The following is a 115343-nucleotide window of genomic DNA, read 5'->3' on the forward strand; positions in this document are numbered from 1 at the left end:
ACGCGCTGGTCGAGACCTGGGATGCGCTGGGCATCCCCTATGCCAGCTCAGGCCGTCCCGCCGTCGCCAAGACCGACCGGATCATTCCGCTGCTCGTGCCGAAGTCAGGCGGCTGAAGCCCGTTTTAAACTCTACTCCGGCGGCCATCCGCTGCAACTTTCTGCGCTTCTACAGCGCCGCGCGTCCATTTCGGACGCGCAAAGGACGCTGTAGAAATTTCAATTTGGCGCATGATCCTTTCCGAAGATCGAATCCGATCTTCGGGGTCATGCGCGTGCTCAYGGACCTGAATGTCCGCTGCGCTCCGGTTCTCGAAAGTCACACCGGCTGACTCACCGGAGCGAGTTTCAATCCGGGCTTCGTCGACGCTCGGCTCACACCGTCTTCATCCATTTCGCCAGGCGATGCGCCRCTTCGTCGAGCTGATCGAGGCGGCGGTGGAAGCATAGCCTGAGGAAAGCCTCGCCGCCGGGCMCGAAGGCCGTGCCGGGCGCCAGGCCGACATTGGCGTTGTCGACGATGTCGAAGGCGGCTTTTCGAGCATCGGTGAGGCCGTCGACCCTGAAGAACAGGTAGAAGRCGCCCTGCGGCACGGTGAACCGCGCCTTGCCGGTTTCGCCGAGAATGCCGCAGACGAGATCGCGGGCGGCATGCGCGCGCTCCACCTGTTCGGCGATGAAGCCATCACCCTCGTCGAGGGCGGCGACCGCGCCGCGCTGCATGAACTGGGCGACGCCCGAGGTCGAGTACTGGATCAGGTTTTCGAACACCTGCTGCAAGGCAGGATGGGTCTTGATCCAGCCGACGCGCCAGCCGGTCATCGCCCAGTTCTTGGAAAAGCTGTTGACGAACAGGATGCGGTCCTCGGGCGTGGCGACGTCGAGGAAGGACGGCGCGCGGCCATGGCCGTAGTGGAACAGCGAATAGATCTCGTCGGCGATGATCCACAAGCCCTTCCGGCGGGCGAGATCGAGGATCGCCTGGAGCGTCTCCCTGTCGGCGGTCCAGCCGGTCGGGTTGGACGGCGTGTTGATGAACAGCAGCTTCGTGCGCGGCGTGATCGCGGAGGCGATCTTGTCGACGTCGCAGGACCATCCATTGCCGGACTGGTCGAGGGTGACCGGCACCGGCACGGCGCCCGCCACGCCGGCGGCCGCGGCGAAGTTCGGCCAGGCGGGCGAGAGGTAGATCACCTCGTCGCCGCCGCCGGCGATCGCGTCGATGGCCAGTTGGATGGCATGCATGCCGGATCCGGTGACGATGAACTCCTCCTCGGCGAAGGTCTTGCCGAAATGCCTGGCGTAGTAGCGGGCGAGCGCCTGTCTGAGCGCGGGGATGCCCTTCTGCCAGGTGTAGAACGTCTCGCCGTCGGCCAGTCCTTTCGCGGCAGCATCGCTGATGAAGGAAGGCGTCGGCAGGTCGCCCTCGCCGGCCCAGAGCGGGATCAGGCCTTCGCGCAGGCGGCCATGATTGATGACGGCGACGATGCCGCTTTCGGGCGCGGCGCGGGCTTCCGCGCGCAAGGTCTCGATAAGGGTCATTGGCAAAATCCGGATTCGTCTGGTCAGCGCTCTTACCAGATAGGCAAACGGAAAACCCCGGCCGCAAGCGGCCGGGGTTTTGGTCCAGGGCGCCGGCTCTGTGTTATTTCTTGGCGAGCAGGTCGCGGATTTCGGTCAGAAGCTGCACGTCGGCCGGCGGCGGGGCCGCGGCAGCGGCAGGCTTCTCGCGCTCCAGCCGCTTGCGCAGGTTGTTCACCGCCTTGACCATCAGAAAGATGATGAAGGCAAGGATCAGGAAATTCAGCACGACCGTGATGAATGAACCATAGGCGAAGACCGCGCCCTCTTTCTTGGCATCGGCCAGCGTGGCCGAATGGACATTCGAGGACAGCCCGAAGAAGTAATTGTTGAAGTCCAATCCGCCGAAAATCGCGCCGACGATCGGCATGATGATGTCGTTGACCAAGGAATCGACGATCTTGCCGAACGCCGCGCCGATGATGACGCCGACGGCCAAGTCCATCACATTGCCCTTGGAAATGAATTCCTGGAATTCTTTCAGCATTCGACCCTCCGTGACGGACCGCGCTGCCGCCTCACCAGTGTCCTTCGGCGCCGGCCCGGGCCCACCATAACAAAAACCCCCGGTTGCAAAACCGGAAAAAAGGCAAAAGCACCGGTTTGTGTTTCCACAGCGTCATCAAGCACATATGCGGCGAAAGCCGCGATGGACTCACGGTGGGAGCTGTGATTGCGTGGTAGAAACCGGATGAGGAACCGGGGTTAAGTCAAGAAACAGAGCATGGTGTCGCCCGAAAACCGCTTCACACTTTTCGGCATCATGCTGTAGGAGGAAGTGCGGACCGTGCAAGGCTGGTTCGTCGTCATCATCGCGATCGCCTATGTGACGCTGCTTTTCGCCATCGCCAGCGTCGGCGACCGGCGCTCGGTGGCAGCCGGGCTCGGACGGGCCCGGCCCTTCATCTATGCGCTCAGCCTCGCCATCTACTGCACCTCCTGGACCTTCTTCGGTTCGGTCGGCCTGTCCTCCGAGCGCGGCCTCGAATTCCTCGGCATCTATACCGGTCCGGTGCTGGTGTTCGTGTTCGGCTTCCCGCTGCTCAACCGCATGATCCGGCTGGCAAAGAGCGAGAAGATCACCTCGATCGCCGACTTCCTCGRCGCCCGCTACGGCAAGAGCTTCACCGTAGCGGCGATTGCGACGCTGATCGCCACCATCGGCGCGGTGCCMTATATCGCGCTGCAGCTCAAGGCGATCTCGGGTTCCGTCAGCCTGATGGTCGAGCACTATACCGGCTCGCCGCCCTCTTTCGATCCGTTCGTCAGCGATATCTCGCTGGTGGTGGCGATGCTTTTGGCGCTTTTCGCGGTGCTGTTCGGCACACGCCATGCCGACGCCACGGAACACCAGGACGGGCTGGTTCTGGCGGTGGCGGTCGAGACGGTGGTCAAGCTCGCCGCCTTCCTCGCCATCGGCCTGATGGTGACTTTTCTCATCTTCGGCGGCCCGGGCGACATGATGACGACGCTCTCGGGCAACGGTCAGGTGCGCAAGGCAATGGGCTACAACACCTCTCTGGCCACCTGGCTGGTGCTGACGACCTTGAGCGGCTTCGCCATCCTGATGCTGCCGCGGCAGTTCTACGTCACCATCGTCGAGAACCGCAGCGAGGTGGAGCTGCGCACGGCGACCTGGGTGTTTCCGCTCTACCTCGTGGCGATCAACCTCTTCGTGCTGCCGATCGCCTTTGCCGGCCTGTCGCTGGTCGGCACCAAGACCAGCAGCGATCTCTATGTTTTGTCGCTGCCGCTGCTCAGCGGGCATGATCTTTTAGCGATGGCCGCCTTCGTCGGCGGCCTGTCGGCGGCGAYCGCCATGGTGATCGTCGAGAGCGTCGCGCTGTCGATCATGATCTCCAACGATCTCGTCATCCCGCTGTTCGTGCGGCGCGTGCTCAAGACGAGTTCCTCGGAGAACGAGGACTGGTCGACGCTGATCCTCAATGTGCGCCGCGCCTCGATCTTCATCCTGCTGTTCATCGCCTTCCTCTACTACCGCGAGAGCACCAACAGCGCGCGGCTGTCCTCGATCGGCCTGATGTCATTTGCCGCGATTGCGCAATTCGCGCCGGCGTTGGTCGGCGGGCTGATCTGGCGCCGCGCCAATGGCCGGGGCGCAGCCCTCGGCATGGTCGCAGGCATCGCCGTCTGGGGCTACACGCTGCTCTTGCCTTCACTCGTCGGTCCCTCTACCGACATCGTCGTCCATGGCCTGTTCGGCTTCGAGGCACTGAGGCCGCAGGCGCTGTTCGGCACCGTCGGCGAACCGCTGAACCACGGCGTGCTGTGGAGCCTCTCGGTCAACGCGCTGTTCTTCGTCCTTGGGTCCCTCTCCCGCGCATCGGTGCCGCTGGAGCGCATCCAGGCGGCGATCTTCGTGCCGCGCGAGGCCGGCCCGATGCCCAGCCTGCGCCGCTTCCGCACCGCCGTCACCGTCAACGACCTGAAGGATACGATTTCGCGCTATCTCGGGGTCGAGCGCACGGAGCGGTCGTTCCAATCCTTCGAGCGGGACGCGAAAGTCTCCCTGCTCGGCACCGAACAGGCCAGCATGGATGTCATCCGCTTCTCGGAGCAGCTGTTGGCGAGCGCCGTCGGCTCGTCCTCGGCGCGGCTGATCCTGTCGCTGCTCTTCCGCCGCAACGACCGCGATTCCAAGGATGCCTTCAAGCTGCTCGACGACGCCACCGAGGCGCTGCAGCACAATCGCGACCTGCTGCAGATTGCGCTCGACCAGATGGAGCAAGGCATCACCGTCTTCGATCGCGATTTCCGGCTRATCTGCTGGAACCGGCAATACCGGCTGCTGTTCGACCTGCCGGACGAGATGGGCCAGGTCGGCGTCTCGCTCGACCGGATCCTTCATCACCTCGCCGAGCGCGGCGATATTCCCGCCGACCAGCGCGTGACGATGCTCAACCGGCTGACCAGCTTCGCCGGCCCATGGCAGATGGAGCTGAAGACCAGCGGCCGTATCCTGGAGCTGCGCTCCAACCCGATGCCCGACGGCGGCATCGTCGCCACCTATGCAGACATTTCCGGCCGCGTCGAACAGGATCTGGCGCTGAAACGGGCCAATGAATCGCTGGAGCAGCGGGTCAAGACCCGCACCATCGAACTCACCCGCGTCAACGAGGAGCTGGCGCAGGCGCAGATGCTGGCCGAGGAAGCCAATCTCGGCAAGACGCGCTTCCTCGCCGCCGCCGGCCACGACATCCTGCAGCCGCTGAACGCCGCCCGGCTCTATTGCTCGTCGCTGATCGAGAAGGCCGGCAAGGGACCGGCCGGCAAGGCCGCGATCAACATCGAATCCTCGCTGGAATCGGTCGAGACCATCCTCGGCGCGGTGCTCGACATCTCGCGGCTCGACGCCGGCGCCATGAAACCCGAAAACACCGCTTTCGACCTCGGCGGACTGCTCGGCCAGATCGGCAATGATTTTCGCCCGCTCGCGGCCGAAAAGAAGCTCGATCTGAAGATCGTGCCGTCGTCGCTCGGCGTCATGACCGACCGTAATCTTTTGCGCCGGCTGATCCAGAACCTGGTGTCGAACGCCATCAAATATACGCGCGAGGGCCGTATCCTTGTCGGCGTGCGGCGCCGCGGCGAGCTGGCGGAGATCCAGGTGATCGACACCGGCATCGGCATCGCCGGCGACAAGCTCAACACCGTCTTCCATGAGTTCACGCGCCTCGACGAGGGCGCGCGCGAGGCCGAGGGGCTCGGCCTCGGTCTTTCGATCGTCGACCGCATCGCCCGCGTTCTGAGGCTCGAGATCCGCATCTACTCCAATCCCGGCAAGGGCACGCGCTTTTCCGTCATCCTGCCGGTCGCGTCGGTCGCCGCGCCGCCACGCGAGGCCGGCAAGGCGCCGGCCCGCTCGGCCTCGACGCTTGCGGGCTTGAATGTGCTTTGCATCGACAATGACGCGCGCATCCTCGACGGCATGCGGCTGCTGCTCGAAGGCTGGGGCTGCCGCGTCGAGACGGCTTCGGGATCAGGCGATCTCCTGAAATCCGGCGCGCCGAAGCCGGACCTCGTGCTGGCAGACTATCATCTCGACGGCGGCACCGGACTCGACGCGATCGCCACGCTGCGCGCCGCCTACGGCCAGGACCTGCCTTGCGTGCTCGTCACCGCCGACCGCTCCAGCGAGGTGCGCACGRCCRCCGGCCGGCTCGACATTCYGGTGATCAACAAGCCGCTGAAGCCGGCCGTGCTGCGCTCGATGATGGCGCGCGTCAGGCCGCTGGCGCCGGYGGCGGAGTAGCGCCCAGTCTCAGCTGCGATGGCCGAGGCTTCGGAGATAGGCGCAGAACATGTCGGCGAGCGCATCGGAATAGGCTTCGATCTCGCCGGCCGTTCGTTCCTTTTCAGAGAAATCCGCTCCCACGGCGCTCAGCGTCTTCATGATCAACTCGCCGGTCATGGCGCGAGCAGCCGCTGAAACATCGGGCAGCACTTCCCACAGGAAGGTCTCGACCGTGCGGTTGGCCGTGGCTTTCGCCTCCTGCGCCTCCGGCGCGTCGCGATAAAGCGGCGCGGCGTCGTTCAGCGCGCCGCGCACCGCCGCTTCCTCGCATTCCGAGCGGATGAAAGCATGGACCAGCGTTCTTATCCGCTCGAGCGGCGATAGCTCGATGTCTTCGAGGATGCCGCACAAAAGCTCGGTCGTCTGGCGCCATTCGTCGCTCTGGAGCCGGAACAGCAGCGCCGCCTTGTTCGGGAAATACTGGTAGAGCGAGCCGACGCTGACGCCGGCTTTTTCCGCCACGCGCGTGGTGGTGAAACGCTGGGCGCCTTCAGCAGCCAAAACCTGAGCAGCCGCCTGCAGAATGGCCGCGACGAGCTCCGTGGCGCGCGCCTGTTTGGGCTGTTTTCGGGTGGAAATTGAAGGGCTTGGGCGAATGATCACGGACGCGCTCGGGAATGCGAATTGGAAACCTGAAGGATTATTCGTATTTTTCGATGCAACACAAGAACCGCCCGGAGACAGTGATGACGACCCTGACCGAAACCCCTTTGGCCCCGCTGCTCGCCCGCCTGCTCAAGGGAGCCGATGCGGCGACCAGCCCGGCGATCGCCCGGTACTCGCGCGAGGAACGGACGCGCCTCATTCACAGCAAGACCGAGTATCGCCAGTTCTACGGCAGCCTGAAGGACCTGTGGCTCGCGGTCTCACCGGAGACCGGCACGCTGCTCTACATGCTGGCGCGCAGCACCGGCGCGCGCATCATCGTCGAATTCGGCACCTCGTTCGGCATCTCGACGCTCTATCTCGCCGCGGCGCTGCGCGACAATGGCGGCGGCCGCCTGATCACGACGGAATTCGAGCCGTCGAAGGTGGTGCGGGCCAAGTCCAACCTGACCGAAGGCGGCCTCATCGACCTGGTGGAGATCCGCGAGGGCGACGCGCTGGAAACGCTGAGCAAGGACCTGCCCGACCGGATAGACCTGTTGCTGCTCGACGGCGCCAAGGCGCTCTATCCGGAGATATTGAGCCTGGTCGAGAGCCGGCTCAGGCCCGGAGCGCTGGTCATCGCCGACAATGCCGACTTCTCGCCCGACTATCTTGAACGGGTGCGCGCGCCGGCCGGAGGCTACATGTCGACGCCGTTCGGCGACGACGTCGAGTTGTCGATGCGGCTCAACTGAACACGCTCCAACACAGACCATGCTGCTCTTCGGATGGTCGTAGGCGTTCACGTCAACCAACGCGCAAGCCGGCGGCTTCAGATAGGGCTGTCGGCCATTTGCGAGTTGCGGAAGCGGGGACGCGCGCCGCTGGCGGTCGGACGATGCTCGCGAAACGCCATGGCGAGGGTGCGCAACGCATCGCGCGACTGGGCGTCGGAGAGCGTGGACAACAGCACGATCTCCGATGCCGGCAGCGGCGGCAGGCCGAATTTGCGGCTGATCTCGATCGTGCCGGGCGGAACCAGGCGAGACGAGAAGGCGCCGGCGGCAAGGCCCGCCGACACGGCCTCCGCAACCGCGAAGGAGCCACAGCCCAGGAAGACTTGTGTCCACGGTATGCCGACCGCATCGAGCGCGCCGGTGACAACATCGCGGATGCTGCACGACGGCGAGGAGGCGGCCAGCCGCAGCGGCTCGCCTGCGCGGTAGACGAAGTCCGGCGYCGCGTACCAGCCGAAATGCTCGGGCGCCAATACCTCGCCGTCGCGACGGTCGTCCCCACGCCGCACGATCGCCGCATCGAGATCGCCGCGATCGAAGGCGGCTAGCAGCTCGCGTGTGTCGTCAAGCCTGACCTCGATGGTTAGCGCCGGATCATGGGCGCTGAGCCGCGCCAGCAAGGTCGGCACCTCGGCGCCGCCGACATGGGTGGCGATGCCGAGCCGGAAATGGCGGCGGACAGCGGTGAGGCTGGCGACGGCGCGGTCATGCGCGGCGAGCAGCTCGCGCGCCGGCTCCAGGAACACCGCGCCGCGCGCCGAAAGCCGCACCAGCCGCGGCGTCCGCTCGATCAGTCTTTCGCCGATCCGATCCTCCAGCCGCTTCAGCTTGACGCTGATCGCGCCCTGGGTGCTGCCGAGAGCCTCGGCGGCGCGCGTGAAGCTGCGCAGGTCGGCGAYGGTGACGAAGGCTCTTACCGCATCTACGTCCAGCGTCATGTCAGYCATCCTGTTTTGTTGTTACTGAAATAGCCAACCATGCAATTCTAAAATGATCAAGCCTCCCCTAACTTGAGTTAGCGCGCAGCGGCAAAGAGCCATCCGATTTCGCCCTGCCTCAAGCAATCCGAGACCAAGAAATTCGAGAGGTTTGATCATGGCACCTRTCCTCACCCGCCGGGGCATCGTCGTTCTGTTCGCCGCCTGTCTTGCCTGCCTGATGTTCGGGCTGGAGATATCGAGCGTCCCGACCGTGCTGCCGACACTGGAACAAGTGCTCGATGCGGACTTCAGGCAACTGCAATGGGTGATGAATGCCTATACGATCGCCGTCACGAGCGTGCTGATGGCGGTCGGCACCATTGCGGATCGTTATGGACGCAAGCGCGTCTTCCTGGTCTCGATCGCCGCCTTCGGCCTCACCTCGCTGATCTGCGGCCTGGCGGGCAACGTCTCGACACTGATCGTGGCGCGGTTTCTGCAAGGGTTGAGCGGCGGCGCGATGCTGATCTGCCAGCTCGCCGTGCTGTCGCATGAATTCCAGGAAGGGCGTGAGCGCGCGGTCGCCTGGGGCTGGTGGGGCGTCATCTTCGGCATCGGCCTCGGCTTCGGTCCGATCGTCGGCGGCGGCATCGTCGCCGTCTCAAGCTGGCAGTGGGTGTTCCTCATCCATGTGGCGGTTGCGGTCGTCGCTTTCCTGCTTGCGCTCACCGGCGTCCATGAATCGAGGGACCCGCAAGCAGGCAGGCTGGACCTCGCCGGTATCCTGACCTTGTCGCCTGCCGTCTTCTGCCTCGTCTTCACCATCACGCAGGGACCGGAGCTAGGCTTCACCCGCCCGGCCGCGCTGGCGATCCTTTGCCTTTCGATCGCGAGCTTCGTGGCGTTCCTCATTGCCGAAAGGGTCAGCGAAAGGCCGATGTTCGACTTTTCGGTCTTTCGCATCCGCCCGTTTTCCGGCGCAATCGTCGGCTCGGCGGCGATGAATATCAGCTACTGGCCGTTCATGATCTATCTGCCGATCTGGTTCCATGCCGGCCTTGGCCTGGACAGCTTCGCCACCGGCCTCGCGTTGCTCGCCTACACGCTGCCGACGCTGGTCATGCCGCCTTTGGCCGAGCGGTTGTCGCTGCGCTACCGACCCGGCGTCATCATCCCGGCGGGGCTGGCGATCATCGGCATCGGCTTCTTCCTGATGAAGTGGGGAAGCGCCGCGACCCATGCCAGCTGGCTGACCATGCTGCCGGGCAGTCTGATCGCTGGCGCCGGCCTCGGCATCACCAACACGCCGGTCACCAACACGAGCACCGGCTCGGTTTCGCGCAACCGCGCCGGGATGGCGTCCGGCATCGACATGAGCGCGCGCATGATCTCGCTTGCCGTGAACATCGCGGTGATGGGCTTCATCCTGGCGAGCGGTGTGCTCGCGCATCTCATCGCGGCGCTGYCCGATCTCGATGGTGCAAGGCTCAACCAGCTCGCCGAGGCGATYGCGGCCGGCAATCCGGCGCCGGGGCTGCCGGACAAGGTCGCGCATGACGCGCTGGCGAACGGCTTTGGCTGGGTGATGCTTTACGGCGGCATCGGCGTATGGATCATGGCGGCGATCGGCTTTGCCGTCTTCAAGGCGCGACCGGCGCGGCAGGAGGCGGCTCAGCGCCTGGACTGAACCGGAGCGATCAGCCCACCGGCTGCAGCGGGTCATTGCCGATCTTGGAGAGCTGGATGACCGCTTGGGTGCGGCTGTCGACGCCGAGCTTCTGCAGGATCGCCGAGACATGCGCCTTGATGGTGGCCTCGGACACGCCGAGCTCATAGGCGATCTGTTTGTTGAGCRGGCCCTCCGCCAGCATGCCGAGCACCCGCGTCTGCTGCGGCGTCAGGGCCTGCAGGCGCTTGATGAGATCGGAGATTTCCGGGTCGCGCTCGATGCCGAGCTCGATGCCGGCGGGCGCCGCGATATCGCCGGCAAGCACCGCCTGCACGGCGGCGCGGATCTCTTCCATGCTGGCCGATTTGGAGATGAAGCCGGAAGCGCCGAGATCGAGCGCGCGGCGGATGGTGACGGGATCGTCATGTGCCGAGACCACCACAAGCGGCACCGCCGGATGGATGCCGCGCAGCGAGATCAGGCCGGAGAGCCCGCTGGCGCCCGGCATCGACAGGTCGAGCAGAACCATGTCGATATCCTCGTTGGCGAGCACCAGCGCCTTGGCGCTTTCGAAATCGCCGGCTTCGTGGATGGCGGCAACGTCGCCGATGCCGGCCAGCGCCTCCTTCAGCGCGCCGCGAAAAAGCGGATGGTCGTCGGYAATGACGAAGGTGTGGCCCGACGGCAAATAGTCCTCCCCCGATCCCATCATCATTTTCGTGCTTCTTGCGGGGACCGGAATGATTATGCGGCGGCGCGGCGCGTTTTCAAGCGGCAAAGGCCGCGCACGGAGTTTTCCCCAACGGTTCGGCTCCCGTTTTGCGCAATTCCGGACGGAAAACCGCCGTGCACTTTTCCTGGAATCGCGCCCCGGTTCAGGTTTTCTGGTTCAGCTTGCCGCCGTCACCGTCTTCCTTGTCCATGTCCTTGACGATGTCCTTGAAGGTCCGGAAGAACTGCTCCATGTAACCCATCGTCTTGTTGAAATCCTCCTGGCTCGGCAGTTGCGATTCCAGCCGGGCTGAGAGCGAATTCTCGAGCTTGGCGACGCGCGCGTCGAGCGCCTTGACCGAATTGTCCAGCCGGTCGATCTCGTCCTGATAAGCGGCGCGCTCGTCGGCGGCCATCTTGCAGACAAGCTGACCGGTGCGCTCCTCGCAGATCGACATGGCGCCGGTCCTTGTGTCCATGCGGACATAACCGTTGGCCGACTTCTCCAAACGGTAGTGATCGGTCTCCTCGGAATAGGCGGAAGCGGCAACCAGCGAGCAAAGCGCCGCGGGGATCAGGATGTGCTGCAGACGCATATTATCCTCCATGAGCCAGTGAAGGCCGGCTATCACAGGTTTGCGCCGGAAATGGGGAAGAGTCGAGCCTCAAGCCTTCCCCGCACCTTCGGTTCGGATTATAGCGCGACAATGTCTCAGATTATCTACAAGATCGCGCCCGAGGCGCTGTGGYGCGAAGCCGAGAAGAACGGGCGCTTCACCGGCGCGCCGATCGACATCGCCGACGGCTTCATCCATTTCTCCACGGCCGGCCAAGTTCGCGAGACGGCAGCCAGGCATTTCGCCGGGCAGACGGGCCTGCTGCTGATCGCGATCGACGCGGCCAAGCTGGGCGGTGCGCTGAAATACGAGGTGTCGCGAGGCGGCGCCCTGTTCCCGCATCTCTACGCCGAGCTCGGCCTCGATGCCGTCCTCTGGATGAAGCCGCTGCCGCTCGGCGCCAATGGCCACGAATTCCCGGCGCTGGAGGGCGAATGAGCGTGCTCGACCGGATCGGCCAGAAGCTGCTTTTCTCCTTCGATCCGGAAACCGCGCATGGCCTGTCGATCGCGGCGTTGCGGTGCGGGCTTCCAGTCGGTGCGACGGCGCCGCGCGACGCGCGGCTCGAGATCAATCTCTGCGGCCTCGACTTCCCGAACCCGCTCGGCATGGCCGCCGGCTACGACAAGAACGCCGAAGTGCCGGACGCCCTGCTTGGGCTTGGCTTCGGCTTTGCCGAGGTGGGCACCATCACGCCGCTGCCGCAGCCCGRCAATCCGAAGCCGCGCATCTTCCGGCTGACGGCGGACGAAGCGGTGATCAACCGGCTGGGCTTCAACAATGAGGGCCACGCGGCCGCCGAAAAGCGGCTTGCCGCGCGCAAGGGGCGGCCGGGCATCGTCGGCGTCAACATCGGCGCCAACAAGGACAGCGCCGACCRCATCGGCGACTATGAGCGCGGCGTCGCCCGCTTCGCGGCGCATGCCAGCTATCTCACCGTCAACATCTCCTCGCCCAACACGCCGGGCCTGCGCAACATGCAGGCGCGCGAGCAGCTTGGCGAATTGCTGTCACGGGTGATGGCCGCGCGTGCCGCAGCCTCTGCCCAGCCGCCTGTCTTCCTCAAGATCGCGCCGGACCTCGTCGAAGCGGAGCTGGAAGACATCGCCGCGGAGGTCGCCGAGAAGAAGATCGATGGCGTCATCGTCTCCAACACGACGCTGGCGCGGACCGGGTTACGGAGTTCAGGGCTGGCCAATGAAACCGGCGGCCTTTCGGGCAAGCCGCTGTTCGAGCGTTCCACCGCGGTGCTCGCCCGCATGCGGAAGCTGCTCGGCCCGCGGATAGCGATCATCGGCGTCGGCGGCGTCGACTCCACCGAGGCCGCATTGGWAAAGATCCGCGCCGGCGCCGACCTCGTCCAGCTTTACACCGGCATGATCTATGCCGGACCGGCGCTGCCCGGGCRCATCGTCGCCGGCATGGCGCGCTTCGTGGAGACGGAGCGGGTTGGGTCGATCCGCGATCTGCGCGATTCCGCTTGTGAGCGCTGGGCTRCAAAGCCGATCAGCTGAACGCCGTGCGTACCCTGAGCCTCAGCACCGCAAGCAAACTCACCCCCCGCACCAGCAGGAAGACATGCAGCGACGCCCACAGGCCGTTGTTGCCGAAGGCCGGCGCCAGGGTGAGCAGCGCGGCGCTGAAGGCGAGGAAGGACAACAGCATCATGTTGCGCATGTCGCGCGACCAGGTGGCGCCGATGAAGACGCCGTCCATCTGGAAGGCGAGCACGCCGCTCAGCGCCGTGAAGGCGGCCCAGGGCAGATAAATGTCGGCGACCGCGCGGACCTCCGGCGACGTCGTCACCAGCGCCACCAGACCGGCGCCGGCGGTCAGCAGGATGAGCGTGGCGATACCGGCAAGGCCAAAACCCCAGATCAGCGTCAGCCGCACCGCCTGCCGGAACGGGGCAGGCGCATGCGCGCCGATGGCGCGGCCGGCCAGCTGCTCGGCGGCGGTGGCGAAGCCGTCGAGGAAATAGCCGGCGATCAGGAAGAAATTCATCAGCACGGCGTTGGCGGCAAGCGTCACCGTGCCGAACTGCGCACCCTGCCTGGTGAACAGCGCGAAAGCGGCAAGCAGCGAGAAGGAGCGGATCATGATGTCGCGGTTGAGCGACAGCATGCGCCGGTAGGCCGGCAGATCCAGGATGCGCCGGCGCGAGGGCCGCTCCAGCTTGCGGAAACGGTTGAGCACGATTGCCAAGCCAAGCAGCATGGCCAGGAACTCGCCGGTGACGGTCGCCCAGGCGACGCCGGCGACGCCCCAGCCGAGCTCGAGGCCRAGCAGGAAACAGAGCACAATGTTGATGCCGTTGAGCACGGCCTGCAGCATCAGGCCGAGCCCGCCTTCGCCGCGCCCCAGCACATAGCCCAGTATGGCGTAGTTGATCAGCGAGAAGGGCGCTGCCAGCAGCCTGATGCGGATATAGACCGACATCGCCGCGCTGACGCGCGGCTCGGCGCCCATGAACCATTGGCCGGCAACGGCAAAGAACGGCGAAAGGGCGGCAAGGATGACGCCCGCGACGACCGCGATCAGCACGGCGCGCCAGAGCACCGCCTGTTCTTCCAGCGCATCGCCGCGTCCGAAGGCCTGGGCGACAAGACCGGTGGTGCCCGAACGCAGGAAGTTGAAGGTGGTGAAGACGACGTCGAAGACCAGCGATCCCGCCGCCAGGCCGCCAAGCAGCGCCGCGTCGCCGAACTGGCCGACGACCGCGGTGTCGACGATGCCGAGCAGCGGCGTCGTCAGATAGGCGAGCGTCATCGGCACGGCGATCGCCAGCACCGAGCGATTGGTGACGGCGAAGGACCTGGGGTTGGCTTCAGTCGCATCCAAGGGATTGCTGCCTGTTCGATTGCGGCTTGATCGAGGACCCGATGTGCCCCAGTTTGCCGGCCTCGCGCAACCACATCCGCCAGACTGCCAACCGAATTTCAGACTTGGCTCAGGCCTCCCGATCCATGCCGCTGCAGATCGTCCATCACCCCGACTATGACGCCGGCTTCGCCGTCAACCATCGCTTTCCGATGAGCAAATATCCGCTGTTGATGGAGGCTTTGCGCATGCGCGGGCTGGCCGTGCCGGAAGCGCTCTCGATGCCGGAACCGGCGCCGGCTGCACGGCTGAAGCTTGCGCATGCGGCCGACTATGTCGATCAGGTAATCGCCTGCCAGGTGCCGGAGAAGATAGAGCGCGAGATCGGCTTTCCGATCGGCCCGCGCGTGTCGCTCAGGGCGCAGCTCGCCACCGCCGGCACAGTGCTTGCCGCCAGGCTGGCGCTTGAACACGGCATCGCCTGCAACGCCGCCGGCGGCAGCCATCATGCCAGGCGCGCGCAAGGCGCCGGCTTCTGCACCTTCAACGATGTCGCCGTCGCCTCGCTGGCGCTGCTTGCCGAAGGCGCAATCGAAAACGTGTTGGTCGTCGACCTGGACGTGCATCAGGGCGACGGCACGGCGGACATTCTCAAGGACGAACCGCGCGCGTTCACCTTTTCCATGCATGGCGAGCGCAACTACCCGGTGCGCAAGATCGCTTCGGACCTCGACATCGCCTTGCCGGACGGTACCGGCGACGACGCCTATCTCGRGYGGCTCGCCGGCGTCCTRCCGGAACTATCCGGGCAAAGGCATTGGGATATCGTCTTCTACAATGCCGGCGTGGATGTGCATGCCGAAGACAGGCTCGGCCGGCTGGCGCTGAGCGATGATGGCCTCAGCGCCCGCGAAGACATGGTCATCGGCCATTTCCGCAAGCAGGGCGTGCCGCTGTGCGGCGTCATCGGCGGCGGCTATTCCACCGACGTGCCGGCGCTGGCCGCGCGCCACGCCATATTGTTCGAGGTGGCGTCGCTATATGCGTGATCCTGGTCCCAGCTACTTCCTGTAGCTGGCGATCCGAAGCAGGATGAACACCGGCACGACGATCGCCGCGCCGAGCAGGATATAGCCCAGGAAGCGGTCGATGGCGTGGAAGCCGAGATTCCACAAATCGACGAAGAACTGGCGGATGCCATAGAGGACGTCCATCGGCGACCAGCCGAAGGCATGCATGACGAGGCCGACGAGGAAGGAGACCACGAGCAGCTTCAGGAACACCCTGAGCGGCGTGTCGCCAAGAAAGCGCGTCAGTGCGGACAAGGCCATTCTCCGGTTCGAGCCGCCCGATTCGGCGGCGCGATATCAGAGATACGCATTCCGCCGAAAGGCATCAAGCAATGGAGCCGCCTGCTCCGCTTTGCCGATTGCCTGAGGCGGCGCCATCATGGTAACGAGGCTGCTGCGCGGGTATGATGTAATGGTAGCCTGTCAGCTTCCCAAGCTGAACGCGCGGGTTCGATTCCCGCTACCCGCTCCAGCTTGCCAGACAGGATTTGYGCCTCTTATTTGGGCGCTTCCGTGCTCCAGCCTGCCTCCGGCTTGACCACGGCGGTCTCGTGCTTTTCCTGCCAGCCGTCTATACCGGCGGGGAACCAGCCGACATTGGTATAGCCTTTCATCACCAGCCGCTTGCCGACGTTCCAACTGCCCCAGCATTGCGGGCGGCAGAAGGTCACGATCGGCCTGCGCTTGTCCTTCTGCGTCAGTGCCTCGATGCGGCGATAGAACATCTTCTCTTGCGCATCCTCCAGAGAGGCCGCTCCGGCGCCCGGCATCCACACCGCCCCGGGCATTGAACGATGGGTTGGAAGCCACAGCCCGTCCTTGGGGAAATCGTCCGGCTTCCTGTCGGCCGGCCCCACATCGAGCAGGAGCGGCTTACTGGCCATGAGCACCTCGAGGCCGGCGAGGTCGAGCACCCTTGCGCCTGAGAGCGTTTCCGGCGTCTCGCCGTRCATCGGCCCACTCCACAAGCCGCTAGGCTCGGGCACAGGGTCGGCAACGGCCATGTTCGAGAAGAGCGCGACCACGGCAACGACGGCCGCCATCCTGGCAATTTCAACAATGGAACGCATAGCCGGGCCCGATCAGTTCATCGCAGCCGGAATGTCGAAGCCCTGCTCCCAATGGCCATCCTTGGTGTCGGAAGCAACGACCTTCAGCGGCTCTTTCCCGTTCGGGACGAAGGAGAAAGTGATGACCGGATTGGTGGAGAGCGAGATATCGGCTTCGAGGTCGAACACCTTGGCATTGCCCGAGGACACGGACATCTTGTTGATGTAGCGCGGCGGCGTGAAGTATTGCGTTATCGGGTTCTTCTGCATTCCGTTGAAATTGGGATGACGGATCATCAGCGTCGCCTCTACCGGCTTGCCAGCCGTGGCGTCCTCACCGAACTTCATCCGCATCTCGCCCATGCCGGCCATGGCCTTCTCGTCGCTCGCCGCAACCGGCGCCGAGCAGCCGCCGGAGGCCTTCACGAAGGCGGCCGTCTCGAACAGCTTGCCGTCCTTGGTCTCCGCCACGGCATGAACATTCGTGTAGGTATCGACCCGCACGCGCAACTGCACCGATCCGGCGTCGGCCGCAGGACCGAAGGTGAATTTGGCCGCGAAAGGCGCCGGGTTGTCGTCGATGACCAGATAGACCGACTTGATCTCATTCTTTTCGGGCATCGTCAGCGTGATCGGCACGAGCGCGGCATCCTGCGCGCGCTTGGGCGCGTCGAGCTTGATCAGCGTTTCGGTGGGCTCGACCTTGCGGTCGCCAAACAGATACTGAGCGATCTGGTTCCAGCGTTCCTGCCGCTCAGGCTCCATGTTGGCCGGCTCCGAGGCCGACGCTCCTGTGAGCGGCACCGCGGCAAGGACGGCAAGGCATATGGCAAGCGGCAGAATCTTCATGGTCTCCTCCTCGTCGGCCTACTCCCACTCAAGCTCCTTGTAAGCCTGGATGACATTGCGCTCATTGTAATCGTCGAAGAGCACCCAGCGGTTCCGCTCCGATTGAGCGACCGAGCGGGCGGCATCCTCGATCGAAACGCCCGAGGCTATCGCCTTGCGCGTGCCGTCGCTCAAGGCGTGCAAGTAACGCTCCAAGTCGGACATGGCGGGAGCCACATCCACGATCGGCGGGCCGTGGCCGGGCAYGGCCCGAGACGCGCCGAGCGCCTTGAGCTTGTCGAGTTCGGAGAGCCAGCCCGGCAAGCTGCCGTCAAGCGAAGGAACCCGGTTTACGAAGAGCAGGTCGGCCGGGAAGAGCACCCCGGTCTCGACATCCAGCATCGACAGATCGCAATCCGTGTGGGCCGTCGCGTGCGCGCTCAGCCGGACGATACGGCCTCCCAGGTCGATTTCCGCGCCATCCTTCACCTCCTGGGTGGGATAGACGACATTGCCTGCGCCCTCGGCGCCGAGGATCTCCGTAAGCCGCTTCCGGTAGAACTCGCCGCGCGCCTCCAACGCCGACCGCAGCGCGTGGTGTCCGACAAAGGCCGGCCGGTCCTCCGCGAAGGCGGCTGCGCCGAAGGAATGATCGGGGTGAACGTGGGTGATCAGCACATGACGGATTGGCCTATCCGTCCGCTTCCTGATCTCGRCTCTCAGCCACTCGCCATCCGTGAGGYTGCCGCCAGAATCGGTGACCAGCACGCTATCGCGYCCGACGATGAAGCCGATATTGGCGATGCCTCCATGGTTGGCGGCGGCGGCTTCCTCGTGCGGGGCTGCGCGAATGAAAATGCCGGGGCACACCTCCGTCATGGTCGCGGCGGCGATGCTGCTCGGCAAACAGCACAGGCAGAATCCGCCAATCAGCGCCGCGCGCCGTGAGATCGGAAGAGCCGATGCGGCCCCGATACGGGGCTGGTCCGGCACATCGTGCGCCAAGGACGAAATATGCATATGTGCGTATAGCATGCCGGCTCGCAGCCGGCATATTGGCCAAAATGCCAACGGACGCTTGCAGCGAAATTTCGAACCGCTTGGAGCAGCTTGCGGTTGTTGCGCGGAAGTATAAAAGCGAAGTATGCCACGCAATCTGTCGAAATATACTATCCGCGAATGGTTCAGACTACGACCCTTGGTCGACCGCAAGAATCATGCTCGCTATCAGGTCCGGGAACAGATCGCGCTGGCAAAGCATGCCAGCCCGATGCGCTTTCCTCATCTCCGTACCCAGAACGTCCTGATTACGATCAGCTTCAACGATCCCCAGGTGATCGAATGGCAGATCAAGATGATCGCAAGAAATGTGTCGGGGGCCATCCAGGTTGTTGCGGACAACTCCACCGACCTGGCGGCAAGGGACGCCATTCGCGACATCTGCTCGGCGGCCGGTGTTGCTTTCGCAGCGGTGCCGGCCAATCCCTGGACAAGGCGAGAGCAGGATGGGGGTAAATCGCACGGCTATGCCTTGAATTGGGCCTGAAGGAACGTCGTTCTCGCGAACCGGCCTTCCATGGCCGGTTTTCTGGATCACGATATTTTCCCCACGGCAACGACAAACCCTTTCCGAATGCTGGATCGAGCCGCCGTCGCGGGGTTGGTTCGAAAAGCGCCGGATGAGCGCTGGTACTTGTGGCCGGGCTTCGCCTTTTTCAACTTGGGCCGATTGCCGACAGATCGGCTCAACTTCGGCAGGGATTGGCTCGACGGGTTCGATACTGGAGGTTTGAATTGGCATTGTCTGTACCGAGCACTCGGCAACGAGGATCTGTGCGCGGCCGACTATGAACGGACCGCGGTCGCCGCCGACGTGGCGATGGACGAGGCGCTTTTCGAGCGAATTGACGGTTGGCTTCATGAAAGCCGCTTCACGACCGACATCGACATGGCGCCGGCGCGCCGCCAGCAGTTGCTTGAGCTCAAGCGGCGCAGCATCCTGCATACCTTGATGGCACTGCCCGCATAATTCGGCTGCTCCAGGCGGTCAGGGTAACTGTACTGATCGATCAGTTCACGTTATCGACCAATCAACGGGGGCAGATTTTCGATGCACGAGACATCATTCGTAAAAGCCAAAATATTTTTGCAAACCTATGGAGACGAGTTCGCCCAAACTGGCGTGCGCGTTCTGGAAATCGGCTCAAAATCCTACGATGCCCAAAATACTTATCAGCCGTTATTTCCTCACCCCAGATTTGCTTACACCGGCCTCGATATCGAGCCGGGCAACAACGTGGACATCGTTCCGATGAACACCTTCGTCTGGCCCGAAATCGCGGATTGCTCTTTCGATCTTTGTCTGTCCGCATCCACCTTTGAGCACAATCCGTTCTTTTGGGTCACATTCGCAGAAATCGCGCGCGTAACTAAGCCGGGCGGTCTGGCGCTCATCATCGCGCCGGGGGCAGGCCATGTGCACCGCTATCCGTATGACTGCTGGCGGTTCTATMCGGATTCGTGGGGCGCTCTTTGCTCCCTGACCGGCATGGAACTGGTGGAAAGCTACTTTGAGACMGACAAGATCGCAGCCGCAAACCCTGAAAACTTTTGGCGGGACAGTGCCGTGGTGGCTCGCAAACCAAAGCTTTCAGGGGTGGATCTGGACGCRTTTCATTCCCGCCTCCAGAAAATCGTGTCACTTTTCGTCGACGAGAGGCCACCGTCGCAGATTGCGCCCGAGCGGCACGGCAAATGGGTCGAGGCCTATGAGCACTTCATGCAGCGGAAATACCCCATGACGCTCAGTCGAATGATCAGCAAGGCCATCAGACGACCGAGCAAGATTTACAGGCGCGTCTGATTTGTACCCCTGCTGATCTGGCAAGGCCGAGACCTAGCGCCAAGTGGAGCCGGCAGTGTCTGAGGCCTGCTAACTCTTAGCGCGGGGGTCTTGCGCCGCGGCGCAAGACCCGTTCGGAGCAGCATGGGATTGACGCCGCTACAGCCAGATATTGATCCAGTAGCGCTCGCGCCAGCAACGACGGCGCCAGCGGCCATGACGCCAGACGCGGCGGCAGACATGCCTCCAGCCACGCCGACGGCGACGCCGGCGGTGGCGCCAGCGCCAATGTCCGTAGCCTCCGTGATGGTGACGATGGTGGGAGATCAGTTCCACCTCGGCCTGATCGTCGTCCCCCTCGAACGCAGCCATATCCGGCTTGTCGAGCTCGTCCAGAATTCCGTTGCCGGCCGGAATACCGGCAACAGCCCTGCTGGGTCCGRCCAGGCTTGCCAGTGCCGCCGCCCCCGCAACGCCAAGCATTCCAGTCAGAAACAATCGACGTTCCATCAAAACCTCCCGAGCTGTTGAGCATCGGCGGCTCTTCCCTCACCCGCAACGGGCTCCAGCGAGCGACCGATCGGTTTGAACGTACAAGTAGCATTCTCGTTCCATTACCCCACTTCGCGCAAGATGAAGTCGTGCAACATTTTCGCGGCGGGAGAGAGAACGCGATTCTTGACCGTGATCAGGCTGTAGGGCCGGACCTCGATATCGAACTCGGTCTGGACGACGTCGATGGCGCCGGCCAGCCCGTCGGGGCCCTGGATGAACTTGGCGACCTGGATCGAGACCGGCGCGATCGCATCGGACTGCGCCACCATCACCAGGGTAAGCAGCAGCGAGGAGGTGTTGAGGATCCGGTCGGGCAGCGGAATGTCGCGGTTCAAGAAGTTGCTTTCCATCGCCTGGCGCAGCGGCGAGCCGCCGGACTGGAACACCCAGTCATAGCCCGCCGTCTCCTCCAGCCGCACCGTCCTGCCGCTCGCCAGCGGGTGGCCGCGGCGCACGATGAGACAGGCCTTCTCGACGCCGATGACGCGCGATTCGAAGAGCCGCGGATTGAGGTCGTCGGGGATGCGGGCGATGATGAAGTCGTGGCGCGAAGCGATCAATTCGCGGGCGAGCACGTTCGAGGTCTCGACCTGCATGGTGATCTCGATGCGCGGGTAGATGCGGCGGATCTCGCGGATCGCCGGCACGGCCAGTTCGATTGCCGGCGCCGTCACCGCGCCGAGGAACACCGAGCCGCCCTTGCCRGCCTTGAGCTCGGAAATCTCGCGATCGGCCTCCCGCATCTCGAGCAGAATCGAGCGGGCGCGGCGGGCGAGCGCGTGGCCGTAAGGGGTCAGCGTCACGCCGCGCGGCAGCCGCTCGCACAACTTAACGTCGAGCACCGCCTCCATCTCGGCGATCATGCGCGAGGCGGCCGGCTGGGAGATGTTCATGACCTGGGCGGCGGCGCTCACCCGTCCGTGATCGTCCAGCACGGTGATCATGCGCATGTGGCGGAGGCTGAGGCCGCTGCGCTGCAGCGTCTCGCCGTCTCCCGGCAGTTTCTCGTAACTCACTGAAATCRCACTAGGATCGCGCAATGCCGCCATGGAGTGAAGCCTCTCAGCCGGGTTTCCATCTGCCGTCTAAGCTATACCAGTTTTGATATAGCAACCAGCAAAGATCGCATTTGACAGTTATGTCAAAGGGACCCACCCTTCGTGCGTTCCGAGGCGCAGGGGTCGGCCACGAGCAAATTCGTATCGATTGAAACTGCGTCGCGGAGCCGATTGGGAGGATACCGGAGATCGATAAAGCCGACAGTGGCGCGCCAGCGCACCTGCTCGACTGCGCGGCCCGCGAAGCCCCGAGGTGTCGCGTCCATCAACCAGGGAGAGTAATCGTGAAGATCATCAAGACGCTGGCCGCCGTGGCGGCCCTTGGCATTGCCGCCATGAGCTATTCGGCGCACGCCGCCGACAAGGGTCTCATCGGCGTGCTGATGCCGACCAAGACCTCGCAGCGCTGGATCAACGACGGCGACGCCGTCAAGTCCCAGCTCGAGAAGCTCGGCTACACCGTCGATCTGCAATACGCGCAGGACGACATCCCGAACCAGCTCAGCCAGTTGGAAAACGAAATCACCAAGGGCCCGAAGGCGCTGATCATCGCCTCGATCGACGGCACCACCATGGCCGACGCGCTGCAGAAGGCCAACGACGCGGGCGTCGTCGTCGTCGCCTATGACCGCCTGATCAAAAAGACCCCGAATGTCGACTACTACACCACCTTCGACAATTTCGGCGTCGGCGTGATCCAGGCGAATTCGCTGGTCAAGGGCCTCAAGGAGCGCTTCCCGAACACCAAGCCGTGGAACGTCGAGCTGTTCGGCGGCTCGCCGGACGACAACAACGCCTTCTTCTTCTACAACGGCGCCATGTCGGTCCTGCAGCCGCTGATCGATGACGGCTCGATCAAGATCAAGTCCGGCCAGATGGGCATGGACAAGGTCGGCACGCTGCGCTGGCTCGCCGCCACCGCGCAGGCGCGCATGGACAATCTGCTTTCGGCCAACTACTCGGACGGCAGCCGCGTCGACGGTGTTCTGTCGCCTTATGACGGCCTATCGCGCGGCATCACCGCCTCGCTGCGCGCCGTCGGCTACGGCACGGATGCCCAGCCCTGGCCGATCGTGACCGGCCAGGACGCCGAGACCGCCTCGGTCAAGCTGATCATCTCGGGCGAGCAGTATTCGACGGTGTTCAAGGACACCCGCGAGCTGGCCAAGTCGACCGTGGAACTGGTCGACAAGGTGCTCTCCGGCGGCAAGCCTGAGGGCCTCGACACCAAGACCTACAACAACGACGTCAAGGTCGTTCCCTCGATCCTCCTGACGCCGGTTGAGGTCGACAAGTCGAACTATCAGAAGCTGGTCGTCGACTCCGGCTACATCAAGGCCGAAGAGCTGAAGTAATTCAGTCTTACAGGAAGGGGTCCTGCGCGGCCRCAGGACCCCTTTTCGTTCAGAACCGACCCCGGTATTGTTTTTGCCGATTTCTGCAGCATCACGCGCCGATCCGGAACGCGAAGCCGCCTGCAGTATGTTGATTTTGCGCATGGGCCTTTTCCACAATCGATGCCGATTTGGGAGCCGTGCGCCAGGGAGCAGATCCTGATGGCCTCGACGATTTTGGAGATGCGCGACATCACCAAGACGTTCCCCGGCGTGAAGGCGTTGTCCAACGTCAATCTCAGCGTCGAGGAAGGTGAGATCCACGCCATCGTCGGCGAAAACGGCGCCGGCAAGTCGACCCTGATGAAGGTGCTGTCGGGYGTCTATCCGTCCGGCACGTATGAGGGCCAGATCATCTTCCGCGGCCAGGAATGCAACTTCAAAGGCATCCACGACAGCGAGCATATCGGCATCGTCATCATCCACCAGGAGCTTGCCCTGGTGCCGATGCTGTCGATCACGGAAAACATCTTCCTCGGCAATGAGCATGCCAGCTACGGCGTCATCGACTGGGACGCCAACGAGGCGCGCACGGCCGCCCTACTCAAGAAAGTCGGGCTCAACGAGGACCCCAAGACGCTGATCACAAATATCGGCGTCGGCAAGCAGCAGCTGGTCGAGATCGCCAAGGCGCTCAGCAAGGAAGTGAAGCTCCTGATCCTTGACGAGCCGACGGCATCGCTCAGCGAAAAGGACAGCCAGGCGCTGCTCGACCTGCTGCTCGAGTTCAAGCGCCAGGGCATGACCTCGATCCTGATCTCGCACAAGCTCAACGAGGTGAACCGTGTCGCCGACAAGGTGACGGTGATCCGCGACGGGCRCACCATCGAGACCTTGCCGAGGAAGGACATCTCGGAAGACCGCATCATCACCTCGATGGTCGGCCGTTCCCTCGACGATCGCTACCCTCCGCGCGAGCCGCAGATCGGCGAGGTCATCTTCGAGGTGAAGGACTGGTCGGTCTACCACCCCATCCACGCCGAGCGGCAGGTGATCAAGAACGTCAACCTCAATGTCCGCAAGGGCGAGGTGGTGGGCATTGCCGGGCTGATGGGCGCCGGCCGCACCGAATTCGCGATGAGCCTGTTCGGCCGCTCCTATGGCCGGCATATCACCGGTGAGGTGTCGCTGCACGGCAAGCCGCTCGACCTCTCGTCGGTAAGCAAGGCGGTGGAGAACCGCATCGCCTATGTCACTGAGGACCGCAAGACCTACGGCCTCAACCTCATCGACCACATCAAGCACAATGTGACATTGGCCAACCTTTCCGGCGTCTCCAGCCGCGGCGTCATCGACGACATGCGCGAGATGAGCGTCGCCAACGACTATCGCAAGAAGACCAACATCCGCGCCTCCRGCGTCTATCAGCTGACCGGCAACCTGTCGGGCGGCAACCAGCAGAAGGTCGTGCTGTCGAAATGGCTGTTCGCCGATCCGGAAGTTTTGATCCTCGACGAGCCGACCCGCGGCATTGACGTGGGCGCCAAGTACGAAATCTATACGATCATCGCGCGCCTCGCCGCCGAGGGCAAAGCGATCATCGTCATCTCGTCGGAAATGCCTGAACTGCTCGGCATCACCGATCGCATCTATGTGATGAACGAAGGACGCATCGTCGGCGAAATGGCGGCAAGCGACGCCAGCCAGGAAAAAATCATGCGCGCCATCGTTCGGGGAGAAGGAAAAAAAGCATCATGAGCACAGAAAGCGCTCCCGCACCGCAAAGCGGCACGGCCGAAGACGTCAAGCAGGGTCCGCGCATCGCCGTCTCGGCGCTGACGACGAACCTGCGCGAATACGGCCTGATCATCGCGCTCATCGTCATCATGCTGTTCTTCCAGTACACGACGTCGGGCACGCTGTTCAAACCGGTCAACCTCTCGAATCTGGTGCAGCAGAACTCGTTCATCATCGTGATGGCGCTCGGCATGCTGCTGGTCATCGTCGCCGGCTATATCGACCTCAGCGTGGGATCGGTCGCAGGCTTCATCGGCGCGCTTGCGGCGATGATGATGGTGATCTGGCCGCTCGGCATATTCTCGAATCCGCTGGTGGTGTCGATCGTCTGCCTGATCGTCGGCGCGCTGATCGGCGCGGCGCAAGGATACTGGATCGCCTATCACAAGATACCGAGCTTCATCGTGACGCTGGCCGGCATGCTGATCTTCCGCGGCATCTGCCAGGCGTTGCTTGGCGGCGGCTCCTCGGTCGGCCCGCTGCCGGACAGCTTCAAGGCGCTGAGTTCGGGCTTCATCCCGGACGTCATCGGCCCGCTGACGTTGATCCCGCCGACGGTCAATGCCGCCGGCAAAACCATCGTCGGCAGCGGACTGACGCTGCATATGACGACGATCGTGCTCGGGCTGATCGCGGTGCTTGCCTATGCCTATTTCGGCTTCCGGACGCGGCGCAAGCGCGAGCGTCACGGCTATGAGGCGGAGCCCTTCCCGCTGTTCGTCATCAAGACGCTGGTCGGCAGCGCGCTGGCCCTGTTCCTGGTCTTCCAGTTCGCCAGCTACAGGGGCCTGCCGGTCGTATTGCTGGTGATGGGTGTGCTGATCTCGCTGTTCGTCTTCGTCACCAAGCGCATGACCATCGGCCGCCGCATCTACGCCATGGGCGGYAACGCCAAGGCCGCGCAGCTCTCGGGCATCAACACCGAGAGGCTGACGCTGCTCGTCTTCATCAACATGGGCGTGCTCTCGGCGCTGGGCGGCCTGATCATTGCGGCCCGCCTCGGCCAGGCCGTGCCGGCCGCCGGTCTCGGCAGCGAGCTCGACGTCATCGCTGCCGTCTTCATCGGCGGCGCCTCGGCAATGGGCGGCGTCGGCCAGGTGATCGGCGCCGTGGTCGGCGGCTTCATCATGGGCGTGATGAACAACGGCATGTCGATCATGGGCGTCAATGTCGACTGGCAGCAGGTGGTCAAGGGCCTGGTGCTGCTCGGCGCGGTCATCTTCGACGTCTACAACAAGAACAAGGCTTAAGGGCCGGAAGCGAATTTAAGGAGGCATACGGGTTTCAGATCGCGAAGCTGCCGGCAACCCGTCGGCGTCAAGAAGTCCCGACAAGGACCAGGCTCGCGAGCGCAATCCGGACGAAGAATTTCAACCGTGGCGGGGGTCGCTCCACGCCGCGCCGGGTAAGGCTTGCCGGCAGGCGGCCGACAAAATGAGAGAGGATTCGAAACATGCTGATCTCCCAGATCCTCGACGACGCCGAGACGATCCGCGTCGTCGCCCGCAACGGCGGCGGCAAGACCAGGATCATCAACGGCGCGCGCAGCGTCTATTCGCTGGCGATGGAGGCCGCGCGCACCGGCACAGGGCTCGAAGCGCTGATCGAGCGCAAGGGCTATGGCGAGACGGTCGATCTTGATGCCRCCTATAAGAGAAGCAGGCTGGTCTCGCCGATCAACCATCCGGACCCGGCGCATCTGCACCTCACCGGCACAGGGCTGACGCATCTCGGGTCCGCGGCGACGCGCGATTCCATGCACAAGAAGCTAAGCGCGGGCGGCGAGGAGGAGCTCACCGATTCCATGAAGATGTTCCGCATGGGTCTCGAAGGCGGCAAGCCGGCCAAGGGCCAGGTCGGCGTGCAGCCGGAATGGTTCTACAAGGGCAACGGCACGATGGCGGTGGCGCCCGGCGCGCCGCTGATGTCGCCCGCCTTCRCGCAGGACGGCGGCGAGGAGCCGGAGATCGCCGGCATCTATGTCATCGGCGACGACGGCGCTCCGTTCCGCGTCGGCTTCACGCTGTCGAACGAGTTCTCCGACCACGTCACCGAGCGGGTGAACTATCTGTTCCTTGCCCATTCGAAACTGCGCAATGCCTCGTTCGGCCCCGAGATCCTGATCGGCGACCTGCCGGCCGATATCCGCGGCGCATCGCGCATCTGGCGCGACGGCAAGCTTTTGTGGGAAAAACCGTTCCTGTCGGGCGAAGCGAACATGTCGCACACCATCGCCAATCTCGAGCACCACCACTTCAAATACTCGGCCTTCCGCCAGCCCGGCGACGTGCATGTGCACATGTTCGGCACCGCGACCCTCTCCTTCGCCGACGGCATCCGGACCGAGGCCGGCGATACGTTCGAGATCGAAGCGCCGGATTTCGGCCTGCCGCTGCGCAACCCGCTGGAGATCGAAAAGCCGGTCAAGGTGGCGGTCAAGGCGTTGTGAGACGAGCTACGAGAGCGTGATCTCCCCCCTCGAGGGGGAGATGGCCGGCAGGCCAGAAGGGGTCGTCTCACGTAAAGTGCCAACTCCTTGCGAAGGCGAGCAATAGGTTGGCGCCTCACGCGCGGCGACCCCCTCTGTCGCCTTCGGCGACATCTCCCCCTCGAGGGGGGAGATTGGCGGCCTCACCGCGCTGCTTTGAAATGCTTGGAGAGCTTCAGGCCCTGCGCCTGGTAGTTCGAGCCGAGATCGGTGCCGTAGAGCGCCTGTGGGCGCTTCAGCATATGCTCGTAGACGAGACGGCCGACGATCTGGCCGTGGTCGAGGATGAAAGGCACCTCGTGGCTGCGCACTTCGAGCACGGCGCGGCTGCCGCTGCCGCCGGCGGCGGAATGGCCGAAGCCCGGATCGAAGAAGCCGGCATAGTGGACGCGGAACTCGCCGACCAGCGGATCGAAGGGCGTCATCTCGGCGGCGTAGAGCGGCGGCACATGCACCGCCTCGCGGCTAACCAAGATGTAGAATTCGTCTGGATCGAGCACCAGCTCGCCGGCGCCGCTCTTGTAGATCGGCTCCCAGAAATCGACGACGTCCTGCGCTGCGCGCTTGTCGACGTCGACAAGGCCGGTGTGGTGCTTGCCGCGATAGCCGACGAGGCCATCCTTGTCGCCGTCGAGGTCGATGGAGAGCGCGATGCCGCCGCCGGAAATGTTGGGCGGCTCGGTAGCGACCAGCATCTCGGCGCGGTGGAGGTCGCGCAGCTCGTTCTCCGAGAGCACCGCGTTGCCGATGCGGAAGCGTATCYGCGACAGGCGCGAGCCGGCCCGCACGACGATCGGGAAGGTGCGCGGGCTGACTTCGAGATACAGCGGCCCGTGATAGCCGGCGGCGATTTTGTCGAACTCGTGGCCGYGATCGGTCATCACCCGGGTGAAGATGKCGAGACGCCCGGTCGAGCTCTTGGGATTGGCGGAAGCGGACACATTCGCCGGCAGCGCCAGGCTTTCGAGCAGCGGCACGAWGTAGACGCAGCCGGTCTCCAGCACCGCGCCCCCGGTGAGGTCGATCTCGTGGAGCTTCAGCCGCTCGAGCTTGTCGGCGACCAGATGATCGGGACCGGGCAGGAAGGAGGCGCGCACGCGAAACGCCTTGTCGCCGAGCCTCAGATCAAGGCTGGCCGGCTGGATCTGGTTGGCGTCCAGCGCGCGCGGCGACGTCAGCGCGTTCGCCTCGAAGAGCGCCGCGATGTCCTGATCCGGAAGAATGCCTGTCTGCCGCAAAGGCTGGCTCCGTTGAGGCCGGTCTCTTTGTGGCAGGTTCTTGYCGCAAAACCGCTGGACACTTTTGCGGAACCTGCCTGGTACAAACCTCTTAATGAAGCCGGCAATTGACGCAAGCGCGGCGCTCATTTAAAGGGTCGTTATCCCGTGGTGATTTGGCCGGTCGGCTTGCAGCCACGTTAAACAAGTCGCTAAAGGACCGTCGAGCCGCAAGGCTATATGGACCGGTTGCGACTTTCGCGGCCGGTTTTTTTGTGTCTGGAAGCAGGGCTATGAGCACCAAGAAGCGCAATTGGAAACCTCAGACGGCACTCGTGCATGGCGGAACGCTGCGATCGCAATATGGCGAGACCGCCGAGGCGATGTATCTCACCCAGGGCTATGTCTACGAGACGGCGCAAGCGGCCGAAGCCCGCTTCAAGGGCGAAGAGCCTGGCTTCATCTATTCGCGCTACGCCAACCCGACCGTCGACATGTTCGAAAAGCGCATGTGCGCGCTGGAAGGCGCCGAGGATGCCCGCGCCACCGCGTCCGGCATGGCGGCCGTTTCCGCCGCCCTGCTCTGCAGCGTCAAGGCGGGCGACCATATCGTCGCCGCACGCGCGCTGTTCGGCTCCTGTCGCTGGGTGGTCGAGACGCTGGCGCCGCGCTACGGCATCCAGGCGACGCTGATCGACGGCACCGACATAGCCAATTGGGAAAAGGCGGTAAGGCCGAACACCAAGCTGTTCTTCCTGGAAAGCCCGACCAACCCGACGCTGGAGGTGGTCGACATTGCCGCGGTCGCCAAGCTCGCCAATTCGATCGGCGCGCGAGTCATCGTCGACAATGTCTTCGCCACGCCGCTGCAGCAGAAGCCGTTGCAGCTCGGCGCGCATATCGTGGTCTATTCGGCGACCAAGCACATAGACGGCCAGGGCCGCTGTCTCGGCGGCGTCATCCTGTCCGACAAGAAGTGGATCGACGAGAACCTGCACGACTATTTCCGCCACACCGGCCCGAGCCTGTCGCCCTTCAACGCCTGGACCCTGCTGAAAGGCCTGGAGACGCTGCCGCTGCGCGTGCGCCAGCAGACCGAGAGCGCCGGCAAGATCGCCGATTTCCTCGCCGGCCGCCCGGAGATCGCCCGCCTCATCTATCCGGGCCGCGCCGATCATCCGCAGGCGGATGTCGTGAAGAAGCAGATGTCTGGCGGCTCGACGCTGATCTGCCTCGACGTCAAGGGCGGCAAGCAGGCGGCCTTCGCCTTCCAGAACGCGCTCGACATCGTGCTGATCTCCAACAATCTCGGCGACGCCAAGAGCCTGATCACCCATCCCGCAACCACGACGCACAAGAACCTGAGCGACGAGGCCCGCGCCGAACTCGGCATCGGGCCCGGCACGCTCAGGCTCTCCGTCGGTCTGGAGGACACCGACGATCTGCTGACCGACATCGAAGAGGCGCTGAAAGCGGCCAAATAGGAAGCCGCGACCCAAATTTCAGGCGAGCTCTTCCAGCTCGGTCATGGCCTTGGTGCGGATGGTCATGGCATTGCCGCGCCATTCGACGGCGCCGCCGAACCAGGCGCGCGCCCAGATGGCGGGCAGCAGGACGTCGCGCACGATCATCGCGGTGACGCTGCGCGGCGACAGGTACCAACTCTTGGCAGAGGCCAGCAGGCACTCCGGCAGATAAGCGATCGCCAGCACGCACAAGGCCGTTGTGGGCAGGCTGATGCCGGCCCCTGCGGCGGCAATCAGCGCCAGCAGCAGCGGCGTCGCCGCGCCGGTCAGGATCTCCGGCGCAAAGAAGAGCGGGAACGTCACCCGGCGTAGCCGCGCCCAGCGCGTCTGCCGCGACCAGATCTCGGYGAAGCTGCGCTGGCCGAGCGGCTGCTCGAAAGGCGAGGCGACGAGATTGACGCGCAAGCCCAGGCTGTTGACCAGCTTGGTGGCGRCCGCGTCCTCGGCGATCTCGGCGGCCAAAGCCTGGATGCCGCCATTGGTGTCCAGCATCGGCTTGTTCCACAACATGCTCTTGCCTTGGGCGAAGCCGAGGCCGAGCGCCTCGCCGGCATATTGCCAGCGCGCCTGCAGCGTGTTGAGGAAGGCGCACTCGACTTCGGCCCAAAAACCGTCCGGCCGCGAGCCGATCGGCGTCGAGCAGACAAGGCCGGTGTCCGGCCGCCAGGCCGCCATCAGGTGCTGCACATAGTCCTTCGGCATCAAGACGTTGGAATCGGCGAGGATCACCCAATCGTGCCGCGCCGCCCGCCAGCCCTTGACGCAGTTGTTGAGCTTGGGATTGGCGCTGACGCGGTCGTCGCCGATCAGGAGCCGCGCCGGAACCTTGGGGTGGCGCACGATCGCCGCATCGATGAGCCTCACCACCGGGTCCTCGGCATGCGCGACRCAGAAGATCAGCTCATAGCCCGGCCAGTCGAGCGAGAAGGCGCGCTCCAGGGTCTCCTGCGTGAACGGCTCGACGCCGCGCGACGGCACGATGATCGAGACCGGCTGCGGGCCGTCAGGCGCCRCAATGACATGGCGCCGTTTCAGCCGCGAGGAGGCGAGCAGAATGYTGGCGARATTKGACAGAAGAAGGGCTGACGAAGCCAGGCCGGCTGCGATAGTCAGTTCCATCGAGATCTGGTCACTCTATCTCTTTGCTTTCACGCAATTCCGGACGGAAAACCGCTCACACTTTCCTGGAATTGCTCTTGGCCGCAGCCAGCCATTCATCCGTTGCAGAGCGCCCGAGTCACCCCGCACGGTTTGTGCACACCAACATTGTCATGTGTCACTTAAATGACATTGTTTTTCGGCACGTGCGCTACAAGGCTGGCAGGATGGTCGGCGCTGCGTCCGTAACAGCGAAGCGCGACCAATGTTCCGCCGCGGCAACCGGAGTGGCCCATGTATCGCGCAGTGACGCGCAACATCGAAGTGCTGGTCAGGCCCTTCTATCTGGAGGACCGCTCCGATCCGTCCGAGAATCGCTATGTCTGGGGCTATCAGGTGACGATCGACAACCGCTCCGACGAATTCGTGCAGCTTTTGTCGCGCTACTGGCACATCACCGACGGCCAGGGCCGGGTCGAGGAGGTGCGCGGCGCCGGCGTCGTYGGCGATCAGCCGGAACTCAATCCCGGCGACAGCTATCAATACACGTCAGGCTGCCCGCTCTCGACGCCGTCGGGCATCATGGTCGGCCACTACACGATGCGCAACGGCCGCGGCGAGACGTTCGATATCGCCATTCCCGCCTTCTCGCTCGACATGCCGGGGACGAAGAGGACGGTGAATTAGAGAACTTGAGTTCCTCGCCCCCGCAAAGCGGGGAGAGGAACCGGAGCTTTCTCACTCCGCCGCGAACTCGGCCGGATCAAAGTCGTATTGCGTCGAGCAGAACTCGCAGGCGACATGAATGCCGCCGTCTTCGGTCGAGTCCTTGATCTCCTCGGCCGAAAAGCCTTCGAGAATGCCGTGGATCTTCTCGCGCGAGCAGGAGCACTGGTCGGCGACCGGCACACTGCTGAAAACCCGCACGCCGTGCTCGTGGAACAGCCGGTAGAGCAGCCGCTCGGCGCCGACCGTCGGATCGATCAGCTCGGTCGGCTCGATGGTGCCGAGCAGCGCCAGCAATTCCTGCCAGGAATTGTCGGCCGGATGGTCCGTCACCTCGCGGTCGTCGCCGTCGCCGCCCGAAATATCGGGAATGCGCATGCGCTCCGGCGCCTGCGGCAGGAACTGCGCCAGGATGCCGCCGGCGCGCCACTGCTCGCGCGCGCCGGCCGGGCCGGGCGTCACCAGCTTGGCGACCGACATCTTGATGTCGGTCGGGATCTGCTCCGACTGGCGGAAATAGGTGCGCGCGGCGTCCTCCAGCGAGGTGCCGTCGAGCTGGACGATGCCCTGGTAGCGCTGCGTATGCGCGCCCTGGTCGATGGTCAAAGCCAGGACACCGTTGCCAAGCAGCGTCTGCTGCGAGGCCTCGCCGGCGGCGACCAGCGCCTCCAGCCGGTCGGCATCGAAGCGCGCATAGGCGCGCAGCGCATGCGGCGTGGTGAAATCAGCCACCAGCATGTCGACCGGACCGTCGGTGCGGGTCTGCAGGATGAACTTGCCCTCGAACTTCAGCGAGGTGCCGAGCAGCACGGTGAGCACGCAGGCTTCCGCCAGCAGGCGGGCGACCGGCTCGGGATAATTGTGACGGCTCAAAATGGCGTCGAGCATCGGCCCGAGCTGCACGGTGCGGCCGCGCACATCGAGCGGCGCGACCTCGTAGGGCACGACGTGATCGTCGCCGGCGAAGCCGAATTCACCGAGTTGGGGTCTATGCTCAGCCAAGGTATGGGTTTCCAACATGACAAAACTCCGGGGCGCAGCCATGCAACCCGATGAGCCGCATGCGTCGAAGCGCGTTCAATTTACGTGATGGCCCGCAAATAGGCATCACATATCCCCAGATCAAGTTGACCCCGATCGGGCCGGAAGCGGTCAGGTCGGCCCTTCTCAAGCGCCCAGGCACCAGGCCAGCACCGCCTTCTGGGCGTGCAGCCGGTTCTCGGCCTCGTCGAAGACCACCGAATGCGGCCCGTCGATCACCTCGTCGGTGACCTCCTCGCCGCGATGCGCCGGCAGGCAGTGCATGAACAACGCATCGGCTTTGGYCTTCGCCATCAGCGCGGCATTCACCTGATAKGGCAAGAAGACGTTGTGGCCGCGGGCGCGGTGCTCCTGGCCCATCGAGACCCAGCTGTCGGTGACGACGCAGTCGGCCTGGTCGACGGCTTCCTCGGCGGACTTGGCAAACCGGACCTTGCCGCCATTGGCTTTCGACCAGTCGACATATTTCTCGAAAGGCTCGCTGCCCTCCGGCACCGCGACATTGAGGTTGAAGCGGAAGCGCGCYGAGGCTTCGAGCAGCGAATGCAGCACATTGTTGCCGTCACCGGTCCAGGCGAAAGTCTTGCCGGCCACCGGACCGCGATGCTCCTCATAGGTCATGATGTCGGCCATGAGCTGGCAAGGATGCGTGTCGTCGGTCAGCCCGTTGATGACCGGAACCGTGGCGTTCTCGGTGAGCTCCAGCAGCCGGTCATGCGAGGTGGTGCGGATCATGATGGCGTCGACGTAACGAGACAGCACTTTAGCCGTGTCGGCGATGGTTTCCGAGCGGCCGAGCTGCATCTCGGTGCCGGTCAGCATGATCGTCTCGCCGCCGAGCTGGCGCATGCCGACATCGAAGGATACGCGCGTGCGCGTCGACGGCTTGTCAAAGATCATGGCCAGCACCTTGCCGTCGAGCGGTTTTGAGCGCTCACCCGCCTTGAGCCTGGTCTTTCGCGCCACCGCGTCGTCCAGCATCGAGCGCAGATCGCCCGCGGAAACGGCGGATAGATCGGTGAAGTGRCGAACACTCATCAGCAGGTTCCAGAAATTATTTCGCGGCTTCGGCCGCAATAGCGTCGGTCAGGCCCTTGGCGCCGGCACGAATGCGCTCCAGCGCCTCGCCGATCTCCGCGTCGGTAACGGTGAGCGGCGGCAGGAGGCGGATGACATTGTCGCCCGCCGGCACGGCAAGCAGGTGCTGGTCGCGCAGCGCCATGTTCACCTTGGTGTTGGGCATGACGCATTTCAGGCCGAGCATCAGGCCGGTTCCCCTGATGCCCTCGATGACGTCGGGAAATTCGTCCGCGACCCCGGCCAGCCCCTGTTTCAGAAGCAGCGCCTTGCGCTGCAYGTCCTCGAGGAAACCGTCGGCCAGCACCACGTCGAGCACGGCGTTGCCGACCGCCATCGCCAGCGGATTGCCGCCGAAGGTGGTGCCGTGCACGCCGGCGGTCATGCCGGTTGCCGCCTCATCCGTGGCAAGGCAGGCGCCCATCGGGAAGCCGCCGCCGATGCCCTTGGCGATCGCCATCAGGTCGGGCGTGACGCCGGCCCATTCATGCGCGAACAATTTTCCGGTGCGGCCGATGCCGCACTGGACCTCGTCGAAGATCAAAAGCAGGCCGTGCTGGTCGCACAGCTGGCGCAGCCGCTTCAAGGACTGCGTCGGCACCGGGCGGATGCCGCCCTCGCCCTGCACCGGCTCGATCAGGATTGCCGCGGTCTCCGGCGCGATCGCCTTTTCGGCCGCGTCGATGTCGTCGAATGCGACCTGGTCGAAGCCCTCGACCTTCGGGCCGAAGCCTTCGAGATATTTGTACTGGCCGCCGGCGGCGATCGTCGCCAGCGTGCGGCCGTGGAAGGCGCCCTCGAAAGTGATGATGCGGAAACGCTCCGGGTGACCCTTGACGAACTGGTAGCGCCGCGCCGTCTTGATGGCGCATTCCAGCGCCTCGGCGCCCGAATTGGTGAAGAACACCTTGTCGGCGAAGGTGGCGTCGACCAGCCGCTCGCCCAGCCGGCGCTGTTCCGGGATCTCGTAGAGATTGGAGACGTGCCAGAGCTTGGCGGCCTGTTCGGTGAGCGCCGCGACCAGATGCGGATGGCTGTGGCCGAGCGAATTCACCGCGATGCCGCCCGCGAAGTCGAGATATCGCTCGCCCTTGTCGGTGACCAGCCAAGTCCCTTCCCCACGCTCAAAAGCCAGGGGTGCGCGAGCAAAGGTCTCGTAAAGCGCCGAACCGCTCATTATATGCGTCTCCGGAACCGGAAATCAAAAAAGCCGCCAATGCGGCGGCCTTTGCGGCTTATCATGTTTTTCGGCCATGAAGTCAACGAAAACGTCACGCAGAAGCGCGTGGCAACCCCTTGGCGCCACGCCGGCTCATCAGCGGTCAGGCAAGTTGGGGAAAACCGTAAAAACCGAATCGGTGTTGCCTTTGKGACTCTTGTCACCGAGTCAGCGCATAAGGTATTTGTAGTCGAGAAATAACTATATTTCGTGCGGCGGATCTAAATCACCCGGTACATGTGGTGTCGTTTGCCCGGCGAGAGCCGGCTCGGGAAAGGATTCTGGCTGCCGCACGCCTCAGCAGGAGCGCGGCCCCATGAATTGGACTGACGAGCGGGTAGAACTTCTCAGGAAATTGTGGTCGGAGGGCCTGAGCGCCAGCCAGATTGCCGCACAGCTTGGCGGAGTGAGYCRCAATGCCGTCATCGGCAAGGTGCATCGCCTGAAGCTGTCGGGTCGCGGTCGCGCGACGGCCGCCCCGGCGCGCCAGAAGAAGGCGACGCAGGGCGCCTCGATGCAGAAGTCGGTGACCCGCGCCGCAAGCGCCACGCGCCATGTGACGGCCACCATCGGCGCCACCGCGCTGCAGGTGCAGTTCGACGCCGAGCCGGTCGCCCGCCACTATATCCGCCCGGTCGAGAACGTCGTGGTGCCGATCTCGCGCAACCTGCAGCTTGTCGAACTGACCGAACGGACCTGCAAATGGCCGAACGGCGACCCGCTCTCGGAAGACTTCAGCTTCTGCGGCAACGACGCCGCCGAGACGGGACCGTACTGCAAGTATCATTCCCGGGTTGCGTTCCAGCCGGCGGCGGAGCGGCGCAGGGCGCGCTGAGCGAATAGCGAATAGCGAATAGCGAATAGCGAATAGCGAATAGAACGGCTTGGCTTCTGGGAGGAAGCAAGCCGTTTTTGCATTTCTCCCTATTCACTATTTCACTATTTCGCTATTCGCTATTCGCTATTCGCTATTCGCTTCCGATCACAGCCATCCATTCTTCTTGAACCACCAGTACAGGAACGCACAGATCAGCGCGATGGCCGCGAGCACGGTCGGATAGCCATATTCCATCTTCAGCTCCGGCATGTCGGAGAAGTTCATGCCATAGATGCCGGCGAAAGCCGTCGGCACCGCCAGGATGGCGGCCCATGAGGCGAGCTTCTTGGAGATAGCGGTTTCCTGGCTCTGTCCGACGAGAAGGCTGGCTTCGAAAGCGAAGGCCAGGACCTCGCGCAAGCTGTCGATCTTTTCCTGCACGGTGCGGATGTGGTCGGTCACGTCGCGAAACAGCGGATGCATGGCGGCATGGATCTGCGGCAGATCGGCGCTGGTCAGCCTGCGGCAGACCTCGACCAGCGGCAGGGCCGCATTGCGCAGCCGCAAGAGATCGCGGCGCAGCATGTACAGACGCTCGATATCGGCGCCGGTCATCGGCTTCAAAAGCACCTTGTCCTCGATCGCCTCGACCTCGTCCTCGATCTGCTCCAGCACCGGCATGTAATTGTCGACGATGAAATCGAGGATGGCGTAGAGGACGAAATCCTCGCCCTTGGCGAGCGAATGCGGGCAGCTCTCCCAATGCTGGCGCACGGCGGCGTATGAGGTCGAGGGGCCATGCCGGACGCTGACGATGTAGCCGGTGCCGACGAACAGATGCGTCTCGCCGAAGGTGACGCGGCCGTCGATTAATTGCGCGGTGCGGGCGACGATGAAGAGAGCATCGCCATATTGCTCGATCTTCGGGCGCTGATGCGGATGCTCGGCATCTTCGATCGCCAGATCATGCAGGTGGAATTGCGCCTGCACCCTGAGCAGAAGGTTGCGATCGGGCTCGAGCAGCCCGATCCAGACGACATGGCCGGGTTTTGCCGCCCATTCGCCGGCCTGTTCGATGGCGATGTCGGCAACCCGCTTGCCCCCCAGATAGACGCTGGATGCAATGATGCCTGATGTCGGCGAGGCCGGAGTCAGGTTCCGAACTTGTTCCATCGCAAACCTCCCGAGACTGCGACTGACAAATTGCTGCGCCTGGAGCAATTCCAGGAAAAGTGTGAGCGGTTTTCCGCCCGGAATTGCGTAAAAACAAATAGTTAGGGCGTTTCGCCGTTTCCATGAAACGGTGAGACGCTCCAGAGGAGCTTAGCCTAAATTAGAAAGCCGTTCGAGAGGCGCCCGTTCACTTAGCCGATACCACGCCGGGCAGCACAACCTTGTCGGTCTTGTCGCCCTTCGGACGGTCGGCGGGCATCTGGTCGCCGGTGACGATGTAGTAGATGGTCTCGGCGATGTTGGTCGCATGGTCGCCGATGCGCTCGATATTCTTGGCGCAGAACAGAAGATGCGTGCAGGGCGTGATGTTGCGCGGATCTTCCATCATGTAGGTCAAAAGCTCGCGGAACAGCGAGGTGTACATGGCGTCGATCTGGTCGTCCCGATCGCGCACGAAGCCGATCCTCTCGACCGAACGCGAGGCATAGACGTCGAGCACTTCCTTGAGCTGCGTCAACGCCAGGTCGGCAAGGGCCTCTAGACCGCGGAAAAGACTGTTCGGCTGGCGGCCGTCGACCGCGGCAACGCGCTTGGCGACGTTCTTGCCCAGATCGCCGACACRCTCGATATCGGCCGAGATGCGGATGGCGCCGACGATCTCGCGAAGGTCCGTCGCCATCGGCTGGCGCCTGGCGATGATGATGATGGCCTTGTCGTCGATCTCGCGCTGTCCCTCGTCGAGGACGAGATCGTCCTGGATGACCTTCTGGGCGAGGCCGTGATCGACGTTCACCAGGGCCGCCACGGCCTGTTCGACCATGCGCTCGGCATGCCCGCCCATCGCGGCGATGCGCTTCGACAGATACTTCAGTTCTTCGTCATAGGCACTGACGATATGGACGGACTGCATGGATATGCCTTCCCGGTTTATGCCGGCTGGTGCGTTCCCTCATTCCGTCGCTGATACGTGAACCGCATGACAGAATGAAGAAAATCCCGGTTAGCAACCAATATACGATCAGCGAGCCGGCAAATGAACAGTGAACGCCGCGCCCTTGCCGACCTCCGACTTGATGGACAGTCTTGCGTTATGACGGGTCAATATATGCTTGACGATCGAAAGGCCAAGCCCGGTGCCTTTCTGGGTGCGRCTGCTTTCGACATCGACACGGTAGAAGCGCTCGGTGATGCGCGGGATGTGTTCTTCGGCAATGCCCGGACCATAGTCCCTGATCGTGACGTCGAAGCCCGGCTGTTGGCCATCCTCGCTGCCGRCAATCGATACGGTGACGCGCCCGCCCGACTGGCCGTATTTGCAGGCGTTCTCGAGGAGATTCTCGAAAACCTGGAACAGTTCGTCGCGATCGCCGGGAACGACGAGCGGCCCACTTGCGAACTCCCGCTCGATGACGACGCCGTTCTCGCTGGCCAGCGGCCCGAGCGAATCGATGACGCTGTCGATCGTCTGGCGAAGATCGACCTCCGTGCCCGGCCTCAGATAGGGCTTCATCTCCAACCGCGACAGGGAGAGCAGATCGTCGATCAGGCGGGCCATGCGGCCGGTCTGGTTCTGCATGATCTGCAGGAACTGGTCGCGCGCCGCCGGATCGTTGCGGGCCGGCCCGCGCAGCGTCTCGATGAAGCCGGCGATCGAGGCGAGCGGCGTGCGCAGCTCGTGGCTGGCATTGGCGATGAAATCGGCCCGCATGCGATCGATGCGGCGCGTCTCGCTCTGATCCTTGAAGACCAGCACGTAGAGGCCGGTAGCATGACCGACCGTGGACGCGCTGACGCGGTATGTCCGCTCCACCGGGAGCTTTTCGGTGTAGTCGACCGCGTCGGCGGCGACCTGCCCTGACAGGATGCCATCGAGCAGCGCCTGCATTTCCGGCGCGCGGAACTTCAATGACAGCGACATGCCCGGCGCCAGCCCGCCGAAGGCGGCGAAGGCGGCAGCGTTGGCATGAACGATGGTGGCGGAATGGTCGAAGATGATCAGCGGATCGGCGACCGCGGCGGCCAGATACTCGCCGGAGAGCCTTTGCAGCCCGCTTGCCTCGATCGCCGCTCCTGCATCGGCCGGCTGGCGTCCGGCATCCTTGGACAGCATCGCCGCGGCCGCCAGCGCGACCAGGGCCAGCACCAGCACATAAAAGGAGACGCCGGCAAAAAAATAGACGGCAAGGACCGCGAGAACACCCGCGCCAAGCAGCCAGCGGTTGCGCGACAGCCGCGCCACCAGGGCCTGTCCCTTGCCGTCCTGCTCAGCGCCCGTCTCTGCCATAGGCCCGCGCCACCCCGCATGCCGTCGATCGGTCAGCAGTTCGCTGGACCGGCCTGGCGCATGGMCCTGAAAATCAGGATCGATTTTCGCGAAGGTTCATGCGCAAAATCAAAATGCTACAGCGTCTTTGCGCCCGAATGCGCGCTACGCTGCACAGGCTCCATAGCATGAGTCCGCAAACTGGAAAGGTTCGTCTGGATGAAAAAGGCCAAGGAAACGGCTGAAGCGGTGCCAGCCACGGCACCGATCAAGATCAAGATCGGCGGCAAGGAGCGCGAGTTCGACATCGACAATCCGGTGCTGCCCGACTGGATCGAGGACAACAAGCTCACCGCCGGCGGCTATCCTTACGACAAGAAGATGAAGGGCGAGGATTACGAAAGGGAGCTCGAAGGGCTGCAGATCGAGCTGGTCAAGGCGCAAGCCTGGCTGCAGACGACCGGCAAGCGGGTGATGGCGCTGTTCGAGGGCAGGGACGCCGCCGGCAAGGGCGGCACGATCTTCGTGGTGCGGCAATATATGAACCCGCGCACGGCACGCAACGTCGCGCTGACAAAGCCGACGCCGACCGAAGCCGGGCAATGGTATTACCAGCGCTATGTCGACCACTTTCCGACTTCGGGYGAGTTCGTCACCTTCGACCGCTCCTGGTACAACYGCGCCGGCGTCGAGCCGGTCATGGGGTTCTGCACGCCGGAGCAGCACGAGAAATTCCTCGACGAGACGCCGCATTTCGAGCGGATGATCAGCAACGAAGGCATCYATTTCTTCAAATTCTGGCTGAATATCGGCCGCGAAACGCAGCTCGAACGGTTCCATGACCGCCGCTGGTCGCCGCTGAAGAACTGGAAGTTCTCGCCGATCGATATCGCCGGYGTCAGCAAATGGGACGACTACACCAAGGCGCGCGACCAGATGATCGAGCGCACGCATAAGGAGTTCTCGCCCTGGATCGTCGTGCGGGCCAACGACAAGCGCCGCGCCCGGCTCGCGGTGATCCAGCGCATCCTGCTTTCCCTGCCCTATGACGGCCGCGACCTCGACGCCGTCGGCAAGCCCGACAAGAAGATCATCGGCGAGGGGCCGGAGTTTCTGAAAGACTAGAGTGCTTCACCGTTTCACGGAAACGGCGAACCGCTCGCAATTCCGGACGGATTACAGCGCCGCGCGCCTTTCAGCCGCGCGGCGCTGATGTTCATGCCGGCCGCTCAGGCGGCCAGGCGAGCGATCCGCTGCAGCCGCTTCAGCGTGGTGTCATCCTGAAGCGCCTGCTGGAACAGCGTGATCTCGTGGTCGATGCGGTCGCACAACACGTCCGTGTCGCCCTTGAGCAGGCTGCGCGTCTGCAGCAATGCCGTCACGGGTTTCTTGGCCAGCTGTTTCGCCCTCGCCAGCGTTGCTTCCTCGGCGCTGCCTTGCGTCACGATCTCGCCGACCAGGCCGAGCGCCTTGGCGTCCTCGGCGCCCAGCGTGTCGCCCAGGCAGAAGAAGCGGAAAGCGCCGGCATAGCCGAGCTTCTGGGGCGCCAGAATGCTGGTCGCCGCGTCCGGCACCAGGCCGAAATCGACGAACGGCACCCTGAAGGTGCTGCCCCTGGAAGCGATCACCATGTCGCAATGGAACAGGATGGTGCAGCCGACGCCGACAGCGTCGCCGTCGACACAGGCAAGCACCGGCTTGGGGAAGGTCGCCAACATACGGAACATGTCGGTGACGGCGGCGATCAGCTCTCGGTGCTTGGTGGCGTCCAGAAACTCCGAGAAGTCGCCGCCAAGGCAGAAGCATCCGGCAAGGCCGCGCAGCATGACGACGCGGACCTCGTCATTGACCGCCGCCTCGTGGAAGGTCCTGGCAAGGCTCGCATAGGCATGCCTGTCGAGCACCGGCCTTCCATCATGCGAGGACACCGTGACGACCAGCGTGTGGCCACGCAGTTCCGGTTCGGGATGGAAACTCATGACCACCTCCATCACGACGCCTGCTTCAGGCCGAGCTGACCGGGATAGCCCCGGTTCAGCACCGGCAGGAAGTGGTTGCGGCGGGCCCGCACGACCTCGAGCGTATGTTCGGTGAAGGTCAGCAGCGTCGCCACGACCTGCTGGTTGCCATAGGTGCGCTGATAGCCGAGCGGCTTTGCCAGGAAATGCAGTTGCAGCGCTCTCAGCACCCACATCGGCTCGAACTCGATGATGACCTGGTTGACGTTGCGCTTCAGGCCCCATTCGACGAAGCCGGCGATCAGCTCGGTGCCGACCGTCGAGACGCCGCGTTTGCCGTCGCGAAAACCCGGAGCCACAGCGTAGCGGGTGAGTTCCCAGACATTCGGCCCCGAGGGGGACGGACCCTCGCAGAGATCCGACAGCACGTCGGTCAGAAGATGCGGCCGGGTGGTCGGCAGCATGCGTTGGTAACCTGCCAGTTCGCCATTGCGGATGACGAGGTGATGTTCGGCCTCGTCATGATCGAACTGATCGATCTCGAGYTGGTCCKGACGATCGAGATCGRTCCACCCCATCTCCTCGACGAAGATCTTGTAGCGCAGGCGATGAACCGCCTCCCAAAGGTCGGGACGTTCCATCAATTCCTGAGTGGTAAGGGCGAAAAGCATTAGCCGTCTCCTAGGCTTAAGAGGAAGATACGGCCGTGATGTCCCTTAAAATATTGCGCGACTGCGCAGGCAAGAATTTCTAGGTCGGCACGGCCGACCTAGCTAATATAGCCACGCCTAATCGCCTCCGCGACTGCCTGCACGCGGTTGGCTGCGCCCAGTTTGCTCTTGGCGTTAAGAAGATGTTTCTCGGAAGTGTGTTCCGAGATGCCTAAAATTTGAGATATCTCCCATTCGGACTTGCCGACGGCGGCCCATTGCAGGCATTCCCGCTCGCGCGCCGTCAATTCTATGTGATCGATGACGCCGTCGGCCTTGGTGTGCAGCTGCATCGCRCGACCGATCGCGTAGGTCGATGCCAGCGAGACCATCCCAAATTCCTGATCCGACAGCTCGACGGATTCGCCGCCCAGCGAGACCATGACGATCTGGCCGTCGAGYGTGACCAGCGGAAGCGCCAGGCCGTCGCGCAACTTGAACTCGCGAGCGTCGCCCATGACTTCGTCGCTGCTTTTGTCGACCACGGTGCTTTTGGAAGCATCCCGCCATTGGAACGGCGCCTGAAGCTGCTTCATATGGCTGACGACCGGATCGTGGTCGACATAATTGCGCGCCACATAGCGCTCCAGCCAATTGCCTGGCCAATCGCAAAGCAACACGTGTTGTTTCTGCTGGCCACGCGGCGTGCCCGGCTGCGGCACCGTTCCCGCCATCAGCGCGGTCAGGCCGAAAYTCGAGGTGACGCCGAGCAGCCTCTCGCAAACCGCGGCCGCGGTGCCGGCATGCTGCAACTGGTCTATGTATTCCAGAGTTCTGTCGAACAGGCCCATCGCAACATCTACCCCATGTTGCTTCTGCTTTTCTCGTTACCGACGATAGATGGACGAACACCCCGTCGCCATCAACCCCCACTTTGCAATCTCCTCAGCTATGCCGGCAGCTTCCCCCTTCCGGCACGCAGGTCATTTGCAACGCGCTAAACCATACGCCTAATTTGACCGCTTGAAATCAAAAACCGTTGTGCCTGCCCCGTTTTCATACGAAAAGCCAAGGAACGGGGACAGGTGCGGAGCCAAATCGTGATCTTGCGGTGGATATTTCCGGCCCTGATGTTGCTCCTGACCGGCGCGGCGGYCTTTGCCGGTGCGACTCAAGGCGCGGAGCCGCAGGTGCCGGTATTGTGGGACGCGAAGGAGCGGCTGCCGAAGCCCGACCTCGCCGCGCTGCCGCGGCTTAGATTCCTCACCACCACCGATTTTCCGCCCTTCAACTTCCTCGATGGGTCGGGCCGGCTGTCGGGATTCCACATCGATCTGGCGCGGGCGATTTGCGCGGAGCTGGGCATCGTCGAGAAATGCCAGGTCCAGGCGTTGCCGTGGAGCGAACTGGAGGATGCCCTTCAGAAAGGCGAAGGCGAGGCGATCATCGCCGGCATCGCCGCGACGCCGGAAAGCCGCGARAAATACGCGTTCTCGCGCTCCTACATGCAATTCCCCGCGCGCTTCATCATGCCGAAGGCGAAGGCCTTCGCCGAGCCGATCCTCGACAAGCTGCGCAGCAAGCGGGTCGGCGTCATCGGCGGCTCGGCGCATGAGAAAATGCTGCGCGACTACTTCAACAGCGTGCAGGTGGTGACCTTCGACACACCGGAAGAGCTCTATGCCGATCTCAAGGCCGGCAAGATCGACGCCGCCTTCGGCGACGGCATGCGCTTCGCCTTCTGGCTGGGCGGCTCGGATGCCGGCGGCTGCTGCCGCTTCGCCGGCGGTCCGTATCTGGCGCCCGAATATCTGGGCTCGGGCATGGCGATCGCCACCCGCAAGAGCGACACCGCGCTTGCCGCCRCCTTCGATTACGCGCTGCAGGAAATCTCGATCAAGGGCACTTTCGCCGAGTTTTACCTGCGCTATTTCCCGGTCAGCTTCTTTTAGGCCTGTAAGCTCTTTCAGGTCAGCGTGCGCAGGCGTGCTTTGGCCGCACGCGCGATCGCGGCGACGGTCAGCGTGTCGAGATCGAGCTTGAGGCGGATGAGCTGCAGCACCCTGACCTCTTCCATGCGCATCTCGAGATCGATTGCGGCGACCTCGAAAGCGGCGGCATAAGCGGTGTCGCGCAGCCRCTCGGGCAGCGCGTCGGCGACGCGCGCCAGCACACCTTCCAKCCCGTCCTTCTCATGCAACGCCTTCTGGYAGGCCTGCGCCACCTGAACCAGCCTGTCCTGGTTGAAATCGACGAATACCGGCCAGGAGCGGACGACGTCGCCGATCCGCGCCAACTCGACATCGGTCATGTCGCGATCTGAAGCCGATGTGATGACCATCAGGTGGATCAGGGCTTCGTGCGGCGTCAATGAAGGCATTCAAAACTCCTGGAAGCGTTCATGTCTTTCCCCCAAACGGGATAATAGCRCTCCAACGTAGGAGCGCCATTATGGCGCCGCAAGGAAAACCACCGCAAATCGTTGACGCTCCGGCCTCGCGCGCCTAGAGACCGGTCGACAGATTTTATCCGCCGCGCAGACGGCCATGACTGGAACTTCGACATGACGGGATCAAACATCATCGATCTCAATCCCGAGATGCTTGCCGCGGCGGCAGAGAGCAAGGCCTGGCCGTTCGAGGAAGCCAAGAAGATCATCGCCCGCTACAAGGGCAAGGACTTTCCCGAGACCGTGCTGTTCGAGACCGGCTACGGCCCGTCCGGCCTGCCGCATATCGGCACCTTCGGCGAAGTGGYGCGCACGACCATGGTGCGGCATGCCTTCCGGGTGCTGACGCAAGACAAGGTCAAGACCAAGCTTCTGTGCTTCTCCGACGACATGGACGGCATGCGCAAGATACCGGACAACGTGCCGGACCGCGCCGCGCTCGAGCCCTATTTGCATATGCCGCTGACGGCGGTGCCCAACCCGTTCGGCGGCGACTATGCGAGCTTCGCCGACCACAACAACGCGATGCTGTGCCGCTTCCTCGACACGTTCGGCTTCGACTACGAGTTCGCAAGCGCGACGCAGTACTACAAGGCCGGCCGTTTCGACGAGGTGCTGCTGCGCGCCGCCGAACGCTATGACGAGATCATGGGCGTGATGCTGCCGACGCTCGGGCCGGAGCGCCAGGCGACCTACAGCCCGTTCCTGCCGATCTCGCCCCGGACTGGCCGCGTGCTCTACGTGCCGATGATCAATGTCGACCCCAAGGCCGGCACCATCACCTTCGACGACGAAGGCACCGAGACGACGCTGCCGGTCACCGGCGGCCATGTGAAGCTGCAGTGGAAGCCGGATTTCGGCATGCGCTGGGCGGCGCTCGGCGTCGATTTCGAGATGTTCGGCAAGGACCACCAGACCAACGCGGCGATCTACGACCGTATCTGCAACATCCTCGGCGGACGCGCGCCGGAGCATTTCGTCTACGAGCTGTTCCTCGACGAGGAAGGCCAGAAGATCTCGAAGTCGAAGGGCAATGGGCTCACCATCGACGAATGGCTGACCTACGCGCCGACCGAGAGCCTCGGCCTCTATATGTATCAGCGGCCGCGGCAGGCGAAGAAGCTCTATTTCGACGTCATTCCGAAGGCGGTGGACGAGTATTACGCTTTCCTCGGCGCCTATCCGCGCCAGGACTGGAAGGAGCGCCTCGGCAATCCGGTCTGGCACATGCATGACGGCAACCCGCCAGCGATCGACCTGCCGGTGCCGTTCGCGCTGTTGCTCAACCTGGTCAGCGCGTCCAACGCGCATGACAAGTCGGTGCTGTGGGGCTTCATTTCGCGGCATGCGCCGRGCGTGACGCCGAAGACGCATCCGGAACTCGATCGGCTGACCGGCTATGCGATCCGTTATTTCGACGACTTCGTGAAGCCGACCAAGGTTTTTCGCGCCGCCGACGATGTGGAGCGCGAGGCGCTGGGGAAGCTTTCCGAGGCGCTCGGCGCTCTGCCGCCAGGCGCGGACGGCGAGGCAATCCAGAACGCCGCGCTCAATGTGGCGCGCAAGATCGAGCGCTACCAGGACCATTCCAAGCAGAGCCCGGAAGGCGGGCCCGGCGTGTCGGTCGCCTTCTTCCAGATGATCTACCAGGTGCTGATCGGCCAGGAGCGCGGACCGCGCTTCGGCTCCTTCGCGGCGCTTTACGGCATCGCCGAGACGCGCGCGCTCATTGAGCGGGCTCTGGCTGGTCAGTTGGCGGCGTGACGGCGCCGCCATCGGCCGGCAGGATCGAATCCGGCGCCACCGGCGCCGTCCCTGACGCAGCCGGCAGCGCAGGCAAGCCGTCAAGCTTCGGCGCCGGGCCGAAAATGCCCTTCCTGGCGGTGCGGGCCTTGTTCTCGGCCTCGACATAGGGACCACCCTGCGCGGCGCGCGCCCAGCCGTTCTCGACCAGCCACTGGCCGATGTCCTGATTGCCGATATGGCATTCGGYGGAAATGGTGTCGCGACCGCCCTCGGGCGGCAYGGTGCAGGCGACCGCCCGGCCACGCAGGAAGGCGCGGAAGGCTGTCCTGGCGCGCGCCCCGCAGGCCCAGCTCTTACCCGCGTCGCTGCAGGTTTCGTCGGCCTTGACGACATCCACGCCGGACACCGCGACCGCGTAGCCCTTCGCCTCGATCAGCCCGGCGGCGGCGGCGACCGGCTGGAACAGCTTAGTGCCGTTCCAGTCGTCCGGCATTTTCAACTTGGGCGGCTTGGGCGGCCCAGCCAGCGCCAGATCGCTGAGCGGCGCGCGCGGCTCCACCCGTTCGAGTTCCTGATCCGACGGCTCCGGCGGCGCCACGACATCGGGATCGATGGCTCTCGAATGAACGGCGGGCATCGGCGGCTGCGGAGCGTCGGGCGCGGGAATAGCCGAGGTCGCCGGTTCTTGCGCTGCATCGGAGCCGGAAGCGGAAAGGGTATTGTTGCCTGTGGGAAGCGCATCGGCGATGGGATCGATCTGATCGACCGTGACGACGCTTTCGTGGCCCTTGACCGTGTGTCCGCCGGCAACGACAAGCGCCGCCATGACCGGAACCGCCAGGACTGCCAGAACTGTTTGAAGAAGCCGCACCGGTCCCGGCCTACTGGCTTGCCCAGACGATGCGCGCCATCCATTCGATATCGCGCGTCGGGATGTCACGGTCCGGGTGGGCGGGGTTGAGCGAGACCAGCACGATCGATTTCACCGTTTGCCGGTCGAGCACCTTGGCCATCACCTCGCCGGCGGTGGTTTTGACGACAACACGGTCGCCCTTGCGCGTCGGCGCGCCCGGTTCGACGATCAGCACATCGCCGTTGCGGTAGAGCGGCAACATGGAATCGCCCTGCACCTGCAGCGCGTAGGACGTCTCGGTCGCCCGCGCCGGAAGCTCGACAAGGTCCCAGCCCTGCCCCGCCRGATAGCCGGCATCGTCGAAGAACCCCCCCGCGCCCGCCTGGGCGAAGCCAAGCAACGGTACGGCGCGACGCTGGTGGGCGACGGAGACGCCGYCGCGTCCTTCGACCAGTCCTGTGAATTCCTCCAGCGAAGCGCCGGTGGCCTCGATGATCTTGGCCAGCGATTCGGTCGAGGGCCAGCGCGGCCGGCCGTCGGATGRCAGCCGCTTCGACTTGTTGAAGGCTGTCGAATCCAGGCCCGCGCGCCGGGCAAGTCCGGAAGCCGATAGCGAATAGCGCTCAGCGAGAGCATCGATTGCGGCCCATACGCGGTCGTGTGAGAGCACGCGCGCACTCCTTCAAACAGGAAAAAATGCCTCAAGCCTGTCTAGCGCGCAGTCAGGTCCTTGTCCACCGGCGCTGCCGGCGGATCGTTAAGAATGCTCCACGAGCCTCGTTCGGACGCGGCGCCTATCCGATCCCGGCCAAGGCCTTCGGCAGGCTCTTCCTGAGTTCCTCAGCATCCCAGGCGGGAGGCCGTCGCCTTCGACGATGAGTTGATGATCTTTTCGGATAAAGTGGCCGATTTCCGGCAAGTCGGTCTGAGCCGAGGCGCGATCAGGCCGCTTTGGCCTGTTCGCGCAAATTCCGGTGCGACACCATGAAGGCCCGCTCGGCTTCGGTCGGCGGGCGTGGACTGGTGGCGTGGCCGAGCGCCGCGACGACCTCGTCGATGTCGAGAAAGCGGCGGCCGCCACGGTCATAGACGCCGCCCGTGGTCAGGATCAGCGCCGCCGTCTCTCGGCTATCGAGGACGAAACGGTGCCTGCCGATGACTGACGTGCCTTCCCAAGTCTCGATCGACGACACCACCTCGAAGCGGCGCCACAGCCTGATCTCACGCACGTAGGCGACCTGCAGCCCGCCGATCATCGGTGCCCAGCCGTTCTTGCGCGCCAGCGCGATCAACCCGATACGCAGGAAGATGTCGATGCGGCCAAGGTCGGCCAGCATCATGTAGYGCGCATTGTTGAGATGCAGGTTGAAATCGATGTCGATCGGCAGGCAGCGAAAAGCGAGCCGGCTTTCCTCGCCGACCCGATAAGGGCCACGGCTCGACGCCGTGACCATGGTGCGGGCCATTCGCCCCCAGACATACATGCTGGTTCGTCAGGCCGCCTGCTTTACCTCGCCCTTCTGGTAAGGGTCGAAGCGCTGGTAGAAGGTCTCGCCTTTCTCGGCCATATCGAGCAGAAGCTTCGGCGCCTTGAATTCGACGCCATATTTCTTCTGCAGGCCCTTGGCGATCTTGACGAAGCGCTTGGCGCCGATGCCGTCGATGTAGGACAGGGCGCCGCCGGTGAAGGGCGCGAAGCCAAAGGCGAGGATCGAGCCGACATCGGCCTCGCGCGGATCGGTGACGATGCCCTCTTCCATCACGCGCGCCGCTTCCAGCGCGATGGTGACCAGCAGGCGCTGCTTCAGTTCCTCATAGTCGACCTTTTCGGGCTTCAACTGCGGATAGAGATCCTTCAGGCCCGGCCACAGCTTCTTCTTCGCGGGCTTGGCCGGATAGTCGTAGAAACCCTTGCCGTTCTTGCGGCCGAAGCGGCCATGCGTGTCGACCATGGTGTTGATCAGCGCCATCTGCTTCGGATCGACCGCCTTGTCGCCAAGATCTCTGATGGTCTGCTTCATGATCTTCTGGGCAAGGTCGACGGCCGTCTCGTCGGTCAGCGCGAGCGGACCGACCGGCATGCCGGCGGCCTTGGCGGCGTTCTCGATCATCGGCGCCGGAACGCCCTCTATCAGCATCTTGTAGGCTTCCGACATGTAGCGCAGCACGCAGCGGTTGACGTAGAAGCCGCGCGTGTCGTTGACGACGATCGGCGTCTTCTTGATGGCGCGCACGAAGTCGAAGGCGACGGCCAAGGCCTTGTCGCCGGTCTTCTTGCCGAGGATGATCTCGACCARCATCATCTTGTCGACCGGTGAGAAGAAGTGGATGCCGATGAAGTTCCTCGGCCGCGCCGAATTCTTCGCCAGCGCCGTGATGGGAATCGTCGAGGTGTTGGAAGCGAAGATCGCCGACGACTTCAGCACCGCGTCTGCCTTCWCGGTGGCGTCCTTCTTCACGCCCGAATCCTCGAAGACCGCCTCGACGACGAGGTCGCAGCCGGCAAGGTCGGCATAGTCCGCCGTCGGGGTGATCAGCGACAGGAGCTTGTCCTTGTCTTCCGGCTTGGCGCGGCCCTTCTTGACCTGATCGGCCATCAGGCTGTCGGAATGCGCCTTGCCCTTCTCGGCCGATGGCAGGTCGCGGTCGAGCAGCACCACCGGAATGCCAGCTTTTGCCGTGACATAGGCGATGCCGGCGCCCATGAAGCCGGYGCCGAGAATGCCGATCTTCTTGAACTTGGTCTCCGGCACGTCGGCCGGGCGGCGCGCGCCCTTGTTCAGCTCCTGCAGTGACAGAAACAGCGAGCGGATCATCGCCGCCGCTTCCTTCGATTGCATGATCTCGGTGAAATAGCGCTGCTCGATCCGGAGCGCGGTATCGAACGGCACCAGCAGGCCTTCATAGACGCACTTCAGGATCGCGGCGGCGGCCGGGTAATTGCCGTAGGTTTCGCGGCGCAGGATGGCGATGGCCGGTGGCCAGAGATTGGCGCCGGCGGCCGAATAGATCGGGCCGCCCGGCAGCTTGAAGCCCTTCTCGTCCCAAGGCGCCACCGGCTTCAGGCCGTTTTTGATCATCGCCTTGGCGGTCTCGACAAGCTTTTTCGGCTCCGCGATCTCATGGATCAGGCCCATCGCCTTCGCCTTTTGCGGCGTCAGGTTCTGGCCGGAGGTCAGCATCTGCAGCGCCTGCTGCTGATCGGTCAGCCGCGGCACGCGCTGGGTGCCGCCGGCGCCGGGGAAGATGCCGATCTTCACCTCGGGCAGCGCCATCTTCACCTTGTCGCTGTCGGCGGCGACACGGCCATGGCAGGCGAGCGACATCTCGAAGGCGCCGCCCATGYAGGTGCCGTTGATCGCCGACACCCAAGGCTTGCCGGAAGTTTCGATCTTGCGGAACAGGCCGRTCATGTAACCGGCATTCTCGAACAGCGCCCTGGTCGCCTTGTCGAGATCCTTCTCCTTGTCGGCGGCGAAGGTCGCCAGCATCTTCTGCAGCATGGTGATGTCGGCGCCGCCGGAGAAGGAGTCCTTGCCCGAGGTGATGACGACGCCCTTGACGTCGGCATCGGCGGTCACCTTCTCGACGATGGCGTTCAGCTCGCGCATCACCTCCTCGGTGAAGACGTTCATCGAACGGTCCGGCATGTCCCAGGTGACCAGCGCGATGCCGTCGGTGTCCACCTCGAGGGWGAAATTGGTGTAGCTCATGGTCTCTCTCCCTCAGACGCGTTCGATGATGGTGGCGGTACCCATGCCGGCGCCGATGCAGAGCGTGACCAGCGCGGTGTTGAGGTCGCGGCGCTCCAGCTCGTCCAGCACCGTGCCCAGGATCATCGCGCCGGTGGCGCCGAGCGGATGGCCCATGGCGATGGCGCCGCCATTGACGTTGATCTTGTCGTGCGGAATGTCGAAGGCCTGCATGTAGCGCAGCACGACGGAAGCGAAGGCCTCGTTGAGCTCGAACAGGTCGATGTCCGACAGCTTCATCTTGGCGCGCTTCAGAAGCTTCTCGGTGACGTCGACCGGGCCGGTCAGCATCAGCACCGGTTCCGAGCCGATGTTGGCGAAGGCGCGGATGCGCGCGCGGGGCTTCAGCCCCATCGCCTTGCCGGCCTTCTTGGAGCCCAGCAGCACAGCGGCGGCGCCGTCGACGATGCCGGACGAATTGCCGGCATGGTGGACGTGGTTGACCTCCTCGACTTCCGGATGCTTCTGCACGGCGACCGCGTCGAAGCCGCCCATCTCGCCCGGCATGACGAAGGATGGATTGAGCGAGGCGAGCGACTGCATGTCAGTCGAAGGCCGCATGTGCTCGTCATGGTCGAGAATGGTGAGACCGTTCTGGTCCTTGATCGGGATCACCGACTTCTTGAAGCGACCCTCGCCCCAAGCCTTGGCGGCGCGCTTCTGGCTTTCGACCGCATAGGCATCGACGTCGTCGCGGGAAAACCCGTATTTGGTGGCGATCAGGTCGGCCGAAATGCCCTGCGGCACGAACCAGCCGGGCAGGCCGACGGAGGGGTCCATGAACCAGGYGCCGCCCGACATGCCCATGCCGACGCGCGACATGGATTCGACGCCGCCGGCGATGACAATCTCGTCGGCGCCTTGCGCGATCTTGGCGGCACCGAAATTGATGGCGTCAAGACCCGAGGCGCAGAAGCGCGAGATCTRCATGCCGGGCGCTTTGGTGTCGTAGCCGGCCTCGAAGGCGGCGGCGCGCGGGATGACCGCGCCCGCCTCGCCGACCGGATCGACGCAACCGAAGATGATGTCGTCGACAGTGCCGGTGTCGAGCCCGTTGCGTTCGCGCAACGCCTCGAGCGTCTTCGCGGCGAGCCGCACCGCCGGCACCTCATGCAGCGCGCCATCCTTCTTGCCCCTGCCGCGCGGCGTGCGAACGGCGTCATAGACGTAAGCTTCGGCCATTTTCTGCTCCTGTGGGTTTGCCGGCCGCCGCGCTCAGAGAGAGCGCCCGATCAGCAATTTCATGATCTCGTTGGTGCCGCCGTAGATGCGCTGGACGCGGGCGTCGCGGTACATGCGGGCGATCGGATATTCGTTCATGTAGCCATAGCCGCCATGCAGTTGAAGGCATTCGTCGACGACTTTGCCCTGCAGGTCGGAGAGCCAGTATTTGGCCATCGAGGCGGTGACCGGATCGAGGCCGCCATCGATGTGGCGGGCGACGCAGTCATTGTAGAAGACGCGGCCGATCGTGGCCTCGGTCTTCAGCTCGGCCAGCTTGAACTGGGTGTTCTGGAAATCGATGACCGCCTTGCCGAAGGCCTTGCGCTCCTTGACGTAGTCGATGGTGAGCGCCAGCGCCCGCTCGATCATGGCGATCGCCCCGGTGCCGATCTGCAGGCGCTCCTGCGGCAATTGCTGYATCAGCTGGACGAAGCCCTTGCCTTCCTCGTGGCCGAGCAGGTTCGAGGTCGGCACGCGCACGTCGTTGAAGAACAGCTCCGACGTGTCGTTCGACTTCAGCCCGATCTTATCGAGGTTGCGGCCGCGCTGAAAACCTTCGACCTCGTCGGTCTCGACGACGACCAGCGAGGTGCCCTTGGCGCCCTTGTCCGGATCGGTCTTGGTGACGACGATGATCAGGTTGGCGAGCTGGCCGTTGGTGATGAAAGTCTTCGAGCCGCTGATCTTGTAGTGGTTGCCATCCTTCTCGGCACGGGTCTTGACGCCCTGCAGGTCGGAGCCGGCGCCGGGCTCCGTCATGGCGATGGCGCCGATCAGCTCACCGGTCGCGAGCTTGGGCAGCCATTTCCGCTTCTGCTCCTCGGAGCCGTAGTGGAGGATGTAGGGTGCTACGATCGAATTGTGCAGGCCGATGCCGAAACCATCGACGCCGACATGGCCGATCGCCTCGATGATGGCGCTCTCATGCGCGAAGGTGCCGCCCGAGCCGCCGTATTCCTCCGGCATCGAGGCGCAGAGCAGGCCCGCCGCTCCGGCCTTCAGCCAGCTCTCGCGGTCGAAGATCTCGTTCTTCTCGAACTCGTCGTAACGCGGCGCGATCTCTTCCGCCATGAAGCGGGACGCCATGTCGTAGAGCATGCCGACCTCGTCCGTCGCCCACTGGGGCTTCGGCAGGCCAAGAATTTCGGCTGGATTTGTCGCCACGATTTCCTCCGCGTTCCGACAATTGTGGGCCGGCTTCGCCGGCCCGCCAAACCTAGAACGCTTCCGCCGGCAGCGCCATTAGCGTGTCCGCGCCACTGGAAATGCGGGCAAGCCGCGTCGCCGTTTCGGGCATGATGCGCTCCATGAAGAAACGCGCCGTCACCAGCTTGGTGTCGTAGAACGACGCCGAACCATTGKCGCCTTCCGCGAGCTTCGCCTGGGCGGATTTCGCCATCTGCGCCCACATATAGCCCAGCGCCACAAGACCGAAGAGATGCATGTAGTCGGTCGAGGYGGCCCCGGCGTTGTCGGGCTTGGCCATGGCGTTCTGCACCAGCCACATGGTGGCCGCCTGCAGGTCGTTGAGGCCCTTCTTCAGCGCCTTGGTGAAGGTCRCCATCTTCTCGTCGGCGCGGTTTTCCTCGCAGAACTCGCCGACTTCCTTGAAGAAGGCCTRCACGGCGCGGCCGCCATTCTGCGCCAGCTTGCGGCCGACGAGGTCCAGCGCCTGGATGCCGTTGGCGCCTTCATAGATCATGGCGATGCGGGCATCGCGCACGAACTGGCTCATGCCGTGCTCTTCGATATAGCCGTGGCCGCCGAACACCTGCTGGGCCATCACCGCGTGGTCGAAGCCCTTGTCGGTGAGCACGCCCTTGACCACCGGCGTCATAAGGCCGGTGTAGTCGTCGGCCGCCTGGCGGTCCTTGTCGTCACCGGAGCGATGCGCGACATCGGACTTGATCGCCGTCCACAGCGCCAGCGCCCGCCCGCCCTCGTTGAACGCCTTCATAGTCATCAKCGAGCGGCGGATGTCGGGATGGACGATGATCGGGTCGGCCTTCTTGTCCGRCGCCTTGGCGCCCGACAGCGAACGGCCCTGTAGCCGGTCCTTGGCGTAGGAAACCGCGTTCTGATAGGCGATCTCGGAGACCGAAAGCCCCTGCAGGCCGACGCCGAGGCGGGCCTCGTTCATCATCGTGAACATGGCCTTCAGGCCGCCGTTCAATTCGCCGAGCAACGTGCCCTCGGCCTCGTCATAGTTCATGACGCAGGTCGAGTTGCCGTGGATGCCCATCTTCTCCTCGATCGAGCCGCAGGAGAGCGTGTTGCGCTCACCGGGATTGCCCGAGGCGTCGAGCTTGAACTTCGGCACGATGAACAGCGAGATGCCCTTCACGCCTTCCGGCGCGCCCTCGGYGCGGGCAAGCACCAGGTGAACGATGTTGTCCGACATGTCGTGCTCGCCGGCGGAGATGAAGATCTTCTGGCCGGAAATCCTGTAGGTGCCGTCGCCGTTGGGAACGGCCTTGGTGCGCAGCAGGCCGAGATCGGTGCCGCAGTGCGGCTCGGTGAGGTTCATGGTGCCGGTCCAGGCGCCCTCGATCAGCCTGGGCAGCCAGGTCGCCTTCTGCTCGTCCGTGCCGTGGGTGACGATCGCCGCGATCGCGCCTTGCGTCAGGCCCGGATACATCATCAGCGCCATGTTGGCGGAGACCATATATTCGGAGACCGCGGTGTGGACCGTGTAAGGCAGACCCTGGCCGCCGAACTCGGCGGGCGCCGCCAGCCCCATCCAGCCGCCCTCGCGGTACTGGTCGAAGGCGTCCTTGAAGCCCTTGGGCGTGGTCACCGAGCCGTCGTCATGGCGCACGCAGCCTTCCATGTCGCCGACGCGGTTCAGCGGATGCATGACGTTCTCGGCAAGCTTGGCGCCTTCGGCGAGGATCGCCTCGACCACATCGGGCGTGGCGTCCGAGAAGCCCGGAAGATTGGAATAGCGCTGATAACCCAGCACATCGTTGAGCACGAACAGCGTGTCCTGGATCGGCGCCCTGTAGATCGTCATGCCTTCCTCCGCCCTTACGGTCCCGGCCCGACCAGCAAGTCGCCTGTCCACGTCCTGGACAGGAGGCCGGGCCAACGTCGATGCTGCGATAGCAAATATTGACGTTTGCGTAAACGTCAACTTCGTCGCAGCCAAAAATTTTTGTGAGCGTCAGGCATTGTGGCGACAAAAAAGCCGCGCGGCTATAGCCACGCGGCTTTCTGCGTCCGGGGTATGAGTGCGGGCAATCAGCCGGCGGCGCTTGCCTGCGGCGCCGCGGTGCGCTCGACGAGCATCTTGCGCACGATGGACATCGAATTGCTCAATTCACCGATGGCGTCGTCGATCAGCGCGCGCTGCTTCTGCAGGCGGGCGAGCTGCTTCTCGGACTTGTCGAGCGCCAGACGCAGCTGCTTGGTGTTGGTGCCGGTCGGATCGTAGAGATCCATCATCTGCTTGACGTCGCGCAGCGAGAATCCGACTTTGCGACCGAGCAGGATCAGCTTCAGCCGGGCCTTGTCGCGGCGCGTGTAGAGCCGGGTCGAGCCGTCGCGATGCGGATTGAGAAGGCCCTTGTCTTCGTAGAAACGCAGCGTGCGCAGCGTCACGCCGTATTTCTTGGCCATCTCGCCGATGCGGACGAATTCCTCACCGGCCTCGGCCGGAATGTCATTGGTATTGGCCGCGGCTTCGCCGGGCGAAACAAGTTTCATGGTCACTGGCTTTCCCCTGATGGCGTCGCGGTCACGGACCAAGCGTCGCCGGAATGGAAGCGGGGGCGTGCTTCCAATCGTGGTTGCAACAAATCAATCGCAAGAGGCACGGCTTCGCACCTTTTACGTTTACGTCAATTCTATATCGACAGCCGCGGGGTGACGCAAGGGCGTTGTCGAGACGGAACTTTATGCCGCACCCGGATGTGAGCAGCCCTTTAGTTTCCAAGTCGTGCCGTTCATTGCTCAACCATTAACACTCTCTTGAAAGCCCTGTCGCTAACCTCACGGGGGCGGCGTTTTGCGGACACGGCGTCGGGTTGCCCTAATTGGGCGGGGTGAGGATTTGGGGATGCACTATGAGCAGCCTATTCGCGTATAGCTTGGCCCAGTTGATCTACGCGGCAAGATCCTTGGTAGAACCTTTGCCCTTCTTTGTGCTTTTAGCCGCACTGACCAAAGGTCGGGCGATCTTCCGCGATGTCCGCGCTACCCTTTCGGAAGCCCGTATCGCGATCCTCATCCTCGTTAGCGAAGCGCTCCTGTTCGCACCCATTCTTGTGGCTTCGGCGATTCTGATCGAGCGACTGTTCGCCTGGGTTCCATGGCGAGATTTCTGGACCGGCTGGCCGCTTTGGGYGGTTGCCCTTGTCGGGGTATTGGTTGGTGATTTCGCGGGGTATTGGAGGCATCGCCTCGAACACAGCGAACTACTTTGGCCATCCCATGCGATCCACCATAGCGACACGGCCATGACGTGGCTCGCCATCTTCCGGTTTCATCCCATCAATCGGCTCAGCACCGTTTTTCTCGACGGCGCCGCAATCGCCGTGCTTGGCCTGCCGCCCTATGCCATCATCGCCAACAGCGCTGTGCGCCACTTCTACGGTGCGTTCATACATGCCGACTTGYCATGGACATACGGACACCTTGGCCGAATATTCGTGTCGCCCGCCATGCACCGCTGGCATCACGCAAAGGACAAAGCGGCCTTCAATACCAACTACGCGACAGTTTTTTCGATGATTGATATCATATTCGGAACTTACCGCGTCCCGGGGCCCTGCGACGTTCCGCTGGGTGTGTCTGACGATATGGGAAGCGGTTTCATCGGGCAGTATGTCTACCCGTTTCGCCCGCGATCCTATGCACCGGTAAGACGCGCGCGCCGGCGGAAAATAACAGGTTAACCCTCAAGCCGATCGCAATTTGCGTTCGATGGCACAAGAGTGTGACCTACCTAAAAGCTAAGCACAACGCGACTTTCGCGTTGTTGTGGTCATCGCGGTCCGTATCGATTTCACCGTCTTTCCTGTTTTGCCTGGACTTGTTCCCGACCACAATGCACATCTGGCGTCCCTTCCGACATGGGCGCCGAGAATCCTGCCCCGCGCGTTCGTCCATCGTCAAAGTTCCAGCTTCTTAAGCTTGGTTAACGCCTTGTTTACCACGTTGGGCGAAATGTGCGCATGTCGGTCATCCGTGTTTATCCTGTAGCGAATTTTTCACGGTTTTCGAAGCGCGGGTGAAAACCCGGGAAGGTTTGTCTTCCTCTGCGGCAAAACCGCTCGGCTCGCTTCGTTCCCGGCAGGCTACTGGGGAAACCGGCCTCCGGCCGGCCATTCTGAACACGGGCGCATCGATGAACAGCAAGCGGTCCTATCTCGATACACTCAATGCCGGCAGGCAGCGCCGGCCGCACGCTTCGCTCGAAGAACTGAACCGCTCGCTCGAAACGCTGGAGCAGCGGCTGGACCGGACGCGCGCCGACATGCCCGATCGCCCCGACCTGCGGCGGCCGCCGGTCGAGCCGCGCTATCCAAGCACGCAGCCTTACGGCCAGCCGCGCTGGTACGAAGACACCTACTCCGCGCAAAGACCTCTGGACCGGCCGCCGCAAAACCCGGCAGCGCAGTATCCCGGCGCGCAGAACCAGCGGCCGCAGACGCGCGCGCCGCAAAATCCGGCGCCCGGCGCCGCGCCCGCCTTCGAGCAGAACTATCAGGCGATCGCGCGTGACATCGACCGGGTGCGCGGCCAGGAAGACAGCGTCGCCATGGTCGGCAAGATCGCCGTCGAGCTGCGCGGGCTGCGCGAGGAACTGCGCCATCAGATGACCGCCGGCCTGCAGCGCGAATTCGAGGCGTTCCGCCAGGACATCGACCGCGCCATGCAGGCCAACAGCCAGCGCGGCGCGAACGGCACGCCCGACAAGAGCAGCGCCGAGCTCGGCCTCGAATTCGAGCGGCTCTCGGGAGCTATCCGGTCGCTTGCCGAAAAGAGCGACGACCGCAGCGTCAACCTGCTGCGCCTGGAGCTGGAACAGGTGAAGGGCGCGCTGGACACGCTGGCGCGCGAGGAAAGCGTGCAGAAGGTCGACCGCCGCTGGGACGATTTCGACCGCCGCTGGAGCGCTTTCGAGGACCGCGTCGACGCCGACCAGCGCAAGCGCGCGGAAGGTCCCAGTCTTTCGGTGCTGACCGACCGGCTTGAACAGATCAGCAACGCCGTCAACAACCTGCCGGAATCGCTTTCGCTGCGTTCGCTGGAGGAAAAGGTGCGCACGCTTGCCGGCGCGGTCGAYCGTTTCGCCGGCCAGCAGACCGCGCGCGGCGGCGAAACGCTCGCCATGATCGACGAGCGGCTGGACGAGATTTCCCGAGCCATCGTCGCCTCGACGGTGGYCGCGCAGGCCAATGCCTTCGATCCCGAAACCTTCGGCCGGATCGAGAAGCGCATGGCCTCCCTGGCGGTGCAGATCGAAGAGGTCGCGCAGTCGCGGCCGGGAGCGGAAGTCCTCGACCACCTCAACCTCCTCACCAGCCGCGTGGACCAGCTGGCCGGTCGCGCAGACCTGCCGGAACAGGYCATGGAGCGGCTGGGCAAGCAGATCGCTTCGATCACGGAGAAGATGGACCRCGCGCCGGCGATGCCCGACGCCGACCAGATCTTCCAGGGCCTGGAGCAGCGCTTCGATGCGCTCTCCGTGCTGCTCGAGCGCCGCCAGGGCGATGCGATCGAACAGGGCAATATGCTGTTTCGCGATCTCGAGCGGYGGCTGGACGAAGTCGCGAATCGGCTCGACCAGCGCATGCGCCAGGACGAGAGCGCCGGCATCATGGAAGCGATCGACGCCCGCTTCACCGCTTTGGACAAGCGCATCGAGACGCGCACGCCCGATCCCGCCAACGAGATGGCGATCCGTGGGCTGGAAAGCCGGCTCGAGGACATTTCCAGCCGGCTGGAATCGTCCGCGCAGCAGGTCGCGGGCATCGATCCGGCGCTGATCCGGAGCCTCGAAGCGCAGGTCGCCGGCCTGTCCGCGCATCTTTCCAGGCCCGGCACGCCGCTGCCCGAATTCGAAGACATCAGCCCGCGCCTCAGCGAGATCGAGAGGTCACTGGCCGGTACGCGCGATTCCATACTGAGCGTGGCGCGCGAGGCTGCCGAGAGCGCCGTGAAATCGCTTGCCGAGTCGACGTCCAGCACGGCGCAGACCAATGCGACGGCGGTGGCCGGCCTCGCCCAGGACTTGAAGACGCTGGAAGCGCTCACCCGTCGCTCCGACGAGCGCAACTCGCGGACATTCGAGGCGATCCACGACACGCTGCTCAAGATCGTCGACCGGCTCGGCTCGCTCGAATCGGGCGAGACCAGCGAAGCGGTCAGCGAGCTGGTCGATCCGCAACCGACCAGCAAGCGCGGCCGCGGCGGCAAGATCGCGGTGCAGGACGCGCCCTCGATGGATATCGACCAGCCGCAGCCGCTTACGAGAGACATGGCCAGCCTTGAAGGCCGCGCCGCGGCCATCATGCGCGATGAGCCAAGCGCGCCACGCACGCCGGCGGAGGCCGCCGCAGCGGCGGCCATGGCGGCGCTCGGACCGGATGCGATCGGCGGCAAGAGCGAGGCGGCCGGCCGCAGGAAATCCATGTTCAGCGGCCTGGCGCGCGCCTTCAAGGGTAAGAAGGAGGCTGACACGCAGCCGCTTGCCGGCGCTGCGCCGGTCGCCGACGTGCCGAGCGTCGACATAGACGAACCGCTCGACCCCAGGGCCGCCAACCGGCCCTTGGAACCCGGTTCCGGCGCGCCGGACCTCAACGCCATCATGAAGCGCGTGCGCGACGAGCGCGGCGGCCAACCGGTCAGGCGCAACGAGAGCGATGCCGCGAAGTCCGATTTCATCGCCGCGGCCCGCCGGGCGGCCCAGGCGGCCGCAGCCGAGGCTGACACGCTGAAGCGGCAATCGACCATGACCGGCCCGGTCAAGGCGCTGAGGATCGGCGACCTGCTCAAGGCGCGGCGCAAGCCGATCCTCATGGCGGCCGCCGCGATCATGATGGCGCTGGCAGGCCTGCAGCTGGGYAAGGCCTTCCTGGCCGACCCCGTCGAGACGGCCAACAACCAGCCCGCGCCGGTCGTCTCCCCGCAGGCGGTCGATACGGCTTCGCTCAGCGCCGCGGCCGCGCCGCAAGCCGACACGCAGAAGTCCGACGCACCGAAGATTGATGCCGCGACGGCACAGGCCGAAAGCGCGCCTGCCCGTCCTGTCAGGCAGGCGGAGCCCGTCCAAGACACGGCACCAGCCGCCTCCGTGCCCGCAAGTCCCGAAAGTGCTGCTGCCATGCCGGCCGAACCGGCACCCGCGCCGGTGGCACTTGCAACGCCCGCCGCGCCGGCGCCGGTGGCTTCCGGGGCGCCATCCGAACCCGCCACCGGGACGGATACGGATGGCGACACGCAGCCGGTGGGCAAGGAGCCTGTGGCGGCCAGTCCGGCAGCCGAACGCGCCGCGGCCAGCGGGCCGGCCGCCACCTCCGCCGACACGACAGGCGCCGTGCCGCCCGCGGCAAGCCAGACGGCGGCGGCCAAATTCGACATTCCTTCGGAAATCGGTCCGGTGGCGCTGCGCGACGCGGCCGCCGGCGGCGACGCCAAGGCGCTATTCGAGATCGGCTCGCGCTATGCGGAATCGCGCGGCGTCAAAGAAGACATGAAGGCGGCCGCGAAATGGTATGAGCAGTCTGCCGAGCTCGGCTTCGCGCCGGCCGAGTACCGCATCGGCAATTTCTACGAAAAGGGCATCGGCGTCGCGCGCGACATCAAGAAGGCCAAGACCTACTACCAGCTCGCCGCCGAGCAGGGAAACGCCAGCGCCATGCACAATCTGGCGGTGCTGTTCGCCATGGCGGCGGACGGCGTGACCGACAATGAATCGGCCACGCACTGGTTCCAGGAGGCCGCCGACCTCGGTGTCAAGGACAGCCAGTTCAACCTCGGCATCCTGGCCGCCAAGGGCGTCGGCATGAAGCAGAACCTGGAGGAATCCTACAAGTGGTTCGCGCTCGTCGCCAAGACCGGCGACAAGGACGCCGCCGCCAAGCGCGACGAGATCGCCAACGCATTGCGCCCCGAGCAGCTCGAGCGGGCGCGCGCCGCCACGGAATTGTGGAAGGCCAAGCCRCTCAACGCGGCCGCCAACTCGGCCGACGTTCCGGAATCCTGGCAGGACAGCGCACCGCAGACCACCGCCGGTATCGACATGAAGAAGGCGGTGAAGAACATCCAGCTGATCCTCAACAAGAACGGCTATGACGCCGGCGGCGCCGACGGCGTGATGGGCGGCAAGACCAAGAACGCCATCATGGCCTTCCAGACTGACAACAAGATGAAGCCGACCGGCGAGGTCGACGCACCGCTCGTCAAGGCGCTGCTGGCCAAGAAATAACGGCGGGCGCGTCGCATACGCGACGCCCTGCCACACATTTGCCTGTTAACTGATTGAGATGGTTTTTGTTTCGGCGCGGCGGGGTTTTGACCCGCCGCCGCGCCGGCGCAAGAAAAAATTGGCTTTTCGGTGCTTTAGTGTCCGGGGACGGCATTATGCGCCGACAGACAAACTGATCGAGACAGACGGGTGGGCATCTATCTCCCGATCGCGGAAATTTCCGTCAACGTCTTCGTGCTGCTGGCGATGGGCGCGGCGGTGGGCTTCCTGTCGGGCATGTTCGGGGTCGGCGGCGGCTTCCTGATCACGCCGCTCCTGATCTTCTACAACATCCCGCCGGCGATCGCGGTGGCCACCGGCGCCAACCAGGTCATCGCCTCCTCCTTCTCCGGCGCGCTGTCGCACTTCAAGCGCGGCACGCTCGACTTCAAGCTGGGCGGCGTGYTGCTGGCCGGCGGCATCGTCGGCTCGACGGCCGGCATCTACGTCTTCGCGCTGTTGCGCCGGCTCGGCCAGCTCGATCTCTTCATCTCGCTGCTCTATGTCGCCCTGCTTGGCACCGTCGGCGGGCTGATGCTGGTGGAAAGCGTCAACGCGTTGCGCGCCAGCCGCAGCGGCGCAGCGCCCGTGCTCAAGAAATCCGGACAGCACAACTGGATCCACCGGCTGCCGTTCAAGATGCGCTTCCGCGCCTCGAAACTGTTCGTCAGCGTCATCCCGGTGCTCGGGCTGGGTGCGGCGATTGGCTTCCTGTCATCGATCATGGGCGTCGGCGGCGGCTTTATCATGGTGCCGGCGCTGATCTATCTGCTCAAGGTGCCGACCAATGTCGTTATCGGCACCTCGCTGTTCCAGATCATCTTCACCTCGGCCTACACCACGCTGGTACATGCCACGACCAACCAGACGGTCGACGTGATCCTGGCCTTCCTGCTGATGGCGGGCGGCGTCGCCGGCGCGCAGTATGGCGCCAAGGCCGGCCAGCGGCTGCGCGGCGAGCAATTGCGCGCGCTCCTGGCGATGCTGGTGCTGGCCGTCGCCATCCGCCTCGCCGTCGATCTTTTCGTGACGCCGCCCAATCTCTATTCGCTGTCCGCCGCGGGCCTCAACTGATGGCGGGACCCAGAGCATTTGCAGCCGCCGTCCCGTTGTCGATGCTCCTTGCCCTTTCCCCGGCAACTGCGCAGACGCCGCCCGCCGAAAGCATCCAGATCGGCCTGTCGACCGACGCCATTTCGATCACGGCGGGCTTCTCCGGCGCCGATCTCACCATTTTCGGATCGCTGGAAAACCCAGATCCGCTGATCGCTCGCCAGGGGCGCTACGACGTCGTCGTCGTGCTCGAAGGGCCGCCGCGTCCGGTCGTGGTCCGGCGCAAGGACCGCGTGCTCGGCGTCTGGGTCAACCTGGACTCGGAGACGTTCGAAAACGTGCCGGTCTCCTATTCCGTCGCGACGACGCGGCCGCTGCAGGACATCGCCGAGCCCGCCAAATACAAGCAGCTCTCGCTCGGCGCGCAGAACCTCTACATGAAGCCCGCCGACGAGACCGACAGCCCGGCAACCATCGAGGAATTCACCGCGGCGCTGCGCGACCGCAAGGCGGCGACAGGCCTCTACAGCGAGAATGTCGGCGGCGTGCAATTCCTGTCGCAGAACCTGTTTCGCGCCACCGTGCGGCTCGCGCCCAACGTGCCGGTCGGCACCCATAAGGCGCGCGCGTTCCTGTTCAAGAGCGGCATGTTCGTCAAGGAAAGCTCGGCGCAGCTCGAAATCCGCAAGTYCGGCTTCGAGCAGTCGGTCTTCCGCGTCGCGCATGACTATTCCTTCCTCTACGGCGTGTTCGCCATATCGCTCGCCATGCTGACCGGCTGGCTGGGACGGCTCATCTTCCGCAAGGATTGATGTTTCGGGGAAATGGAAGAACCCATTTCCCGTGAAAAGAGGGTTTCCCTTTTCCCGGTTTTGCGATACATCGCCGCCTCCCAGCCCTAGGGATAAGCAACACATTCAATTTCGATAGAGCGGTCCGGCCTTCCGGTTGACGGCGCGCGATGCGTCGGCTTGCCGCTATGAAACAACGACAGGAGGCTGCGATGCGATCRGCATTCGGCGGCRTCGATTTCGGCACGTCCAAYTCCACCGTGGGCGTGATCCGCGACGGCCGGGCGCGGYTGGTGGCGCTGGAAGGCGAGCAACCCACCCTGCCGAGCGCCGTGTTCTTCAATTTCGAGGATGGCTATACCTATTTCGGCCGCCGCGCGATCAGCGACTATACAGACAGTATCGAAGGGCGGCTGATGCGCTCCCTGAAGAGCGTGCTCGGCAGCACGCTCGCCAACGAAAAGACCCGCATCAAGGCGCGCCAGATCGGCTTCATCGACATCGTCGGCATGTTCGTCGGCCATTTGAAGAAGCGGCTGGAGGAAGACACCGGCGGTCCGGTCGAGAACGTGGTGCTCGGCCGGCCCGTGCAGTTCGTCGACGACGATGCGGCCGCCGATGCGAAGGCGCAGGGCGAATTGGAAAAGGCGGCCCGCGCGCAAGGCTTCAAGCACATCGCCTTCCAGTTCGAGCCGATCGCGGCGGCGCTCGACTACGAGCAGAAGGTCACCCGCGAGGAGCTGGCGCTGATCATAGACATGGGCGGCGGCACATCCGACTTCTCGATCGTGCGGGTCTCGCCTGAGCGCGCGCGCTCAAGCGACCGCAAGGCCGACATCCTCGCCAATCGCGGCGTCCATATCGGCGGCACCGATTTCGACCGGCTGCTCAGCATCGCCCATGTCATGCCCGAGCTCGGCTATCTGACACGGACCAAGGACCACAAGCGCAACCTGCCCGCGGCCTATTTCATCGACTTGGCGACCTGGCAGCGCATCAATCTCGTCTACACCGCCAAGGCGATGAACGACCTGCGGCAGATCCGCTACGAGGCCGAACGCGCCGACCTCGTCGACCGCTTCATCCATGTCGTCGAGCACCGCTACGGCCATGCGATGGCCGGCCTGGTCGAAAGGGCCAAGATCGCGCTGACCGATCAGTCCTCGGCCGAGGTGAAGGTGTCGCTGCCCGGCGCGCGCTTCGCGGYCGAGATCACGCGCGCAGGCCTCGAGGAAACCATTGCGAGCGACATCGAACGCGTGACTGCCACGGTCAAGCAGACCATCGCCGACGCCGGCGTCGATGCCTCCGCCATCACTGCCGTGTTCCTCACCGGCGGCTCGACCGCGATCCCGCTGGCGAAGCGGCGTATCCTATCGCTGGTACCGCAAGCTTCCGTCATCGAAGGCGACATGTTCGGCTCGGTCGGCCTTGGGCTGGCGCTCGACGCGCAGCGCAAATACGCCTGACTATTCCACGCTTGCTGGCGCGTCCGCCTTTCCACCGAGATGCGCCTTCAGCGCCATCTGGGCGAGGCTCGCCTGGCGGTCGCGATGCGTGATCATGGCGAAGTCGCGTTTCGGCAAGTCGACCGGCACGGCCCTGAGGCTGYCCTCCGCCAGGGAGCGGGCAACGACGAGTTCCGAGATGATCGTCGCCCCCGCGCCGGCCTCGACCGCCTGGCGCACGGCCTCGTTGCTGGGCAGGACGAGGAATATCTGCAGCTCCGCCGGCGGGACCCCTTGGCTGAGCGCGAAATCCTCCAGCGCCTCGCGCGTGCCCGACCCGCCTTCCCTGATGATCCAGCGCAACGCCCTGATGTCGAGATTACCCRCCCGCGTCATTGGAATTTCGGGATGGGCGCGCGCCACCACCAGCATCGGGCGATCCTCGTCGACCGTGGCGCGGCGCAGGATGTCGGACTCGGTGCGGCCCTCGACCAGTCCGAAATCGGCGCGGCCGTCGAGCACATTGGTCTCCACCTGCCTGGTGTTGCCGATCGTCACGCTCAGCTTCACGGCGGGATAGGCTTCGTGGAAGGACGCCAGGCGACGCGGCAGCCAGTAGCTGGCGATGGTCTGGCTGGCCGCGATCGACAGGCTGCCGGCGACGGTCTGCGATACATCCTCCAGCACGCCGCGGGCAGCAGCGGCGCGATCCAGGACCGCCTTCGCCTCAGGCAGGAAGCGGTGACCGGTCTGAGCCAGTTCGATGTTGCGGCCGACCCGGTTGAACAGGCGCACGCCGTGCTGGCTTTCGAGCGCGCGGATCGCGGCCGACGCCGCCGACTGCGAGATGCCGAGCCGCTCCGCGGCCTTGGTCATATGGCCGTGCTCGGCGACGGCGACGAAGATGCGCAACTGATCGAGAGTCATGGCCAACTAAGAAGCAGAATCGATCGGAATTACAAGAGCTGCTTGTTAGACGCATCAATTGCTTTGTTCTAAGTTTTCACCTGAAGTTGGAAAAAATTGGTCGTCAGAGGCCAAGAGTGGGAAATGACAGGGCGCTTCAAATCCCTATTCGCGCATTGGAGCCGCCGGCTGAAGCGGCAGCTCGCCGGTGAGCGTTATCATCCCGAGCTTCACTATATGCGTGGCCCTGGTCCGAAGAAAAAAGCCAAACTGGCGGGCGGCAAGAGCGTTCGCGGATCATGAGCAATGCCGCGCCGCGCGGCGCCAATTCCGCACCTTCGCAGCGGCCGCTGGCCGACAGCCGGGCGCCGGACGAAGGCGACGGGGTCGAGACCTCGCCAAGCGTCTCCGACCGCACCGCCAAGACCACCTGCTACATGTGCGCCTGCCGCTGCGGCATCGACGTTCATATCAAGGACGGCAAGGTCCGCTACATCAACGGCAACAAGGATCATCCGGTGAACCGCGGCGTGATCTGCGGCAAGGGCAGCTCCGGCATCATGCAGCACTACAGCCCGGCGCGGCTGAGGAAGCCGCTGYTGAGGACAGGGCCGCGCGGCTCGGGCGAATTCCGCGAGATCGAGTGGGAAGAAGCGCTGACCATCGCCACCGAACGGCTGTCGGCGATCCGCCGCGCCGATCCGAAAAAGCTCGCCTTCTTCACCGGACGCGACCAGTCGCAATCGCTGACCGGCTGGTGGGCGTCGAAATTCGGCACGCCCAATTTCGCCGCGCATGGCGGCTTCTGCTCCGTCAACATGGCGGCCGGCGGGCTCTACACGATCGGCGGCTCGTTCTGGGAGTTCGGCGAACCCGACTGGGACAACACCCGATATTTCATGCTGTTCGGCGTCGCCGAGGACCACGATTCCAACCCGATCAAGATCGGCCTCGGCAAGCTCAAGGCGCGCGGCGCCAAGGTGGTTTCGATCAACCCCTGCCGCACGGGCTACAATGCCATCGCCGACGACTGGATCGGCATCAGGCCGGGCACCGACGGACTGTTTGTGCTGGCGCTGGTCCATGAATTGCTCAAGGCCGGCCGCATCGATCTGGATTACCTGCTGCGCTACACCAATGCGCCGGTGCTGGTCGTGCAAGAGCACGGGTCCGCCGATGACGGACTGTTCGTGCGCGATAGCGACGGCAATCCGCTTGCCTGGGACAGGGTGGCGAAGCAGCCGGTCAACGCAGCCGACCCGGAAGCAAAGCCGGCGCTGACCGGCAGCTACGAGGTCGCCGGACGGCGCTGCGTGCCTGTCTTCCAGCTCATCGCCGAGCGCTATCTCGACAAGACGTACTCGCCGGACGCCGTGGCGGAGCGCTGCGGCGTCAGCGCCGACACGATCCGGCGGATCGCGGCGGAACTGGCGCATGTCGCCTTCGAACAGACGATCGAGCTGCCGGTTGCCTGGACCGACTGGACTGGCCGGCGGCACGAGACGATCAAGGGCCGGCCCGTCTCGATGCATGCCATGCGTGGCATCTCGGCCCATTCCAACGGCTTTCACACCTGCCGCGCCATCCATCTGCTCCAGGTGCTGCTCGGCACAGTCGATGTGCCCGGCGGCTTCCGCTTCAAGCCGCCTTATCCGCGCCCGGCACCGCCGGGGCCGAAGCCATGCGGAAAAAACGCCCAGCCGATGACGCCGCTGGACGGCATGCCGCTCGGCTTCGTCTGCGGACCGGATGACCTTCTCGTCGACGAGGCCGGCCGGCCCACCCGCATCGACAAGGCCTATTCCTGGGAAGCGCCTTTGGCCGCGCATGGGCTGATGCACACGGTGATCCGCAACGCCTGGGCCGGCGATCCTTATCCGATCGACACGCTGATGATGTACATGTCGAACATGGCGTGGAACTCGTCGATGAACACGGTCGAGACGATTGCCATGCTGACCGACAAGGACGAGGCCGGCGCCTACAAGATCCCGTTCATCATCTATTCCGACGCCTATTATTCCGAGACGGTGGCTTTCGCCGATCTGGTGCTGCCGGACACCACCTATCTCGAACGGCACGACTRCATCAGCCTGCTCGACCGGCCGATCAGCCACGCCGACGGGGCCGCCGACGCCATCCGCCATCCGGTGGTGCAGCCGGACCGCGACGTGCGGCCTTTCCAGTCGGTGCTGATCGATCTCGGCGCGCGGCTCCGCCTGCCCGGCTTCGTCGACGAGGACGGCTCGGCGAAATACCGCGACTATGCCGACTACATCGTCAATCACGAGCGCACGCCCGGCATCGGCCCTTTGGCCGGCTGGCGCGGCAAGAATGGCGGCGCGATCGGCAGGGGCGACGTCAACCCCGACCAGTTGCAGCGCTACATCGACAATGGCGGCTTCTGGCACCACGATTTTTCCGACGACCAGCGCTATTACAAAATGGGCAACCGCGCCTATCTCGATTTCGCCGTCGAGATGGGTTTCATCGCCAAGGCCGAACCGATTGTCTTCCAGCTCTATTCGGAGCCGATCCAACGTTTTAGATTGGCCGCGCGCGGCCATGGAAAAGTGCAGCCGCCGGAGGCCGAGCGCGGCCGTATCGAAGCCTATATGGACCCGCTGCCCTTCTGGTACGCGCCCTTCGAGGACAGCGCCGTCGACCTCGAAAAATATCCGCTGCATGCGCTGACGCAGCGGCCGATGCACWTGTACCATTCCTGGGGATCGCAGAATGCCTGGCTGCGGCAGATCACCAGCCAGAACCGGCTGTTCGTGCATGCGGACACCGCCGCCAACCTTGGCCTTGCCGACGACGACTGGGTATGGATCGAAAGCGTAAACGGAAGGGTGAAGGGTCAGATCAAGCTGATCGACGGCGTGAACCCGGACACGGTGTGGACCTGGAACGCGATCGGCAAGCGGCGCGGCAGCTGGGGCCTGAAGGACGATGCGGCGGAGAGCAATCGCGGCTTCCTGCTCAACCACATCATCGGCGACCAGACTGCAGCCGACGCCAGCGGCAAGCGCTATTCGAATTCGGACCCGGTCACAGGACAGGCGGCATGGTTCGATGTGCGTGTGCGGATCGCAAAATGCGCGCCTGACGAAGCCGGCTTCACCGAGCCGCAATTCGAGCGCTTCCGCCAGCCGCCACATTTCGAACCTGCGCCCGAAGTGCTTCGCTTCGGCGCGGAATTCCGCATGAAGAGGGAAGCCGCCGAATGACCTGCCTTCCCGCCCGGACCGAGAAGAAGCTCGGCCTCGTCATCGACCTCGACACCTGCGTCGGCTGCCAGGCCTGCGTCACGGCCTGCAAGGAGTGGAACACCGGCGGCCATATGGCGCCGCTGACCGACATCGCTCCCTATGGCGGGCATGTCGACGGCGTCTGGTTCAACCGGGTGCACAGCTACGAGCACACGACCGAGATGGGCGGCCGCACGGTGAACTTCCCGCGCTCCTGCCTGCATTGCGAGCAGCCGGCCTGCGTCACTGTCTGYCCGACCGGCGCCTCCTACAAGCGCGTCTCGGACGGCATCGTGCTGGTCGATGAAGACAAATGCATCGGCTGCAAATTGTGCAGCTGGGCCTGCCCCTATGGCGCGCGCGAGTTCGACACGGATGTCGGCGTGATGAAGAAATGCACGCTCTGCGTCGACCGCATCTACAACGACAATCTTGCCGAGGAGGACCGCGTGCCGGCCTGCGTCGCCGCCTGCCCGACCAGCGCCCGGCATTTCGGCGATCTCGGCGATCCGGCCTCCGCGATCTCGCAGCTTGTCGAGGAGCGTGGCGGCGTCGCGCTGATGCCGGAGCTCGGCTACAAGCCGACCAATCGGTACCTGCCGCCGCGCGCCCGCAGCCAACGCGCGGCGAAGGTCGACGCGCCGGCGCTGGAGCCGATCAAGGCCGAGGGCGGCTTCCTCGGCTGGATCGACCGCATGCTTTCGAATTAGCTGATCATGCATCCCGCTTTCTCGGTCGTCTTCTTCACCACCGCCACCGGCGCCGGCTACGGCCTGCTGGCGCTGCTCGGCCTGCTTGGCGGGCTTGGAGTAATCCCCGCCGATTTCTGGCTTGGCCTTGCCGGCATGGCGCTGGCGCTCGGCCTGATCGTCGCTGGCCTCTTGTCCTCCACGGGCCATCTGGGCCGGCCCGAGCGTGCATGGCGCGCCTTCTCGCAATGGCGCAGCTCCTGGCTGTCGCGCGAAGGCGTGGCGTCGGTCGCGACCTTCATTCCGGCCGCGCTGTTCGGCATCGGTTGGGTGTTTCTCGGCGAGAGCGGCGGCTGGGTGGCGGCCGCGGGCCTGCTGGCGGCGGCAGGCGCGGTGACGACCGTCTGCACGACAGGCATGATCTACGCTTCGCTAAAGCCGATCGCCCAATGGCACAGCCGCTACACTTTGCCGGCTTATCTCATTTTTGCGACGATGACCGGAGGCGTTCTCGCCAACGCTCTGCTCCAGGTGTTCAAGCTCGGTTCAACGGCGATGCTAGCCTGGGCTCTGCTTGCCACGCTCGCCGGCTGGGCCTGGAAGCTGGCGACATGGCGCCACAACGACCGGCTGGAGATTCCGACAACCGCCAACACCGCGACGGGCCTTGCCGGCGGCACGGTGCGGTCGATCGAATGGCCGCACACGGAAGAAAACTATCTGCTGAAGGAAATGGGCTTCCGCATCGCGCGCAAGCACAGCGCGAAGCTGCGGCGGATCACGCAGGCGCTGGCTTTCGCCGCGCCAGCCATCCTGCTGGCGACCGTGTACTTCCTGCCATGGCCGATAGGCGCAATCGCATCGGTGCTTGCAGCGATCGCGCAACTCGCCGGCATGCTGGTCGAGCGCTGGCTTTTCTTCGCCGAGGCGAAGCACACGGTCACGCTCTACTATGGACGATAAAGGACCTCAGYCCGGCCGCAGCATTGAGCCGGAGATCRCAAAAATGCGTTCGGCGCCGAGCATATAGGCAACAAGCGTCTCCAGCCGGAACAGGCCGGCATAGGCGCGGTCGAGCACGTTGAGCGAGCCGGTATAAGCGCCGAAGGCCGGCATGATCATGCGGCCGCCGTCGCCGGCGAAGCAACGGCGCCTGACCGAGCGGCCGCGCTGGACAATGCGGGCACAAGGATGGAGATGGCCGGCGATCTCGCCCTCGACGCGAACCTTCGACGGTTCATGGCGAAAGAGCAGCGAGCCGATGGCAAGTTCCCGCACCGTCTCGCCGGGCAGATCGGCGGGCGCATCGGGATCGTGGTTGCCGGCGACCCAGAACCAGTCGCGGCCGGCCATCATCGCTTCAAGCTGTTCGCGGAAACTCCGGTGCATGCGTTCAGCACCGCCGCCGTCATGGAAGGAATCGCCCAGGCTGACCACGATGCGCGGCTGATAATCGGCGATCACTGCCTGCAGCCGCAGCAGAGTAGCGCCGGTATCGTAGGGTGGGATCAGCGCGCCGCGCCGGGCGAAAGACGAGCCTTTCTCGAGATGCAGGTCGGAGACCGCAAGCAGCCGAAGATCGGGGAAATAGAGGACGCCGCGGCGATCGCAGACAGCGCGCTCGCCGGCAATGCCGACAAGGTCGRCCTCGGCGATCAGCGTTGCGCGCGACAGCGAAAAATTCATCCCCCTCAACTCTCTTTCAGCCCGTCATCTCGGGCCCCATGGCCTCCTCGACGAGGGTGGCGGCATCCATCAGCAGCGTCTCGTCCGCCTCGCCATTGACCGGCATCTTGCCGATTTCGAGCATGATGGGCACGGCCAGCGGCGAAATCTGTTCGAGATTCTTATGCATGATTCGGYCGCGGATGCGCGAGAGCATCTCGGCAAGTCTGCTGACATCGAGCAACCCGGTTGCGGCATCCGTACGGGTGGCCTGCAGCAGAATGTGGTCGGGTTCATGGCTGYGCAGCACGTCATAGATCAGGTCGGTCGAAACGGTCACCTGCCGGCCGCTTTTCTCCTTGCCGGGGTGGCGTTTTTCGATCAGTCCGGAAATGAGCGCGCAGTTGCGGAAGGTGCGCTTCAAGAGCCARCTGTCGGCGAACCACGCTTCGAGATCGTCGCCCAGCATGTCCTGATCGAACAGCGTGGCCAGCGACGGTTTCGTGTTCTTGAACATCCAGCCCATGTCTGCCAGCGACCAGATGGCCAGCGCATAGTCTGTGGCCACGAATCCGACCGGCTTGGCTCCCGCCCGATCCAGCCGCCGGGTAAGCAGCATGCCGAGCGTCTGATGCGCAAGCCTGCCCTCGAACGGATATGCCACCATGTAATACCGGTTGCCGCGCGGAAAGGTTTCGATCAACAGGTCGTCGCGTTTCGGTAGGACCGACTTGTCCGCCTGAAACCGCAACCAGTCAGCGACCTGCTCGGGCAGTTTCTTCCAACGTTGCGGATCGTCGAGCATCGCCCGCACCTGCTCGGCGAGGTAGGTCGAAAGCGGGAATTTGCCACCGCCATAATAGGGCACCTTGGCATCGCTGCCGGGCGCGTTCGAGACGAAACACTCATTCTCGCGGATGCCTTCGAAGCGCAGGATCTTGCCGGCGAACATGAAAGTGTCGCCATGGGTCAAAGTCTCCAGGAATGCTTCCTCGATCTTCCCCAGCACCCTGCCGCCGCGCGAGGCTGCCCCTCTGCTGCCGGCCTGAACATAACGCACATTGAGCGCCGGCACCTCGATGATGGTGCCGACATTGAGCCTGTATTGCTGGGCGACGGCTGGATTTGAAACCCGCCACAAGCCTTCCTTGGTCTGCCGGATGCGGGCGTAGCGTTCGTAATTTCTCAGCGCGTAACCGCCGGTGGCGACGAAGTCGATGACCCGGTCGAATGTCGGCCTGTCCAGGCTGGCGTAGGGGGCGGCCGTTCTTACTTCATCGAACAACGCATCGGGATGGAACGGCGCCCCACAGGCGCAACCCAGCACGTGCTGGGCCAAGACGTCCAGACCGCCATTGACCAATGGTGGCGTATCCTGCGCGCCGAGATAGTTGGCGTCGAGCGCGGCGCGGCATTCCAGCACCTCGAAGCGGTTGGCAGGGATCAGGATCGCCTTCGAYGGCTCATCCATGCGGTGGTTAGCGCGGCCAATGCGCTGCGCCAGACGGYTGGCTCCCTTCGGTGCGCCGRCATGCACGACCAGATCGACATCGCCCCAGTCGATGCCGAGGTCCAATGTCGAGGTTGCGACGATGGCGCGCAACGCGTTTTCGCCCATTGCCTTCTCGACGCGGCGGCGCTGGGCGACGTCCAGCGATCCGTGATGAAGCGCGATCGGCAGCGTGTCTTCATTGACGCGCCATAGTTCCTGGAACAGCAGCTCGGCCTGGCTGCGCGTGTTGACGAAAAGCAGCGTGGTCTTATGCCGCTTGATCTCGCGGTAGATTTCAGGCGTGGCGTAGCGGGCGGAGTGACCGGCCCAGGGCACCCGCTCTTCCGAGTCGAGGATCGATATCTCGGGCTTCGCGCCGCCTGYGACGACGATGAGCTCGGACATGTCGCCCGGAGAAGCCTGACTGACCAGCCAGCGCCGCAGTTCGTCCGGCTCGGCGACCGTCGCCGACAGGCCGATGGTCTGGAGATCGGGGACAATGCTGCGCAAACGCGCCAGGCCGAGCGCCAGCAGATGCCCGCGCTTGGAGGTGACCAGCGAATGCAGCTCATCGAGCACGACATAGCGCAGATCCTCGAAGAAGCGCTTGGCGTCGTTCGAGGCGATCAGCAGCGCGAGCTGCTCGGGCGTGGTGAGCAGGATGTCGGGCGGCGCCAGCTTCTGCCGCTGACGCTTGTGCGACGGCGTGTCGCCAGTGCGTGTCTCGATRGTGAGGGGCAGGCYGATCTCCTCGACCGGCTTGCCGAGATTGCGCTCGATGTCGACGRCCAACGCCTTGAGCGGCGAGATATAGAGCGTGTGGATGCCGCGATGCGCTTGACCCGGTTTTCGCTTGGGACGGTTGGCGAGCTCGGTCAGCGACGGCAGGAAGYCGGCCAGCGTCTTGCCGGCGCCGGTCGGCGCGATCAGCAGCACCGATTGGCCGCTTTGAGCCTTCGCCAGCAGGTCCAATTGATGGGCGCGTGGAGACCAGCCCTTTTCGCCGAACCATTTGACGAATGGCTCAGGCAGCAGGACGGCGGCATTCCGTTCGGCAAGGCGCGGCTGCTCGGTCACGCGCAACAGGTAGCGCGGCGGCGCGAAATCGCCAAGGAAAATCAGAACAAAAGGGGATCGTTTTTCCCTTCTCCCCTTGTGGGAGAAGGTGGATCGGCGCGCAGCGCCGAGACGGATGAGGGGTGTTCCAGCTTGGCGCCAAGCTACCCCTCACCCGGATTGCCATCCGATTTGTGAAGAACAAATCGGGACAATCCGACCTCTCCCACAAGGGGAGAGGTAAAGGGCGTTACGGCCTCCTGAACCCCGTCGGGCCGCCATAGAGGTAGCCGATGCGGTCGACCGCCTCTTTCAGCCCCTCGCGCGAGACCAGCATGGTGTGGCCGTTGGCGTGGATCATATTCTTCTCGTCGGTCATAACAGCGACATGACCCTTCCAGAAGACGAGGTCGCCGCGCCGAAGTCCTGAATAGTCCGCACCCGGCTCGAACGGCGTGCCGATCGATGCCGCCTGCATGTCGGAATCGCGCAGCACATCCTTGCCGGTCATGCGCATCGCAAGCTGCACCAGACCGGAGCAGTCGATGCCGAAGCCGGAAACGCCACCCCACAGATAGGGCGTGCCGAGGAAACTTTCGGCGACCGTGACGTAATCGTCCGCCAACTCGACGATCGGCCGCAAATGGCGGGCRATGACCGCCTGGCCGGATGGCAGAAGCGCGTAATGCGTGCCGCGCGTTTCGGCCGAACCGGTTACCGTGACGGTCGAGCCCATCGACAGCTGTCCGTCGATCGGAAAGCGCAGATCGGGGCCCGGATAGAGGAAGGTACGCGGTACCGAAACGATGTGCGTGGGCGCATGGTCGCGCTGGCCAAGAAGATTGTCCGCCACATAGCCGACATAGCCGTCGCGCTCGGCCTGCACCCAGGCCCAACCTTCGGCTTCCTCGAAGACAAGCACGTCGTCGCCGAACAGCGCCTGCGTGTTGACGCCCGCATCGGGGCGCGGCGCCTTGCGCAGGTCGGCGACCGGCGTCGTGATACGCGCCGGACGGCCGGTGACGAAGCGGTCGGCGGCGACCTCGCCCTTCAGCCTCRCATCGGCAAGGTCGGAGCGGAAGGCATGAAGGCGGGCATCCCTGGCTGTCAAATCGATAATCCAGTCGAATTTCTGTTGGAGCATGATCTTATCCGAAAACCGGTTCCCACTTTTCGGGATCATGCTCTAGATGGGCAGGTCATGCGCCCTGGCGACGATACCATCGCCGAAGCGCTSGACAAAGAGCGCGCCTTCCACCGTGCGCCGGATCAGCACGTTGCGCTTGTCGAGCTCGTCGCGATGGCGCGAGACCAGCTTCAGCGCGCCCATCGTGTCCAGCGCCCGGGTGATGACCGGCTTGGTGACGTTGAGCTTTGCCGCAAGCCTGCGCACCGTGTGCGGCGGCGGATCGAGATAGATGGTGAACAGGATCGCCGTCTGGCGCATCGTGAGATCGGRCTCGCCGTCGCGCACCTGGGCGAGYATCACCTGCTGCCACAGTCGCAAGGCCTGGCTCGGGCGCATCGAGATCGACATGCGCAAAGCATGCCGGCAAATTGTTTCGGTTCCGTTTCAGTGACGGCGTTTCGCCGCTACGCTCCAAAACGCCCGGCGATGACTTGCTCCAGCGCGCGAATGCCTTGCGCCTCGCCGCCGGTCAGGCCGTAGGGGCGGTCGGTCGGGTTCCAGGCGAAGATGTCGAAATGCGCCCAGCTGTGGGTCTTCTCGACGAAGCGCTTGAGGAAAAGCGCCGCGGTGATCGATCCGGCAAAGCCGTCCGCGGTCACATTGTTGATGTCGGCGATCTTCGAGGAAAGCTTTGCGTCATAGGGACGCCACAACGGCATGCGCCAGAGTGGATCCTCGACCGAAACGGATGCCGCGGCAAGATCGGCCGCAAGCGCCTCGTCGGCGGTGTAGAAAGGCGGCAGATCCGGCCCCAATGCGACGCGCGCGGCGCCGGTCAGCGTCGCCATGTCGACCAGCAAGGYCGGCTGCTCCTCGTCGGCCAGCGCCAGCGCGTCGGCGAGAACCAGCCGCCCTTCCGCATCCGTGTTGCCGATCTCGACCGTGATGCCCTTGCGGCTCCTCAGCACATCGCCCGGCCGGAAGGCATTGCCGGCGATCGAATTCTCGACGGCGGGGATCAACACGCGCAGCCGGACATTCAATTTGGCCGCCATTATCATGGAGGCGAGACCCAGCACGTTGGCGGCGCCTCCCATATCCTTCTTCATCAAAAGCATGCCCGACGACGGCTTGATGTCGAGGCCGCCRGTGTCGAAGCAGACGCCCTTGCCGACCAGCGTCACCTTCGGCGCATCGCCCGGTCCCCAGGTCATGTCGATCAGTCGCGGCGCGCCGGTCGAGGCCCGGCCGACCGCGTGGATCATCGGGAAATTCCGCGCCAGGAGATCGTCGCCATGGATTACGGAGATATCGGCGCCATGGGCGGCCGCGAGGTTCCGGACGGCTTCTTCCAGTTCGAGCGGCCCCAGGTCGCTGGTCGGCGTGTTGACGAGGTCGCGTGTCAGGAACACGCTGTCGGCGACGCGGCGAACATGCGTGGCGTCTGCGCCTTCCGGAAGCGCAAAGCGCAAGGCCCTGCCAGGCTTCTTGCCGTAGCGTGTGAAGACATAGCCCCCGAGGACCAGCGCGAGCGCGGCGAGATCGGGCTGCGCGGGGGCCGACGCGAAATGCCAGTCGCCCTCCGGCAACGCCCTTGCGAGCGCGCCTAGGGCAAGCGTGCTTTCGCCGTCGCCTATGCCGAACAGCGCGCCGGCAAGGCTGCCGCCCTCGCCCGGCAGGACCAGCACGCGCCCCGCATCGCCGGAAAAACCATTGGCCCTTGCCCAGGCGGCGGCCGGCGGYGGCAGCGCCGCGGCATCAAGGGCATCCCTTGCCACCAAATAGACAGGCAAGGCGGTTTCCGGCTTCTGCTCGACGAGTTCGACAGGCATGTGATGATCTCCGGCCGAACAGCTTGAGTCGGCGCTTCTTAACGGTCCGTTAGGGTTAACAGAATATTTCTGCGGGAGGGAAGACGGCCAACCAATGGCCGCACAGGAATGGAGACCGGGCGCCGATGCCGACCGAAGCGTTCAACCTTTCAGCCAACCGTATGATCACCGCGGTCTTCACGGCGGCGCTGGCGGCCAGCGTTGCGGGCTGTGGTAGCACCAGCAAGTTCACCACCGGCTCCATCTCGCGTTCCGACAGCAAGCCGCTGGAAACGATGTCGGCAGACGACTTGCACACCGCAACGTCCAGGCTCGGCCAATCCTACGCCCACAATCCGAACGACAAGCGCCTGGCGATAAATTTCGCGGCGGCGCTGCAGATGGACGGCGATGCCGACCAGTCGCTGGCCGTGATGCGCAAGCTGGCGATCGCCTATCCGAAGGATCGAGACGTGCTTGCCGCCTATGGCAAGGCGCTTGCCGCCAACGGCCAGTTCGAGCCCGCCCTCGACGCCGTGCGCCGCGCGCAGACGCCCGAATATCCGGACTGGAAGCTGGTGTCGGCGGAAGCCGCCATTCTCGACCAGATGGGGCAGAAGGACGAAGCGCGGCAAGACTATCGCAAGGCGCTGGAACTGAAGCCGAACGAGCCTTCGGTGCTCTCCAATCTCGGCATGTCCTATGTGCTCGAAGGCGACCTGCGCACGGCCGAGACCTATATGCGCTCGGCCGCGCAGCAGCCCGGCGCCGACAGCCGGGTGCGGCAGAACCTCGCGCTGGTCGTCGGGTTGCAKGGCCGCTTCGACGAGGCCGAGAAGATCGCCTCGCAGGAACTGTCGCCCGAGCAGGCGCAGGCCAACATCGCCTATCTGCGGCAAATGCTTGCCCAGCAGAACGCCTGGAGCCAGTTGAAGGATCAGGACAAGGACAAGGCGAAAGTCGCCACGAACTGAACGCGGCGGGCGCTGCCAAGCATCGACCCCCGCTGAAATCAAAAAGCCGCGCGGACCCCGCGGCTTTTTGAAGGGRACGGCTCTATCCCTTTGTTTTTACGCAATTCCAGACGGAACGCTGCGGCGAAGTCGCCGAGCCTAAAGCGCGTCGCGATCTTCAGATTCGCTCCATGCGCTTTAGGTTTTTGATTTTGCGCATGTCTTTATCCCAAAACCGGGTCCCACTTTCGGGTGACATGCTTTAACCGCCCGATACTTTTCCTGGAATTGCTACTGGCTCGAGGAACTGTGCTGGTCGCCGAAGATGCCGCGCTGGCTGACCTGGATGCCGGCCGGACCCAGAATGATGGCGAACAGAACCGGCAGGAAGAACAGGATCATGGGCACGGTGAGCTTCGGCGGAAGCGCCGCGGCTTTCTTTTCGGCAGCGTTCATGCGCATGTCGCGGCTTTCCGAGGCGAGCACGCGCAGCGCGTGCGCCACCGGCGTGCCGTAGCGTTCGGCCTGGACCAGGGCCTGCGACACCGACTTGACCGATTCCAGGCCGGTACGGCTTGCCAGGTTTTCATAGGCGATCTTGCGATCCTGCAGATAGGACAGCTCGGCATTGGTGAGCACGAATTCCTCGGCAAGCGCCACCGACTGCGCGCCGACTTCATCGGCAACCCTGCGCAAGGCCGCTTCCACCRACATGCCGGATTCCACGCAGATCAGCATCAGGTCGAGCGCGTCCGGCCATGCCAACTGGATCGACTGCTTACGCTTGGTCGCGCGGTTGTTGACGTAGAGGATCGGCGCGTAGAAGCCGCCATAGGCGACAACGACACAGACGAACAGCTTGATGGAGGCCGGCTGCTGCGGCAGGCCGCCGAGCACGAACAGATAGACGGCCGCCAAGGCAAAGCCGACGAATGGCAGGACGAGGCGGAAGAACAGGAAGCGCGTCAGCGGGTTCTGGCCGCGAAAGCCGGCGACCTTGAGCTTCTGGACGGTGTTTTCGTCGGCAAGGGCGCGCCTGAGATCCAGGCGGTCGACGATGTTGCGCATGCCGATGGACTGCTCCTCGCGCAGCCCCTTGCGACGGCGGTCGGCCTCATTGGCCAGCCGCGCACGCTGTTCGGCACGCAATTTGTCGCGCTCGATCGCCACGGTCTTCATGCGCGACTTGAGCGACGTGCCGCCGAACGCCGRCATGAGCGTGAAGACGGTCGCAAAAACGGCAATGCCGACCAGCATCGCGATCAGGAAAGAAGGGTCGGTGAGTGTTTTTACGACCTGCTCTGTCACGGGATCCGTGCCCCTACACTTCGAAGTTCATCATCTTGCGCATCACCAGGATGCCGATCGACATCCACACACCCGAGCAGCCGAGGATCAGGTTGCCGACATTGGTGGTGAACAGCGGCATGATGTAGTTCGGGCTCGACAGATAGACGAGGAAGGCAACGACAAAGGGCAAGGCGCCGATGATGACGGCGGATGCCTTGGCTTCCATCGAAAGCGCCTGGACCTTGGCCTTCATCTTCTTGCGGTCGCGCAGGACGCGCGAAAGGTTACCCAGCGCCTCGGACAGGTTGCCGCCGGCCTGCGACTGGATCTGGATGACGATGCCGAAGAAGCCGGCCTCGCTGCATGGCATGGTCTCGGACATGCGCATGGCGGCGTCGGGCACCGACATGCCCATCTGCTGGGAATCGACGATGCGGCGGAACTCGGACCGGACCGGTTCGGGCGATTCGTTGGCGATCAGGCGGATCGCATCGTTGAGCGGCAGGCCGGACTTGACCGCGCGCACGATGATGTCGAGCGCGTTCGGGAACTCTTCCAGGAAGGCCTTGACGCGGCGTGTACGGCGAAAGGAGACAAACCAGCGCGGCAGGCCGAGGCCGCCCACCAGCAGCGCTCCGGGCAGAGCCCACAAAGGCGCGCCGGCGAAAAAGAGAAAGCCTGTCAGCACGATGCCGCAGACGGCCGAATACATGTAGAAGCGCTCGATCGGAACCTGCATGCCGGCCTGACGGATCTGAACCTTCAGCGGCGGCTTCCTGACGTTTTGGTCGTTGGTCTTCTGCTTCTCGTCGAGCTGCCTGAGGGAGTCCTGGAGGTTTTTGCGCCGCTTGACCGCTTCCGCGGCGCGGTCGCGCGTGGCTTTCACCACAGACCGGTCGGTTTCGGCGGTCTTGATGGTCTGAAGCCGCTTGCCKGCCTGCTTCTCGTTATCGATGCGCGTGAACAGGAAAGCGTAGGCCACCGCGCCGGCGCTGAAGCCGGCGAGCACGATGAAAGCCAGTACGGTGGTGTCAATTCCAAACATCGACCGGGGCCCCTACACCTCCAGATGCGTTAGAGCGGGATGCGCTGAATAGATGTCGGCACCCCGCGCTATCTGTTTGTTTCAGCCGCATTTCTGCGACGCCAATTGGTTCCACTTGGCTGCAAAATGCTCTAGTCAGCGCGTTTCTCCATCGCCTCGAGCGCGGTGGCGAGGCGCTGCTCCTCGCCATAATAGCGGGCGCGGTCCCAGAAATGCGGGCGGCCGATGCCCGTCGACACATGTTCGCCGATCAGCCGGCCGCTCGAGTCCTCGCCCTTGATGTTGTAGAGGACAAGATCCTGGGTGATGATGACGTCGCCTTCCATACCGACCACTTCGGTGATGTGGGTGATGCGGCGTGAGCCGTCGCGCAGGCGGGCCGCCTGGATGATCACGTCGATCGAGCCGACGACGATCTCGCGCACCGTGCGCTGCGGCAGCGAGTAGCCACCCATGGCGATCATCGATTCGATACGGTTGAGGCATTCGCGCGGGCTGTTCGAGTGGATCGTCCCCATCGARCCGTCGTGACCGGTGTTCATCGCCTGCAAAAGGTCGAATACTTCCGGTCCGCGCACTTCGCCGACGATGATCCGCTCCGGCCGCATGCGCAGGCAGTTCTTGACCAGGTCGCGCATGGTCACCTCGCCCTCACCCTCCAGATTGGGTGGCCGGGTTTCGAGACGGACCACATGCGGCTGCTGCAGCTGCAGTTCCGCCGAATCCTCGCAGGTGATGACGCGCTCCTCGCGGTCGATATAGTTGGTCAGGCAGTTCAGCAGCGTCGTCTTGCCGGAGCCCGTRCCGCCCGAGATCACGACGTTGCAGCGGACGCGGCCTATGATCTTGAGGATTTCCGCGCCTTGCGGCGAGATGGCGCCGAACTTGACCAGCTGATCCAGCGTCAGCTTGTCCTTCTTGAATTTGCGGATGGTGAGCGCGGTGCCGTCGATCGACAGCGGCGGCGCAATGACGTTGACGCGCGAGCCGTCGGGCAGGCGCGCGTCGCAGATCGGGCTCGATTCGTCGACGCGGCGGCCGACCTGGCTGACGATGCGCTGGCAGATGTYGAGCAGCTGCTGGTTGTCGCGGAAACGGATGCCGRTCTGTTCGACCCTGCCATTGACTTCGATGTAGACGTTCTTGGAGCCRTTGACCATGATGTCGGCGATGTCGTCGCGGGCAAGCAACGGCTCCAGCGGCCCATAACCCAGAACGTCGTTGCAGATGTCCTCGAGCAGCTCTTCCTGCTCGGAGATCGACATCGCGAAGTTCTTGATCGCGATGATGTCGTTGACGATGTCGCGGATTTCCTCGCGCGCGCTCTCGGGATCGAGCTTGGCGAGCTGCGACAGATCGATCGTATCGATCAGCGCGGAGAAAACCTGGCTCTTGGTGTCGTAGTAGGTCTCCGAGCGCTCGCGCTGAACCCTTCTTGGCGGCTCCGGCGCCATGGGCGGCGCTTCGACGGGGCGGCGCGCAGGCGGCGCGGCCGGAGCGCTGGACGGCGGCGCGACCGGTCGTTCGGCCGTCATCGTTCCCGTTGGAGCGGCGGGAGCGGATGCCGGCGGACGGAATTCAGGCGTTGCCCGCTTGCCGTCGTCTGTGCCTCTTTTACCAAACATGATCGACTACCCGATGCCGCTCAATCAGCGTCACTTCTTGTTGCGCGAGAGCTTGCCGAGGATCGAGCCCAGGCCTGCCTTCTTCCTTGTCTTGATTTCGCTGCGTCCGGTCAGCACATGCGCTATCTCATTGATGGTCGCGACGACGGGGCTCTTGGCGTCCATCTCGGAGAGCATGCGGCCATTGTTGGCGKCATTGCCGAACAGCAGCGGTTCGAAGTTGATCACCGCCATCGGCGTGATGCCGAGCGGTTCGGCGAAATCGGAAGCCGCGATCTCGGGCCGCTTCGGAACGCCCGTCTGGTTGATGATCAGCTTCGGCGAGGGATCGTTYGGACGCAGCCGCTTCAGCATATCCACCATGTTCTTGGTGTTGCGAAGGTTCGCGAGCTCGGGCGTGGYCGTGATGACGATCTCATCCGCCTTGATCAGCGTGCTCTTCGTCCACCCRCTCCAGATGTGAGGGACGTCGAGGACCAGCAAAGGCGCGCTACGCTGGGCGGTCTCGATGACCTGCGCGAAGGCCTCAGGGTCGAAATCATAGACGCGCTCGAGCGTGGAAGGAGCCGCGAGCAGCGACAGATGCTCGGCGCATTGCGCGAGCAGACGGTCGAGATAGACCTCGTCGACCCGCTCGGGCGAAAACACCGCCTCGGCGATGCCTTGCGCCGGATCCTGATCGAAATTGATATTGGCGGTACCGAAGGCGAGATCGAGATCGGCGATGACGACTTCGGACTTGAACAGGGAAGACATCGCCCAGGCGACATTGTGAGCGATGGTCGAGGAGCCGACGCCGCCCTTGGCGCCGATGAAGGCGATCGAACGGCCGATCGGCTCCGCTTCCGGATCGACGAAGATCGACGACACGACGCTGACGATGTCGGTCATCGAGACCGGCGCGATGACATATTCGGAAATGCCGGAGCGGATGAGCTCGCGGTAAAGCCCGACATCATTGTAGTGGCCGATGACCACGACCTTGGAGGACGGATCGCAATATTCCGCGAGTTGGCCGAGTTGTTCGAGCAACTGCTGCGGTTCGCTGCGCGATTCCAGCAGGATCAGGTTCGGTGTCGGCGCGGACTGGTAGAACTCGATCGCGGTCGGAATACCGCCCATATGGACCTTGAGATGGGCTTTGGCCATGCGGCGATCCTCGCCGGCGCGTTCGACGGGGTTGGCGACGCCTTCGGTCTCGCAAAAGGCCTGGATCGAAATGCGCGGCACCGGGCGCAACGCCTGCATGGCGGCGATGTCCTGCTGCGAAAGGTCGCCGGTCTCCGCGGGCGTGTCGTAGGCAAGATTGCTCATCGTCATGCTCTTTCCGTCGTCTGGCGCGGATCAGTACGTCACTTCAGAATTGCTGAGGAATTCGTCGGAGATGCCCCTCGCGCGATACGTGTCGATCACCGCGCCGCGATTTTCCGCGTCGATGTCGGACTGCTTACGCGGTCCGATCAGATCGTTGGGATTGGCCACCTGGGCCGCGAGATTATTCTGATAGGAGCAGCCGAAGTCGGCATAATGCTTGTTCTCCGACGTCTCCGTCAGGTCATCTGGCCAACGGCCGCATTTGTCGGTCTGTGCTCGCACCGCGACAAAGGCGACGCGCACCGGCGCGGACGCTTCCGGCACCGCCGACTGATAGGACGTCATGACGATGCGGTTGCGCTTGACGCCCGCCGCCATGGCGAGCCGGGCAAAATCGCGGCCTGCCGAGCGGGCGGCAACTTCGTTGGCGGAGCCGGCGGGCATCGCGATCGTCAGGGTCGGCGCGGCGCTCTTGTCGTAACCGTCGAGAAAACCGAGCAGCGTGTCACGTTGTGCGCCCGTCATGCCGCGATCGCCGGCGCCGACCGGCAGATCGATCTTCTGGTTCTTCTCGGCGATGACGATCKGATGGGTCGTGCGGTAATCGTCCGGAACCGATCCGACCGTGATGCTGTCGCGATTGGCGCATCCGGCGAGCGACGCCGCAAGGGCGATCGCCAGCGCCGGAACCAYCTGCCGGCGGACCCTTGCGATGCCGGATGCTGTCCGGACCGTCACGACCTTCGATGCTGACTTGGACATATCCGCATTCCCACTCATTTGTAGATGAAGCCGACGACGCCGTGATAGCGGCCCGACGRCCTGTCGGTCTGCATGGTGCCGTAGACGCGGTTGACGCGGCCGAGGAACATGCCGGCGCCGTCGCTCGGCGGATTGAAATTGTCGTCCGGCTTGGCCAGGTCGTTGCGTGCCACCGGCCGCGTCAGATAAGGCGTGATGATGATGACGAGCTCGCTTTCGTTGCGCACGAAATCGCGGCTGCGGAACAGCGTGCCGAGGACGGGGATCTTTGTCAGTCCGGGCAAGCCGTTGACGGCCTGCCGGACATCGTCGCGGACGAGACCGGCAATCATCATGGAGCCGCCGGAGGGCAATTCGACCGTAGTATCCGCAAGACGCTTGCGCAACGACAGGATATTGGTGCCGGGGCTCGTCACGCCGGAGGAAAGCGCCACGGATCCTTCGGTGGTCGGCTCGGAGACGGCTGTCCTGACTTTCAGGCTGATGCGACCCGGCGATAGAACCACCGGCTGGAACTCCAAACCGATACCGTACTCGATCTTTTCCGTCGTATAGTTCTTTAGGCCGGTCTGGTTGTCGGTGGACACATTGGCCGTGACACCGGTCACCATATTGTATTCGCCGCCTACCTTAAATGTGGCCTTCTCGCCTGAGACGGCGGTCAGGGTCGGTTCGGCCAATGTCTTCATGACACCCGACTGCTCCATGGCATTGATGTAGGCCATCAGTGACGAGTTGCCGATGCTTAAGCCCGAGTTCGATAGCTGCTTACCCAAGCCCGTGAAATTGTCGCTGACCGCGCTATAGCTGATGCCGTTGCTGCCGCCATTGCCAACCATGTTGACCCCAAGCTGCTTCATCACGGACCGGCTCACTTCGGCGACGGTCACCTTCAGCGTCACCTGATCGTCGCCGATGATCTGCAAGAGGTTGACGATCTTGGAGGTCCGGCGCTCCTGGTCGGGGTTGTTGATGTCGACGCCGCCATTGACCGAGCCGCCGGCGGCGGTCTGCGAATATTGACCCGTCGTCGCTTCACCGCCGGAGACGAAGATGGTTGCCAGGTCGACGGCGCGCTTGGCATCGAGCGGCGTGTCGACCATGCCGGTCAGGACCACGTTGTCGTTGAGAAGCTCGACCTTGATCTGCGAGGACGGGATGAAGCGCTTCAGATAATCCTCCAGCCCGGCGACGTCGCGCTCRACGGCCAGATCCAAGCTGACGATCTGCTCGCCATTGGGGCCGAAGACAAAGATGTTGGTTTCGCCGACCGCCTTGCCGAACAGGTAGATGCGCCGCGCCGTGCGGGTCACGGCATCGGCGACCGCCGGATTGGCGACCAGGATGTCGTAGGYGTCGCTCGGCAGGTCGATGACCACGGACTTGTTGAGGCCGAGCTTGACGCGCTGCGTGGCGACGGAAGCCGACACGCCGGCGCTCGCGGCCTTGGCTTCGACCAGTCCCGGGGCGCTGGTGCCTACCAGGAAGGAACCGATCGCCACGGCGGCCAGGACAGGCAGCAGTTTACCGTTGAGCCTCATTTCCTTGCTCCCACCTCGGAAACCTCGCCCGACTTGATCAGCCGCACCGTTCCGCGCCGGCCATTGCCGTTGACCAGATAGTCGGCCTCGTCGGTACTCTTTTCGTGGATGTCGGTGATCGGCCGCAGCGCGAGCGTCAGGCGGTCCGCCATCTGCTGCGCCACCGTGATGATCTCCGCCTGCTGCGGCGTCAGCTCCAGCGTCGCGGTCTGGCCGACCCTGGTCTTCTTGCCCTCTTCGTCTTCCTGGATGGTCTGGTCGATGGCCAGCACGCGGATGTTCTTGAGGATCGTCTCGGTGTTGAAGCCGCTGCCGCCATTGCCGGTGTCGGCGCGGCGGGTCATGATGACGTCGACGAAGTCGTTGGGCAGGATGAAGCCGCCGGCGGACGTGTCGGCCGATATAGCGGTCGCGACGGCGCGCATGCCGGAAGGCAGGATCGACGACATGAAGCTCTGCCCCTCGCCGACCRGCTTGGAGCGCCGCAAAGGTTCGCCGGTATACATGGCGACGCGGGCGACCGAGCCCTTGAGCTTTTCGACCGCGTCAGGCTCGGCGGCGCGGGTGATGAAATTGGCGTTGACGCCATCGGCCGGCCATTCTTCCCAGCTGATGTTGTTGGCAAGCGGGCTGCCCATCGGCACGTCGCCTGAAAGCACCAGCACATCCTGCAATGCGAWCGCCGGCTGCTTGGGCGCATCGACGACGACCTGAGGCGGCGGCGCCACGACCATGTTCTTCGCCACATAGCCCGCGCCACCCGCCGCGACAGCAGCCACGCCCAGAATAATCAATCGGGATGCTGGCATTCGTCCGAAACCCCTTCGCCTAGTGGGCAAACCACCTCGCCAGGCCGGACTTTGCAGCTGCAATCGTCAAAACAAGGTTAATGCAATGCTTACGATCGTGATTAATTTAAGGTTTACTCAAATTGGATGGAACGGCCCGCCGTTAACAAAAAAGGCGGCCTGGCCGCCTGGTGACCGCCGACATCAATGTCGCCATGCCTATGTCGTGAGCCTCCCCAGCGCCCAGACCATCAGCGGCGAATCCGGGAAAGTGATCAGTCCACCCGCGCCCAGCGCAATGCCATATGGGACGCCGACGCTCTCGTTCGCGAAATGGCGCAGAAATCGGTTGTGGCCGGTGTACATGGGGAGCGGCGATTTCCGGTAAGCGAGGATTGCGACGGTCAGCAGGCCTCCGATGAAAGCCGACGTCACCAGATAGCCGATCAGGTTGATGTTGAGGCCCATCCAGACCGCCGTCGCGGCCAGAAGCTTGGCGTCGCCGCCACCCATCCCGCCGAGCGCAAAAAGACCGAATGTCACTGCCAGCACCAGGGCGCCTGCCGCGAAGTGCCAGCCATAGGTCGCCCAATCCATGCCGGTGAGCGGAGCGATCAGCGCAAAGGTCGCCACCAAAAGCACGGGCACGCGATTGGCGATCGTCATCGACAGCGTGTCCGAGATCGCCGCAAAGAGCATGCAGAAGGGGAAGACGACGAAGATTACAGCTTCGATCATGACGCGACGCCTGCGATGAACTCTGCGTCAGCCTAGGCATATTGGATTAACGATTGATGAGGGCCGCCGTTCGAATCGCATGTCCGCATGAGAGCTAATCCAACGATGAAGGGCCGCCCTGGGGCGGCCCTTCATTTGCCGAAGAGGCGCTATCCGCGGCTGTTACGGGGCCGCCGGGGCCGCAGCGGTGCCGGCGACGCCATTAAGAGTGTTGGCGATGCCGGAGAACTTGGCATTCAGCGCGCCGCCGAGCTGGGAAGCGCCCATCATGATGGCGAGCGCGATGAGGGCCGCGATCAGACCATATTCGATGGCGGTCGCGCCGGATTCGTCCTTCACGAAGCGTGCAATGAGATTAGACATTCGAGAGCTCCTACTCCACGTGTTACAGCACTTCCGTCAACTTCTCTTTGCGGTTGATCGGATGCTGCAAATCTAGGGAGAAGCCGTTTCAATCGGCTTAATAAACAGCCTTACCGATTCCTTTCCGGTGGCGAACGCGCTGCGTGGTTAACCGTGACCTAAACATCGCCAGGGAGCTCGGGCTCCCGGAAAACCGGCGCTTGTGCAATATTCCTAAAACAGCAACCGCCATCGACGCATGACCCACCATGCAAGCCGATCCTTAATCATGCAGTGGCCGGCTTAACCGTTGCTTCACCAATCTCGTTCATGTTCCGTTGAAGAATCTGCCCGCCGGGAGCGCTTCAATGACGTTGTCGAGATCGCTGTTTCCAGTCGCCGCGCTGCTGGCAACTGCCGCCTTGGTCATGCCGGCCTGGGCCGGCGCCGGCATAGAAGTCACCATGAACCAGGCAAAGATCGTCAAATTGTCACGCGCGGCCGACACGGTCGTCATCGGCAATCCGGCGATCGCCGACRCCTCCGTGCAGGACGCCTCGACCATCGTTCTCACCGGCAAGGGCTTCGGCGTCACCAATATGGTCGTRCTCGATTCGGACGGCAGTCCGATCATCGATGAACAGGTGACCGTCGTGCGACAGGCCGCGTCCTCGGTGCGCATCTACAGACGCGCCGAAGTCCAGACCATGTCGTGCACGCCCTATTGCGAGAGCGCATTCAAGAGCGAGGCCGAGAAGGCTTCCGAAGCCGAAATGAGCGCCGGACACTGAGCCCTGCGAGGGGCGAACCCACCGGCATTAAAGACAGCTTAAAGCTCGCCCAGCGAATTTAACGATCATCCAAACCGGACCTCAATGGGTTTTCGCTAACCTTGCCGACGGTACCGCAAAGGGATCRRCAGGAACGCGATAYGAGCAAGGATGCCACATCCGGCAACGGCATGGACAGCAAGGCGCACGCCCGATCGCGCCCAGGCTTCTTCAGCGACAGGCGCGRCAGCACAGCGATGGAATTCGCGCTGCTGGCCATCCCGTTCGCGCTTCTCGTCTTCGCCATCCTCGAGAGCTGCATTTCGTTCGCCGGCCAGGAGGTGATGGCCAATGTCACCGATGACGTGGCCCGTCAGTTGCGCACCGGACAGTTGCAGAAGACGAATGTCACCGCAGCCTCGATCAAGCAGCTGATCTGCGGCAGGCTTGAAATCATTGTGGCCCAGGACTGCCCGGGATTGTTCGTTGATCTGCGCGAATATTCGAGCTTCGCGGACGCGGCAACGGCGGGCTTCAGAATAGACGGCAACAACATCGTGCTGACGCAAGGCGGAGGTGACAAGACCTTCACAGTTTCGCCAGGGCTGGCCGAATCGATCAACATGCTACGGGTGTTCTACAAATGGCCGGTGATGACGGATCTGCTGGCCAAACAGATGCAGAATTTCACTGACGGCACCACGCTGCATTTCGCGTCCGTGACCTGGCAAAACGAACCATTCGACGACAACTGAGGCCGGTGGACGACTGAGACTGCGTCGGCTTGGAGGACAGGATGTACCGTGCGGGGRCACATTGGGGGATTTCGGCCATCGTGGCGCGAGCAAGGCGGTTTGTCCGCGATCGGCGCGGGGTCGCGGCGATCGAGTTTGCTTTTATCGTGCCCGTGCTGCTCATCATGTATTTCATCACGATGGAAGCCTCACAGGCCATCGAGACCAGCAAGAAGGTCAGCCGCATCGRCAGCATGGTGGCCGATCTCGTAACTCAACAGCAGGCGGTCGTGAAGGYCAACCTCGACGCTATAATGAAGATCGGCGGCACGACGCTTTTGCCCTATAACCGCTCGGCTCCCTCGATCATCATCACCGCAATACAGATGTCGGACGAGGCGTCGCCTAGAGCGACGGTGGCGTGGTCGCGCAAGCTGGTGGGCGCGACATACAGCGCCGGCGCCAAAAAGGGCGATCCCGTTACCGTTCCGGCAACGCTTAATATCCGCAACACTTTCCTGATCCGGGTGGAAAGCGACCTTKGCTATACGCCCGTCATCATGTGGGACAAGGATAACAAGGATCAGAAGGCGCTTGGATTGTTGTCCACCTTCAGCGACATCAATATGAGCGAGACTTACTATCTGAGGCCTCGCCGGAGCCCGACGATTCCTTGCAGCGACTGCTGACTTGCTATTCCTTGCCGCCTRTCAGTCGCACGATGGCCAGAGCCATCGCGTAGTCCTTCGGCAGGGCGGGCGTAAAACCGCCGGAATGCGCCCGCTCCAGCAGGTCGTACACATCGGGCGTCTGTGACTTGAGATTGGTCAGGAAGACCGTCAGCCGGCGTTTCGCCTCGGGGTCGAGATCGCTGCGGACGGCGTGCGGCCCGTAGCGCAAGAGGGCCGAGGTCCACAACACCCGAAGCGACGCCTCGGCGATGCCAGCCGCCTCCAGCCGCGCGACCGTGCCGTCGGAATGGCTGGGTTGGCCGTCGGCAGCGGCCGTCTCCCAGCCGAATAGGGCGTCGGCCTCGCCGCCAGCCAGCATCGTCTCGGCCGCGGTGGCTGAAGCGGCGCGCGCCAGGAAGGGCGAATCCCGCGCGATCCTGACGCCTTCGGCCGACAGTGCCGCCAGCGGCAGCAGCGCGCCGCCGACGTTGTCGGCCGGCGCGATCGCGATCCGGTGCGAAGCCATGGCGGCAAGGTCCGGAAGCCTGCCGTCGCGCGTCACCAGGACGGAACGGATGCCGACGGCGCCGTCGGCATCGACCGGCGCCACCAGAGGTTCGACGCAGCCGCAGCGCTCCGAAGCCGTGGCGTAGGCGAGAGCCGAATAGACCGCGTATTGCACGCGCCCGCTCGCCTGTGCCTCGATCAGCGCCGCATAGTCGCGCGCGACGACAAACTCGACCTTCATGCCGAGCGCATTGGCGTAGGCGTCGGTGAGGCGCGCGAGCCCTGGAATGGTGTTGCCGCCACCCGGTTCAGCGACGATGCCGATGCGGAACGTACCGATGTCGTCACGCCAGTCGGCGCGTGCCGGCCATGCGGCGGCGCCGAACGCCGCGAGTGCGGCCGCGCACATTTTCACGGCCTGCCGTGCCGCGGTTCTGCCGCGCCTTGCCATACCTGCTTCGCTCCCGCCRCATCCGCGTCTCGCCGCAACTATGGCGCCAAGCCGTTGCGGTTCGGTTTCCGATTTGCCAACACCGCCGGGGAACCTTATGTCTGGCAGTGAGCACTGACAACAAAGATGCCCATGGCGCGCGCGTTCCTGTTCGTTCTCGATTCTTTCGGCATCGGTGGCGCCGCCGACGCCGAGCGCTATGGCGATGCCGGCGCCGACACGTTCGGACATATATTCAAGGCCTGCGCCGACGGTCGCGCCGACCGGGAAGGGCTGCGCAGCGGACCGCTCGCCCTGCCCAACATGATGTCGCTCGGGCTTGGCCGGGCAGCGCAAACCGCGACGGGATCGAGAACCGGCACCGACGCGCCGCCGATCGCCTCGGCTTTCCACGGCGCCGCCCAGGAAGTGTCGAGCGRCAAGGATACGCCTTCCGGCCACTGGGAGATCGCCGGCCTGCCGGTGCATTTCGACTGGGGCTATTTCCCCGATACGGTGCCGGCCTTTCCGGCCGGACTGACCGACGCGATCATCCGCGAAGGCCAGCTGCCGGGCATCCTCGGCAACTGYCATGCGCCCGGGACCGAGATCATCGAGCGTTTCGGCGAGGAGCATATCCGTACCGGCAAGCCGATCTGTTACACCTCGGTGGACTCCGTATTGCAGATCGCCGCGCATGAAACGCATTTCGGCCTGGAGCGGCTTTATGAGCTTTGCCTCACGGTGCGCCGGCTGGTCGACCCCTTGAAGATCGGGCGCGTGATCGCGCGGCCATTCGTGGGCGAGACGCCCGCTACGTTCCAGCGCACCCACAATCGCCGCGACTATGCGGTGCCGCCGCCGGAGCCGACCCTGCTCGACCGGCTGACCGGGCGCGGCAGCAAGGTCATCGCCGTCGGCAAGATCGGCGACATCTTCGCTCATCGCGGCATTTCGGAAGTGCGCAAGGCCGGCGGCAACATGGCGATGTTCGACAAGGCGCTCGGCGCCATGGACGATGCCCACGATGGCGACCTGGTCTTTGCCAATTTCGTCGATTTCGATACCGAGTTCGGCCACCGGCGCGATGTCGCCGGCTATGCCGCGGCGCTCGAGGCCTTCGACCGCCGGCTGCCGGAGGCATTTTCGCGCATCAGGCCGGGCGACCTTCTCATCCTTACCGCCGACCATGGCAACGATCCGACCTGGCGCGGCACCGACCATACGCGCGAACGCGTTCCGGTGATCGGCATCGGGCCGGGGCTGAAGGGTGGCGACATCGGACTGAGGCCGACCTTCGCCGACATCGGCGAAACCGTCGCGGATCATCTCGGCCTGGCAACCGGCCGCCATGGAACATCCTTCCTCGCGACGATAGGCGGCCATGCCTGAGCTGCCTGAAGTCGAGACGGTTCGGCGCGGACTGCAGCCGGTCCTGGAAGGGGCGCGGCTCGTCAACGTCGAGGCACRCAGGCCCGATCTTCGCTTTCCTTTTCCCGAACGCTTTTCGGAGCGGCTTGCCGGCAAGACCCTGACGGCGCTTGGYCGGCGCGCCAAATACCTGACGATGCATATCGAGGACGGCCTGGTGCTCATCTGTCATCTCGGCATGTCGGGATCGTTCCGGGTCGAAGCTGCCGGAAGCAGCGATATCCCTGGCACCTTCCACCAGGAGCGCTCGAAAAGCGCAGCGCACGACCATGTCGTGTTCGACGTGGCCTCGACAACGGGYGAGCGATCGCGCGTCATCTTCAACGACCCGCRCCGCTTCGGCTTCATGCTGTTTGCCGAAGGGCCGCCGGACACGCATCCGATGCTGGCGGGGCTTGGCATCGAGCCAACCGGCAATGCGCTCGATGGCCCCCTGCTCGCCTCGCTGCTGAAGGATCGCAGATCGCCGCTCAAGGCGGCGTTGCTCGACCAGCGGCTGATCGCCGGGCTCGGCAATATATATGTCTCGGAAGCCTTGTGGCGCGCCGGGCTCTCGCCGCTGCGCGAAGCCGGCACCATCGCCGGGTCGGCCAAGAAGGCGAAGGAACAAAGCGAGCGCCTCGCCGAGGCGATCCGCTCGGTCATCGCCGATGCGATCGCCGCCGGCGGCTCCTCGCTGCGCGACTATGTCCAGGCCGACGGATCGCTCGGCTATTTCCAGCATTCCTTCGCGGTCTACGATCGCGAGGGGGAGCCGTGCCAGAAGCCGGGCTGCCGCGGCCACATCGAGCGCATCGTGCAGAGCGGCCGCTCGACCTTCTATTGCCGGACCTGTCAGCGGTAAGCTAGGAACAGTATCGATCATCGATCATCCCACTGCCGCGGAAGGAGCGAACCATGACCTATGAAACCATCCTCGTGGAAACACGCGGCAAGGTCGGGCTGATCACGCTGAACCGGCCCAAGGCGCTCAATGCGCTGAATTCGCAAGTGCTCGCGGAGGTCCTGGCGGCGGCGAGCGCGTTCAACGCCGATCCCGCCATCGGCGCGATGGTGCTTACGGGCTCGGAAAAGGCGTTTGCCGCCGGCGCCGACATCAAGGAGATGCRGGCGCTGTCCTTCGCCGACGCCTACAGCCAGGACTTCTTCGTCGGCTGGGAGGAACTCACGCGGACGCGCAAGCCCATCATCGCGGCGGTCGCGGGCTATGCGCTCGGCGGCGGCTGCGAGCTGGCCATGATGTGCGACTTCATCATCGCCGGCGACAATGCCAAGTTCGGCCAGCCCGAAATCACGCTCGGCGTCATGCCGGGCATGGGCGGGTCGCAGCGGCTGACCCGCTTCGTCGGCAAGTCGAAGGCGATGGACATGTGCCTGACCGGGCGGATGATGGACGCGGCCGAAGCCGAGCGGAGCGGACTGGTATCGCGGGTGGTTCCGGTCRCCGAGCTCACCGAGGAGGCGCTGAAGGYRGCGGCGAAGATCGCCGAATTCTCGCTGCCGTCGGTCATGATGACCAAGGAGGCCGTCAACCGCGCTTACGAGACGACGCTCGCCGAGGGACTGCGCTTCGAACGCCGCCTTTTCCATTCGCTGTTTGCGCTCGACGACCAGAAAGAAGGCATGGCCGCCTTCGTCGAGAAGCGGAAGCCGAATTTCACCAACCGCTAGGCCATGCCGCCCGATGATTGAAGCGGATGACGACGCGCCGCGCTTTCAGTCTGCCAAAAAGACCGCCCAAAAAGACTGCCCAGTGGCGTTGACGCGTCGGAAAAGCTGAACTATAAGCCGCACCAACCGAGGCGGCCCTGTGGCTGCCCGTTTGTTTTTTTGCGCCCTGCGGCACCCCGCTGGCGCCCACCAGATCAGAAGAGAGGCATCATGGCCAACACGTCTTCGGCCAAAAAGGCAACGCGCAAGATCGCCCGCCGCGCAGCGGTCAACAAGAACCGCCGCTCGCGCGTCCGCACCTATGTCCGCAAGGTCGAAGAGGCGCTGGCCGCCGGCGACAAGGCCGCGGCGGTGGAAGCCTTCAAGGCGGCGGAGCCGGAATTGATGCGCGCCGCCACCAAGGGCGTCGTCCACAAGAACACGGCTTCGCGCAAGGTCTCGCGGCTGGCCCAGCGGGTCAAGACGCTGTCGGCCTGACCGACTCCTCTTTCACTCCGTCGATACTGAACCCGGCCGTACAGGCCGGGTTTTTTCGTTTGCCGGCAAGTACTTAAAAAGTTTGCTCGTGAGCAACGCTTATGACGCGATTCCACTACCAGTAATGTTTTGCCGGCATATTCAGCGTCGCCGACGTCGGCACGCCCTCCCCGCGGCAACTGCCCAAATTTGCCTGCCAGGAAATCCGTAGGTTTTTCATGGACTTACGGCGGGTCATCCACAGCTTGTTCAACGCACGTTCGAGCAGCAGGGCAGAAGTAGCTGTCAAGAGAATTATTTCAGAATATTTCGTTATAGGCGGCCTTTTTCATATTCGCCGGAAAAGGGTTTGAATCACAATGGCTTTGTCAAAACGTGCCGTCCCGACAGCCGATTTCAAGCCCCGTCCGGTAACCAGATTCGTTAAAAAACCGTTAGATGTGGCCTTGCCCTATCCACAGCGATTTCGGTAATGTCCATCCATCGAAGGGACGGGCTCTAGCCCCCTGACCCAGCCTGAATCGGCCRGCAAAAAATGGCGGAATTCATGACGTGGAGCAATTCCGCGTGCGGCTTGGTTTGTCTCTTCGGTGCGGGTAGGGGACTGGCGTAATTGTACATGGCAGTCGATGTCTCACCGGCGTTTTCGCCGGAGGGCGATGCATTGCCTTGTCTTTGTCGGAAGCCGGCGTGCGGAGCCGGCAGCTGGTCCCTTGCGCGAGTTGCGACGACGTTGCCGGCGGCGGCAATGAATCGCGGCTGAATGAGGTCGCCGGATCAAGGATGCAGGAGGCGCATCCCCGGTGGAAAAAGGGTACGAGAAGACAAGGGACTTTGATCATGCAAAGCGGCATCGAGAGGGAGATAGCGGGCGAGCTCCCATTTCCGGCAACTTTTGTCAAAGGGGGCGACGTGGCGGTATCCAGCGACGCGGAACAGAAGTTCGAACGGGTCAAGGCTCAGTTGAAGGCGCGTCTTGGAGCCGAGGTCTATTCGAGCTGGTTCGGTCGCATGAAGGTTGCCGAGGCATCCCGCGGCATTGTGCGCATCTCCGTGCCTACAGCCTTCCTGCGGTCCTGGATCAACGGCCATTACCTCGAGCTCATCGCGGAGCTGTGGCGGCATGAGGATCCGGACGTCCTCAAGATCGAGATCGTCGTGCGCACCGCCACGCGCCAGGGGCGCAACCCTGTCGAGCCGGAGGTGGCGCCGGCGCGCAAGATGACCAAGCAGACGCATACCGCGCTCGCCAACGGCACCGCGAGCGCCGGGCGCGCGGAACAACGGGCGCCGGCGCCGCGCCCGGGCGCGTCCGCGGAACCGGAGTTCCGCCACAATGTGCTGGGGTCGCCTCTCGACCCGCGCTACACTTTCGCCTCCTTCATCGAAGGACCGTCGAACAGGGTTGCCTTCGCCGCGGCMAGGGCGGTGGCGGAATCGCAGTCGAGCGCGGTGCGTTTCAACCCGCTTTTCCTGCATGCGACCGTCGGGCTCGGCAAGACGCACCTGCTGCAGGCGATCGCGGCGGAATCGCTACGGCACAACCMGAAGTCGCGCGTCGTCTACCTGACCGCGGAATATTTCATGTGGCGCTTCGCCACCGCGATCCGCGACAACAATGCGCTGACGCTGAAAGAGCAGCTGCGCGACATCGATCTCCTGATCATCGACGACATGCAGTTCCTGCAGGGCAAGTCGATCCAGCACGAATTCTGCCACCTCATCAACATGCTGCTCGACAGCGCCAAACAGGTCGTGGTCGCGGCCGACCGGCCGCCGTCGGAACTGGAATCGCTGGAGCCGCGCGTGCGTTCGCGACTGAATGGAGGCGTGGCGCTGGAAATGTCGGCGCCTGATTTCGCCATGCGGCTCGGCATGCTGAAGCTGCGCCGCGCCACCGCCAAGACCGATGACACCTCGCTCGACATCTCCGACGAAATCCTGGAGCACGTCGCGCGCACGGTGACCGGCAGCGGGCGTGAGCTCGAAGGCGCCTTCAACCAGCTTCTGTTCCGCCAGTCGTTCGAGCCGCAGATCTCCATCGACCGTATCGACGAGATCCTCGGTCACATCTACCGCTCCGGCGAGCCGAAGCGGGTGCGCATCGAGGACATCCAGCGCATCGTGGCGCGTCACTACAACGTGTCGAAGACGGAGCTTCTGTCCAACCGGCGCACGCGCACGATCGTCAAGCCGCGGCAGGTGGCGATGTATCTGTCGAAGGTGATGACGCCGCGCTCGTTGCCGGAGATCGGACGGCGCTTCGGCGGCCGCGATCACACGACGGTGCTCCATGCCGTGCGTAAGATCGAGGACCTTTCGGGCGCGGACAACACGCTGGCGCAGGAACTCGAACTGCTCAGAAGGCTGATCAACGACCAGGCCTGAGGGGGCGCAGAAATAGCCGGCGGCGCGCTTCGCCGGCTTTATCCCCAGAAAGCCCGCGCTGCCGGCCGTAACCGGTGCCGCGGGCTTGCGTTCGCAGGCTTTTTACTGTCAGCTTACAGAGATTCTGGAAGCCTTTCAGGGCTTTCGCGGGATGCCGCCTGCCGGTAACCCGTTCATTCTTGAAGCGAGCCTGTTTGGTCATGCGTGTTATCCTGGAACGGTCAAATCTCCTGAAGTCCCTCAACCACGTCCATCGCGTGGTCGAGCGGCGCAACACCATTCCGATCCTGTCCAACGTGCTGCTCAGCGCCGAGGGCGCCAGCCTCGAGATGAAGGCCACCGACCTCGACCTCGAAGTGACGGAGGCGACGCCTGCCAAAGTCGAGCGCGGCGGCGCGACGACGGTGCCGGCGCATCTGCTCTACGACATCGTGCGCAAGCTTTCCGACGGCGCCGAGGTGATGCTGAAGACGGACGAGGACGGCAACGCGATGACCGTCACCTCCGGCCGTTCGAGCTTCCGTCTGCAGTGCCTGCCGCAATCCGACTTCCCGGAGCTTTCGGCCGGTTCCTTCTCGCATATCTTCCGGCTGGAATCGGCAGCGTTCAAGGGGCTGATCGACAAGACCCAGTTCGCCATCTCGACCGAGGAAACGCGCTACTATCTCAACGGCATCTACCTGCACACCGTTGAAGTCGGCGGCAAGCTGAAGCTGCGCTCGGTGGCGACCGACGGGCACCGCCTGGCGCGTGCCGAGATCGACGCGCCGGCAGGCTCCGAGGGCATGCCCGGCATCATCATTCCGCGCAAGACGGTGAGYGAGCTGCAGAAGTTGGTCGACGATCCCGATGTGGCGGTGACCACGGAGCTGTCGGACACCAAGATCCGCTTCACCATCGGCAGCGTCGTTTTGACCTCGAAGCTGATCGACGGCACCTTCCCCGACTATCAGCGCGTCATCCCGACCGGCAACGACAAGAAGCTGATCATAGACCGCCAGAGCTTCGCCGCGGCGGTGGACCGCGTTTCGACCATTTCCTCCGAACGCGGCCGGGCGGTGAAACTGTCGATCAATGACGGCCAGCTGACCTTAGCCGTCAACAACCCCGACTCGGGCAGCGCCACCGAGGAACTGGCGGCCGACTATTCGTCGGACCCGATCGAGATCGRCTTCAACGCCAAATACCTGCTCGACGTCGCCGCCCAGCTCACCGGCTCKGAGGCCAAGTTCATGCTGGCCGACGCCGGTTCGCCCACGCTGATCCATGACATGGCGGACGAAACCGCGCTCTATGTGCTGATGCCGATGCGGGTCTAGGTCCGGGACAGGCGTATATGTCGCCGTGACCGCGGATGCGAAACAGCTTCGGCAGCAAAGCTATATAAGTAAGCTAACACTTACGAATTTCCGTAACTACGCGGCGCTTTCACTCGACCTTGCGCCCGGCGCTGTGGTGCTGTCGGGCGACAATGGYGCGGGCAAGACCAATCTCCTGGAAGCGATCTCGTTCCTGACACCTGGCCGGGGCCTGCGCCGCGCGCCCTATGCGGATGTGGCGCGCGAAGGCGGCGATGGCGGCTTCGCCCTGCATGCGCGCATCGAGGGGCCGGAAGGCCAGGTCGAGATCGGCACCGGCATATCCGGCGGCGACGCCGCCGGCGAAGGCGGCAGGAAGGTGCGGATCAACGGCGCGCCGACGCGATCGGCCGAGGATATGCTGGAATGGCTGCGGGTCGTCTGGCTGACGCCGGCTATGGACGGCCTGTTTCCCGGGCCTGCGGGAGACCGCCGCCGCTTCCTCGACCGGCTGGTGCTGGCGATCGACCCCGGCCATGGCCAGCGCGCGCTCGACTATGAGAAGGCCATGCGAGGCCGTAACCGCCTGYTTACCGAAGGCTCGCGCGACGGCGCCTGGTTCGAGGCGATCGAGACGCAGATGGCCGAGACGGGGGTGGCGATCGCCGCGGCACGGGCCGAGCTGGTGCGGTTGCTCGCCGCCATGATCGACAGATTGCCCGGCAGCGGGCCGTTTCCACAGGCCGACATCAGCCTTGCCGGCGACCTGGAGAGCGAGGTCGCCGTCGCGCCGGCCRTCGACGTCGAGGAGCGCTTCCGCCGCGCGCTTGCCAACGGCCGCGAGCGCGACCGCGCCGCCGGCCGTACGCTCGACGGCCCGCATCGTTCCGATCTCCTGGTGCGGCACCGGCCGAAGTCGATGCCGGCGGAACTGTGCTCGACCGGCGAGCAGAAGGCGCTGCTGGTCGGCATCGTTTTGTCGCATGCCAGGCTGACCGGCGAGATGTCGGGACTGACGCCGATCCTTCTCCTGGACGAGATCGCCGCGCATCTCGACGCGGGCCGGCGCACGGCGTTGTTCTCGATCCTGGAAGAATTGAACTGCCAGGCCTTCATGACCGGCACCGATGCCGCCTTGTTTTCGAGCCTTGCCGGCCGGGCACAGTTCCTGACGGTCGATCACGGCAGCGTTGGGCTGACGTCCAGCCCTTGAAGCCATTTCCGCGCTGCGCCACGAGGCTTTGCCTCGCGTCATGCCAAACCTTCGCCTTGCGTGTGGACCACAAGGCTTCGCCTTGCGCTTACTGACAAGGCTCTGYGCGAGCGATATGGTTCGGCTATGATCGACGCCGCCCTGACCGACGAAGAGCTCGAACGCTATGCCCGCCACATCGTGCTGCCGGAGATCGGCGGGCCGGGCCAGCAGAAGCTGAAACGGTCGCGGGTGCTGGTGATCGGCGCCGGCGGGCTCGGCGCGCCGGTGCTGGAATACCTTGCGGCCGCCGGCGTCGGCACGCTCGGCATCGTCGACGACGACACGGTTTCGCTGTCCAACCTGCAGCGGCAGGTGATCCACGGCAGCGACACGATCGGCATGGCCAAGACCGACAGTGCCGCCGCGGCGATCATGCGCATCAACCCCAACGTCACGGTGGAATCRCATCGCCTGAGACTGACGGCGGAGAACGCCCCTGCCCTCGTCGCGCGCTACGATGTCGTTGTCGACGGCTCCGACAATTTCGAGACACGCTACGCGGCCGCCGATGCCTGCGCCGGTGAGAAGAAACCCCTCGTCACGGCCGCCGTCGGCCGCTTCGACGGCTCAGTGACGGTGCTGAAGCCGTTCGAGACAGGCGCCGACGGCAAGCGCAATCCGAGCTATCGCGACCTGTTCCCGGAAGCGCCGCCCGAAGGGCTGGTGCCATCCTGCGCCGTTGCCGGCATCGTCGGCGCGCTGACGGGCGTCATCGGCACGCTGGAGGCGATGGAGGCGATCAAGCTGATCACCGGCATAGGCGAGCCGCTGATCGGCCGACTGCTGCTCTACGATGGCCTCACGGCCCGTTTCGACACCATCCGCTACAAGGCCGTCTGAGCGCATGGACCAGAGCGTCGGCATCTCCATAACCGGCCTTCCGGCGCATTTCGACCGATGGGACGATCTGCTCGCGCTGATCCGGCGCGCCTTTGCCTATATGGACGGCATCATCGACCCGCCGTCGTCGGCGCATCTTTTGACCGCCGATACCCTTGCCGAGAAGGCGAAACGGGAAGCCGGGTTTTTGGCGATCGAGAATGGCCGCGTCGTCGGCTGCGTCTTCGCGCTGGAACGGGCGCAGGATTTCTATGTCGGCAAGCTCGCGGTCGARCCGCGGCTGCAGGGCCAAGGCATAGGGGCCCGGCTGATGCGGGCGGTCGAGGATCTCGCCCGCGAACGCGGCAAGGATGCGATCGAGCTGCAGACCCGCATCGAACTGACGGCAAACCATGCAGCCTTCGCCCGGCTTGGCTTTCGCGAGAGCGAACGCACGGCGCATGCGGGCTATGACAGGCCAACCTCCATCACCATGCGCAAGGTGYTTCTATGAGCCTTTCGCTCAGCCCGGAAGAACAGGCGATCGCCGCCCGCCGGGACGGCGCGGGCATAGCGATGCGCATCGTCGCCGAAAGCGCCCGCCTGCTCGGTGCGCCGCGGCTCATCCCGATCGCCTCCACGCATATCGACGGCGCTCTCTATCATGGCGATTCCGGCACGCTGTTCGCGGAGAAGCTGGTCGAGGGCGGCGCGCGGGTCGCGGTGCGCTCGACGCTCAATGTCGGGGCGCTCGACCTGATGGGTTGCTCGCGCATCCGCCTGGAAGAGCCCCAGCGTGGCATGGCGCTACGGATGATGGAGGCCTATCGCAAGCTCGGCTGCGAGCAGAGCTGGACCTGCGCGCCCTACCAGGCCGGGCATAGGCCGGCGCTGGGCAGCGACGTCGCCTGGGGCGAGTCCAACGCGGTCGTCTTCTGCAATTCGGTGTTGGGCGCGCGCACCAACCGCTATGGTGATTTCCTCGACATTGCCTGCGCGATTGTCGGCCGCGCGCCGGATTACGGCCTGCATCGGCCCGAAAACCGCCGGGCAAGGCTCGTTTTCGATGTCTCGGGCCTGTCGCCATCCTTCCTCGCCTCGGAGATCGCCTGGCCTGTCCTGGGCAGCCTCTATGGCCGCGAGGTGGGCAACGCGATCGGCGTCGTCGCCGGCGTGGCCGCTCATCCCGGCGAAGACGCGCTGAAAGCCTTCGGCGCGGCGGCCGCATCGTCGGGCGCGGTGGGCCTTTTCCACATTGCGGGCGTCACGCCCGAGGCTCCCGACGTCGAAGCCATCCTGGCCGGGCCGGAGCCGGAAGCGGTGATCCGCGTGACGCCTGAGATGGTCGCCAAGGCCCGCGCGGGCCTGTCGACCGCGGCGGCGACCAAGACCATCGACGCGGTGGCGATCGGCAGCCCGCATCTGTCGAACGCCGAGTTCGACAGCCTGGAACGGCTGATCGCCGGGCGGCGGCTTGCGGTGCCGATCTATGCCTGCACCGGCCGCCACGCGCTCGCCCAGCTGGAGCGGGACGGCCGGCGAAAAAGGCTCGAGGCGTGCGGGGTCGTCATCGTCGCCGATACATGCGTGGTGGTGACGCCGATCATGCCGGAGCTCGGCCCAGAGCTCGGCAATGGCGTGCTGATGACCAATTCGGGCAAGTTCGCGCATTACGCGCCGGGCAACACCGGCTACGCGGTGCTCTACGCCTCGCTCGCCGACTGCGTCGAAAGCGCGGTCCTCGGCAAGCCGGTTTTCACGGATATCGCCGCATGAGCGCGGCAGCGGAAATCCTGGTGCCRGGCAAGGCGGGCGAAGGCGAGGCGCTGGTGCTGACGGCGCCGATCAGCTTCTGGGGCGGCGTCGACCCCAAAACTGGCCGCATCGCCGATGTCCRCCATCCGCAGCACGGTGAAGTCATTTCCGGCCGGGTGCTGTTCCTGCCCGRCACGATCGGCTCGTCGTCCGCTTCGGCGGTGCTGATGGAGCTCGTCCACAACGGCCGGGCGCCGGCCGCCCTGGTGCTGCACGAGCCCGACGCCATCCTGTTGCTCGGCCTGATCGTGGCGCGGGAAATGGGCTGGGAAACGCCCATGGCAATACGGCTCGAGCGCGGCGCGTTCGATGCCTATCGCGGAGCCGCGGTGAGAGTTGGCGCGGACGGCGCCGTTACCATAGCCGTTTAAAGCCTCAGGTCCTGAGCGGCAGCACACGATCCGGCGGACGGTGGCCGTCGAAGAAGGCGCGGATGTTGATGATCACCTTCTCGCCCATGTCGATGCGGCCCTCGAGCGTGGCCGAACCCATATGCGGCAAAAGCACCACCTTGCCCTTGGCGGCGAGCTTCAGCAGCTTGCTGTTCAGCGCCGGTTCGTGCTCGTAGACGTCGAGGCCGGCGCCGGCGATCTTGCCGTCATGGATGAGCTTGACCAGCGAGTCCTCGTCGATGATGTCGCCCCGCGCGGTGTTGACGAGGTAGGCCGAAGGCTGCATCAGCGCCAGGCGACGACCGGACAAAAGGTGGAACGTCGCCGGCGTCGAGGGACAATTGACCGAGATGATGTCCATGCGGGCCAGCATCTGGTCGAGGCTTTCCCAATAGGTCGCCTCCAACTCCTCCTCGACGGCCGGCAGCACGCGGTGCCGGTTGTGATAGTGGATCGACAGGCCGAAGGCCTTGGCCCGCCTGGCGACCGCCGTGCCGATGCGGCCCATGCCGACGATGCCGAGCCGCTTGCCCCAGATGCGCCGGCCGAGCATCCAGGTCGGCGACCAGCCGGCCCATTTCTTCTCGCCGGTCAGCACATTGGCGCCTTCGGCGAGCCTGCGCGGCACGGCGAGCATCAGCGCCATGGTCATGTCGGCGGTGTCTTCGGTGAGCACATTCGGCGTGTTGGTGACGGTGATGCCCTTCTTGGCGGCCGCCGCGACATCGATCTTGTCGACGCCGTTGCCGAAATTCGCGATCAGCTTGAGGTTTTCGCCGGCCTGGGCGATCAGCGCGGCGTCGATATGGTCGGTGATGGTGGGGACCAGCACATCGGCTTCCTTGACCGCCGCAACCAGCTCGGGCTGCGTCATCGGCCGGTCCTCGACATTCAGCCTTGCGTCGAACAGCTCGCGCATGCGCGTTTCGACCGGATCGGGCAGCTTGCGCGTGATGACGACGAGGGGCCGTTTTTTGCCTGCCATTTTATCYCCGAAGCTTCCTGGATCAGGATGACGTCTCGTTGAATCGCCGTCCTGATCCTACTCTTTTTTGGAGCATGATCTTTTCCGAAAACCGATTCCCACTTTCCGGGATCATGCTCTCGAAACCGATCTCGTTGAGACCTCTTTAACCAAGACCGGCGAAACTTGCAGCCAGTCGCGGCATCAGCCCACTCCTGTAACAAGCGGTGCCGCCGAAGACAAAGAAAAAGGGGCGCCCGTCCCGACGGACCGGCGCCGAAAGGAACGAAAGTGTCTGGTTTCGCGTCGCTTCGCCTGGCCTTCAGCGCGGCCATTCTCGGTGCCCTGCTTTGCGCGCCGCAGGCTTTGGCGCAAAGCGCGGCGGCACCCGCCCAAACCATAACGCTCGGGCCGAGCGGCCTGCCGCTGCCGCGCTTCGTCAGCCTGAAGCCGGCCCGCGTCAATTCGCGCGTCGGGCCCGGCGCCAATTATTCCGTCAACTGGATGTATCTGAAGGCCGGCCTGCCGATGGAAGTCATCCAGGAATTCGACACCTGGCGCCGCGTGCGCGATGCCGACGGATCGGAGGGCTGGATCAATCAGTCGCTGCTCTCAGGCCGCCGCACCGCGATCGTCGCGCCCTGGCAGCGCGGCAAGGGCGGGCGAATCAACCTGCTCGACGAACCCGACAAGGATGCCGGTGTCGTCGCCATCATCGAGCCGGGCGTGATCGGCTCGATCAAGAAATGCGACGGCCAATGGTGCGAAATGACCTTCGACGGCCATACCGGCTGGATGGCGCAATCGCAGGTGTGGGGCGCCTATCCCGGCGAGAAGGTCAAGAACTGAGTTCGCTGGCCTTGCTGTTACGGTCGCGGCCGATGYGGCCGAGATGCGTATCCTGAAAACCGGTGGGCAGCTTGAGGCCGTAGCCGAGGGCACGGTCGATGGCGATGTGCGCGATCCAGATCAGCGCTACGGCGGTCGTGACCCGGCCGGAGAGCAACGCGCCCGCAAGCAGGAGGACGAGCGGAGCAATCAGGATATGCAAGGCGTTGTAGGTAGCGGCGCCGAAGCGTGGCCCGGCGAGGTAGCCCAGCATCGACAGGTCCGGCGCAAGGATGAGCAGCGCAAACAGCCACCAGGAAAAGCCGGATATTGCGTAGCAAACGATTGCCAACGCGGCGACGGTGACCCATTCAAACCGGACAATCAGGTCGACCGGGCGCATGGAAGACGGATCAATCGCAGCGTTTGGGACGCAGTCTAACCACGATGTCGACGTTGGCGATCTCCATGCCCTCCGGCGGCGCCGGCAGGTTGGAGACGGTTACCGGTCCGCTTTCGATATCGAAAATGCGGTTCTCGCCTTCGATGTAGAAGTGGTGGTGATCGGACGTGTTGGTATCGAAATAGGTTTTCGACCCCTCGACCGCCAGGATGCGCRGCAGGCCGGCCTGGGTGAACTGGTGAAGCGCGTTGTAGACCGTCGCCAGCGAGACCGGCACGCCGGYGGCGATCGCCTCTTCGTGCAGCTCCTCGGCCGAAAGGTGGCGGTCGCCTTTGGCGAAAAGCAGATCGGCCAGCGCAATGCGCTGACGCGTCGGCCTCAGGCCGGCTTCGCGAACCCGCTTGTCCACAGCGACATTTTCCTTCCGGTAGCCCGAATCCATCTCTTCGCTTCGAAGCTTGTTGCCCAGCCCATCAACAGGTCCAGAGTGGCAAAAAGACGTCAAATGCCAAAACCGGACATCAATCGACATATATTCTGTAGTCCGAATGCGATCAATAGCGCGCATTGACCCGGGCAGGCGCACGGGTTAAGCGCAAACGCCGGTTTCCGGCCGCAAACAGAGTGTGTTAGGAAACCAACGAGAAGGGCGCCCTGCCGCCCGCGAAGATCACGGGGACGGAAATTTGATGGCGGATCAAAAGTCCAGCTACGATTACGAGGAACTGCTCGCCTGCGCCCGCGGCGACCTGTTCGGGCCAGGCAATGCCCAGTTGCCCTACCCGCCGATGCTGATGTTCGATCGCATCACCGAGATCAGCGAAACCGGCGGCGCTTTCGACAAGGGCTTCATTCGCGCCGAATTCGACATCAAGCCGGATCTGTGGTTCTTCGCCTGCCACTTCATCGGCAATCCGATCATGCCCGGCTGCCTCGGCCTCGACGCCATGTGGCAGTTGACCGGTTTCTATCTCGGCTGGCTGGGCGAACCCGGCAAGGGCATGGCGCTTTCGACCGGCGAGGTGAAGTTCAAGGGCATGGTGACGCCGTCGGTGAAGAAGGTCGAATACGGCGTCGACTTCAAGCGTGTGATGCGGGGCCGGCTGGTGCTCGGCATCGCCGATGGCTGGCTCAAGGCGGATGGCGAACCCATATACGCGGCTACGGATCTGAAGGTCGGTCTTTCCAAGCAGTCGGCCGCCTGACCGTTTTTCGCCACGGCGTCCGCGTAGCCGATGGACGCCACGTCAGTTTATTTGCGTATGATCACAAGCGAAAACCGGCTAGGTTTTTCGCCTGAATACGCCGGAAGGAGTTGCGAATGAGACGGGTCGTAGTGACAGGGCTCGGCATTGTGTCGTCGATCGGCAACAATGCCAACGAGGTGCAGAGCTCGCTTTACGATGCCAAATCCGGCATCAGCTTTTCCAATTCCTTCGCCGAACACGGCTTCCGCTGCCAGGTCTGGGGCGCGCCGACGCTCGATCCCACCCCGATGATCGACCGCCGCGCCATGCGTTTCCTGAGCCAGGGCGCGGCCTGGAACCACGTCGCCATGGACYAGGCGATCGCCGATGCCGGGCTCGGTGAAAGCGACATCACCAATGACCGGACCGGCATCGTGATGGGCTCCGGCGGTCCTTCGACCCGGACCATCGTCGAAGCCGCCGAAACCACGATCAAGAACAACAGCCCGAAGCGCATCGGCCCGTTCGCCGTGCCGAAGGCCATGTCGTCGACCGCGTCGGCCACCCTGGCGACGTGGTTCAAGATCCACGGCGTCAACTATTCGATCTCGTCGGCCTGCTCGACCTCGGCGCATTGCATAGGCAATGCCTATGAGCTCATCCAATGGGGCAAGCAGGACGTGATGTTCGCCGGCGGCCACGAGGACCTCGACTGGACCATGTCGGACCTGTTCGACGCCATGGGCGCCATGTCGTCGAAGTTCAACGACAAGGCGTCGACCGCTTCGCGCGCCTACGACGTCAACCGCGACGGGTTCGTCATCGCCGGCGGCGCCGKCGTGCTGGTGCTGGAGGAACTGGAGCACGCCAAGGCGCGAGGCGCCAAGATCTATGCCGAGATCGTCGGCTATGGCGCGACATCCGACGGCTACGACATGGTCGCGCCGTCGGGCGAAGGCGCTATCCGCTRCATGCGGCAGGCACTCTCCACGGTGTCATCGCCGGTCGACTATATCAACACCCACGGCACCTCGACGCCGGTCGGCGATTCCAGGGAAATGGGCGCCATTCGCGAGGTGTTCGGCGACAAGATGCCCTATATCACCTCGACCAAGTCGCTCACCGGCCATTCGCTGGGGGCCGCCGGCGTGCAGGAATCGATCTACTCGATTCTGATGATGCAAGGCGGCTTCATCGGCGAGAGCGCCCATATCGAGGAGCTCGATCCGGAATTCGAAGGCATGCCGATCGTGCGCAAGCGTATCGACAACGCCAGGATCGACACCGTCCTGTCCAACTCCTTCGGTTTCGGCGGCACCAACGCAACGCTGATTTTCCAGCGCTATTCCGCATAGAGCCGGCGTTTTTATAAGGATTGCCTTTTATGGACGGGTTGATGAAGGGCAAGCGCGGGCTTGTCATGGGTGTCGCCAACGACCATTCGATTGCCTGGGGCATCGCCAAGAAGCTGTCGGAACATGGGGCGGAGCTCGCCTTCACCTACCAGGGCGACGCCTTCGGGCGGCGGGTCAAGCCGCTGGCCGAGAAGGTGGGAGCCTCGCTGATCGTGCCTTGCGACGTCGAGGACAGCGCCTCGGTCACCGCGACCTTCGAGACCCTCGGCAAGGCCTGGGGCGGGCTRGATTTCGTGGTCCACGCCATCGGCTTTTCCGACAAGAACGAACTGAAGGGCCTCTACGCCGACACCAGCCGCGACAATTTCGTGYGCACCATGGTGATCTCCTGCTACTCCTTCACCGAGATCGCCCGCAACGCCGCCAAGCTGATGGGCAATGGCGGCTCGATGATCACGCTCACCTATGCCGGCTCGGTCAGGGTGATGCCGAACTACAACGTCATGGGCGTCSCCAAGGCCGGGCTGGAGGCCAGCGTGCGCTACCTCGCCAACGACTACGGCCCGCGCGGCATCAGGGTGAACGGCATCTCGRCCGGGCCGGTGCGGACGCTGGCCGGCTCCGGCGTGTCCGATGCCCGCCACATGTTCTCCTACCAGCAACGCAATTCGCCTTTGCGCCGCACCGTGACCATCGACGAAGTCGGCGGCTCGGCGCTCTACCTGCTCTCCGACCTGTCGTCGGGCGTCACCGGCGAAATCCATTATGTGGATTCCGGCTATCACATCGTTTCGATGCCGGCACTGGAGGAATTGAAGCAGACCGACGGCTAGATCGTGATGGCGTTTCGTTGAATCGCCATTACGATCTAACTCTTTGTGGGGCATGATCTTTCTCCGAAAACCGGTTCCCACTTTTCGGGATCATGCTCTCGCGCATTTCACCGTTTCATGGAAACGGCGAAACGCGCTATCTTTTTGTTTTACGCAATTCCGGGCGGAAAACCGCTCACACTTTTCCTGGAATTGCTCCGGCGCGAATAGTTTGCGGCCGCGATAGTAGCGTTCCAGTAAAATTGCATTCATCGGCGGAAACTCATTTTAAGGAGATGTCCGCTATAAGGGCCCCTAATCTAGGGACCGTGCATGCCTGCAGTCAGCAATCCCAAACGGACTCCGCTGTTCCGGCTGATCACCATCGCCAGCTCGGGCATGGGCAGTTTCATCCTTGGACTATGGGGGCTGCGGTTCGGCTTCGGCGACGGCATGGCCGGCATACCAGCCGAAACGATGGCCGACGTCATCGCCGCGCTCTGCGCTCTAGCCGCCGGCGGAGCCGCGCTGTCGTTCTTCGCGGGCGTCGATGAATCGGTGGCCTATGTCTTCAAGGAAACCCATTTCGACAAGCTGACCGGCCTGCTGGCGYGTCAGGCGATGGTCGGCAAGATAGCCGAGGCCGCCTCCGGGACGATCCGAACCGGCGAGCCGATGTTCCTGATCGACATCGATATCGACCGCTTCAAGCAGATCAACGACGCCATCGGCTACAGCCAGGGCGACGAACTGATCCGCGCCTTCACCAGCAGGCTGAAGGAGGTTATGCCGAAGAACGCGGTGATCGGGCGCATCGGCGCCGGCGAATTCGGCGTGCTGCTGCCGGACCGCGACATCAGGGGTTCGATCGAACGGCTCATCGAGAAGCTCATCAACGAGATGATGGAGCCCTATCAGCTGCAGAGCCATCTGCAGTCGGTCAGCCTGTCGGTCGGCATCGTGGCGATGCCGAAGGACGGCGYCGACCCGGTCCTGATCCTGCGCCGCTCGAACCTTGCGCTGCAGAACGCGCGCGCCAGCGGCATCGGCAACTGGTCCGTCTTCCACGCCGATATGGGCCGCGTGGCGGATTATCGGCAGTGGATCGAGTCGGAACTGAAGACCGCCTTCGACCGCGGCGACTTCAGCCTTCACTACCAGCCGCAGCTCAACCTGCCGAGCGGCCGCGTCGTCGGCTATGAGGCGCTGATCCGCTGGAAGCATCCGGAGCGCGGCATGATCCCGCCGATGRAGTTCATTCCGATCGCCGAGGAAACCGGCATGATCAACCCGATCGGCGAGTGGGTGCTGCGCAAGGCCTGCAGCGACGCCCGGTACCTGCCGCAGGACTGTTTCGTCGCCGTCAACATCTCGCCTGTCCAGTTCATGACCAGGGATTTCGTCGGCATCGTGCGGGACGTGATGGAATCGACCGGCATCAAGCCGTCGCGGCTGGAGCTCGAGGTCACCGAGACGGCGATGATGCAGGATCGCGACCGCGCCGCGGCGATCCTGGAGCAGCTTGCCGAGATGGGAATCTCGGTGGCCGTCGACGATTTCGGCACCGGCTATTCCAATTTGAGCTACCTGATCGACTTCTCCTTCGGCAAGCTGAAAATCGACCGTTCCTTCGTCAGCCGCATCGACACCGACTCCAGCTCCGGCGCGATCGTTTCGACCATTGTCGGCCTGTCGCGTGCGCTGGGCGTCGGTATCATCGCCGAGGGCGTGGAGACCGAGAACCAGGCCACGCTGCTTCGGGCCGCCGGCTGCGAGGTTGTGCAGGGCTATCTGTTCGGTCGGCCGGCACCGCTCAAGGTCGAGCTCGGCGAAGCCCGGCCCGCCTTCGGCACGCATGAGCCCGCCCGCATCGTCAGCGTGCAGTAAGCGCCGCTTCTTTCCCGACGCAATTCCGGACGGAAAACCGCTTCACACTTTTCCTGGAATCGCTTGTTCCTGGCGCAATTCCGGACGGAAAACCGCTCACACTTTTCCTGGAATTGCTTTAGCGGCGCGCCGAAAACACCTTGAACATGCCGTCGCGGGCGATCTCGGCATGGCTGGAAAAGGCCGCCGACAGCACCTGCTCGTAAGGAAGCTGGCGGTTGGCGACCATGAACAGGCGGCCGCCCGGTTTCAGCGCCTTCGACGCCGTGCGGATCATGCCCGCGCCGATTCCGGGTTCGGCTGCGCGGCCGCTATGGAAAGGCGGATTCATGACGATCGCGTCGTAACGCCGTTCGACCGCCTCGGCGAGCAGATCGGTCCAGAAGAAGCGTGGCTCGATGGCGCCATGGACGTTGACCCTGGCTGCTTCCAAGGCTTCGAAATCCGCTTCGTAGAGATCGAGCGCGGTGAGGCCTTGCGAACGCTRCAGAACTTCCGCCGCCAGATAACCCCAGCCGGCGCAGAAATCAGCGACATTGCCTTTGAGATCGTCAGGCAGGTTCGCGGCCAGCAGTGTCGAACCGGCATCGATCCGATCGAAGGAGAACATGCCAGGCTTGGTYTTGAAGCCACCTTCGACGACAAGATCGGGGTTGCCGGCGCGCAGCGTCGCCGCCGCCTCCGTGCCGGCCCGCCGGAACCAGAAAGCAACGCCGTGATGCTTCGGCAGATGGCCCTCGAGCGGCGCCAGCGCGTCGATCCGCTTGCGCAGGCTGTCGATGCCGTCGTCCTTGCTGCCGGCAACGACGACAGGCGCGCCCGGAGCGATGCGCTCGACCGCTTCCGCGATGCGTAACTCATTTTGCCCGCGATGCCGGCCGGCGAGCACGAGGGCGATGTCGTAGCCCTCGCCTTCCGCCCGCGGCGTGACTGYGTGGCCGGACGCCTGCAAGGCGCGAAAATGTGGCCTGAAACCCTGCACGAGATGCAGCGCCGCCTCGAAGCCGGCAGGCAGACGGAAGCCGGGCTCGGCACCGAGGAAAAGAACGCGGGCACCCTTCCCGGGCAGCGGCAGCGCCTCGGCCTCGAACGGGTAGAACAGCGTCTTCAGCGGCTCCGCGGCCATCCATCAGCTCCGTAGAACTCTTTGTCGTGCCCTGAAACAAAACGGGCGCGACCTTGCGGCGCGCCCGTCTCAAACTATCCAGCCAAACCGATCAGGCGGCGTCTTCCTCGCCTTCGGCCTTCTTCTTCTCCTGGACGATTTCCTTGCCGGTCGCCTGGTCGACGACCTTCATCGACAGGCGGACCTTGCCGCGCTCGTCGAAGCCCATCAGCTTGACCCAAACCTTGTCGCCTTCCTTGACGACGTCGGAGGTCTTGGCGACGCGCTCATTGGCGAGCTGCGAGATGTGGACGAGACCGTCGCGCGGGCCGAAGAAGTTGACGAACGCGCCGAAGTCGGCCGTCTTGACGACGGTGCCTTCGTAGATCTCGCCGACTTCCGGCTCGGCGACGATGGTGTGGATCCACTTCTTCGCCGCCTCGATCTCCTTGGCGTTCGCCGAAGCGATCTTGACGGTGCCGTCGTCCTCGATGTTGATCTTGGCGCCGGTCTTCTCGACGATCTCGCGGATCACCTTGCCGCCGGAGCCGATGACGTCGCGGATCTTGTCGGTCGGGATGTGCATGACCTCGATGCGCGGCGCGAACTCGCCGAGCTCGGCGCGGGCGCCGGACAGCGCATGCGCCATCTCACCCAGGATATGCAGGCGGCCGTCCTTGGCCTGGGCCAGCGCGATGCCCATGATCTCCTCGGTGATGCCATCGATCTTGATGTCCATCTGCAGCGAGGTGACGCCATTGGCGGTGCCGGCGACCTTGAAGTCCATGTCGCCGAGATGATCCTCGTCGCCCAGGATGTCGGAGAGCACCGCGAAGCGCTCGCCTTCCTTGATCAGGCCCATGGCGATGCCGGCCACCGGCTTTGCCAGCGGCACGCCCGCATCCATCAGCGCCAGCGAGGTGCCGCAGACGGTCGCCATCGACGAAGAGCCGTTGGATTCGGTGATCTCCGAGACGATGCGCAGCGTGTAGGGGAACTGCTCCGCCGAAGGCAGCATCGGATGGATGGCGCGCCAGGCAAGCTTGCCGTGGCCGATCTCGCGGCGGCCCGGCGAGCCCATGCGGCCGGTCTCGCCGACCGAGTAGGGCGGGAAGTTATAGTGGAGAAGGAACTTCTCCTTGTACATGCCGGTCAACGAATCGACGAACTGCTCGTCCTCGCCGGTACCRAGCGTGGCGACGACCAGCGCCTGGGTCTCGCCGCGGGTGAACAGCGCCGAACCGTGGGTGCGCGGCAGGACGCCGACTTCGGAGACGATCTTGCGCACGGTCTTGAGATCGCGGCCGTCGATGCGCGAGCCGGTGTCGAGGATGTTCCAGCGCACGACCTTGGCCTGGAGCWCCTTGAAGACGCTGCCGATCTGCTCGGAAGTGTACTTGGCTTCCTCGCCTTCGGCCGGAGCGAACGCGGCCTTGACCTTGGCCTTGACGGCGTCGACCGCGGCATAGCGCGACTGCTTGTCGGTGATCTTGTAGGCGTCGCGAAGCTCGTCGCCGACGACCTTCAGCATCTCGGCTTCGAGCGCGGAGTAATCCGGCGCGGTGAAGTCGCGCGGCTCCTTGGCGGCGACCTCGGCCAGCTTGATGATCGCCTCGATCACCGGCTGGAAGCTCTTGTGGCCGAACATGACGGCGCCGAGCATCAGGTCCTCGGAGAGTTCCTTGGCCTCGGACTCGACCATCAGAACGGCATCGCCGGTGCCGGCGACGACGAGGTCGAGCTTGGATTCTTCCATTTCGTCGATATGCGGGTTGAGGACATATTCGCCGTTGATGTAGCCGACGCGGGCGCCGCCGATCGGACCCATGAAGGGCACGCCCGAAAGCGTGAGCGCGGCGGAGGTGGCGACGATCGACAGGATGTCGGGATCGTTCTCGAGATCATGCTGGACGACAGTGACGACGATCTGGGTGTCGTTCTTGTAGCCGTCGGCGAAAAGCGGGCGGATCGGGCGGTCGATCAGGCGGGAAACCAGCGTTTCCTTCTCGCTCGGACGGCCCTCGCGCTTGAAATAGCCGCCCGGGATCTTGCCGGCGGCATAGGTCTTTTCCTGGTAGTTGACCGTCAGCGGGAAGAAATCGAGGCCGGGCTTCGGCTCCTTCATCGAGACGACGGTGGCCAGAACGACGGTCTCGCCATAGGTGGCGAGCACCGCGCCGTCAGCCTGGCGCGCGATCTTGCCGGTTTCCAGGATGAGCGGACGGCCGCCCCATTCGATTTCCACTTTGTGTTGATTGAACATATCTTGTCCTTCATATGCGGAAAGGGCCGCGCCGTCCTAGCGGTCACGGGTTCTCCCTTTCCTGGCTTCCTTCGGGCAGCCACGGGCAAGACAACGGGATGCTCGATCAAGTCCGGCTCCCCAAGCCGAGCGAGCATCCTGCAATCCTGCCCCATGACCGTCCATGGGCGGCTCCGGATAGCCCTCTGCAGTCCGGAACCCGGTTGGCCAACTGGTTGGYCGGTTGGCCAACTGGTCGGCCGACCTTGCGCATGACGCCGGAAACCACTGCTTCCGGAACGCGCCATGCGCGGAGAAGAATTCCTTTTTCAGCACCGATGCACCGGACCATCCGATGCGCCAATGCGCGACCGGCGGGCCCCTTCGAGGGCCCGCCGGTCAATTCGTCAGCGGCGCAGACCGAGCTTGTCGATCAGCGTCTGGTAGCGCGCGTCATCCTTGCGCTTGAGATAGTCAAGCAGGCTGCGGCGCTGGGAGACCAGAGCAAGCAGACCACGGCGGGAATGGTTATCCTTCTTGTGATCCTTGAAGTGCTCGGTCAGGTTCTTGATGCGCTCGGAAAGGATGGCAACCTGGACTTCCGGAGATCCGGTATCGCCCTTGGCGGTCGCGAATTCAGTCATCAATTCCTTCTTGCGATCGGCAGTGATCGACATCGTGCTTTTCCTTATCTGTTGGAGGAAACGGGACGCCCACAGCCGGGATGTCGTCCAGCAAGGGCCAGTGCAAGCGACGCGTCAGGGCGCGAAGCTGCGGCGCWTATARTGCAATTCCGGGAAAAACACCAGCCCAATTGTCAAGCCGGCTTGTCGCAGGTTCTGGTTGCGAAAACCAAAGCATGTCTCCCGAAAGCGGGAACGGCTTCGGGGCAAAGACATGCGCAAAATCAAAAGCCTAAGACGCGGGGAGCGAACCTGAAAGATCGCGGCGCGCTTTGGAAGAATTCAAAGGCTAAAGCCACTTCTTCCATTTGAAGAACGCAATCAGACCGACCGCAACGATCGCCATGAACATGAGCGAGGCGGGATAGCCGTAATAGGCCTTCAGCTCGGGCATGTTCCAGGGTGAGCTTTGCGGATCGAAATTCATGCCCCAGACGCCGACCAGGAAGGTCAGCGGCATGAAGATCACCGAGACGATCGTCAGATAGGAAATGACGTCGTTGGTGCGGGCCTGAGTCAGCGACACATGCATCTCGATCAGGCCCGTTAGCATGTCGCGCTGGTTCTCGACCAGCTCGATCAGGCGCAGCGAATGATCGAGCGTGTCGTTGAAGAAGATCTTGGTCTCGGCCTTCACGAAGGGCACGTCATTGYGGATCAGCGTCGCCAGCGCGTCGCGCATCGGCCACAGAACGCCTTTCAGCACGTTCGCGTCGCGCCTCAGTCCATGCAGCTGGCRCATCTGATGCTTGTGCGGCTTGTTCAGCATCTCGTCCTCGATGCCGTCGACCAATTCGCTCGCCGCTTCGATTGGCGGGAAATAGCTGTCGACGATGGCATCGATCAGCGCATAGGCAAGATAGTCGGCGCCGCGCGAGCGCAGCCGGTTCGGCATCGCGGCCGCGATGCGCTTGCGCACCGGATCGAACGGATCGCCCTCGCGTTCCTGGAACGTGACGACGAAATTTCGGCCGAAGAACAGCGCGATCTGCTCGTAGCGATGCGCGGTGACATCGTCGATCATGCGCATGACGACGAAGGCATGATCCTCGTAGAAATCCACCTTGGGCCGCTGGCCGGTATTGACGACGTCCTCCAACGCCAGCGGGTGGAGGTTGAAGATGCGGCCGATCTCCTCGATCAGCGCGATGTTGGCGAGCCCGGTGCAGTCCAGCCAGACGACAGGCCATTTCTCGCAATGAGTGTTGAGATCGTCGATCGAGGCATTGTCGATGGTTTCGTATTTCTGGGACGAGATCAACGTCAGCCGAAGCTCGCTGCGCCGCGCCGCCGGATCGGCGATAAGCGTGCCGGGCGACGCCCCGACCGGAGGCCGACGGGTTCTCAGCGGCGCCCGCTTCTTGCCAGTGTCAGCCTTTGCCATGAGTTCTCTGGGCTCTCGCGCTCAGCTGAAGACTAGAGCGATTCCAGGAGAAGTGTGCAGCGGTTTCCGTCCGGAATTGCACAAATAACGAAGACCTGTACCGGAATCACCCGACAAAGACCCGCTTGGGCTTGAACATGCCTTGCTCGATGGCGCCGATGGCGACGAGCTTGCCACGCGCGGTGGCGCAAGCCTCCTCGGCCTCGACCGGCGCATCGCGGCCGCGAATGATGACGGGATTGCCGAGGCGGATCTTCGTTGCCGCGTCGTCGCTGACGGCGACCTGCGGCAGGCAGTCGAGCGCCGCCGCCGTTTCGACCARCAGCGCGTCGATGGTGCTGAAGTCGATCGGGGCCGCGGCTTCGTCCGGGCCCGCTTCTGTCTTATCGCCAAAGCGGGCTGCTTCCAGCTCGGCTACTGTGACGAAATCCTCCGGCGTGAACGGCTCAACCTCGATGCGGCGCAATTCAGCGATATGGCCGAAGCAGCCGAGGTCGCGACCCATGTCGCGGGCCAGCGAGCGCACATAGGTGCCCTTGCCGCATTCGACCTCGAAGACGGTTTTGTCGGCATTGTGCTCGATAATATCCAAACGGCCGATTTCAATTTCCCGCGCGGGTATCTCGMCCGTCTCGCCGTCGCGGGCGAGGTCGTAGGCGCGCTCGCCGGCGATCTTGATGGCCGAGAATTGCGGCGGCGTCTGCATGATGACGCCGGTGTATTTCGGCAGCAGCGCTCTCACCTCGGCTTCGGCCGGGCGGCGGTTGGAGCTGTTGGTCACAGGGCCTTCGAGGTCGTCGGTCGAGCGCTCCTCGCCCCAGGCGACGGTGAAGCGGTAGACCTTGGC

106 protein-coding genes, 1 tRNA gene and 1 riboswitch (1 of these 108 running past the window's edge) are annotated in these 115343 nt (G+C 64.0%); of the genes, 49 read left to right on the forward strand and 58 right to left on the reverse strand.

Annotation, left to right across the window (positions count from 1 at the left end):
• Positions 1-374: 374 nt before the first annotated feature.
• Together LCM4576_RS17320 and mscL are read right to left on the reverse strand one after the other, a co-directional pair.
• Positions 375-1541, reverse strand: a complete 1167-nt coding sequence (locus LCM4576_RS17320) for a pyridoxal phosphate-dependent aminotransferase (protein WP_071033313.1) — start codon at positions 1539-1541, stop codon at positions 375-377.
• 103 nt (positions 1542-1644) lie between these two features.
• Positions 1645-2067, reverse strand: a complete 423-nt coding sequence (mscL, locus tag LCM4576_RS17325) for a large conductance mechanosensitive channel protein MscL (protein ID WP_040985845.1) — start codon at positions 2065-2067, stop codon at positions 1645-1647.
• Between the two features lie 300 nt (positions 2068-2367).
• On the opposite strand from mscL, the gene LCM4576_RS17330 reads away from it, so the two are divergent.
• Positions 2368-5853 carry a PAS-domain containing protein gene (locus LCM4576_RS17330; protein ID WP_071033492.1) on the forward strand — a complete coding sequence of 1162 codons (3486 nt, stop codon included), beginning with the start codon at positions 2368-2370 and terminating at the stop codon, positions 5851-5853.
• 9 nt (positions 5854-5862) lie between these two features.
• On the opposite strand, the gene LCM4576_RS17335 is transcribed toward LCM4576_RS17330, so the two are convergent.
• Positions 5863-6498, reverse strand: coding sequence for a TetR family transcriptional regulator (locus LCM4576_RS17335; RefSeq protein ID WP_071033315.1), 636 nt, complete (start codon positions 6496-6498; stop codon positions 5863-5865).
• 83 nt (positions 6499-6581) lie between these two features.
• Between LCM4576_RS17335 and LCM4576_RS17340 the strand changes: the two genes are divergently transcribed.
• A complete protein-coding gene (locus LCM4576_RS17340) occupies positions 6582-7238 on the forward strand; it encodes an O-methyltransferase (RefSeq protein WP_071033494.1) in 657 nt (218 codons plus the stop codon).
• Between the two features lie 77 nt (positions 7239-7315).
• Here the strand turns inward: LCM4576_RS17340 and LCM4576_RS17345 are convergent, their stop codons facing one another.
• Positions 7316-8218 (reverse strand): LysR substrate-binding domain-containing protein, encoded by a 903-nt coding sequence (locus tag LCM4576_RS17345; RefSeq protein ID WP_116397954.1) that lies wholly within the window; start codon positions 8216-8218, stop codon positions 7316-7318.
• A 157-nt stretch (positions 8219-8375) separates the two neighbouring features.
• Here LCM4576_RS17345 and LCM4576_RS17350 point away from each other — a divergent pair, with 157 nt between their 5' ends.
• On the forward strand, positions 8376-9887 hold the full coding sequence (locus LCM4576_RS17350; protein ID WP_071033496.1) for an MFS transporter: 1512 nt from the start codon (positions 8376-8378) through the stop codon (positions 9885-9887).
• Between the two features lie 10 nt (positions 9888-9897).
• Here LCM4576_RS17350 and LCM4576_RS17355 read toward each other — a convergent pair whose 3' ends face one another.
• Both LCM4576_RS17355 and LCM4576_RS17360 read right to left on the reverse strand, forming a co-directional pair.
• Positions 9898-10557 (reverse strand): response regulator transcription factor, encoded by a 660-nt coding sequence (locus tag LCM4576_RS17355; RefSeq protein WP_071033498.1) that lies wholly within the window; start codon positions 10555-10557, stop codon positions 9898-9900.
• Positions 10558-10744: 187 nt separating this feature from the next.
• On the reverse strand, positions 10745-11176 hold the full coding sequence (locus LCM4576_RS17360; protein WP_041002173.1) for a hypothetical protein: 432 nt from the start codon (positions 11174-11176) through the stop codon (positions 10745-10747).
• 111 nt (positions 11177-11287) lie between these two features.
• On the opposite strand from LCM4576_RS17360, the gene LCM4576_RS17365 reads away from it, so the two are divergent.
• Positions 11288-11635 carry a DUF952 domain-containing protein gene (locus LCM4576_RS17365; protein WP_071033319.1) on the forward strand — a complete coding sequence of 116 codons (348 nt, stop codon included), beginning with the start codon at positions 11288-11290 and terminating at the stop codon, positions 11633-11635.
• Positions 11632-12711, forward strand: coding sequence for a quinone-dependent dihydroorotate dehydrogenase (locus tag LCM4576_RS17370; RefSeq protein ID WP_071033321.1), 1080 nt, complete (start codon positions 11632-11634; stop codon positions 12709-12711). Before LCM4576_RS17365 ends, LCM4576_RS17370 begins: the two co-directional genes overlap by 4 nt.
• Here the strand turns inward: LCM4576_RS17370 and LCM4576_RS17375 are convergent.
• Entirely contained in the window at positions 12704-14038 is a 1335-nt protein-coding gene (locus LCM4576_RS17375; RefSeq protein ID WP_071033322.1) for an MATE family efflux transporter, read from the reverse strand. The two genes, LCM4576_RS17370 and LCM4576_RS17375, sit on opposite strands and share 8 nt — an antisense overlap.
• Before the next feature lie 125 nt (positions 14039-14163).
• Here LCM4576_RS17375 and LCM4576_RS17380 point away from each other — a divergent pair, with 125 nt between their 5' ends.
• Positions 14164-15066, forward strand: coding sequence for a histone deacetylase (locus LCM4576_RS17380; protein ID WP_071033324.1), 903 nt, complete (start codon positions 14164-14166; stop codon positions 15064-15066).
• 12 nt (positions 15067-15078) lie between these two features.
• On the opposite strand, the gene LCM4576_RS17385 is transcribed toward LCM4576_RS17380, so the two are convergent.
• On the reverse strand, positions 15079-15348 hold the full coding sequence (locus LCM4576_RS17385; protein ID WP_198540262.1) for a DUF6460 domain-containing protein: 270 nt from the start codon (positions 15346-15348) through the stop codon (positions 15079-15081).
• Between the two features lie 137 nt (positions 15349-15485).
• Here LCM4576_RS17385 and LCM4576_RS17390 point away from each other — a divergent pair.
• Positions 15486-15559 (forward strand) — tRNA-Gly (locus tag LCM4576_RS17390).
• Positions 15560-15584: 25 nt separating this feature from the next.
• Here the strand turns inward: LCM4576_RS17390 and LCM4576_RS17395 are convergent.
• Genes LCM4576_RS17395 through LCM4576_RS17405 form a run of 3 tightly spaced genes read right to left on the reverse strand, consistent with a single transcriptional unit; the run spans position 15585 to position 17969 of the window.
• Positions 15585-16157 (reverse strand): rhodanese-like domain-containing protein, encoded by a 573-nt coding sequence (locus LCM4576_RS17395; RefSeq protein WP_071033326.1) that lies wholly within the window; start codon positions 16155-16157, stop codon positions 15585-15587.
• Positions 16158-16169: 12 nt separating this feature from the next.
• Entirely contained in the window at positions 16170-16985 is an 816-nt protein-coding gene (locus LCM4576_RS17400; protein WP_071033328.1) for a quinoprotein dehydrogenase-associated SoxYZ-like carrier, read from the reverse strand.
• A gap of 18 nt (positions 16986-17003) precedes the next feature.
• Entirely contained in the window at positions 17004-17969 is a 966-nt protein-coding gene (locus LCM4576_RS17405; RefSeq protein WP_244510828.1) for a quinoprotein relay system zinc metallohydrolase 2, read from the reverse strand.
• 193 nt (positions 17970-18162) lie between these two features.
• Here LCM4576_RS17405 and LCM4576_RS17410 point away from each other — a divergent pair, with 193 nt between their 5' ends.
• From LCM4576_RS17410 to LCM4576_RS17420, 3 genes are all read left to right on the forward strand, one after another.
• Positions 18163-18510, forward strand: coding sequence for a hypothetical protein (locus LCM4576_RS17410; protein ID WP_071033332.1), 348 nt, complete (start codon positions 18163-18165; stop codon positions 18508-18510).
• A 30-nt stretch (positions 18511-18540) separates the two neighbouring features.
• Complete coding sequence (locus tag LCM4576_RS17415; RefSeq protein WP_131803262.1) at positions 18541-18993, forward strand: hypothetical protein; 453 nt, start codon at positions 18541-18543, stop codon at positions 18991-18993.
• Between the two features lie 81 nt (positions 18994-19074).
• A complete protein-coding gene (locus LCM4576_RS17420) occupies positions 19075-19827 on the forward strand; it encodes a methyltransferase domain-containing protein (protein WP_071033335.1) in 753 nt (250 codons plus the stop codon).
• A gap of 138 nt (positions 19828-19965) precedes the next feature.
• On the opposite strand, the gene LCM4576_RS17425 is transcribed toward LCM4576_RS17420, so the two are convergent.
• Complete coding sequence (locus tag LCM4576_RS17425; RefSeq protein ID WP_071033337.1) at positions 19966-20316, reverse strand: protamine-2 (modular protein); 351 nt, start codon at positions 20314-20316, stop codon at positions 19966-19968.
• A gap of 104 nt (positions 20317-20420) precedes the next feature.
• The gene (locus LCM4576_RS17430; protein WP_071033339.1) at positions 20421-21410 is read right to left on the reverse strand and encodes a LysR family transcriptional regulator; all 990 of its coding nucleotides are present in this window, start codon (positions 21408-21410) and stop codon (positions 20421-20423) included.
• Between the two features lie 293 nt (positions 21411-21703).
• On the opposite strand from LCM4576_RS17430, the gene chvE reads away from it, so the two are divergent.
• The 4 genes from chvE to araD1 all read left to right on the forward strand — a co-directional run bounded on the left by chvE (position 21704) and on the right by araD1 (position 26999).
• Complete coding sequence (gene chvE, locus LCM4576_RS17435) at positions 21704-22774, forward strand: multiple monosaccharide ABC transporter substrate-binding protein (protein WP_040985857.1); 1071 nt, start codon at positions 21704-21706, stop codon at positions 22772-22774.
• Between the two features lie 201 nt (positions 22775-22975).
• Positions 22976-24511, forward strand: coding sequence for a multiple monosaccharide ABC transporter ATP-binding protein (mmsA, locus tag LCM4576_RS17440; RefSeq protein WP_071033499.1), 1536 nt, complete (start codon positions 22976-22978; stop codon positions 24509-24511).
• Complete coding sequence (gene mmsB / locus LCM4576_RS17445; RefSeq protein ID WP_040985858.1) at positions 24508-25800, forward strand: multiple monosaccharide ABC transporter permease; 1293 nt, start codon at positions 24508-24510, stop codon at positions 25798-25800. The genes mmsA and mmsB overlap by 4 nt, the downstream gene beginning before the upstream one ends.
• A gap of 203 nt (positions 25801-26003) precedes the next feature.
• A complete protein-coding gene (gene araD1, locus LCM4576_RS17450) occupies positions 26004-26999 on the forward strand; it encodes an AraD1 family protein (protein WP_071033341.1) in 996 nt (331 codons plus the stop codon).
• Positions 27000-27181: 182 nt separating this feature from the next.
• Here the strand turns inward: araD1 and LCM4576_RS17455 are convergent, their stop codons facing one another.
• Positions 27182-28276 (reverse strand): 2'-deoxycytidine 5'-triphosphate deaminase, encoded by a 1095-nt coding sequence (locus tag LCM4576_RS17455; RefSeq protein ID WP_071033342.1) that lies wholly within the window; start codon positions 28274-28276, stop codon positions 27182-27184.
• Between the two features lie 137 nt (positions 28277-28413).
• Positions 28414-28491, forward strand: a riboswitch (SAM riboswitch).
• A 57-nt stretch (positions 28492-28548) separates the two neighbouring features.
• Between LCM4576_RS17455 and LCM4576_RS17460 the strand changes: the two genes are divergently transcribed.
• Positions 28549-29739 (forward strand): O-succinylhomoserine sulfhydrylase, encoded by a 1191-nt coding sequence (locus LCM4576_RS17460; protein WP_040985861.1) that lies wholly within the window; start codon positions 28549-28551, stop codon positions 29737-29739.
• Between the two features lie 18 nt (positions 29740-29757).
• Here LCM4576_RS17460 and LCM4576_RS17465 read toward each other — a convergent pair whose 3' ends face one another.
• Positions 29758-30900 carry a ceramide glucosyltransferase gene (locus LCM4576_RS17465; protein WP_071033344.1) on the reverse strand — a complete coding sequence of 381 codons (1143 nt, stop codon included), beginning with the start codon at positions 30898-30900 and terminating at the stop codon, positions 29758-29760.
• A gap of 273 nt (positions 30901-31173) precedes the next feature.
• On the opposite strand from LCM4576_RS17465, the gene apaG reads away from it, so the two are divergent.
• Positions 31174-31566, forward strand: coding sequence for a Co2+/Mg2+ efflux protein ApaG (gene apaG / locus LCM4576_RS17470; protein WP_041001685.1), 393 nt, complete (start codon positions 31174-31176; stop codon positions 31564-31566).
• Positions 31567-31617: 51 nt separating this feature from the next.
• Here apaG and LCM4576_RS17475 read toward each other — a convergent pair whose 3' ends face one another.
• The 3 genes from LCM4576_RS17475 to LCM4576_RS17485 form a co-directional block, all read right to left on the reverse strand.
• Positions 31618-32649 carry an Hsp33 family molecular chaperone gene (locus tag LCM4576_RS17475; protein WP_116390061.1) on the reverse strand — a complete coding sequence of 344 codons (1032 nt, stop codon included), beginning with the start codon at positions 32647-32649 and terminating at the stop codon, positions 31618-31620.
• Positions 32650-32772: 123 nt separating this feature from the next.
• Positions 32773-33684 (reverse strand): ornithine carbamoyltransferase, encoded by a 912-nt coding sequence (argF, locus tag LCM4576_RS17480; RefSeq protein ID WP_071033501.1) that lies wholly within the window; start codon positions 33682-33684, stop codon positions 32773-32775.
• Positions 33685-33700: 16 nt separating this feature from the next.
• Positions 33701-34900: an aspartate aminotransferase family protein gene (locus LCM4576_RS17485; RefSeq protein ID WP_071033348.1), complete on the reverse strand. Its 1200-nt coding sequence runs from the start codon at positions 34898-34900 to the stop codon at positions 33701-33703.
• A 358-nt stretch (positions 34901-35258) separates the two neighbouring features.
• On the opposite strand from LCM4576_RS17485, the gene LCM4576_RS17490 reads away from it, so the two are divergent.
• The gene (locus LCM4576_RS17490; protein WP_071033349.1) at positions 35259-35777 is read left to right on the forward strand and encodes a GcrA family cell cycle regulator; all 519 of its coding nucleotides are present in this window, start codon (positions 35259-35261) and stop codon (positions 35775-35777) included.
• A gap of 147 nt (positions 35778-35924) precedes the next feature.
• On the opposite strand, the gene LCM4576_RS17495 is transcribed toward LCM4576_RS17490, so the two are convergent.
• The 3 genes from LCM4576_RS17495 to LCM4576_RS17505 all read right to left on the reverse strand — a co-directional run bounded on the left by LCM4576_RS17495 (position 35925) and on the right by LCM4576_RS17505 (position 39216).
• A complete protein-coding gene (locus tag LCM4576_RS17495) occupies positions 35925-36932 on the reverse strand; it encodes a magnesium and cobalt transport protein CorA (protein WP_071033351.1) in 1008 nt (335 codons plus the stop codon).
• 187 nt (positions 36933-37119) lie between these two features.
• A complete protein-coding gene (phoU, locus tag LCM4576_RS17500) occupies positions 37120-37842 on the reverse strand; it encodes a phosphate signaling complex protein PhoU (RefSeq protein WP_071033353.1) in 723 nt (240 codons plus the stop codon).
• A 108-nt stretch (positions 37843-37950) separates the two neighbouring features.
• The gene (locus LCM4576_RS17505) at positions 37951-39216 is read right to left on the reverse strand and encodes a cell wall metabolism sensor histidine kinase WalK (RefSeq protein ID WP_071033355.1); all 1266 of its coding nucleotides are present in this window, start codon (positions 39214-39216) and stop codon (positions 37951-37953) included.
• Positions 39217-39414: 198 nt separating this feature from the next.
• On the opposite strand from LCM4576_RS17505, the gene ppk2 reads away from it, so the two are divergent.
• Positions 39415-40320, forward strand: a complete 906-nt coding sequence (gene ppk2 / locus LCM4576_RS17510) for a polyphosphate kinase 2 (protein ID WP_071033357.1) — start codon at positions 39415-39417, stop codon at positions 40318-40320.
• A 104-nt stretch (positions 40321-40424) separates the two neighbouring features.
• On the opposite strand, the gene LCM4576_RS17515 is transcribed toward ppk2, so the two are convergent.
• From LCM4576_RS17515 to LCM4576_RS17525, 3 genes are all read right to left on the reverse strand, one after another.
• Positions 40425-41174 (reverse strand): enoyl-CoA hydratase-related protein, encoded by a 750-nt coding sequence (locus LCM4576_RS17515; RefSeq protein ID WP_116397957.1) that lies wholly within the window; start codon positions 41172-41174, stop codon positions 40425-40427.
• An 11-nt stretch (positions 41175-41185) separates the two neighbouring features.
• Positions 41186-41824, reverse strand: coding sequence for an acyl-homoserine-lactone synthase (locus tag LCM4576_RS17520; protein WP_071033359.1), 639 nt, complete (start codon positions 41822-41824; stop codon positions 41186-41188).
• Positions 41825-41922: 98 nt separating this feature from the next.
• A complete protein-coding gene (locus tag LCM4576_RS17525) occupies positions 41923-42654 on the reverse strand; it encodes a LuxR family transcriptional regulator (RefSeq protein WP_071033361.1) in 732 nt (243 codons plus the stop codon).
• A 279-nt stretch (positions 42655-42933) separates the two neighbouring features.
• Between LCM4576_RS17525 and LCM4576_RS17530 the strand changes: the two genes are divergently transcribed.
• The gene (locus tag LCM4576_RS17530) at positions 42934-43755 is read left to right on the forward strand and encodes a transporter substrate-binding domain-containing protein (RefSeq protein ID WP_071033363.1); all 822 of its coding nucleotides are present in this window, start codon (positions 42934-42936) and stop codon (positions 43753-43755) included.
• Positions 43756-43769: 14 nt separating this feature from the next.
• Here LCM4576_RS17530 and LCM4576_RS17535 read toward each other — a convergent pair whose 3' ends face one another.
• Positions 43770-44183, reverse strand: coding sequence for a tellurite resistance TerB family protein (locus LCM4576_RS17535; RefSeq protein WP_071033365.1), 414 nt, complete (start codon positions 44181-44183; stop codon positions 43770-43772).
• 183 nt (positions 44184-44366) lie between these two features.
• Here LCM4576_RS17535 and LCM4576_RS17540 point away from each other — a divergent pair, with 183 nt between their 5' ends.
• The gene (locus tag LCM4576_RS17540) at positions 44367-46016 is read left to right on the forward strand and encodes a lysine--tRNA ligase (protein WP_071033366.1); all 1650 of its coding nucleotides are present in this window, start codon (positions 44367-44369) and stop codon (positions 46014-46016) included.
• On the opposite strand, the gene LCM4576_RS17545 is transcribed toward LCM4576_RS17540, so the two are convergent.
• The 8 genes from LCM4576_RS17545 to LCM4576_RS17580 form a co-directional block, all read right to left on the reverse strand.
• A complete protein-coding gene (locus LCM4576_RS17545) occupies positions 45979-46869 on the reverse strand; it encodes a thermonuclease family protein (protein ID WP_407067382.1) in 891 nt (296 codons plus the stop codon). The genes LCM4576_RS17540 and LCM4576_RS17545 overlap by 38 nt on opposite strands.
• A gap of 10 nt (positions 46870-46879) precedes the next feature.
• Positions 46880-47521 carry a helix-turn-helix transcriptional regulator gene (locus LCM4576_RS17550; RefSeq protein WP_071033368.1) on the reverse strand — a complete coding sequence of 214 codons (642 nt, stop codon included), beginning with the start codon at positions 47519-47521 and terminating at the stop codon, positions 46880-46882.
• 271 nt (positions 47522-47792) lie between these two features.
• A complete protein-coding gene (locus tag LCM4576_RS17555; protein ID WP_071033369.1) occupies positions 47793-48335 on the reverse strand; it encodes a thioesterase family protein in 543 nt (180 codons plus the stop codon).
• 9 nt (positions 48336-48344) lie between these two features.
• Positions 48345-50564: a 3-hydroxyacyl-CoA dehydrogenase NAD-binding domain-containing protein gene (locus tag LCM4576_RS17560; RefSeq protein ID WP_071033370.1), complete on the reverse strand. Its 2220-nt coding sequence runs from the start codon at positions 50562-50564 to the stop codon at positions 48345-48347.
• Between the two features lie 12 nt (positions 50565-50576).
• Entirely contained in the window at positions 50577-51785 is a 1209-nt protein-coding gene (locus LCM4576_RS17565) for an acetyl-CoA C-acetyltransferase (RefSeq protein WP_071033371.1), read from the reverse strand.
• A 33-nt stretch (positions 51786-51818) separates the two neighbouring features.
• Positions 51819-52991, reverse strand: coding sequence for an acyl-CoA dehydrogenase family protein (locus tag LCM4576_RS17570; protein WP_116397952.1), 1173 nt, complete (start codon positions 52989-52991; stop codon positions 51819-51821).
• A 52-nt stretch (positions 52992-53043) separates the two neighbouring features.
• On the reverse strand, positions 53044-54840 hold the full coding sequence (locus tag LCM4576_RS17575; RefSeq protein WP_071033373.1) for an acyl-CoA dehydrogenase: 1797 nt from the start codon (positions 54838-54840) through the stop codon (positions 53044-53046).
• A 227-nt stretch (positions 54841-55067) separates the two neighbouring features.
• Positions 55068-55532: a MerR family DNA-binding transcriptional regulator gene (locus LCM4576_RS17580; RefSeq protein WP_116390059.1), complete on the reverse strand. Its 465-nt coding sequence runs from the start codon at positions 55530-55532 to the stop codon at positions 55068-55070.
• 359 nt (positions 55533-55891) lie between these two features.
• Here LCM4576_RS17580 and LCM4576_RS17585 point away from each other — a divergent pair, with 359 nt between their 5' ends.
• The 5 genes from LCM4576_RS17585 to LCM4576_RS17605 all read left to right on the forward strand — a co-directional run bounded on the left by LCM4576_RS17585 (position 55892) and on the right by LCM4576_RS17605 (position 64612).
• On the forward strand, positions 55892-56722 hold the full coding sequence (locus LCM4576_RS17585) for a sterol desaturase family protein (protein ID WP_071033374.1): 831 nt from the start codon (positions 55892-55894) through the stop codon (positions 56720-56722).
• Between the two features lie 452 nt (positions 56723-57174).
• Positions 57175-61260: an SEL1-like repeat protein gene (locus tag LCM4576_RS17590; protein ID WP_071033376.1), complete on the forward strand. Its 4086-nt coding sequence runs from the start codon at positions 57175-57177 to the stop codon at positions 61258-61260.
• Positions 61261-61449: 189 nt separating this feature from the next.
• Entirely contained in the window at positions 61450-62373 is a 924-nt protein-coding gene (locus LCM4576_RS17595) for a sulfite exporter TauE/SafE family protein (protein WP_040985887.1), read from the forward strand.
• Entirely contained in the window at positions 62373-63164 is a 792-nt protein-coding gene (locus tag LCM4576_RS17600; protein WP_071033377.1) for a TIGR02186 family protein, read from the forward strand. Before LCM4576_RS17595 ends, LCM4576_RS17600 begins: the two co-directional genes overlap by 1 nt.
• A gap of 191 nt (positions 63165-63355) precedes the next feature.
• A complete protein-coding gene (locus LCM4576_RS17605) occupies positions 63356-64612 on the forward strand; it encodes an Hsp70 family protein (protein WP_071033379.1) in 1257 nt (418 codons plus the stop codon).
• Here LCM4576_RS17605 and LCM4576_RS17610 read toward each other — a convergent pair whose 3' ends face one another.
• Complete coding sequence (locus LCM4576_RS17610; protein ID WP_071033381.1) at positions 64613-65518, reverse strand: LysR substrate-binding domain-containing protein; 906 nt, start codon at positions 65516-65518, stop codon at positions 64613-64615. It abuts the gene before it with no gap.
• A gap of 123 nt (positions 65519-65641) precedes the next feature.
• Here LCM4576_RS17610 and LCM4576_RS36830 point away from each other — a divergent pair, with 123 nt between their 5' ends.
• Genes LCM4576_RS36830 through LCM4576_RS17625 form a run of 4 tightly spaced genes read left to right on the forward strand, consistent with a single transcriptional unit; the run spans position 65642 to position 70400 of the window.
• Complete coding sequence (locus LCM4576_RS36830) at positions 65642-65800, forward strand: hypothetical protein (RefSeq protein WP_198540263.1); 159 nt, start codon at positions 65642-65644, stop codon at positions 65798-65800.
• The gene (locus tag LCM4576_RS17615; protein WP_071033383.1) at positions 65797-68727 is read left to right on the forward strand and encodes a molybdopterin oxidoreductase family protein; all 2931 of its coding nucleotides are present in this window, start codon (positions 65797-65799) and stop codon (positions 68725-68727) included. The genes LCM4576_RS36830 and LCM4576_RS17615 overlap by 4 nt, the downstream gene beginning before the upstream one ends.
• The gene (locus tag LCM4576_RS17620) at positions 68724-69458 is read left to right on the forward strand and encodes a 4Fe-4S dicluster domain-containing protein (protein WP_071033385.1); all 735 of its coding nucleotides are present in this window, start codon (positions 68724-68726) and stop codon (positions 69456-69458) included. Before LCM4576_RS17615 ends, LCM4576_RS17620 begins: the two co-directional genes overlap by 4 nt.
• 6 nt (positions 69459-69464) lie before the next feature.
• Positions 69465-70400, forward strand: coding sequence for a DmsC/YnfH family molybdoenzyme membrane anchor subunit (locus tag LCM4576_RS17625; protein ID WP_071033387.1), 936 nt, complete (start codon positions 69465-69467; stop codon positions 70398-70400).
• Positions 70401-70406: 6 nt separating this feature from the next.
• Here LCM4576_RS17625 and pdeM read toward each other — a convergent pair whose 3' ends face one another.
• The 5 genes from pdeM to LCM4576_RS17650 form a co-directional block, all read right to left on the reverse strand.
• Entirely contained in the window at positions 70407-71123 is a 717-nt protein-coding gene (pdeM, locus tag LCM4576_RS17630; RefSeq protein WP_071033389.1) for a ligase-associated DNA damage response endonuclease PdeM, read from the reverse strand.
• Positions 71124-71139: 16 nt separating this feature from the next.
• The gene (locus LCM4576_RS17635) at positions 71140-73671 is read right to left on the reverse strand and encodes a ligase-associated DNA damage response DEXH box helicase (RefSeq protein WP_071033505.1); all 2532 of its coding nucleotides are present in this window, start codon (positions 73669-73671) and stop codon (positions 71140-71142) included.
• Between the two features lie 229 nt (positions 73672-73900).
• A complete protein-coding gene (locus tag LCM4576_RS17640; RefSeq protein ID WP_071033506.1) occupies positions 73901-74761 on the reverse strand; it encodes an NlpC/P60 family protein in 861 nt (286 codons plus the stop codon).
• 75 nt (positions 74762-74836) lie between these two features.
• Complete coding sequence (locus LCM4576_RS17645) at positions 74837-75187, reverse strand: MarR family winged helix-turn-helix transcriptional regulator (RefSeq protein ID WP_071033391.1); 351 nt, start codon at positions 75185-75187, stop codon at positions 74837-74839.
• 56 nt (positions 75188-75243) lie between these two features.
• Positions 75244-76611, reverse strand: coding sequence for a M17 family metallopeptidase (locus tag LCM4576_RS17650; RefSeq protein WP_116397953.1), 1368 nt, complete (start codon positions 76609-76611; stop codon positions 75244-75246).
• A gap of 125 nt (positions 76612-76736) precedes the next feature.
• On the opposite strand from LCM4576_RS17650, the gene LCM4576_RS17655 reads away from it, so the two are divergent.
• On the forward strand, positions 76737-77564 hold the full coding sequence (locus LCM4576_RS17655) for a tetratricopeptide repeat protein (protein ID WP_071033395.1): 828 nt from the start codon (positions 76737-76739) through the stop codon (positions 77562-77564).
• 270 nt (positions 77565-77834) lie between these two features.
• Here the strand turns inward: LCM4576_RS17655 and LCM4576_RS17660 are convergent, their stop codons facing one another.
• The 9 genes from LCM4576_RS17660 to LCM4576_RS17700 all read right to left on the reverse strand — a co-directional run bounded on the left by LCM4576_RS17660 (position 77835) and on the right by LCM4576_RS17700 (position 87009).
• Positions 77835-78851 (reverse strand): type II secretion system F family protein, encoded by a 1017-nt coding sequence (locus tag LCM4576_RS17660; RefSeq protein WP_071033397.1) that lies wholly within the window; start codon positions 78849-78851, stop codon positions 77835-77837.
• Between the two features lie 13 nt (positions 78852-78864).
• Positions 78865-79878 carry a type II secretion system F family protein gene (locus tag LCM4576_RS17665; RefSeq protein ID WP_071033399.1) on the reverse strand — a complete coding sequence of 338 codons (1014 nt, stop codon included), beginning with the start codon at positions 79876-79878 and terminating at the stop codon, positions 78865-78867.
• A 131-nt stretch (positions 79879-80009) separates the two neighbouring features.
• Positions 80010-81503 carry a CpaF family protein gene (locus LCM4576_RS17670; protein WP_071033401.1) on the reverse strand — a complete coding sequence of 498 codons (1494 nt, stop codon included), beginning with the start codon at positions 81501-81503 and terminating at the stop codon, positions 80010-80012.
• 30 nt (positions 81504-81533) lie between these two features.
• A complete protein-coding gene (locus LCM4576_RS17675) occupies positions 81534-82817 on the reverse strand; it encodes a CpaE family protein (protein WP_198540264.1) in 1284 nt (427 codons plus the stop codon).
• A 30-nt stretch (positions 82818-82847) separates the two neighbouring features.
• Complete coding sequence (locus LCM4576_RS17680; protein WP_071033405.1) at positions 82848-83579, reverse strand: CpaD family pilus assembly protein; 732 nt, start codon at positions 83577-83579, stop codon at positions 82848-82850.
• Between the two features lie 14 nt (positions 83580-83593).
• Positions 83594-85120 (reverse strand): type II and III secretion system protein family protein, encoded by a 1527-nt coding sequence (locus LCM4576_RS17685; RefSeq protein ID WP_071033407.1) that lies wholly within the window; start codon positions 85118-85120, stop codon positions 83594-83596.
• Complete coding sequence (gene cpaB / locus LCM4576_RS17690; RefSeq protein ID WP_071033408.1) at positions 85117-85929, reverse strand: Flp pilus assembly protein CpaB; 813 nt, start codon at positions 85927-85929, stop codon at positions 85117-85119. Before cpaB ends, LCM4576_RS17685 begins: the two co-directional genes overlap by 4 nt.
• A gap of 198 nt (positions 85930-86127) precedes the next feature.
• The gene (locus tag LCM4576_RS17695) at positions 86128-86646 is read right to left on the reverse strand and encodes a prepilin peptidase (protein ID WP_040985906.1); all 519 of its coding nucleotides are present in this window, start codon (positions 86644-86646) and stop codon (positions 86128-86130) included.
• 162 nt (positions 86647-86808) lie between these two features.
• Positions 86809-87009 (reverse strand): Flp family type IVb pilin, encoded by a 201-nt coding sequence (locus LCM4576_RS17700; protein WP_040985907.1) that lies wholly within the window; start codon positions 87007-87009, stop codon positions 86809-86811.
• A gap of 347 nt (positions 87010-87356) precedes the next feature.
• Between LCM4576_RS17700 and LCM4576_RS17705 the strand changes: the two genes are divergently transcribed.
• From LCM4576_RS17705 to LCM4576_RS17715, 3 genes are all read left to right on the forward strand, one after another.
• Positions 87357-87779 (forward strand): pilus assembly protein N-terminal domain-containing protein, encoded by a 423-nt coding sequence (locus LCM4576_RS17705; protein ID WP_071033410.1) that lies wholly within the window; start codon positions 87357-87359, stop codon positions 87777-87779.
• 170 nt (positions 87780-87949) lie between these two features.
• Positions 87950-88513, forward strand: coding sequence for a TadE/TadG family type IV pilus assembly protein (locus tag LCM4576_RS17710; protein WP_071033508.1), 564 nt, complete (start codon positions 87950-87952; stop codon positions 88511-88513).
• A gap of 41 nt (positions 88514-88554) precedes the next feature.
• Complete coding sequence (locus LCM4576_RS17715; protein WP_071033411.1) at positions 88555-89181, forward strand: TadE/TadG family type IV pilus assembly protein; 627 nt, start codon at positions 88555-88557, stop codon at positions 89179-89181.
• Positions 89182-89185: 4 nt separating this feature from the next.
• On the opposite strand, the gene LCM4576_RS17720 is transcribed toward LCM4576_RS17715, so the two are convergent.
• Positions 89186-90079, reverse strand: a complete 894-nt coding sequence (locus tag LCM4576_RS17720; RefSeq protein WP_071033510.1) for a phosphate/phosphite/phosphonate ABC transporter substrate-binding protein — start codon at positions 90077-90079, stop codon at positions 89186-89188.
• Positions 90080-90253: 174 nt separating this feature from the next.
• Here LCM4576_RS17720 and LCM4576_RS17725 point away from each other — a divergent pair, with 174 nt between their 5' ends.
• The 5 genes from LCM4576_RS17725 to dnaA all read left to right on the forward strand — a co-directional run bounded on the left by LCM4576_RS17725 (position 90254) and on the right by dnaA (position 96067).
• Positions 90254-91492: a phosphopentomutase gene (locus LCM4576_RS17725; protein ID WP_071033413.1), complete on the forward strand. Its 1239-nt coding sequence runs from the start codon at positions 90254-90256 to the stop codon at positions 91490-91492.
• Complete coding sequence (gene mutM / locus LCM4576_RS17730) at positions 91485-92375, forward strand: bifunctional DNA-formamidopyrimidine glycosylase/DNA-(apurinic or apyrimidinic site) lyase (RefSeq protein ID WP_071033415.1); 891 nt, start codon at positions 91485-91487, stop codon at positions 92373-92375. The genes LCM4576_RS17725 and mutM overlap by 8 nt, the downstream gene beginning before the upstream one ends.
• A gap of 53 nt (positions 92376-92428) precedes the next feature.
• Positions 92429-93202 (forward strand): enoyl-CoA hydratase, encoded by a 774-nt coding sequence (locus LCM4576_RS17735; RefSeq protein ID WP_071033417.1) that lies wholly within the window; start codon positions 92429-92431, stop codon positions 93200-93202.
• A 210-nt stretch (positions 93203-93412) separates the two neighbouring features.
• The gene (gene rpsT / locus LCM4576_RS17740) at positions 93413-93679 is read left to right on the forward strand and encodes a 30S ribosomal protein S20 (protein WP_040985913.1); all 267 of its coding nucleotides are present in this window, start codon (positions 93413-93415) and stop codon (positions 93677-93679) included.
• A gap of 912 nt (positions 93680-94591) precedes the next feature.
• Positions 94592-96067 (forward strand): chromosomal replication initiator protein DnaA, encoded by a 1476-nt coding sequence (gene dnaA / locus LCM4576_RS17745; protein ID WP_407067383.1) that lies wholly within the window; start codon positions 94592-94594, stop codon positions 96065-96067.
• On the opposite strand, the gene LCM4576_RS36325 is transcribed toward dnaA, so the two are convergent.
• Positions 96051-96269: a hypothetical protein gene (locus tag LCM4576_RS36325; protein ID WP_127236034.1), complete on the reverse strand. Its 219-nt coding sequence runs from the start codon at positions 96267-96269 to the stop codon at positions 96051-96053. The genes dnaA and LCM4576_RS36325 overlap by 17 nt on opposite strands.
• On the opposite strand from LCM4576_RS36325, the gene dnaN reads away from it, so the two are divergent.
• The 6 genes from dnaN to LCM4576_RS17775 all read left to right on the forward strand — a co-directional run bounded on the left by dnaN (position 96268) and on the right by LCM4576_RS17775 (position 101625).
• Complete coding sequence (gene dnaN, locus LCM4576_RS17750; protein ID WP_071033421.1) at positions 96268-97386, forward strand: DNA polymerase III subunit beta; 1119 nt, start codon at positions 96268-96270, stop codon at positions 97384-97386. The genes LCM4576_RS36325 and dnaN overlap by 2 nt on opposite strands.
• Positions 97387-97411: 25 nt before the next feature.
• Complete coding sequence (gene recF / locus LCM4576_RS17755) at positions 97412-98578, forward strand: DNA replication/repair protein RecF (protein WP_071033423.1); 1167 nt, start codon at positions 97412-97414, stop codon at positions 98576-98578.
• Positions 98579-98704: 126 nt separating this feature from the next.
• The gene (locus tag LCM4576_RS17760; protein WP_041001620.1) at positions 98705-99460 is read left to right on the forward strand and encodes a molybdopterin-synthase adenylyltransferase MoeB; all 756 of its coding nucleotides are present in this window, start codon (positions 98705-98707) and stop codon (positions 99458-99460) included.
• Between the two features lie 4 nt (positions 99461-99464).
• Positions 99465-99953 carry a GNAT family N-acetyltransferase gene (locus LCM4576_RS17765; protein WP_071033425.1) on the forward strand — a complete coding sequence of 163 codons (489 nt, stop codon included), beginning with the start codon at positions 99465-99467 and terminating at the stop codon, positions 99951-99953.
• Positions 99950-101215, forward strand: coding sequence for an aconitase X catalytic domain-containing protein (locus LCM4576_RS17770; protein ID WP_083354728.1), 1266 nt, complete (start codon positions 99950-99952; stop codon positions 101213-101215). The genes LCM4576_RS17765 and LCM4576_RS17770 overlap by 4 nt, the downstream gene beginning before the upstream one ends.
• Positions 101212-101625, forward strand: a complete 414-nt coding sequence (locus LCM4576_RS17775; RefSeq protein WP_071033427.1) for an aconitase X swivel domain-containing protein — start codon at positions 101212-101214, stop codon at positions 101623-101625. Before LCM4576_RS17770 ends, LCM4576_RS17775 begins: the two co-directional genes overlap by 4 nt.
• Positions 101626-101629: 4 nt before the next feature.
• Here LCM4576_RS17775 and LCM4576_RS17780 read toward each other — a convergent pair whose 3' ends face one another.
• A complete protein-coding gene (locus tag LCM4576_RS17780; RefSeq protein ID WP_040985920.1) occupies positions 101630-102631 on the reverse strand; it encodes a D-glycerate dehydrogenase in 1002 nt (333 codons plus the stop codon).
• A 270-nt stretch (positions 102632-102901) separates the two neighbouring features.
• Between LCM4576_RS17780 and LCM4576_RS17785 the strand changes: the two genes are divergently transcribed.
• On the forward strand, positions 102902-103459 hold the full coding sequence (locus LCM4576_RS17785) for an SH3 domain-containing protein (RefSeq protein WP_040985921.1): 558 nt from the start codon (positions 102902-102904) through the stop codon (positions 103457-103459).
• On the opposite strand, the gene LCM4576_RS17790 is transcribed toward LCM4576_RS17785, so the two are convergent.
• Entirely contained in the window at positions 103449-103841 is a 393-nt protein-coding gene (locus tag LCM4576_RS17790) for a DUF4260 domain-containing protein (protein ID WP_071033428.1), read from the reverse strand. The genes LCM4576_RS17785 and LCM4576_RS17790 overlap by 11 nt on opposite strands.
• A 10-nt stretch (positions 103842-103851) precedes the next feature.
• Positions 103852-104283: an iron response transcriptional regulator IrrA gene (gene irrA, locus LCM4576_RS17795; protein WP_071033430.1), complete on the reverse strand. Its 432-nt coding sequence runs from the start codon at positions 104281-104283 to the stop codon at positions 103852-103854.
• 247 nt (positions 104284-104530) lie between these two features.
• Between irrA and fabA the strand changes: the two genes are divergently transcribed.
• The 4 genes from fabA to LCM4576_RS17815 all read left to right on the forward strand — a co-directional run bounded on the left by fabA (position 104531) and on the right by LCM4576_RS17815 (position 109082).
• Entirely contained in the window at positions 104531-105046 is a 516-nt protein-coding gene (fabA, locus tag LCM4576_RS17800) for a 3-hydroxyacyl-[acyl-carrier-protein] dehydratase FabA (RefSeq protein WP_040985924.1), read from the forward strand.
• 116 nt (positions 105047-105162) lie between these two features.
• The gene (gene fabB, locus LCM4576_RS17805) at positions 105163-106383 is read left to right on the forward strand and encodes a beta-ketoacyl-ACP synthase I (RefSeq protein WP_071033432.1); all 1221 of its coding nucleotides are present in this window, start codon (positions 105163-105165) and stop codon (positions 106381-106383) included.
• Positions 106384-106412: 29 nt separating this feature from the next.
• On the forward strand, positions 106413-107216 hold the full coding sequence (gene fabI / locus LCM4576_RS17810) for an enoyl-ACP reductase FabI (protein ID WP_071033434.1): 804 nt from the start codon (positions 106413-106415) through the stop codon (positions 107214-107216).
• 312 nt (positions 107217-107528) lie between these two features.
• Positions 107529-109082 (forward strand): bifunctional diguanylate cyclase/phosphodiesterase, encoded by a 1554-nt coding sequence (locus LCM4576_RS17815; RefSeq protein ID WP_071033437.1) that lies wholly within the window; start codon positions 107529-107531, stop codon positions 109080-109082.
• A gap of 118 nt (positions 109083-109200) precedes the next feature.
• Here LCM4576_RS17815 and LCM4576_RS17820 read toward each other — a convergent pair whose 3' ends face one another.
• The 5 genes from LCM4576_RS17820 to truB form a co-directional block, all read right to left on the reverse strand.
• Complete coding sequence (locus tag LCM4576_RS17820; RefSeq protein WP_071033439.1) at positions 109201-110208, reverse strand: class I SAM-dependent methyltransferase; 1008 nt, start codon at positions 110206-110208, stop codon at positions 109201-109203.
• A gap of 91 nt (positions 110209-110299) precedes the next feature.
• A complete protein-coding gene (gene pnp, locus LCM4576_RS17825; protein ID WP_071033441.1) occupies positions 110300-112450 on the reverse strand; it encodes a polyribonucleotide nucleotidyltransferase in 2151 nt (716 codons plus the stop codon).
• A gap of 386 nt (positions 112451-112836) precedes the next feature.
• Positions 112837-113148 (reverse strand): 30S ribosomal protein S15, encoded by a 312-nt coding sequence (rpsO, locus tag LCM4576_RS17830; protein WP_274534970.1) that lies wholly within the window; start codon positions 113146-113148, stop codon positions 112837-112839.
• Between the two features lie 253 nt (positions 113149-113401).
• Positions 113402-114496: a magnesium/cobalt transporter CorA gene (gene corA, locus LCM4576_RS17835; protein ID WP_071033442.1), complete on the reverse strand. Its 1095-nt coding sequence runs from the start codon at positions 114494-114496 to the stop codon at positions 113402-113404.
• A 106-nt stretch (positions 114497-114602) separates the two neighbouring features.
• Positions 114603-115343: the 3' portion of a tRNA pseudouridine(55) synthase TruB gene (gene truB, locus LCM4576_RS17840; RefSeq protein ID WP_071033444.1), read on the reverse strand. Its footprint extends 219 nt past the window's final position; 741 of the gene's 960 nt are visible here — the last part of the coding sequence; its start codon lies beyond the right edge, outside the window — the gene reads right to left on this strand; its stop codon occupies positions 114603-114605.

Source organism: Mesorhizobium sp. LCM 4576, assembly GCF_001854815.1.
Lineage (GTDB): Bacteria > Pseudomonadota > Alphaproteobacteria > Rhizobiales > Rhizobiaceae > Mesorhizobium > Mesorhizobium plurifarium.

What these genes read in the sequence shown, in the direction of transcription:
- LCM4576_RS17385 (WP_198540262.1), bottom strand. Translation starts at nt 15,348, where the DNA reads ATGGCCTTGTCCGCACTGACGCGCTTTCTTGGCGACACGCCGCTCAGG.
- LCM4576_RS17625 (WP_071033387.1), top strand. Translation starts at nt 69,465, where the DNA reads ATGCATCCCGCTTTCTCGGTCGTCTTCTTCACCACCGCCACCGGCGCC.
- LCM4576_RS17770 (WP_083354728.1), top strand. Translation starts at nt 99,950, where the DNA reads ATGAGCCTTTCGCTCAGCCCGGAAGAACAGGCGATCGCCGCCCGCCGG.
- LCM4576_RS17580 (WP_116390059.1), bottom strand. Translation starts at nt 55,532, where the DNA reads ATGAAACTTGTTTCGCCCGGCGAAGCCGCGGCCAATACCAATGACATT.
- LCM4576_RS17460 (WP_040985861.1), top strand. Translation starts at nt 28,549, where the DNA reads ATGAGCACCAAGAAGCGCAATTGGAAACCTCAGACGGCACTCGTGCAT.
- LCM4576_RS17495 (WP_071033351.1), bottom strand. Translation starts at nt 36,932, where the DNA reads ATGGAACAAGTTCGGAACCTGACTCCGGCCTCGCCGACATCAGGCATC.
- fabA (WP_040985924.1), top strand. Translation starts at nt 104,531, where the DNA reads ATGGCGGATCAAAAGTCCAGCTACGATTACGAGGAACTGCTCGCCTGC.
- rpsT (WP_040985913.1), top strand. Translation starts at nt 93,413, where the DNA reads ATGGCCAACACGTCTTCGGCCAAAAAGGCAACGCGCAAGATCGCCCGC.
- LCM4576_RS17415 (WP_131803262.1), top strand. Translation starts at nt 18,541, where the DNA reads ATGGCCGGTTTTCTGGATCACGATATTTTCCCCACGGCAACGACAAAC.
- LCM4576_RS17340 (WP_071033494.1), top strand. Translation starts at nt 6,582, where the DNA reads ATGACGACCCTGACCGAAACCCCTTTGGCCCCGCTGCTCGCCCGCCTG.
- LCM4576_RS17475 (WP_116390061.1), bottom strand. Translation starts at nt 32,649, where the DNA reads ATGGCTGCGCCCCGGAGTTTTGTCATGTTGGAAACCCATACCTTGGCT.
- LCM4576_RS17515 (WP_116397957.1), bottom strand. Translation starts at nt 41,174, where the DNA reads ATGAGTTTCCATCCCGAACCGGAACTGCGTGGCCACACGCTGGTCGTC.
- LCM4576_RS17700 (WP_040985907.1), bottom strand. Translation starts at nt 87,009, where the DNA reads ATGTCTAATCTCATTGCACGCTTCGTGAAGGACGAATCCGGCGCGACC.
- LCM4576_RS17780 (WP_040985920.1), bottom strand. Translation starts at nt 102,631, where the DNA reads ATGGCAGGCAAAAAACGGCCCCTCGTCGTCATCACGCGCAAGCTGCCC.
- mscL (WP_040985845.1), bottom strand. Translation starts at nt 2,067, where the DNA reads ATGCTGAAAGAATTCCAGGAATTCATTTCCAAGGGCAATGTGATGGAC.
- LCM4576_RS17695 (WP_040985906.1), bottom strand. Translation starts at nt 86,646, where the DNA reads ATGATCGAAGCTGTAATCTTCGTCGTCTTCCCCTTCTGCATGCTCTTT.
- LCM4576_RS36830 (WP_198540263.1), top strand. Translation starts at nt 65,642, where the DNA reads ATGACAGGGCGCTTCAAATCCCTATTCGCGCATTGGAGCCGCCGGCTG.
- LCM4576_RS36325 (WP_127236034.1), bottom strand. Translation starts at nt 96,269, where the DNA reads ATGACCAAACAGGCTCGCTTCAAGAATGAACGGGTTACCGGCAGGCGG.
- LCM4576_RS17360 (WP_041002173.1), bottom strand. Translation starts at nt 11,176, where the DNA reads ATGCGTCTGCAGCACATCCTGATCCCCGCGGCGCTTTGCTCGCTGGTT.
- LCM4576_RS17400 (WP_071033328.1), bottom strand. Translation starts at nt 16,985, where the DNA reads ATGAAGATTCTGCCGCTTGCCATATGCCTTGCCGTCCTTGCCGCGGTG.